This is a genomic window from Burkholderia cepacia complex sp. TUM26381 (assembly GCF_057439935.1).
Window position 1 is genome coordinate 1 of the sequence record NZ_CM172006.1, and the last position, 113,706, is coordinate 113,706.

Annotated in this window: 103 protein-coding genes, 1 tRNA gene and 3 rRNA genes (1 of these 107 only partly in view); 56 read left to right on the top strand and 51 right to left on the bottom strand. The window is 64.9% G+C overall.

From position 1 onward, the window contains the following. The 5 genes from dnaA to ACWMMN_RS00025 all read left to right on the top strand — a co-directional run bounded on the left by dnaA (position 1) and on the right by ACWMMN_RS00025 (position 7,665). The gene (gene dnaA / locus ACWMMN_RS00005; RefSeq protein ID WP_059232863.1) at positions 1–1,575 is read left to right on the top strand and encodes a chromosomal replication initiator protein DnaA; all 1,575 of its coding nucleotides are present in this window, start codon (positions 1–3) and stop codon (positions 1,573–1,575) included. A gap of 168 nt (positions 1,576–1,743) precedes the next feature. Further along, positions 1,744–2,850: a DNA polymerase III subunit beta gene (dnaN, locus tag ACWMMN_RS00010; RefSeq protein ID WP_059232862.1), complete on the top strand. Its 1,107-nt coding sequence runs from the start codon at positions 1,744–1,746 to the stop codon at positions 2,848–2,850. A gap of 191 nt (positions 2,851–3,041) precedes the next feature. Then, on the top strand, positions 3,042–5,516 hold the full coding sequence (gene gyrB, locus ACWMMN_RS00015; RefSeq protein ID WP_059232861.1) for a DNA topoisomerase (ATP-hydrolyzing) subunit B: 2,475 nt from the start codon (positions 3,042–3,044) through the stop codon (positions 5,514–5,516). A 326-nt stretch (positions 5,517–5,842) separates the two neighbouring features. Further along, entirely contained in the window at positions 5,843–6,235 is a 393-nt protein-coding gene (locus ACWMMN_RS00020) for a very short patch repair endonuclease (RefSeq protein ID WP_486422870.1), read from the top strand. Positions 6,236–6,294: 59 nt separating this feature from the next. Next, positions 6,295–7,665: a DNA cytosine methyltransferase gene (locus ACWMMN_RS00025; protein WP_486422871.1), complete on the top strand. Its 1,371-nt coding sequence runs from the start codon at positions 6,295–6,297 to the stop codon at positions 7,663–7,665. Here ACWMMN_RS00025 and ACWMMN_RS00030 read toward each other — a convergent pair. Next, entirely contained in the window at positions 7,630–8,472 is an 843-nt protein-coding gene (locus ACWMMN_RS00030) for a hypothetical protein (RefSeq protein ID WP_486422872.1), read from the bottom strand. The two genes, ACWMMN_RS00025 and ACWMMN_RS00030, sit on opposite strands and share 36 nt — an antisense overlap. Before the next feature lie 919 nt (positions 8,473–9,391). Here ACWMMN_RS00030 and ACWMMN_RS00035 point away from each other — a divergent pair. Beyond that, entirely contained in the window at positions 9,392–9,637 is a 246-nt protein-coding gene (locus ACWMMN_RS00035; protein ID WP_342703290.1) for a SymE family type I addiction module toxin, read from the top strand. 245 nt (positions 9,638–9,882) lie between these two features. Here the strand turns inward: ACWMMN_RS00035 and rrf are convergent. The 5 genes from rrf to ACWMMN_RS00060 form a co-directional block, all read right to left on the bottom strand. Beyond that, positions 9,883–9,995 (bottom strand): 5S ribosomal RNA (rrf, locus tag ACWMMN_RS00040). Positions 9,996–10,146: 151 nt separating this feature from the next. Then, positions 10,147–13,028: ribosomal RNA gene (locus ACWMMN_RS00045) — 23S ribosomal RNA — on the bottom strand. Between the two features lie 399 nt (positions 13,029–13,427). Next, positions 13,428–14,960: ribosomal RNA gene (locus ACWMMN_RS00050) — 16S ribosomal RNA — on the bottom strand. Together the 16S, 23S and 5S rRNA genes form the textbook arrangement of a ribosomal RNA operon. Positions 14,961–15,537: 577 nt before the next feature. Beyond that, positions 15,538–16,071: a cytochrome b gene (locus ACWMMN_RS00055; RefSeq protein ID WP_256085403.1), complete on the bottom strand. Its 534-nt coding sequence runs from the start codon at positions 16,069–16,071 to the stop codon at positions 15,538–15,540. Further along, entirely contained in the window at positions 16,068–17,156 is a 1,089-nt protein-coding gene (locus ACWMMN_RS00060; protein ID WP_486422873.1) for a catalase family peroxidase, read from the bottom strand. The genes ACWMMN_RS00055 and ACWMMN_RS00060 overlap by 4 nt, the downstream gene beginning before the upstream one ends. 157 nt (positions 17,157–17,313) lie before the next feature. Here ACWMMN_RS00060 and ACWMMN_RS00065 point away from each other — a divergent pair, with 157 nt between their 5' ends. Both ACWMMN_RS00065 and ACWMMN_RS00070 read left to right on the top strand, forming a co-directional pair. Next, positions 17,314–17,835 carry a sigma-70 family RNA polymerase sigma factor gene (locus tag ACWMMN_RS00065; protein ID WP_059527789.1) on the top strand — a complete coding sequence of 174 codons (522 nt, stop codon included), beginning with the start codon at positions 17,314–17,316 and terminating at the stop codon, positions 17,833–17,835. Beyond that, positions 17,832–18,590 carry an anti-sigma factor family protein gene (locus ACWMMN_RS00070; RefSeq protein ID WP_174994600.1) on the top strand — a complete coding sequence of 253 codons (759 nt, stop codon included), beginning with the start codon at positions 17,832–17,834 and terminating at the stop codon, positions 18,588–18,590. Before ACWMMN_RS00065 ends, ACWMMN_RS00070 begins: the two co-directional genes overlap by 4 nt. Before the next feature lie 491 nt (positions 18,591–19,081). On the opposite strand, the gene ACWMMN_RS00075 is transcribed toward ACWMMN_RS00070, so the two are convergent. The 4 genes from ACWMMN_RS00075 to ACWMMN_RS00090 all read right to left on the bottom strand — a co-directional run bounded on the left by ACWMMN_RS00075 (position 19,082) and on the right by ACWMMN_RS00090 (position 21,692). Beyond that, the gene (locus ACWMMN_RS00075) at positions 19,082–20,245 is read right to left on the bottom strand and encodes a hypothetical protein (protein ID WP_486422874.1); all 1,164 of its coding nucleotides are present in this window, start codon (positions 20,243–20,245) and stop codon (positions 19,082–19,084) included. Positions 20,246–20,394: 149 nt separating this feature from the next. Next, the gene (locus tag ACWMMN_RS00080) at positions 20,395–21,009 is read right to left on the bottom strand and encodes a hypothetical protein (RefSeq protein WP_486422875.1); all 615 of its coding nucleotides are present in this window, start codon (positions 21,007–21,009) and stop codon (positions 20,395–20,397) included. 61 nt (positions 21,010–21,070) lie between these two features. Next, positions 21,071–21,400 carry a hypothetical protein gene (locus ACWMMN_RS00085; RefSeq protein WP_059232848.1) on the bottom strand — a complete coding sequence of 110 codons (330 nt, stop codon included), beginning with the start codon at positions 21,398–21,400 and terminating at the stop codon, positions 21,071–21,073. A 31-nt stretch (positions 21,401–21,431) separates the two neighbouring features. After that, the gene (locus ACWMMN_RS00090; RefSeq protein WP_486422876.1) at positions 21,432–21,692 is read right to left on the bottom strand and encodes a hypothetical protein; all 261 of its coding nucleotides are present in this window, start codon (positions 21,690–21,692) and stop codon (positions 21,432–21,434) included. Between the two features lie 587 nt (positions 21,693–22,279). Here ACWMMN_RS00090 and ACWMMN_RS00095 point away from each other — a divergent pair. After that, positions 22,280–22,356, top strand: a tRNA-Val gene (locus ACWMMN_RS00095). A gap of 311 nt (positions 22,357–22,667) precedes the next feature. Next, positions 22,668–23,180, top strand: a complete 513-nt coding sequence (locus ACWMMN_RS00100; RefSeq protein WP_486422877.1) for a DUF2628 domain-containing protein — start codon at positions 22,668–22,670, stop codon at positions 23,178–23,180. An 87-nt stretch (positions 23,181–23,267) separates the two neighbouring features. Here the strand turns inward: ACWMMN_RS00100 and ACWMMN_RS00105 are convergent, their stop codons facing one another. Beyond that, positions 23,268–24,149 carry a sigma-70 family RNA polymerase sigma factor gene (locus tag ACWMMN_RS00105; RefSeq protein ID WP_174994595.1) on the bottom strand — a complete coding sequence of 294 codons (882 nt, stop codon included), beginning with the start codon at positions 24,147–24,149 and terminating at the stop codon, positions 23,268–23,270. Next, the gene (locus tag ACWMMN_RS00110; RefSeq protein ID WP_486422878.1) at positions 24,149–24,625 is read right to left on the bottom strand and encodes a carboxymuconolactone decarboxylase family protein; all 477 of its coding nucleotides are present in this window, start codon (positions 24,623–24,625) and stop codon (positions 24,149–24,151) included. Before ACWMMN_RS00110 ends, ACWMMN_RS00105 begins: the two co-directional genes overlap by 1 nt. A 525-nt stretch (positions 24,626–25,150) precedes the next feature. Between ACWMMN_RS00110 and egtB the strand changes: the two genes are divergently transcribed. From egtB to ACWMMN_RS00135, 5 genes are all read left to right on the top strand, one after another. Then, a complete protein-coding gene (egtB, locus tag ACWMMN_RS00115) occupies positions 25,151–26,374 on the top strand; it encodes an ergothioneine biosynthesis protein EgtB (protein ID WP_059232844.1) in 1,224 nt (407 codons plus the stop codon). Beyond that, a complete protein-coding gene (egtD, locus tag ACWMMN_RS00120) occupies positions 26,358–27,371 on the top strand; it encodes an L-histidine N(alpha)-methyltransferase (RefSeq protein WP_342703304.1) in 1,014 nt (337 codons plus the stop codon). Before egtB ends, egtD begins: the two co-directional genes overlap by 17 nt. A 293-nt stretch (positions 27,372–27,664) precedes the next feature. Further along, positions 27,665–27,970 (top strand): hypothetical protein, encoded by a 306-nt coding sequence (locus ACWMMN_RS00125; RefSeq protein ID WP_021162263.1) that lies wholly within the window; start codon positions 27,665–27,667, stop codon positions 27,968–27,970. A 37-nt stretch (positions 27,971–28,007) separates the two neighbouring features. After that, positions 28,008–28,262 carry a hypothetical protein gene (locus tag ACWMMN_RS00130; protein WP_059232842.1) on the top strand — a complete coding sequence of 85 codons (255 nt, stop codon included), beginning with the start codon at positions 28,008–28,010 and terminating at the stop codon, positions 28,260–28,262. A gap of 187 nt (positions 28,263–28,449) precedes the next feature. Beyond that, entirely contained in the window at positions 28,450–28,812 is a 363-nt protein-coding gene (locus ACWMMN_RS00135) for a hypothetical protein (RefSeq protein ID WP_486422879.1), read from the top strand. A 257-nt stretch (positions 28,813–29,069) separates the two neighbouring features. Here ACWMMN_RS00135 and ACWMMN_RS00140 read toward each other — a convergent pair whose 3' ends face one another. The 17 genes from ACWMMN_RS00140 to ACWMMN_RS00220 form a co-directional block, all read right to left on the bottom strand. After that, entirely contained in the window at positions 29,070–32,096 is a 3,027-nt protein-coding gene (locus ACWMMN_RS00140; protein ID WP_174994589.1) for a type III restriction-modification system endonuclease, read from the bottom strand. After that, complete coding sequence (locus ACWMMN_RS00145) at positions 32,096–34,114, bottom strand: site-specific DNA-methyltransferase (RefSeq protein WP_174994588.1); 2,019 nt, start codon at positions 34,112–34,114, stop codon at positions 32,096–32,098. Before ACWMMN_RS00145 ends, ACWMMN_RS00140 begins: the two co-directional genes overlap by 1 nt. Positions 34,115–34,428: 314 nt before the next feature. Next, positions 34,429–35,559, bottom strand: a complete 1,131-nt coding sequence (locus ACWMMN_RS00150; protein ID WP_059232838.1) for a porin — start codon at positions 35,557–35,559, stop codon at positions 34,429–34,431. A gap of 281 nt (positions 35,560–35,840) precedes the next feature. After that, complete coding sequence (locus ACWMMN_RS00155; protein WP_059232837.1) at positions 35,841–36,518, bottom strand: response regulator; 678 nt, start codon at positions 36,516–36,518, stop codon at positions 35,841–35,843. 13 nt (positions 36,519–36,531) lie between these two features. After that, positions 36,532–37,899 (bottom strand): sensor histidine kinase, encoded by a 1,368-nt coding sequence (locus ACWMMN_RS00160; protein ID WP_486423211.1) that lies wholly within the window; start codon positions 37,897–37,899, stop codon positions 36,532–36,534. Between the two features lie 88 nt (positions 37,900–37,987). Continuing rightward, entirely contained in the window at positions 37,988–38,845 is an 858-nt protein-coding gene (locus ACWMMN_RS00165; RefSeq protein ID WP_011350459.1) for an ABC transporter permease, read from the bottom strand. A gap of 38 nt (positions 38,846–38,883) precedes the next feature. After that, positions 38,884–39,681, bottom strand: coding sequence for an ABC transporter ATP-binding protein (locus tag ACWMMN_RS00170; protein WP_040142661.1), 798 nt, complete (start codon positions 39,679–39,681; stop codon positions 38,884–38,886). A 112-nt stretch (positions 39,682–39,793) separates the two neighbouring features. Beyond that, positions 39,794–40,798: an ABC transporter substrate-binding protein gene (locus ACWMMN_RS00175; RefSeq protein ID WP_059236557.1), complete on the bottom strand. Its 1,005-nt coding sequence runs from the start codon at positions 40,796–40,798 to the stop codon at positions 39,794–39,796. 152 nt (positions 40,799–40,950) lie between these two features. Beyond that, entirely contained in the window at positions 40,951–41,733 is a 783-nt protein-coding gene (gene fliR, locus ACWMMN_RS00180) for a flagellar biosynthetic protein FliR (RefSeq protein ID WP_174994586.1), read from the bottom strand. A gap of 23 nt (positions 41,734–41,756) precedes the next feature. Beyond that, positions 41,757–42,029 carry a flagellar biosynthesis protein FliQ gene (fliQ, locus tag ACWMMN_RS00185; protein WP_006491272.1) on the bottom strand — a complete coding sequence of 91 codons (273 nt, stop codon included), beginning with the start codon at positions 42,027–42,029 and terminating at the stop codon, positions 41,757–41,759. 20 nt (positions 42,030–42,049) lie between these two features. Further along, positions 42,050–42,811 (bottom strand): flagellar type III secretion system pore protein FliP, encoded by a 762-nt coding sequence (gene fliP, locus ACWMMN_RS00190; RefSeq protein ID WP_486422880.1) that lies wholly within the window; start codon positions 42,809–42,811, stop codon positions 42,050–42,052. 36 nt (positions 42,812–42,847) lie between these two features. Beyond that, positions 42,848–43,423 (bottom strand): flagellar biosynthetic protein FliO, encoded by a 576-nt coding sequence (gene fliO / locus ACWMMN_RS00195; RefSeq protein ID WP_059232833.1) that lies wholly within the window; start codon positions 43,421–43,423, stop codon positions 42,848–42,850. Beyond that, complete coding sequence (gene fliN, locus ACWMMN_RS00200; protein ID WP_059232832.1) at positions 43,420–43,911, bottom strand: flagellar motor switch protein FliN; 492 nt, start codon at positions 43,909–43,911, stop codon at positions 43,420–43,422. Before fliN ends, fliO begins: the two co-directional genes overlap by 4 nt. Then, positions 43,904–44,902 carry a flagellar motor switch protein FliM gene (gene fliM, locus ACWMMN_RS00205; protein WP_059232831.1) on the bottom strand — a complete coding sequence of 333 codons (999 nt, stop codon included), beginning with the start codon at positions 44,900–44,902 and terminating at the stop codon, positions 43,904–43,906. Before fliM ends, fliN begins: the two co-directional genes overlap by 8 nt. A 22-nt stretch (positions 44,903–44,924) precedes the next feature. Next, positions 44,925–45,461: a flagellar basal body-associated protein FliL gene (fliL, locus tag ACWMMN_RS00210; RefSeq protein ID WP_059232830.1), complete on the bottom strand. Its 537-nt coding sequence runs from the start codon at positions 45,459–45,461 to the stop codon at positions 44,925–44,927. A gap of 162 nt (positions 45,462–45,623) precedes the next feature. Then, positions 45,624–46,346: an LrgB family protein gene (locus tag ACWMMN_RS00215; RefSeq protein WP_486422881.1), complete on the bottom strand. Its 723-nt coding sequence runs from the start codon at positions 46,344–46,346 to the stop codon at positions 45,624–45,626. Positions 46,347–46,359: 13 nt separating this feature from the next. Next, positions 46,360–46,833, bottom strand: a complete 474-nt coding sequence (locus tag ACWMMN_RS00220) for a CidA/LrgA family protein (RefSeq protein WP_342703312.1) — start codon at positions 46,831–46,833, stop codon at positions 46,360–46,362. A gap of 139 nt (positions 46,834–46,972) precedes the next feature. Between ACWMMN_RS00220 and ACWMMN_RS00225 the strand changes: the two genes are divergently transcribed. Then, entirely contained in the window at positions 46,973–47,899 is a 927-nt protein-coding gene (locus ACWMMN_RS00225; protein WP_059232828.1) for a LysR family transcriptional regulator, read from the top strand. Positions 47,900–47,971: 72 nt separating this feature from the next. Here ACWMMN_RS00225 and ACWMMN_RS00230 read toward each other — a convergent pair whose 3' ends face one another. Together ACWMMN_RS00230 and ACWMMN_RS00235 are read right to left on the bottom strand one after the other, a co-directional pair. Beyond that, a complete protein-coding gene (locus tag ACWMMN_RS00230) occupies positions 47,972–49,534 on the bottom strand; it encodes a DHA2 family efflux MFS transporter permease subunit (RefSeq protein WP_059232827.1) in 1,563 nt (520 codons plus the stop codon). A gap of 177 nt (positions 49,535–49,711) precedes the next feature. Beyond that, on the bottom strand, positions 49,712–50,197 hold the full coding sequence (locus ACWMMN_RS00235; RefSeq protein WP_059232826.1) for a MarR family winged helix-turn-helix transcriptional regulator: 486 nt from the start codon (positions 50,195–50,197) through the stop codon (positions 49,712–49,714). Between the two features lie 175 nt (positions 50,198–50,372). Between ACWMMN_RS00235 and ACWMMN_RS00240 the strand changes: the two genes are divergently transcribed. Next, complete coding sequence (locus ACWMMN_RS00240) at positions 50,373–50,657, top strand: multidrug ABC transporter ATPase (RefSeq protein ID WP_081051891.1); 285 nt, start codon at positions 50,373–50,375, stop codon at positions 50,655–50,657. 271 nt (positions 50,658–50,928) lie between these two features. After that, the gene (locus tag ACWMMN_RS00245; RefSeq protein ID WP_059232824.1) at positions 50,929–52,500 is read left to right on the top strand and encodes an efflux transporter outer membrane subunit; all 1,572 of its coding nucleotides are present in this window, start codon (positions 50,929–50,931) and stop codon (positions 52,498–52,500) included. A gap of 21 nt (positions 52,501–52,521) precedes the next feature. Here ACWMMN_RS00245 and ACWMMN_RS00250 read toward each other — a convergent pair whose 3' ends face one another. From ACWMMN_RS00250 to gspG, 8 genes are read right to left on the bottom strand one after another with little or no spacing between them, the layout of a single operon-like run. Then, a complete protein-coding gene (locus tag ACWMMN_RS00250) occupies positions 52,522–53,310 on the bottom strand; it encodes a type II secretion system protein N (RefSeq protein WP_059236553.1) in 789 nt (262 codons plus the stop codon). 36 nt (positions 53,311–53,346) lie between these two features. After that, complete coding sequence (gene gspM, locus ACWMMN_RS00255; RefSeq protein ID WP_059236551.1) at positions 53,347–53,853, bottom strand: type II secretion system protein GspM; 507 nt, start codon at positions 53,851–53,853, stop codon at positions 53,347–53,349. Further along, complete coding sequence (gene gspL, locus ACWMMN_RS00260) at positions 53,850–55,223, bottom strand: type II secretion system protein GspL (protein WP_059232823.1); 1,374 nt, start codon at positions 55,221–55,223, stop codon at positions 53,850–53,852. Before gspL ends, gspM begins: the two co-directional genes overlap by 4 nt. 26 nt (positions 55,224–55,249) lie before the next feature. Next, positions 55,250–56,389, bottom strand: a complete 1,140-nt coding sequence (gene gspK / locus ACWMMN_RS00265) for a type II secretion system minor pseudopilin GspK (RefSeq protein ID WP_174993446.1) — start codon at positions 56,387–56,389, stop codon at positions 55,250–55,252. A 2-nt stretch (positions 56,390–56,391) separates the two neighbouring features. After that, positions 56,392–57,081 carry a PulJ/GspJ family protein gene (locus ACWMMN_RS00270; RefSeq protein WP_081051773.1) on the bottom strand — a complete coding sequence of 230 codons (690 nt, stop codon included), beginning with the start codon at positions 57,079–57,081 and terminating at the stop codon, positions 56,392–56,394. Continuing rightward, positions 57,059–57,466, bottom strand: a complete 408-nt coding sequence (gspI, locus tag ACWMMN_RS00275) for a type II secretion system minor pseudopilin GspI (RefSeq protein WP_081051772.1) — start codon at positions 57,464–57,466, stop codon at positions 57,059–57,061. Before gspI ends, ACWMMN_RS00270 begins: the two co-directional genes overlap by 23 nt. Further along, positions 57,463–58,032: a GspH/FimT family pseudopilin gene (locus tag ACWMMN_RS00280; RefSeq protein ID WP_059232821.1), complete on the bottom strand. Its 570-nt coding sequence runs from the start codon at positions 58,030–58,032 to the stop codon at positions 57,463–57,465. Before ACWMMN_RS00280 ends, gspI begins: the two co-directional genes overlap by 4 nt. A 39-nt stretch (positions 58,033–58,071) precedes the next feature. Then, positions 58,072–58,524, bottom strand: a complete 453-nt coding sequence (gene gspG, locus ACWMMN_RS00285; RefSeq protein ID WP_034188200.1) for a type II secretion system major pseudopilin GspG — start codon at positions 58,522–58,524, stop codon at positions 58,072–58,074. Between the two features lie 175 nt (positions 58,525–58,699). Between gspG and ACWMMN_RS00290 the strand changes: the two genes are divergently transcribed. Next, positions 58,700–59,110 carry a type II secretion system protein N gene (locus ACWMMN_RS00290; protein WP_059232820.1) on the top strand — a complete coding sequence of 137 codons (411 nt, stop codon included), beginning with the start codon at positions 58,700–58,702 and terminating at the stop codon, positions 59,108–59,110. A gap of 31 nt (positions 59,111–59,141) precedes the next feature. Here the strand turns inward: ACWMMN_RS00290 and gspF are convergent, their stop codons facing one another. The 3 genes from gspF to gspD are packed head-to-tail and all read right to left on the bottom strand — an operon-like array spanning position 59,142 to position 64,202. Beyond that, positions 59,142–60,359, bottom strand: coding sequence for a type II secretion system inner membrane protein GspF (gspF, locus tag ACWMMN_RS00295; protein ID WP_059232819.1), 1,218 nt, complete (start codon positions 60,357–60,359; stop codon positions 59,142–59,144). Positions 60,360–60,363: 4 nt separating this feature from the next. Next, positions 60,364–61,863: a type II secretion system ATPase GspE gene (gspE, locus tag ACWMMN_RS00300; protein WP_174993444.1), complete on the bottom strand. Its 1,500-nt coding sequence runs from the start codon at positions 61,861–61,863 to the stop codon at positions 60,364–60,366. Next, positions 61,860–64,202, bottom strand: coding sequence for a type II secretion system secretin GspD (gene gspD / locus ACWMMN_RS00305; protein ID WP_059232817.1), 2,343 nt, complete (start codon positions 64,200–64,202; stop codon positions 61,860–61,862). The genes gspE and gspD overlap by 4 nt, the downstream gene beginning before the upstream one ends. Positions 64,203–64,569: 367 nt before the next feature. Here gspD and ACWMMN_RS00310 point away from each other — a divergent pair, with 367 nt between their 5' ends. Both ACWMMN_RS00310 and ACWMMN_RS00315 read left to right on the top strand, forming a co-directional pair. Then, positions 64,570–65,022: a lytic transglycosylase domain-containing protein gene (locus ACWMMN_RS00310; RefSeq protein WP_059232816.1), complete on the top strand. Its 453-nt coding sequence runs from the start codon at positions 64,570–64,572 to the stop codon at positions 65,020–65,022. A 159-nt stretch (positions 65,023–65,181) separates the two neighbouring features. Beyond that, entirely contained in the window at positions 65,182–66,495 is a 1,314-nt protein-coding gene (locus tag ACWMMN_RS00315; protein ID WP_059236545.1) for a GTP-binding protein, read from the top strand. Positions 66,496–66,624: 129 nt separating this feature from the next. On the opposite strand, the gene ACWMMN_RS00320 is transcribed toward ACWMMN_RS00315, so the two are convergent. Then, on the bottom strand, positions 66,625–66,903 hold the full coding sequence (locus tag ACWMMN_RS00320) for an HU family DNA-binding protein (protein WP_006401505.1): 279 nt from the start codon (positions 66,901–66,903) through the stop codon (positions 66,625–66,627). Between the two features lie 388 nt (positions 66,904–67,291). Here ACWMMN_RS00320 and mnmC point away from each other — a divergent pair, with 388 nt between their 5' ends. The 7 genes from mnmC to ACWMMN_RS00355 all read left to right on the top strand — a co-directional run bounded on the left by mnmC (position 67,292) and on the right by ACWMMN_RS00355 (position 76,154). Then, positions 67,292–69,217, top strand: coding sequence for a bifunctional tRNA (5-methylaminomethyl-2-thiouridine)(34)-methyltransferase MnmC2/FAD-dependent 5-carboxymethylaminomethyl-2-thiouridine(34) oxidoreductase MnmC1 (gene mnmC, locus ACWMMN_RS00325; RefSeq protein ID WP_342703323.1), 1,926 nt, complete (start codon positions 67,292–67,294; stop codon positions 69,215–69,217). Between the two features lie 671 nt (positions 69,218–69,888). After that, positions 69,889–71,103, top strand: coding sequence for a cation:proton antiporter (locus ACWMMN_RS00330; RefSeq protein ID WP_059232814.1), 1,215 nt, complete (start codon positions 69,889–69,891; stop codon positions 71,101–71,103). 14 nt (positions 71,104–71,117) lie between these two features. Next, complete coding sequence (locus ACWMMN_RS00335) at positions 71,118–72,233, top strand: YbdK family carboxylate-amine ligase (RefSeq protein ID WP_006490006.1); 1,116 nt, start codon at positions 71,118–71,120, stop codon at positions 72,231–72,233. A gap of 507 nt (positions 72,234–72,740) precedes the next feature. Then, the gene (locus tag ACWMMN_RS00340; RefSeq protein WP_043184842.1) at positions 72,741–73,379 is read left to right on the top strand and encodes a MarR family winged helix-turn-helix transcriptional regulator; all 639 of its coding nucleotides are present in this window, start codon (positions 72,741–72,743) and stop codon (positions 73,377–73,379) included. A 28-nt stretch (positions 73,380–73,407) separates the two neighbouring features. Further along, positions 73,408–74,118 (top strand): glutamine amidotransferase, encoded by a 711-nt coding sequence (locus tag ACWMMN_RS00345; RefSeq protein ID WP_059236543.1) that lies wholly within the window; start codon positions 73,408–73,410, stop codon positions 74,116–74,118. 213 nt (positions 74,119–74,331) lie between these two features. Continuing rightward, positions 74,332–75,444, top strand: coding sequence for an NADH:flavin oxidoreductase/NADH oxidase (locus ACWMMN_RS00350; RefSeq protein ID WP_059232813.1), 1,113 nt, complete (start codon positions 74,332–74,334; stop codon positions 75,442–75,444). Between the two features lie 179 nt (positions 75,445–75,623). Beyond that, positions 75,624–76,154, top strand: coding sequence for an SET domain-containing protein (locus tag ACWMMN_RS00355; RefSeq protein WP_340623674.1), 531 nt, complete (start codon positions 75,624–75,626; stop codon positions 76,152–76,154). Between the two features lie 144 nt (positions 76,155–76,298). Here ACWMMN_RS00355 and ACWMMN_RS00360 read toward each other — a convergent pair whose 3' ends face one another. Continuing rightward, complete coding sequence (locus tag ACWMMN_RS00360; RefSeq protein ID WP_059232811.1) at positions 76,299–77,783, bottom strand: sensor histidine kinase; 1,485 nt, start codon at positions 77,781–77,783, stop codon at positions 76,299–76,301. Positions 77,784–77,901: 118 nt separating this feature from the next. After that, positions 77,902–78,594, bottom strand: a complete 693-nt coding sequence (locus ACWMMN_RS00365; protein WP_006401494.1) for a response regulator — start codon at positions 78,592–78,594, stop codon at positions 77,902–77,904. A gap of 122 nt (positions 78,595–78,716) precedes the next feature. Between ACWMMN_RS00365 and ACWMMN_RS00370 the strand changes: the two genes are divergently transcribed. Then, positions 78,717–78,947 (top strand): DUF3717 domain-containing protein, encoded by a 231-nt coding sequence (locus tag ACWMMN_RS00370; RefSeq protein WP_006756491.1) that lies wholly within the window; start codon positions 78,717–78,719, stop codon positions 78,945–78,947. 92 nt (positions 78,948–79,039) lie between these two features. On the opposite strand, the gene ACWMMN_RS00375 is transcribed toward ACWMMN_RS00370, so the two are convergent. Together ACWMMN_RS00375 and phhA are read right to left on the bottom strand one after the other, a co-directional pair. Further along, positions 79,040–79,348: a 4a-hydroxytetrahydrobiopterin dehydratase gene (locus ACWMMN_RS00375; RefSeq protein ID WP_039352208.1), complete on the bottom strand. Its 309-nt coding sequence runs from the start codon at positions 79,346–79,348 to the stop codon at positions 79,040–79,042. 129 nt (positions 79,349–79,477) lie between these two features. After that, positions 79,478–80,404 (bottom strand): phenylalanine 4-monooxygenase, encoded by a 927-nt coding sequence (gene phhA / locus ACWMMN_RS00380; protein WP_081051769.1) that lies wholly within the window; start codon positions 80,402–80,404, stop codon positions 79,478–79,480. A 106-nt stretch (positions 80,405–80,510) separates the two neighbouring features. Here phhA and ACWMMN_RS00385 point away from each other — a divergent pair, with 106 nt between their 5' ends. Then, positions 80,511–80,996 carry an Lrp/AsnC family transcriptional regulator gene (locus tag ACWMMN_RS00385; protein WP_006408082.1) on the top strand — a complete coding sequence of 162 codons (486 nt, stop codon included), beginning with the start codon at positions 80,511–80,513 and terminating at the stop codon, positions 80,994–80,996. Positions 80,997–81,064: 68 nt separating this feature from the next. Here the strand turns inward: ACWMMN_RS00385 and ACWMMN_RS00390 are convergent, their stop codons facing one another. Then, positions 81,065–81,598, bottom strand: a complete 534-nt coding sequence (locus ACWMMN_RS00390; RefSeq protein ID WP_059232810.1) for a class IV adenylate cyclase — start codon at positions 81,596–81,598, stop codon at positions 81,065–81,067. A gap of 130 nt (positions 81,599–81,728) precedes the next feature. Continuing rightward, entirely contained in the window at positions 81,729–82,628 is a 900-nt protein-coding gene (locus ACWMMN_RS00395; RefSeq protein ID WP_059232809.1) for a LysR family transcriptional regulator, read from the bottom strand. A 186-nt stretch (positions 82,629–82,814) separates the two neighbouring features. On the opposite strand from ACWMMN_RS00395, the gene ACWMMN_RS00400 reads away from it, so the two are divergent. The 25 genes from ACWMMN_RS00400 (at position 82,815) to ACWMMN_RS00520 (ending at position 111,940) form a co-directional block, all read left to right on the top strand. After that, positions 82,815–84,500, top strand: a complete 1,686-nt coding sequence (locus ACWMMN_RS00400) for a GMC family oxidoreductase (RefSeq protein WP_059232808.1) — start codon at positions 82,815–82,817, stop codon at positions 84,498–84,500. Between the two features lie 433 nt (positions 84,501–84,933). Further along, a complete protein-coding gene (locus ACWMMN_RS00405; RefSeq protein WP_006477266.1) occupies positions 84,934–85,713 on the top strand; it encodes an ABC transporter ATP-binding protein in 780 nt (259 codons plus the stop codon). Next, entirely contained in the window at positions 85,710–86,465 is a 756-nt protein-coding gene (locus tag ACWMMN_RS00410) for an ABC transporter ATP-binding protein (protein ID WP_059232807.1), read from the top strand. Before ACWMMN_RS00405 ends, ACWMMN_RS00410 begins: the two co-directional genes overlap by 4 nt. A gap of 77 nt (positions 86,466–86,542) precedes the next feature. Continuing rightward, positions 86,543–87,742 (top strand): ABC transporter substrate-binding protein, encoded by a 1,200-nt coding sequence (locus ACWMMN_RS00415; RefSeq protein WP_059232806.1) that lies wholly within the window; start codon positions 86,543–86,545, stop codon positions 87,740–87,742. Between the two features lie 128 nt (positions 87,743–87,870). After that, entirely contained in the window at positions 87,871–88,755 is an 885-nt protein-coding gene (locus tag ACWMMN_RS00420) for a branched-chain amino acid ABC transporter permease (RefSeq protein ID WP_059232805.1), read from the top strand. Beyond that, complete coding sequence (locus tag ACWMMN_RS00425) at positions 88,755–89,729, top strand: branched-chain amino acid ABC transporter permease (RefSeq protein WP_059236539.1); 975 nt, start codon at positions 88,755–88,757, stop codon at positions 89,727–89,729. Before ACWMMN_RS00420 ends, ACWMMN_RS00425 begins: the two co-directional genes overlap by 1 nt. 1,073 nt (positions 89,730–90,802) lie before the next feature. Then, positions 90,803–91,960 carry an ABC transporter substrate-binding protein gene (locus ACWMMN_RS00430; protein WP_059232804.1) on the top strand — a complete coding sequence of 386 codons (1,158 nt, stop codon included), beginning with the start codon at positions 90,803–90,805 and terminating at the stop codon, positions 91,958–91,960. A gap of 199 nt (positions 91,961–92,159) precedes the next feature. Then, positions 92,160–93,215: a branched-chain amino acid ABC transporter permease gene (locus ACWMMN_RS00435; protein ID WP_059232803.1), complete on the top strand. Its 1,056-nt coding sequence runs from the start codon at positions 92,160–92,162 to the stop codon at positions 93,213–93,215. A 4-nt stretch (positions 93,216–93,219) separates the two neighbouring features. Beyond that, positions 93,220–95,004 carry a branched-chain amino acid ABC transporter ATP-binding protein/permease gene (locus ACWMMN_RS00440; protein WP_174993437.1) on the top strand — a complete coding sequence of 595 codons (1,785 nt, stop codon included), beginning with the start codon at positions 93,220–93,222 and terminating at the stop codon, positions 95,002–95,004. Next, on the top strand, positions 95,004–95,759 hold the full coding sequence (locus ACWMMN_RS00445; protein ID WP_096472134.1) for an ABC transporter ATP-binding protein: 756 nt from the start codon (positions 95,004–95,006) through the stop codon (positions 95,757–95,759). The genes ACWMMN_RS00440 and ACWMMN_RS00445 overlap by 1 nt, the downstream gene beginning before the upstream one ends. A 507-nt stretch (positions 95,760–96,266) precedes the next feature. Beyond that, entirely contained in the window at positions 96,267–98,237 is a 1,971-nt protein-coding gene (mnmG, locus tag ACWMMN_RS00450; protein WP_340623681.1) for a tRNA uridine-5-carboxymethylaminomethyl(34) synthesis enzyme MnmG, read from the top strand. Further along, positions 98,234–98,920, top strand: a complete 687-nt coding sequence (rsmG, locus tag ACWMMN_RS00455) for a 16S rRNA (guanine(527)-N(7))-methyltransferase RsmG (protein WP_486422882.1) — start codon at positions 98,234–98,236, stop codon at positions 98,918–98,920. Before mnmG ends, rsmG begins: the two co-directional genes overlap by 4 nt. Before the next feature lie 51 nt (positions 98,921–98,971). Further along, positions 98,972–99,751: a ParA family protein gene (locus ACWMMN_RS00460; protein ID WP_059232798.1), complete on the top strand. Its 780-nt coding sequence runs from the start codon at positions 98,972–98,974 to the stop codon at positions 99,749–99,751. Positions 99,752–99,782: 31 nt separating this feature from the next. Further along, positions 99,783–100,676, top strand: a complete 894-nt coding sequence (locus ACWMMN_RS00465; protein WP_059236537.1) for a ParB/RepB/Spo0J family partition protein — start codon at positions 99,783–99,785, stop codon at positions 100,674–100,676. A 10-nt stretch (positions 100,677–100,686) separates the two neighbouring features. Beyond that, positions 100,687–101,817, top strand: coding sequence for an SLC13 family permease (locus ACWMMN_RS00470; RefSeq protein WP_059232797.1), 1,131 nt, complete (start codon positions 100,687–100,689; stop codon positions 101,815–101,817). A 568-nt stretch (positions 101,818–102,385) separates the two neighbouring features. Continuing rightward, a complete protein-coding gene (locus ACWMMN_RS00475; protein WP_059236535.1) occupies positions 102,386–102,907 on the top strand; it encodes an ATP synthase subunit I in 522 nt (173 codons plus the stop codon). Between the two features lie 109 nt (positions 102,908–103,016). Further along, complete coding sequence (gene atpB / locus ACWMMN_RS00480; protein ID WP_011350522.1) at positions 103,017–103,868, top strand: F0F1 ATP synthase subunit A; 852 nt, start codon at positions 103,017–103,019, stop codon at positions 103,866–103,868. 75 nt (positions 103,869–103,943) lie between these two features. Then, positions 103,944–104,213, top strand: coding sequence for a F0F1 ATP synthase subunit C (gene atpE / locus ACWMMN_RS00485; RefSeq protein WP_006482730.1), 270 nt, complete (start codon positions 103,944–103,946; stop codon positions 104,211–104,213). A gap of 129 nt (positions 104,214–104,342) precedes the next feature. Then, a complete protein-coding gene (locus ACWMMN_RS00490) occupies positions 104,343–104,813 on the top strand; it encodes a F0F1 ATP synthase subunit B (protein WP_006751767.1) in 471 nt (156 codons plus the stop codon). Between the two features lie 2 nt (positions 104,814–104,815). Beyond that, on the top strand, positions 104,816–105,355 hold the full coding sequence (locus tag ACWMMN_RS00495; protein ID WP_059232796.1) for a F0F1 ATP synthase subunit delta: 540 nt from the start codon (positions 104,816–104,818) through the stop codon (positions 105,353–105,355). Between the two features lie 44 nt (positions 105,356–105,399). Beyond that, complete coding sequence (gene atpA, locus ACWMMN_RS00500; RefSeq protein WP_021160444.1) at positions 105,400–106,941, top strand: F0F1 ATP synthase subunit alpha; 1,542 nt, start codon at positions 105,400–105,402, stop codon at positions 106,939–106,941. A gap of 118 nt (positions 106,942–107,059) precedes the next feature. Beyond that, positions 107,060–107,935: a F0F1 ATP synthase subunit gamma gene (atpG, locus tag ACWMMN_RS00505; protein WP_059232795.1), complete on the top strand. Its 876-nt coding sequence runs from the start codon at positions 107,060–107,062 to the stop codon at positions 107,933–107,935. A gap of 66 nt (positions 107,936–108,001) precedes the next feature. Next, positions 108,002–109,396 carry a F0F1 ATP synthase subunit beta gene (gene atpD, locus ACWMMN_RS00510; protein ID WP_006477287.1) on the top strand — a complete coding sequence of 465 codons (1,395 nt, stop codon included), beginning with the start codon at positions 108,002–108,004 and terminating at the stop codon, positions 109,394–109,396. 148 nt (positions 109,397–109,544) lie between these two features. After that, positions 109,545–109,970: a F0F1 ATP synthase subunit epsilon gene (locus ACWMMN_RS00515; protein WP_006477288.1), complete on the top strand. Its 426-nt coding sequence runs from the start codon at positions 109,545–109,547 to the stop codon at positions 109,968–109,970. A gap of 242 nt (positions 109,971–110,212) precedes the next feature. Beyond that, complete coding sequence (locus ACWMMN_RS00520) at positions 110,213–111,940, top strand: AMP-binding protein (protein ID WP_342703335.1); 1,728 nt, start codon at positions 110,213–110,215, stop codon at positions 111,938–111,940. Positions 111,941–112,226: 286 nt separating this feature from the next. Here ACWMMN_RS00520 and ACWMMN_RS00525 read toward each other — a convergent pair whose 3' ends face one another. Together ACWMMN_RS00525 and ACWMMN_RS00530 are read right to left on the bottom strand one after the other, a co-directional pair. Beyond that, entirely contained in the window at positions 112,227–112,382 is a 156-nt protein-coding gene (locus ACWMMN_RS00525) for a hypothetical protein (RefSeq protein ID WP_342703336.1), read from the bottom strand. Between the two features lie 279 nt (positions 112,383–112,661). Next, positions 112,662–113,462: a transporter substrate-binding domain-containing protein gene (locus tag ACWMMN_RS00530; protein WP_059232793.1), complete on the bottom strand. Its 801-nt coding sequence runs from the start codon at positions 113,460–113,462 to the stop codon at positions 112,662–112,664. Between the two features lie 149 nt (positions 113,463–113,611). Between ACWMMN_RS00530 and hemE the strand changes: the two genes are divergently transcribed. Then, a protein-coding gene (hemE, locus tag ACWMMN_RS00535) for a uroporphyrinogen decarboxylase (protein ID WP_486422883.1) crosses the window boundary here: on the top strand, positions 113,612–113,706 show its start. The gene runs 1,000 nt beyond the window's last position; 95 of the gene's 1,095 nt are visible here — the first part of the coding sequence; its start codon is at positions 113,612–113,614; its stop codon lies off the right edge, out of view.

The following is a 113,706-nucleotide window of genomic DNA, read 5'->3' on the forward strand; positions in this document are numbered from 1 at the left end:
ATGAACGATTTCTGGCAACACTGTTCCGCACTGCTGGAGCGCGAGCTGACGCCCCAGCAGTACGTGACGTGGATCAAACCCTTGGCCCCGGTGGCCTTCGATGCGTCGGCGAACACGCTGTCCATCGCCGCGCCGAACCGCTTCAAGCTGGACTGGGTCAAGAGCCAGTTTTCGGGACGGATCTCCGATCTGGCCCGAGATTTCTGGAATGCGCCGATCGAAGTCCAGTTCGTCCTCGATCCCAAGGCAGGTATGCGCAGCGCCGCGACCGGTGCAGCGCCGGCCGCCCCGCGCGCGCCGCTGGCCCCGAGCGGCCCGGCCGCGACGGTCGCCGCGATCGCCGCCAACCTCGCCGCGAATGCCGCGGGTGCGCCCGCCGCGCCGGCCGACGTGCCGATGACGCCGTCGGCCGCCGCCGCGCATCACCTGAACGCCGACGACGCCGACATCGACCTGCCGAGCCTGCCCGCGCACGAAGCGGCCGCCGGCCGCCGCACATGGCGCCCGGGTCCCGGTGCGACCCCGGCGGGCGGCGAAGCCGATTCGATGTACGAACGTTCGAAGCTGAACCCCGTGCTCACGTTCGACAACTTCGTGACCGGCAAGGCGAACCAGCTCGCGCGCGCCGCCGCGATCCAGGTCGCGGACAACCCGGGCATCTCGTACAACCCGCTGTTCCTGTACGGCGGCGTCGGCCTCGGCAAGACCCACCTGATCCACGCGATCGGCAACCAGCTGCTGCTCGACAAGGCCGGTGCGCGGATCCGCTACATCCACGCGGAACAGTACGTGTCCGACGTGGTGAAGGCGTACCAGCGCAAGGCGTTCGACGACTTCAAGCGCTACTACCATTCGCTCGACCTGCTGCTGATCGACGATATTCAGTTCTTCTCCGGCAAGTCGCGCACGCAAGAGGAATTCTTCTACGCGTTCGAGGCGCTGGTCGCGAACAAGGCGCAGGTGATCATCACCAGCGACACGTATCCGAAGGAGATCTCGGGTATCGACGATCGCCTGATCTCGCGCTTCGACTCCGGCCTCACCGTCGCGATCGAGCCGCCCGAGCTGGAAATGCGCGTCGCGATCCTGATGCGCAAGGCGCAGTCGGAAGGCGTGAACCTGTCGGAAGACGTCGCGTTCTTCGTCGCGAAGCACCTGCGCTCGAACGTGCGCGAACTCGAAGGCGCGCTGCGCAAGATCCTCGCGTATTCGAAGTTCCACGGCCGCGAGATCTCGATCGAGCTAACCAAGGAAGCGCTGAAGGACCTGCTGACCGTGCAGAACCGGCAGATTTCGGTCGAGAACATCCAGAAGACCGTCGCCGACTTCTACAACATCAAGGTCGCCGACATGTATTCGAAGAAGCGCCCCGCGAACATTGCGCGGCCGCGGCAGATCGCGATGTATCTCGCGAAGGAACTCACGCAGAAGAGCCTGCCGGAAATCGGCGAGCTGTTCGGCGGGCGCGATCACACCACCGTGCTGCACGCGGTGCGCAAGATCGCCGACGAGCGCAGCAAGGACGCGCAGCTCAACCACGAGCTGCACGTGCTGGAACAGACGCTGAAGGGCTGAGCGCGCGGCGCGCTTGATAATTCGGCCTCCGCCCCAATTTAAGGGGGGCGGTTCGGTTTTGAGGCACAATACTGGTTTGACCGCCCCGGTGGTGGCGGGCCAAGAGCCCGGCCGGCGGGGCGCTGCGAGGCTGCTGCGCTGCAGGCCGTTACTCAACGAAGGAACTCTATGCAACTGGTCAAGACCGAACGAGACACCCTCCTCAGGCCGCTGCAAACGGTCAGCGGCATCGTCGAACGCCGCCATACGTTGCCGATCCTTGCCAACCTGCTGATCACCAAGAACGGCCCGGACGTTTCGTTCCTGTCGACCGACCTGGAGCTGCAGATCACCACGCGCGCCGATTTCGGCGTCGGCGGCGACCAGATCGCGACCACCGTCGCGGCGCGCAAGCTGCTCGACATCCTGCGCGCGATGCCTGACGGCCAGGTCACGCTGTCGCTCGCCGACAAGCGCCTCACCGTTCAATCGGGCAAGAGCCGTTTCGCACTGCAGACGCTGGCGGCCGACGAGTTCCCGACCGTCGCGCAGGCGAAGGATTTCGGCGCGACCCTGACCGTCCCGCAGAAGTCGTTCCGCCAGTTGCTCGGCATGGTGCACTTCGCGATGGCGCAGCAGGACATCCGCTACTACCTGAACGGCATGCTGCTCGTCGTCGACGGCGACCAGCTGATGGCCGTGGCCACCGACGGCCACCGCCTCGCGTTCTCGTCGATGAAGCTCGAAGGCGGCACGTTCGGCCGCCAGGAAGTCATCGTGCCGCGCAAGACGATTCTCGAGCTGCAGCGCCTGCTCGAAGACATCGACGACACCGTCACCATCGACATCGCGCAAACCCAGGCCAAGTTCACGTTCGGCCAGGTCGAGCTCGTGTCGAAACTCGTCGAGGGCAAGTTCCCCGACTTCCAGCGCGTGATCCCGAAGGCGCACAAGAACACGTTCGAGATCGGCCGTGAAGAACTGCAGCGTTCGCTGCAGCGCGCGGCGATCCTGACCTCGGACAAGTTCAAGGGCGTGCGCTGCATCATCGCGCCGGGCCAGCTGAAGATCATGTCGACCAACGCCGATCAGGAAGAGGCGCAGGAAGAACTGGAAATCGCCTACCAGGGCGACACCGTCGACATCGGCTTCAACGTCACGTATCTGCTCGACGTGCTCGCGAACCTGAAGGTCGACACCGTGCAGGTGAGCCTCGGCGACGCCAGCTCGAGCGCGCTGATCACGGTGCCCGAGAACGAAGAGTTCAAGTATGTCGTGATGCCGATGCGCATCTGACGCGCGCGACATCAAGACACACACCAGGGGGCGGCAAGCCCCTTTGGCGTTTTTATGGCGAACCGACAACCCGTCCTTTCGGTGCCTGACCGGCACCGTGGACGGGCCAGGAAACTGGAGCGGCCCGGCGATTTCTCGCTGAAACGCACCGCGCCGCCACTAGAGTGGCCTCGCAGAACCGGAAGATATCCATGAGTGAACAGCACAATTCGCAACCCGATAACAGCAGCTACGGCGCCTCGTCGATCCAGATCCTCGAAGGTCTGGAAGCGGTGCGCAAGCGCCCCGGGATGTACATCGGCGACACGTCGGACGGCACCGGTCTGCACCACCTCGTGTTCGAGGTGCTCGACAACTCGATCGACGAAGCGCTGGCCGGGTACTGCAACGACATCCACGTGACGATTCACGCCGACAACTCGATTTCCGTGACCGACAACGGCCGCGGAATTCCGACCGACGTGAAGATGAACGACAAGCACGAGCCGAAGCGCAGTGCTGCGGAAATCGTGATGACCGAGCTGCACGCCGGCGGCAAGTTCGACCAGAACAGCTACAAGGTGTCGGGCGGCCTGCACGGCGTGGGCGTGTCGTGCGTGAACGCGCTGTCGAGCTGGCTGCGCCTCACCGTGCGCCGCGGCGGCAAGAAGCGTTTCATGGAGTTCCACCGCGGCGTCGCGCAGGATCGCGTGCTCGAGATGGTGGACGGCGTGGAAGTGTCGCCGATGCTCGTGACGGGTGACACCGAGAACCGCGGCACCGAAGTGCACTTCATGGCCGATCCGACCATTTTCGGCACGGTCGAGTATCACTACGACATCCTCGCGAAGCGGATGCGTGAACTCTCGTTCCTGAACAACGGCGTGCGGATTCGTTTGACCGACCTGCGTTCGGGCAAGGAAGACGATTTCGCGTTCGCCGGCGGTGTGAAGGGCTTCGTCGAGTACATCAACAAGACGAAGACCAACCTGCACCCGACGGTGTTCTTCGCCAACGGCGAGAAGGACGGCGTGGGCGTCGAAGTCGCGATGCAGTGGAACGACAGCTACAACGAAAACGTGCTGTGTTTCACGAACAACATTCCGCAGCGCGACGGCGGCACGCACCTGACCGGCCTGCGGGCCGCGATGACGCGCGTCATCAACAAGTACATCACCGATAACGAGATCGCGAAGAAGGCGAAGGTCGAGACGACCGGCGACGACATGCGCGAAGGGCTGTCGTGCGTGCTTTCCGTGAAGGTGCCGGAGCCGAAGTTCAGCTCGCAGACGAAGGACAAGCTGGTTTCTTCCGAGGTTCGTGCGCCGGTTGAAGAGGTTGTGGCGAAGGCGCTGGAAGAGTTCCTGCTCGAAACGCCGATCGACGCGAAGATCATTTGCGGGAAGATCGTTGAGGCTGCTCGGGCGCGGGATGCTGCGCGGAAGGCCCGCGAGATGACGCGCCGCAAGGGCGTGCTCGATGGCGTCGGCCTGCCCGGCAAGCTCGCGGACTGCCAGGAGAAAGACCCGGCGAAGTGCGAAATCTACATCGTCGAGGGTGACTCGGCAGGTGGTTCGGCCAAGCAAGGGCGTGATCGCAAGTTCCAGGCGATCCTGCCGCTGCGCGGCAAGGTGCTGAACGTCGAGAAGGCTCGTTACGACAAGCTGCTGTCGTCGGAGCAGATCGTCACGCTTGTGACCGCGCTTGGGTGCGGCATCGGCAAGGAAGACTACAACCTCGATAAGCTGCGCTACCACCGCATCATCATCATGACCGACGCGGACGTCGACGGTGCGCACATCCGGACGCTGCTGCTCACGTTCCTGTATCGCCAGATGCCGGACATGATCGAGCGCGGGTACGTGTATATCGCGCAGCCGCCGCTTTACAAGATCAAAGCGGGCAAGGACGAGCGGTATCTGAAGGATGATGTCGAGCTCAACGCGCATATGCTGCGGTTGGCGCTGCAAGGGTCGGAGCTGGTGCCGGGTGAAAATGCCGCGGCGATTTCGGGCGATGCGCTTGGCGAGCTGGCACGGTCGTATCTGCTGTCGAAGAGCGTGATCGAGCGGTTGAGCCGGTTGTATGACCCGGCCGCGCTGGAAGCCGTTATGGACGGCGTGGTGATCGATCTTTCCAACGAGGCATCGACTGAGGCTTCGGCTAAGGCGCTGCACGCTGCGTTGCATGATGAAGCGCTGAAGAACGAAGTGCGTGTCGTGCCTTCGTATGACCCGGTTCGCGAACAGCGAGCGCTGCATGTCGAGCGTACGCATCACGGCAACGTGCGGGTTTCGGTCATCGACCAGGAATTCCAGCACACGGCGGATTATCAGCAGCTCGTGACGACCGCGAATACGTTCAAAGGGCTCATCGGGGAAGGTGCAGTCATCAAGCGCGGTGAGCGCAGCATGGCCGTGGCGGACTTCAAGAGCGCGATGAAATGGCTACTGGCGGATGCGGAGCGGAATGTTTCGAAGCAGCGGTATAAGGGGCTCGGGGAGATGAACCCCGGGCAGCTGTGGGAAACGACGATGGATCCGGCTGTGCGGCGACTGCTGCGTGTGCAGATCGAAGACGCGATTGCTGCGGATGGGATCTTTACTACCCTCATGGGGGATGATGTGGAGCCGCGGCGGGCGTTTATCGAGTCGAATGCGTTGCGGGCGGGGAATATTGACGTTTGAGGTACAGTCCCGAAGATTGGCAACCACAGCAGGGATGCTTCGGTGCCAATCTTCGACGCCCTCCGATCAGATGTTGAGTCCAGACCAACCGTCACCTCGGGTACAACCGTGATACCGGCAGCAACAATCTCTTCGGTATCGCCCCTCGGCCCTGCGATCGACTGCATGTCCATAGAGCCACCGCAAGCTTGGTCCATGCAATGCCCCATTTCATTCGCACGCAATTGTGACGTCGCCGCCGATGGGCGCAACAATATGCAAGGCAATCGCCCTCTGCACTATGCCTAATGGCCGATACCCGAACCCCAGTCCAGCGCAGTAAGATCATGCGTGCGGTCGGAACCCGAAACACCGGGCCCGAGTTGACCGTGCGAAAGCTGCTGCATCGTCTTGGCTATCGGTATCGCTTGAACGTCCGCGGGTTGCCCGGAACTCCAGACATCGTATTCGCTGGTCGCAAGAAGGTCATTTTCGTCCATGGCTGCTACTGGCATGGGCACAACTGTAAGAAGGGCGCGTTACCGAAGTCGTCCGTTGACTACTGGGGCCCCAAAATCCGAGCTAACCGAGATAGAGATGCCAGGAACGTTGCCGATCTAACCCAAGCCGGTTGGAGCGTGTTGACGATATGGCAATGCGAACTACGGGACCTATCGGCAGTAGAAGAGACGTTGAGCTCGTTCTTGGGCCAAAGTGCAAAATTTCGATCGACTTGTTGACAACATTCCGGTACGATCCCGTTCTAGTAATTTGATGCTGTGATAGGAAGAGAGTTACCATGAGCCGACCAATTGGAATCGACCTGTTCGCCGGGGCCGGCGGACTATCGCTCGGATTCGAGCAGGCAGGCTTCGACGTCGTTGCCGCCGTTGAAATCGATCCCATCCATGCAGCCGTCCATGAATTCAACTTTCCTGATTGCGCTGTGATCCCTCTCAGTGTTGAAAGGCTTACTGGCGCGCAGATTCGAAAGGCCGCAGGAATCGGCAAGAAAAGAGTCGATGTGGTGTTCGGTGGTGCTCCTTGCCAAGGGTTTTCAATGATCGGGCAGCGCGCCCTAGACGATCCACGTAACGCACTCGTTCGGCACTTCGTCCGCCTAGTACATGAATTGGATGCTCAGGCATTCGTATTTGAGAATGTCAAGGGCATTACTGTCGGCAAGCACGCACAGTTCCTGAACGAGCTTATCGCCGAATTCTCATCCATTGGCTATGATATCCGTCTGCCATGGAAAATTTTGAATGCCGCGCACTTTGGCGCACCGCAGTTCCGTGAGCGATTGATCCTGATGGGCTGCAAGAAAGGAAGCGAGCTACCTGCTTACCCTGCGCCAATCTTTCGACCGGCAGGCACCGAAGCGGATCTCGCAAAGTTGCCCGAAGGTCCGTCATGCTACGACGCCCTCAACGACGTTCCTGATGCCGAAGATTATGAAGAACTCCTAAGCTCGGATGCTGTGAAGGTGAAGTGGGGTAAACCGAGTAAGTATGCCAAAACTCTTCGCGGCACAGTTCGACCGTCCTGGGATTTCTCATATTCACGCCAGTCCAATACGTCTGTTTTGACCAGCAGCATGCGCTCGGACCATACAGACATCTCCCGTCGTAGGTTTGAGGAAACCCAAGAAGGAACAGTCGAACCAATTTCTCGATTCTTCAAATTGCCACGAACCGGCGTGAGTAATACTTTGCGCGCTGGAACCGACAGCGCCCGAGGTGCATTTACGTCACCGCGCCCAATACATTACAAATATGCTCGCTGCATTACCGTCAGAGAGATGGCGCGTCTGCACGGATTTCCAGACTGGTTCCGCCTCCACCAAACTAAGTGGCATGGCGCACGCCAAATCGGCAATTCCGTTCCACCGCCGCTCGCTCGGGCTGTCGCTGCACAAGTAATCGACGCGCTTGGTGTGCAACCCGAGGTACCCAACGATCCCGTGAAACAAGGAAGTGTCTCATTGTTGCAAATGGACATGGGGCAAGCATCGACATACTTTGGCATCTCCGCCCCCATCGGCAAACGCGACAAGAAGGGTGCCCCCAAACGGAAACAATGGGATGACCGCGCAACGGATACGGAACAACAGCAATCCGTTGGCGACAGTCAATTAGATACCTTGGACGCGGGGACAGAGCTCGTATAACGCCTCCTGCTCCAACTCTAACTCAGTAAAAATCGCGAGCTCGTTGCGCCTAATCGCCTTGAATTCCGCCAAATAGATACCATCCTTAGTCGAAGTCATTGCGATAGGCACAACGAGATTTACCGGAGTCTCGTTGAACGCAGCCTTTACCTGCTGCATCACCTGCTCTTCCAAAATACGTTGATTTTTCTTTTTGGCCTCGGCGGTAATAATCATATGCTGAATCGCTCCATTTTCGTCGTGATATTTTGCCGAGAATAGCGAATCGACTTCGCATAATCTCAATTTTATACCGATCTGAAGATGAGTCAATTCGATAACATCGATTGGCGAGCGCAAAGCAAAGTGTGTTTCCACAACAGCGAGCTTTACAGCAACTTGAATTAGATAGGTTTCGTCATCACGTCCGAGCGCTTTGCTATCTAATGGGATAGAAATACTCTGAATTTTGTGTGTCCACACTCCCTCATGATAGCCGAATCGATTCGGAAAGGGCTCATCCTGTCCAGCCTCGTAAGGAACGAACTCGAAGACGTTGCCATCCCCGGTAACCTGTCTTCCGCCATACCGGCGCGCCTTCAATCGATCAGGCCACATATTCGAGGCATTACTTCCTCGAATAATATCTTTCATGAAATTCGCTGGATTCTTTTCTGAAAGAGTCGACCCTAAATTCGCTCTGCACCACGCAATTGCGGTCACGACATCGTCGTTAGTCACAACTGTTCGACGCAAACGTTGCTCCGCCGGATCCCACAACGTGTCGAAAATACGATCTATGACTGCAGGTTTTTGTGATTTTGCCATTTTCGTAAATTATGAAATGTAGCTACCTTTTCTTGTAGCAACATCTATTTTATACAGACACATCGCAATAGTGGCGAACCACATCGGAGATTGCGACGTCCTATAAGTTGCCCGCTACCAATGTTACTCATATATCGAACAAAACCCCAAGTCTTTGATTTCCTTGGTGTATACCTCTTTCGCACAATGGGACTCGACCGGATGACTTTCCAGCGATGTGAGTAGCGAGCCTACTAGGCTTAGAGCTCAGAAAATGCGATTCGCTTCCATCTACTACAACACTGTAGCCATCCGCTGGTCACAAGGCGAGTAACACTCGAGATGATCGACGTTCATGGTCGACAGAAAGCTTCCTTCCGATATCTCGCGATGATATCTTGTGTAGCACCCGTGATGCCAGGCACGATGCCCCCCACATCGCTCTCGATATCCTGTGCGTCACGTCAAACGCATTGATGCCAATGTGCCCCATCCACGTGGCCCCAGGATAGCTCGGAAGAAGTGTGGACTGAAGCGTCATCGGCGTACGTGCGAAGGTCTTGCGCAAGGCATCCAGATTCGTATCGAAGAGTCGTACCGCTGCTATCCTGCGCTCTTCCAGCAACGCCCGTGTGATGCGTTGATTCCGGCACCCGCACACAAACTGATCGAACATCCGGTTAAACAGCGACACGCAATCCTCCTTGTCACTCGTCGGCGATTTCCCCAACCACAACCTCCACTCCTCACGGCTCAACTCAACAGCACAAATTCGAGATGGCTGATGGACCCTATACCGTTCGGCTAGTCCACGCGTATTGGCCTCATCAAACGCCTTTCTTCGCTTAAACTCGAACTGCCTCACCGCAAAAAGCGCGGGCCGCATGGGCTGCCACCCATACGACCCGCTGACCACAACCAACTCACACCGGAGTCGGAAATGGCTAACGCCAATCATAAGTCACGCCCCGTCGTAACGGAACGCTTCGTCAAGATTCAAGAGTCAGCACGCCATCACTCCTTGTCTAGAGTCCTCCGTGCCATCAGAGCACATCGGAAACTGAACACGACGTATTACCCGTGGATCAAATTGGCTGGAGTATGGCTTGAGGACGCGGGATTCGAGGCAGGAGAACGCGTCCGGATCACTGTCGAGGACAAGCGACTCATCATCACGCCGATGTGATCAATGCATTGCCCATGGTGGACGTCGCAAGCCATCACCGTCTAGGTAGCTCGGTGCCCGATACTCAGCACCGTTAGTAACTGTGACAAGCGACGATTGTTCTGCAAGTGCAGCGGGCCGGCCACTCAGCGCGGCTGTCGTATAGCGCATCAGCAAGAAAGCGACCCATGCCAGGCGCACCATGCATTTCCACCGCGCCAATGCAAAAACCCCCGCCTTTCGGGCGGGGGTTTCTGGCTTAGGGAGCCTGACGATTACCTACTTTCACACGGGAATCCGCACTATCATCGGCGTAGAGTCGTTTCACGGTCCTGTTCGGGATGGGAAGGGGTGGGACCGACTCGCTATGGTCATCAGGCAAAGAGGGTTGTTGCGCTGCTTCGCAGCACAACCAATCTTGGAAGAAGCAGTAATTTTGAGTTGTGTGTATCACACACGAGAATCCAACCAGTCTCTCGGATGGCTGCACGTGCATCGCACGGCGCTCATCTACAAGGCAGACTTGTTATAGGATCAAGCCTTACGGGCAATTAGTATCAGTTAGCTGAACGCATTACTGCGCTTACACACCTGACCTATCAACGTCCTGGTCTCGAACGACCCTTCAAGGGGATCTAGTCCCCAGGGATATCTCATCTTAAGGCGAGTTTCCCGCTTAGATGCTTTCAGCGGTTATCTCTTCCGAACATAGCTACCCGGCGATGCCACTGGCGTGACAACCGGTACACCAGAGGTTCGTCCACTCCGGTCCTCTCGTACTAGGAGCAGCCCCCTTCAAATATCCAACGCCCACGGCAGATAGGGACCAAACTGTCTCACGACGTTTTAAACCCAGCTCACGTACCTCTTTAAATGGCGAACAGCCATACCCTTGGGACCGGCTACAGCCCCAGGATGAGATGAGCCGACATCGAGGTGCCAAACACCGCCGTCGATATGAACTCTTGGGCGGTATCAGCCTGTTATCCCCAGAGTACCTTTTATCCGTTGAGCGATGGCCCTTCCATACAGAACCACCGGATCACTATGACCTGCTTTCGCACCTGCTCGACTTGTCGGTCTCGCAGTTAAGCACGCTTATGCCATTGCACTATCAGCACGATTTCCGACCGTACCTAGCGTACCTTCGTACTCCTCCGTTACGCTTTGGGAGGAGACCGCCCCAGTCAAACTGCCTACCATGCACTGTCCCCGACCCGGATCACGGGCCAAGGTTAGAACCTCAAACAAACCAGGGTGGTATTTCAAGGACGGCTCCACCGAAACTAGCGTTCCGGTTTCATAGCCTCCCACCTATCCTACACAGATCGGTTCAAAGTCCAATGCAAAGCTACAGTAAAGGTTCATGGGGTCTTTCCGTCTAGCCGCGGGTAGATTGCATCATCACAAACACTTCAACTTCGCTGAGTCTCGGGAGGAGACAGTGTGGCCATCGTTACGCCATTCGTGCAGGTCGGAACTTACCCGACAAGGAATTTCGCTACCTTAGGACCGTTATAGTTACGGCCGCCGTTTACCGGGACTTCAATCAAGAGCTTGCACCCCATCATTTAATCTTCCGGCACCGGGCAGGCGTCACACCCTATACGTCCACTTTCGTGTTTGCAGAGTGCTGTGTTTTTATTAAACAGTCGCAGCCACCAGTTTATTGCAACCCCTTCACCCTTTGCCCGCAGGGGCATCAAGCTACAAGGGCGTACCTTATCCCGAAGTTACGGTACCAATTTGCCGAGTTCCTTCTCCCGAGTTCTCTCAAGCGCCTTAGAATACTCATCTCGCCCACCTGTGTCGGTTTGCGGTACGGTCATCGTTAGACTGAAGCTTAGAGGCTTTTCTTGGAACCACTTCCAATTGCTTCGCTCCCTAAGGAGCTCGCGCCACACCCTTGAATTCCGCGCCCGGATTTGCCTAAGCGCCTTCTCCAATGCAGCGACCGGGACTTCCAACACCCGGACAACCTTCCGCGATCCGTCCCCCCATCGCATCTAACAATGGTGCAGGAATATTGACCTGCTTCCCATCAGCTACGCATTTCTGCCTCGCCTTAGGGGCCGACTCACCCTACGCCGATGAACGTTGCGTAGGAAACCTTGGGCTTACGGCGAGGGGGCCTTTCACCCCCTTTATCGCTACTCATGTCAGCATTCGCACTTCCGATACCTCCAGCACGCTTTTCAACGCACCTTCGCAGGCTTACGGAACGCTCTCCTACCATGCGTGCAAAGCACGCATCCGCAGCTTCGGTATATAGCTTAGCCCCGTTACATCTTCCGCGCAGGACGACTCGATCAGTGAGCTATTACGCTTTCTTTAAAGGGTGGCTGCTTCTAAGCCAACCTCCTGACTGTTTTAGCCTTCCCACTTCGTTTCCCACTTAGCTATATTTGGGGACCTTAGCTGGCGGTCTGGGTTGTTTCCCTCTTGACACCGGACGTTAGCACCCGATGTCTGTCTCCCGTGATTGCACTCTTCGGTATTCGGAGTTTGCTATGGCGGGGTAATCTGCAATAGACCCCCCAACCATGACAGTGCTCTACCCCCGAAGGTGAGACACGAGGCACTACCTAAATAGTTTTCGGAGAGAACCAGCTATTTCCAAGTTTGTTTAGCCTTTCACCCCTATCCACAGCTCATCCCCTAACTTTTCAACGTTAGTGGGTTCGGACCTCCAGTACGTGTTACCGCACCTTCATCCTGGCCATGGATAGATCACTTGGTTTCGGGTCTACGCCCAGCAACTGAACGCCCTATTCGGACTCGCTTTCGCTACGCCTGCCCTATACGGTTAAGCTTGCTACTGAACGTAAGTCGCTGACCCATTATACAAAAGGTACGCCGTCACCCCTTACGAGGCTCCGACTGTTTGTATGCATGCGGTTTCAGGATCTATTTCACTCCCCTCCCGGGGTTCTTTTCGCCTTTCCCTCACGGTACTGGTTCACTATCGGTCGATCACGAGTATTTAGCCTTGGAGGATGGTCCCCCCATCTTCAGACAGGATTTCACGTGTCCCGCCCTACTTGTCGCACACCTAGTTCTTTCATACTGTTTTCGCCTACGGGGCTATCACCCGCTATGGCCGCACTTTCCAGAGCGTTCGGCTAACAATACAAATAAAGAGTGCAAGGCTCATCCCATTTCGCTCGCCACTACTTTGGGAATCTCGGTTGATTTCTTTTCCTGCGGTTACTTAGATGTTTCAGTTCACCGCGTTCGCTTCGCATGGCCTATGTATTCAGCCATGGATACTCCAAAAGGAGTGGGTTTCCCCATTCGGACATCTACGGATCAAAGCTCGTTTGCCAGCTCCCCGTAGCTTTTCGCAGGCTACCGCGTCCTTCATCGCCTGTGATCGCCAAGGCATCCACCACATGCACTTGTTCGCTTGACCCTATAACGAGTCTGTCTCATCTTTCGACGCTACAGTCGCTACAGGTTGAGTTCTCGCATTTGTGCCGTATTCCAATTGAGTCAAACATAGAGTTCGAATCATCTTGAGATACATCGATACAATCACAACCCGGATAGTTTTCACGTCCATCTCAAGACGCTTCCGCTATCCAAATTACTTACTTCTTCCAGATTGTTAAAGAACGACAGCCGATACTTTCGTACCGCTCTGACTGGCTCAATCGCCAATGAGAAAAACTCGAACCAAACTTCATTCGAATGTTTGTCATTGAAGATTATTGAATGCGGCCGGCATTTTAACCGGTTTAACCGCAGACAGCTAGTCTGTCTTAATCAACAGCCGATAAGCGTGAGCGCTCAACTTTGCGAGAAGCTCTAGAAAGGAGGTGATCCAGCCGCACCTTCCGATACGGCTACCTTGTTACGACTTCACCCCAGTCATGAATCCTACCGTGGTGACCGTCCTCCTTGCGGTTAGACTAGCCACTTCTGGTAAAACCCACTCCCATGGTGTGACGGGCGGTGTGTACAAGACCCGGGAACGTATTCACCGCGGCATGCTGATCCGCGATTACTAGCGATTCCAGCTTCATGCACTCGAGTTGCAGAGTGCAATCCGGACTACGATCGGTTTTCTGGGATTAGCTCCCCCTCGCGGGTTGGCAACCCTCTGTTCCGACCATTGTATGACGTGTGAAGCCCTACCCATAAGGGCCATGAGGACTTGACGTCATCCCCACCTTCCTCCGGTTTGTCACCGGCAGTCTCCTTAGAGTGCTCTTGCGTAGCAACTAAGGACAAGGGTTGCGCTCGTTGCGGGACTTAACCCAACATCTCACGACACGAGCTGACGACAGCCATGCAGCACCTGTGCGCCGGTTCTCTTTCGAGCACTCCCACCTCTCAGCAGGATTCCGACCATGTCAAGGGTAGGTAAGGTTTTTCGCGTTGCATCGAATTAATCCACATCATCCACCGCTTGTGCGGGTCCCCGTCAATTCCTTTGAGTTTTAATCTTGCGACCGTACTCCCCAGGCGGTCAACTTCACGCGTTAGCTACGTTACTAAGGAAATGAATCCCCAACAACTAGTTGACATCGTTTAGGGCGTGGACTACCAGGGTATCTAATCCTGTTTGCTCCCCACGCTTTCGTGCATGAGCGTCAGTATTGGCCCAGGGGGCTGCCTTCGCCATCGGTATTCCTCCACATCTCTACGCATTTCACTGCTACACGTGGAATTCTACCCCCCTCTGCCATACTCTAGCCTGCCAGTCACCAATGCAGTTCCCAGGTTGAGCCCGGGGATTTCACATCGGTCTTAGCAAACCGCCTGCGCACGCTTTACGCCCAGTAATTCCGATTAACGCTCGCACCCTACGTATTACCGCGGCTGCTGGCACGTAGTTAGCCGGTGCTTATTCTTCCGGTACCGTCATCCCCCGACCGTATTAGGGCCAAGGATTTCTTTCCGGACAAAAGTGCTTTACAACCCGAAGGCCTTCTTCACACACGCGGCATTGCTGGATCAGGCTTTCGCCCATTGTCCAAAATTCCCCACTGCTGCCTCCCGTAGGAGTCTGGGCCGTGTCTCAGTCCCAGTGTGGCTGGTCGTCCTCTCAGACCAGCTACTGATCGTCGCCTTGGTAGGCCTTTACCCCACCAACTAGCTAATCAGCCATCGGCCAACCCTATAGCGCGAGGCCCGAAGGTCCCCCGCTTTCATCCGTAGATCGTATGCGGTATTAATCCGGCTTTCGCCGGGCTATCCCCCACTACAGGACATGTTCCGATGTATTACTCACCCGTTCGCCACTCGCCACCAGGTGCAAGCACCCGTGCTGCCGTTCGACTTGCATGTGTAAGGCATGCCGCCAGCGTTCAATCTGAGCCAGGATCAAACTCTTCAGTTTAAACCTGTTACTGTTTTCGGTTCGGTTAAGAACCGGTCGCTCACTCAAAGCTGACAGGAATATGAATCACTTCATAAACCTGACTTACTTTAGTGTGAGACTCTTGATACTTTCGCTATCTGATCCGAGGATCAGCTCGCTTCCATCAAGCGCCCACACTTATCGGCTGTTAATTTTTAAAGAGCATTCTGCGAGAAACTTCGTGTTTCTCAGCAGCGCTGCGTTTTCAGCAGCAGAGAAGCGAGATTATCAACCGTTTTTTAAAACTCGTCAACAACTTTTTTAACTACTTCGTTGCGACGACTGCGGTTTAATTTCGTGTGCACTGGAGTTGTTAAAACCAACTTCAACAGCACCGCTTCCCTTCTTTCCCCCGCGCTGCGTTTCCGTTAGCGCGAAAGAGGCGTGATTCTAAGCACCTGCCTCCATCTCCGCAACCCCCTTTGTGAAATATTTTTGACATGCCGTGCCGGGGGCGGCTGAGCCTCCCTCAGTGCTCATATATAGGCGGCACGGCGGAAGCCGCCTCGGTCACCCGTGAACAGCCCCCGCCGCCGCGAACGCAATCTTGCGTCGATCACCGCCCCACCATCGCCCTCACCACGCCGTCCCGCCGAATCAGCCCGTGATACAGCGCCGCCGCAAAGTGCGCGAGGAACGTCAGGAAGAACAGATAGGCCAGCACGCGATGCGCAACCCTGAGCCAGGCGAACGTGACCGGATCAGCCGAAACGATCGCCGGCAGCTGCACGCCACCGCCCAGCGTCACCGGATAGCCGCCCGCCGACAGCATCGCCCACCCGATCAGCGGCATCGCCACCATCAGCGCATACAGCACGAGATGCGACCCGTGCGCGGCCACCTTCTGCCACCACGGCAGATCCTCGGGCAGCGCCGGCGGCTTCGACAGCACCCGCACCACGATCCGCATGCACACGAGCACCAGCACGGCCACGCCCAGCGGCTTGTGAATCGCCACCAGGATCTCGTGCCGCCCGGAAACGGACGCCACCATCCCCACCCCGATGAACAGCATCGCGAGGATCATCGCCGCCATCACCCAATGCAGCACCCGCGCCGGCAAGCTAAACGTCGTCGAAGCCTTCATCATCGCCCCTCCCCACTCAATCGCGCCACGCCGGCCACTCCGGCCTCTTCGCTCGTGCGTCGCAGATACGAATCCGCATACGCCGCCGACCGCGCCGCCAGCAACGGATCGCCCGACACCTGAATCCCCTGCGGCAGCACCGTCGGGTCGTAATTCACGTCACGGCACGGCCCGCTGTCCTGCGCCTCCACGCGGTCGAGCACCAGCGTGCCCGCATCGATCGTCGTGCGCTGCGCGGGCCAGATTTTCGTCGCGTCGTCCACCGGGTCGCCGGGCTCCGCCAGCGTGACCAGCAGCTTCCACTTCTGCGCACCGGCCGCGATGCGCTGCGTCACGTCCTGCTGAAGCACGTTCGGATCCCCGGCCGTCGCGACATCCCCGGCGCCGGCCGTCTGCTCCGGCACGACGCGCCACCGCACCGCCTGGCGCTTGCCGACCGCGTCGACGAAGTAGAACGCGTTCAACCCGTAATAGCTTTCGGTGACGTAGCTCGCGCTCGGCTTCGCACCCTTCACCCATTGCAGGAACGCGGCCGCCTCCGGATGCGCGCCGAAAAACGCCTTCACCTTCGCCGGATCGGGCTTGCCCGTCTTCGGATCGGGCCGGGTCGCCAGCGTCTGCTGGTAGAACGCCTGCGGCGTCGCCACCGGAAACACCGGCATCGCGTTCATCCCGGTCCGCCATTGCTCGCCGTCCGGCGCGGTGAGCTTCAGCGCAAGACTGCGGATCGGCACGCTGCTGTCGGGCGCGTATGGATTCCCGCCCGGCAACGCGAAGCGCCCGACCACCGGCGTGCGCACCACCTTGAAGAACGGCGCGACCGAATACGCGCTCGCGGCGCCGTTGCCTTCGAAATAACCGGTCACGCACACGCCCTTCGCGTGATTGCGCCGGAAGCCGGGATGGATGCCGCTGTTGGTCTGCAGCGCGTCGACGAGCCGCTGCGGGGTCAGACGCGCCGGCGCAAGCCAGCCGCCTGCGTAGCCGAACGCGACGGCCACGCCGGCCACCGCGCCGCCGATCACGGCCCAGCGCCACCACCCGCGCCCAGGCTCGCGCTGCGGCGAAGAAGAGGAAGATTGCTTCATGAATGCGCTCCCGATCGTCAGATCATTGTCGAACGCGCGTAGGACGCCGCCCGCGCCGCTTTATTCCACGGAAATTTTTTTCGTATGCTCGAGGGAATAATCGGTGCCGCCCGGCGTCCTACGCGGCATCTCGACCCATTCGGCAACCGGCCCGGCCATGCCCTCCACCGCCCTCGACGACGACGCACTGCGCGAACTCATCCCCAGGCTGCGACGCTTCGCGCTCTGGCTGGCGCGCGACGTCCACGCGGCCGACGATCTCGTCCAGTCGACGCTCGAGCGCGCGCTGTCGCGCTGGACGAGCCGTCGCGACGACGCGTCGCTGCGCAGCTGGCTCTTCACGATCCTGTACCGGCAGTTTCTCGACGGGAAGCGCAGCGCGAAGCGCTACAACTGGCTGCTTGGCCGGATCCGCGACGACGACGAAGCGCACTGGCCGTCCGCCGAACGCGAATTCACGGCGCGCGCGACGCTCGAAGCGTTCGGCCGGCTCTCCGACGAGCAACGCAGCCTGCTGCTGCTCGTCGCGGTCGAGGGCTTCACCTATCAGGAAGTCGCCGACCTGCTCGAGGTGCCGATCGGCACCGTGATGTCGCGGCTCTCCCGCGCGCGCCAGGCGCTGCGCCAGCTCAGCGACGGCGAGCTTCCTGCTCCTTCTCTCCGGTTGATGAAGAAATGAACACGCCTCCGAACGAACACGACCTTCAGGCCTACGTCGACGGCCAGCTCGACGACGAGGCGCGCGCCGCAGTCGAGCGCTATCTCGCGCTGCATCCGGAGCGCGCCGAACAGGTGAAGCAATGGCAGCAGGATGCGCAGCGGTTGCGGGCCGCGCTGGAGAGCGTGCGGATGCCGGCCGATAACCCCGCGCTGGATCCGGCGGCGATTCGCGGCCGGCGGGCGGAACGCTCGCGGATGCGGTTTGCGGTCGCAGCTTCGTTCGTGTTCTGCGTCGGGCTGGGGACGCTGGGCGGGTGGCAGGCGCGCGGCTGGAACGCCGCGCCGCCCATCGCGCCGATGAGCGATGCAATCCAGGCTTACCGGATGATGGTGGTCGATCAGACGGCCAAGGTCGATTACCGGCCGACCGGTGCGGGCGATCTGCAGGGGTGGCTCACCAAACGCGTGGGCGCCTCGGCGAGGCTGCCGGATTTGAGCGCGGCGGGGTTCAGGCCGGTTGGCGGGCGGCTGTTCACGACGGACAGCGGGGCCACGGCTGCGATGGTGCTCTATGAAGACGAGGCCGGGCGGACGCTGAGCTTCTATCTCCGTCCCGCGGAATCGGAACATCGGCTGCTGCCGGCCGGGCAACGCGTGGATGGCGCGTTGCTGGCGCGGTATGGATCGGTGAACGGGCTCAACTATGCCGTGGTCGGGCCGGCCGGGAGTCTTGGGGAGAAGGCAGTCGTGCAGGCGCTCGATCAGCAGACTTGAGTGGTACGATGCGCGCCCGGCTGGCGGTCGATGGTAGCCGCCAGTGCCCGGAAGGATGCGGCTTTGCTGGTTGGGCGCGCTCACGCTCACCATTCGCCTGCACAGCGTTTCGACTGACTTCCCTGGACGGTTGTCCACACCGGAACGGGCTCTGCGCCCTCACCCTTGAAATCACAGGGTTTCCAGTCGTCTCGGAACGAGATATCCACATCGATCACGACGGTCGCCACGCGCTGTCATCGCCCGAATCGCTCACCGTGGTCGGGCACAGCGATGCGAGTCGTTCGGGAGCCGGATATCCACAAGCCGTCATGCCGACCGCGCTCGAACAACAATCGGACTGGCGCATGCACGCGAATCCGCTTACGCAAACGACCAGCCGCCCCTGCACACAGCAGCATTTTCACCACGATGGCCGGTGCGTTCCTGCACCGTTCGAAGTGCGCCCCACACATCGTCGCGTCCTCGATCCAGACGGCTGATGTCGACACTCATGGCACGCACTGAATGTCGGAATCGTTCACCTTCGCCGTATTGCCCTGCGGTGCCCGCATCTCCGGAAACAGTCGCGCAACCGGCTGTTGCGAGGCCACCCAGTCCGGATAATCGGCCTGCATGTCCTGCAACAGCCGGGCGCGGTTGTCTTCGTTATAAGACGCCCGGATCAACGCGAGCGTCGAATAGGGTGCCTTCATGGGCATCTCGAAAGCAGGCAGCTCGCCGAACGCATCCAGCCGGCTCCCGACCACCGCCACTGCGTTCAACGGCGGCAACCCGGACGATCTGGCCTTCATGCGCCGCCAGCTACAGACCTGTTCGACACGCGTCGGGTGTTCCGACAGCGGCACCTCATCGGCCGGCGCCGCCTCCGCTTGCGGCAATTCGACCGCGTAAACGTACGCGGGCTGCGCCTTCCAGGGGTGGGGTCTCTCGGACCACATCCGCCAGTCCCAAAGCGGAAGGTAATCCTCCGGCCAGGTATAGCGGAGTCCCATCCGGTCGCCCCACTTCACAGGTACGCCAATGTTTCCCGGATAGTCGTCACCGAGCACACGCGGCCTGGCGTCGTCATTGCTCACGATCAGATAGAGAACGCCATGCCGGACGAGGATGACAGGAATCGGAAGACGCGGCCCCGGAGACCAGTTACCTACCGAGTATTTGATCGGCGGCAGTATCACGCCGCGCTTGAGAAAGTGCCGGCCGCCATCCTGCGAAAGAAACACATTGACAAGCGGACAGGGAATGTTGCTGGACCACTCGCCATTACATCGGCGACTACGGAACACTCCGCCGAGCAATACGATCGTCTCAGGATCGTCCGTCCGAAAGGTGGTGTACTGCAAGTCGCTTTCGTCGGGAAAAAACGTCGAAATGTGGCGCGCGTCATCGACAAAGCGCCACTCGGCACGCTCGGAGAAGTTGGTGCGTGGAATCAGGATCGGCGCAAGCTCCAACGAGCGATGTGCATCGAACTGCACCCAGGGATAGTAAGGGCCGACGATGATTCTGGGGTCGTTCGTGACCGCCTGCGCACCGGTGCCGATCGTGGCCGCCAGAAGCAGCGTCGACAACCGCATTGAAAACGACTTGCGCTTCGCGCTCAGGAACGGCAATTTCGTCGCGCCCCGCATTCGCGCAAGCAATCCGTGCATAGTCTTCCCGCCTCTTTGATTGGTGTTATCTGGCTATGAACCGGCCTCTCGAGCTGCCATCGTATCAGCAGACCGGTGCAGCCCTCCCGGATCGGCACGTCGCAGCCCGGTATCGGAATCTCCGTGCATGTCGCCGAAGACGCGCCCCCTCACCGCTCGACTGCACAGCATTTCGAGTCGGATGAGAGCAGGATGTCCACACGCGACTGCCGCACACCATTCCCGCCATGCCGATCTCGCTCACCCGTGGTTTGCACAGCGTTTCGAGTGTTCTTCGGGGTGGTTGTCCACAATCGAACGCCTTTTGCATCGATGGTTTGCGAGGACTCGGCGTTCCACGCGGATGCCCACCGACGCATCCCCCTGCGTTCACCGCTGTTTGCGAATCGGTTATTCACATGCCAGGCCGATGCTGCGCGCGTATCGAACGATATCGGCGATCGAGTCATTTCATCCCGAATACCCCGAGGGACTTCACCCGTTTCCGGCGAGATGGCGTATTCGATCGACTTCCCAAGCCGGTTCGCGTTGCCCAGTCCGCGCATGCGTGGAATCAGCTTAGCGGGGAATCTGACGGCGATGACGGCGTCGTCGGGCTCCGGGTCCGCCATCGATGCCCTTCTGTCCTCGATGCAGATCTCGACGTTGGGCAGACCCTGCCCGGCCTTCGCAAAATCCTCATAGGCGAGCTTCAGGCCGAGCACCGTCGCGGTATTGAGCTGGACGGAATATCGTTCGACCGTGCCGAAATTCAGCTTGCTCATCGTGCTCTCCACGCATCACGGATTCATGCTGGTCTGCGGCGCTTGCCGCAGCTCGCGTGATTCAGTCATGCCGTTCGATGACGTATTGCGCCGGCCCGCGCCATGCAACCGAGCGGTACCCGCGTCGAACGCCGCCGATCTCGCGGTAATACTCGACGAGCGCCTGCGGGCTCCAGTCGCGGCCTGCGGAGAACAGCGCATCGAGATCGATGAGCGCAGCTACGAGCGCCTGGCGGTCGTTGTCGTCTGCGATCGCTCGTTCCCAGCGATCGGAATGCCGAGCAAAGCCCAACCGGATCAGCCCATCTGCGGCAGCCGAGACGTCGGTCACGACAACCGCAACGTGGCCGGCAATGTCCGTCACCAGCATCTCATCGACAGGGGCCTTCATCGCGCGCTTCGCCCAGTGTCGTTCGCTGTGATCATCCTGCCTCCTTCGTGAGCCATCTAACGATCTCCGCGAAGTCTTCGTCAGAGAGCTTCCCGACACGATCGACAAACACCCGGTAGTCGAGATCGAACTTCACGTTGAATCGCTCACCCTTGTAGCGGCAACACAGAACGTCGGCTTCCGGGATCGACACGCGTTGCTCGAACACGATGTCGCCCGGATGTTGCTGCATCCGGTACACGACTGTGTCGATATCGAGCGCGTCGAGTTGGGTCAACGAAGAATCGGTCATGTGCCGTGAGCCGGTCCACCGGGCCTTTGCATCCTGGATGCCGGCGATTCTACAGACATGACGGCTCACGCATCACCCACGCGCTTCACAGCTTCCCGATTCGTTCCTCTGTTCGCTGCACGCCGTGCATATCCTGCACGGATCACAGTCGACGGACTGTGCTTATCCAAAGGTGTTAACAGGGTTCGTATATATACGTAGTGATAGTTAACAAGCGCTGTGCCCCACAGTGGATAACCTCCGTAACGCACTGAATTTTCAACACGAAGCCGGATGCATAACCATGGGCGTGGCACGTGAACAGCTCCGCGCAGCACAGAACAACTTTTCGTCGATTCACAGACTCGCCGACATATCCTCAATCGTTCCACTGTGAATCCAGAGGCTTGCCGGACGGTTATCCAGAGGGCAATGTGGATAACCTCACTCCACACCGACGCGTTTTGCTGTGACGCGAACAGGTGAAGGCAACGTGCCCGGCATCGCCAGGCACCATCGATCGTCAGCGTCCGCACGCGCCGATTCAAAAAATTTTCACGAAGGGGCTTGTGCTCCTCCAAAACCCTCTCTATAATTCGCGGCTTCTTAGGCTCGTAGCTCAGTTGGTTAGAGCACCACCTTGACATGGTGGGGGTCGTTGGTTCGAATCCAATCGAGCCTACCAACGAACAAAATGAAGGGGTCCGGCAGCACAACTTGCCTACAGGCAATGCGGCTCGCCAAACATACAAACGCCACGCGGCAACATCGCGTGGCGTTTTTCTTTTCCGGTCCGAAACAGCGCAGGGTGCCCCGATGCGTTGCGCGACACACGGCCCGGCCTCGCATCGTCACCGACATCCCGACCCGCCATACAACCGCCATTGCGCGGCGAGTAGAATCGTGTGCATGTCGAAGCGGCTGCACCTCGCGTCGCCCGATTTCCACCGCATCAAAACAACAACGCGCGCGCCGCGCAACCGAGAGCACACGACCATGTCCGAGGTCACGACCGCCGCATCGTCCGCGAGCAACGACGAAGTCACCGCATACGTCGGCAAGAACGCCGGCTGGTTCGAACGAAAATGGGCGATCGCCGAATCGCGCAAGAGCCGGCAGTCGTGGAACTGGGCCGCGTGCTTCCTGGGCCCGGTCTGGATGGCCTATCGATGCATGTACTGGCAGGCGGCCGCGGTGCTGGGCGTCACGCTCGGCATCACGCTGGTCGAGCTGCTGTACTTCCCGAGATACTTCGAATCGAGCACGCTCGACCCGGTCACGATCGGGATCGCGGTGTCGCTCGGCTGGTACGGGAACGGCATCTTCAAGACGCACGTCGAACGCAGGATCGAGAAGCTGCGCCCGAACGCGACATCCCGCGAATCGTTTCTTGCGCTGCTGGAGGCGCAAGGCGGCACGAACTGGCTTGCGGCGACGGGCTTCGCGATCGCCACGCCGATGCTCGGCCTCCTGATGATCTTCTTTCGCAACGTCGTCGTCGCGATGTAGTAACGGGCGACCGGCAAAGCTGGGCGGCGAAAGCAGGAAGGCGCGAGTGGAGGGCGGCCACGCCGTGCTGGCGCACGGCAGCCGCACTCAATGCAGATGCTTCAACTTGTCAGGATTCCGCACGACATAGATCGCGACGATCTTCCCGTCGTCGATCTCGAGCGCAGTGGTCTGCAGCTCGCCGTCCGCTTCCAGCGTGACGAACCCCGGCAGCCCGTTGATGAACCCGGCCCGCACGAGTTTCGACGCATGCGTCGCGAACAGCCCGGCCAGGTACTCGTGCACCTTCATCACCGGTTCGAAGCCGAACACCGGCTTGCCGGCCGCCGTGCGCTTGCCGCCGCCATCGGAATGCAGGCTCACGTCCTCGGCGAGCATCGCGCCGAGCGTGCGCATGTCGCCGCTGCGTGACGCCGCGAAGAACGCCTCGGCCAGTTCGATCCCGCGCTGCTTCTCGACATGAAACCGCGGCCGCGCCTCGCGCACGTGGGTACGCGCCCGCGCGGCGAGCTGCCGGCACGCGGCCGCATCGCGCTGGATCGTCGTGGCCACTTCGTCGAACTCGAGGCCGAACACGTCGTGCAGCAGGAACGCCGCGCGTTCGAGCGGCGAGAGCCGTTCGAGCGCGAGCAGCAGCGGGAGCGTGACGTCTTCCTGTTCATCTTCCTCGACGACCGGCTCGGGCAGCCACGGGCCGATATAGGTCTCGCGCTGATGCCGCGCAGACTTCAGCTGATCGAGGCACATGCGCATCACCATGCGGCGCAGGAACGCCTCGGGTACGCGCACCTCGGTACGGTCGACGTCCATCCAGCGGATGAACGCGTCCTGCACCATGTCCTCGGCATCCGCGACGGAACCGAGCATCCGGTATGCGACGCGGATCAGCGTGCGACGCAGCGGGTCGAAGCTCGCCGCCGCGTCGGCCCGTGCTTCGGCGCTGCCCTTGGCCGGGTCGAGGTTCGTCATCAGGCCACCATCTTCGCGGCGGCGGCCTTCGCATCGGCCGGCTCGATCCACAGCCCGAAGCCGACGGCGAGCCGGTTCCAGCCGTTGATCACGTTGATCATCAGCGTGAGTTTCACCTGTTCCTCCTGGCTGAAATGGTCGTTCAGCGCCGAGTAGGCCGCTTCGTGCGCCGCGTGGCCCTCCGACAGCCGCGTGAGCGCTTCGGTCCACGCGAGCGCCGCGCGTTCGCGGTCGGTGTAGCAGGGTGCCTCGCGCCACGCGGCGAGCAGGTAGATGCGCTGCTCGGTCTCGCCTTGCTCGCGCGCCTCGGCGGTGTGCATGTTAATGCAGTTCGCGCACGCGTTGATCTGCGATGCGCGGATCTTGACCAGCTCGATCAGCGTCGGCTCGAGGCTCCCGGCAGCGGCGACCGACACGGTCATCCAGCTCTTCATCAGTGCGGGGGCGGCGGCAAACGGATTGAGTTTCGCAGTCATGGTTCCTTCTCCTTTCGTGTGGGTTCCGGCGATATGACGAGCGAGCCCCCCGCATGTGTGACATCGGCACAAAAAATTCTTGAAGCGCGTGTGGATGCGGATCGCAAGTGAAGGGCGGAGCGGTTCGACGCCATGCCGATGACCGCGCACGACAGCGTTCATCAGACAAACTCGCGCGCCGCGCGGCTGTCATGGGCCGTCAGTAGCCACCCGCGCAGGCCGGCACGCGGCAAAGCCCGCCCGGACAGGCATCCCCGCGTCGTCACGCCTCCGACACATGCGAAACCGACACTTTCATTTTTCTTTCGACCGTGTTTCGCCGGCATCCCGATTCGCAGCATTCACATTTCTGGCCCATACTGTTCTGCACGGGCAGATGAAGTGACGCCGCATCTGCGGCCCGGCGCGCGCGCCGGCTGCCCGTCGACGCAGCAGCAGGTCGCACGTCAGCCGCGCGCATCACGCGCAAGGCTTTCCCTTTTCCGGCAACGCAACGCAGCGAATCGCGACGTGGACGGTAAACCGATGAGCCTCCTTGCATCACAGCTTCAGCGCCGTTACCAGGACGTGCGCACCCATAGCGTCGCGTTGACCGCGACGCTGTCCGCCGAAGACCAGGCCGTGCAGTCGATGCCCGACGCGAGTCCGACGAAATGGCATCTCGCGCATACGACCTGGTTCTTCGAAACCGTCGTGCTGATGCGCCGCGTGCCCGGCTACGCGCCGTTCGACGACGCGTTCCAGTTCCTCTTCAATTCCTATTACGAAGCGCTCGGCCCGCGCCATCCGCGGCCGCAGCGCGGGCTGCTCACGCGCCCGTCGCTCGACGAGGTGCATGCGTACCGGCAATACGTCGACGACGCGATGCTGCGCGCGCTGGCCGGCGCCGATGCGGCGCTGCTCGATGCGATCGCGCCCGAGGTCGTGCTCGGCCTGCACCACGAGCAGCAGCACCAGGAACTGATCGTCACCGACATGCTGCATGCGTTCTCGTGCAATCCGCTGAAGCCGGCGTTCCGGCCGCGCAACGGGATGGACGGCGACGCAATGGCCGCGGGTGACGCCGGCGCGCAGCGCTGGCTGCATCAGCCGGGCGGGCTCGTCGAGATCGGCCACGACGGCGACGCGTTCTCGTTCGACAACGAACGGCCGCGCCACACGGCGCTCGTGCGGCCGTACGAGATTGCGAACCGTCTCGTGACGAATGCGGAATTCGCGGCATTCGTCGCCGACGGCGGCTATGTGCGCCCCGAGTTCTGGCTGTCGGACGGCTGGGCCACGGTGCAGCGGGAAGGGTGGCAAGGGCCCGCGTACTGGATGCCCGACGACGACGATGCAGCCGCCACGCGCGTGCGGCGCACGTTCGGCCTGCACGGCGTCGAACCGCTCGCGCCCGATGCACCGGTGTGCCACGTGAGCTTCTACGAAGCGGCCGCGTATGCGGAATGGGCCGGCGCGCGGCTGCCGACCGAATTCGAATGGGAAACCGCGTTCCCCGCCGAAGGCATCCAGCAGATGCTCGGGCACGTATGGCAGTGGACGCGTTCGTCCTACGAGCCGTATCCGGGCTTTCGGCCGCTCGCGGGCGTCGCGGCCGAATACAACGGCAAGTTCATGGTCGGCCAGCAGGTCCTGCGCGGCAGCAGCATCGCGACGCCGCCGGGGCACGAACGGCCGACGTACCGCAATTTCTTTCCGCCGGCGGCACGCTGGCAATTCACGGGGGTGCGACTTGCGCGAGACGTCTGACCAGACGGCCACGAGCGGTGGCCAGCAACCCGCCCGCGATTCGCGGCCGAGCGCGTTCGAGCGCGACCTGATCGACGGACTGTCGCGCACGCCGCGCAGCATTTCGCCGAAATACTTCTACGATACGGCCGGCTCCGCGCTGTTCGATCGCATCTGCGAACTGCCCGAGTACTATCCGACGCGCACCGAGCTCGGCATTCTGCGCGATCGCGCGGCCGAGATCGTGCGGCGCGTCGGCCCGCATGCGGACATCGTCGAATTCGGCGCCGGCTCGCTCGAGAAGATCCGCGTGCTGCTCGACGCGTTCGCGGGCAACTATGCGAACGCGCCGGCACGCTACGTGCCGGTCGACATCTCGGCCGATTACCTGCACGGCGCGGCCGCGCGGCTGCGATCGGCCTATCCGTGGCTCGACGTCGCGCCGCTCGCGGCCGACTACACGAAGGCCGAGCAGCTGGCCGAGCTGACCGAGACGCCGAGGCGGCGGATCGGCTTCTTTCCCGGCTCGACGATCGGCAACTTCTCGCCGGAAGAAGCCGACGCGTTCCTGCGCGATGCCGCGCGGCTGCTGCGCGGCGGCGGCCTGCTGGTGGGCGCCGATCTCGTGAAGGACGAGCGCACGCTGCACGACGCGTACAACGATGCGCAGGGCGTCACCGCGCAGTTCAACCTGAACCTGCTGGTGCGTGCGAACGCGGAGCTTGGCGCGGATTTCGACGTCGATGCGTTCTCGCATTGCGCGTTCTACGATCGCGAGCGGCAGCGCATCGAAATGCATCTCGTCAGCGACATCGCGCAAACGGTGCATGTGCGCGGCCACGCATTCCGCTTCGAAGCCGGCGAGCGCATCCACACGGAGAACTCGCACAAGTTCACGATCGACGGCTTCCACGCGATCGCGCGCCGTGCTGGATTCGAGCCCGATACCGTGTGGACCGACGCGGACAACCTGTTCAGCCTGCATTGGCTGCGCAGCGTCGACGATATCCGCGCGTAACGCCTGCTGTTGCGAACCGCTCGTGCCGCACGGCGCGGGCGGTTCACTTTCCGCGCATGCCGGCGAGCCCGATCGAATCGCCCGGTTTCGTGCCGAATCTTCCTTTTTTACCGGCTCGATGCACCGCTGCAACGGTGTTTCGAGTGCGACCTCTCCCTTGTCCCGCAAGGCTTTGTGGGCATCCGTAAACGTCCGTTACCTGTCTCGCATACCCGTTTCACCTGTGTCCGTGTCCGGTGCCTAGACTCCGAACCGTATTCACATGACGCACGACACGTGCAGGGAGTCGCGAGATGAGCAAGAAACTTATTCTCGGTGCAGTTCTCGGTGTAGCGGCGCTGGCAGCTTCGGGTGTCGCGTCGGCCCACGTCGACCTGTCGGTCGGCATCGGCGTGCCGGGCGTCTACGCGGCGCCCGCACCGGTCTACGTCGCGCCGCCGCCGCCCGTCATGTACGCGCCGGTCGGCTACCGCGATGACGGCTGGCGCGGCGATGGCTGGCGTCAGCGCGAATGGCGCGAACACGAGTGGCGCCGCCGTGAATGGCGCGAGCACGAGTGGCGCGACCGCGGCGGCTGGCGCGGCGGCCGCTGGGACTAAGCGGCCCGACTGATCACCACGAGAGGAGAGTGACAACATGATGCCCATTCGACACATCAGGCTGTGCGCCGCCGCCGCTGTCGTTGCGCTCGCAACGCTCGGCAGCGCGCACGCGGCGGGCTGCATGAAGGGTGCGGTGGTCGGCGGGGTCGCCGGCCACTACGCGGGGCACCACGCGGTCGTCGGTGCGGTCGGCGGCTGTATCGTCGGCCACCACATGGCGAAGAAGCAGGCGCAGGAGCAGGCCGCGCAGCACAAGGCCGCCGTGCAGGGCATGCAGCCGGCGCAGTAAGCACTTCATCACCGGGGCGGCGCTGCGGCGCCGCCACCGCCTGCCTCGTTCCCCGTTCATGCAAGACCCGGATTGATCCGACGAATGCGCGGCGCGCGCATCGTTACGATCATTTACAACGTCGTGTGGCGCGGATTTTGCGCGTTCATAGAATGCAGTCACACGAACGCGCTCCAGGGAGCACAAGATGAAACAGCAACGAACTCTGTCCGTACTGACGGCCGCGCTGTTCGCGCTCGGCTCGGTGTCCGCCTACGCGGCGGCCGGCGGCAACGGCGGCGGTCATGGCGCAGGCGGCTCGGGCGGCAACGCGGGCGGCATGTCCGGCGGCCACATGAGCGGCCAGGCGCTGAGCAGCTCGAACGGCATGCACGCGGGCGACCGCGACAAGGGCCTGTCGCGCGCGGTCGACCGCTCGGACACGATCGCCGATCGCGCCGGCGTGCAGCCGGGCCGCGGTCACACGCACGGGCATGCGCATGGCCATCCCGCGCATGCGTCGACGTCCACGCATCATTCGCATCACAACGCATTCGGACGCACGCTGTAAGCACGGCGTACGCATGCGATGAAAGGGCGCTTCGGCGCCCTTTTTTCATGGCGGAAACGCAACGCGGCTGCCGCGCGGAAACGTCGTGCCGACCCGATTTGCAACCAGCGGTAACCGCGCTGCGTTCAGGCAAGAATACGGTTAGCTTTCGCGTGGACGACAGACGAGAAATCGGCGCGTGAAGAGTGCGCCGCGACGGTGTCTGGCACGCCCGATCAACGTTAAAAAAAAGGGCGGCTCATCGCCGCCCCTTCGTCTTACCGCCCGGCGCTCGCCAGCGGCACCGCAGGCTCGAACAACGCGTCGGCCTGGCGCACGCGCACGAAGCGCGCCGCGCCGTCGCCATCGACCAGCGCACGGAAATGCGCTTCGCCGCACGCGAGCTTCGCGCGCTCGTGTTCGCTCGGCACGGGGCCGTCCGTATTCGGCGTATCGACGACGAAATACAGCCGCTCGCCGCCGTCTTGTTCCGCAAGTACGGCCCAGTCCGGATGATAGCTGCCGAGCGGCGTCTGCACGCGGAACCACGCGGGCAGCTTCGCGTACAGCTTCACGCCGTCGTGCGCTTCGAGCGCATCGGCGAATACACGCTCCGCGTCCGTCTCGCACACCACCGCTTCGTGAATCGACTTCTGCGCGTCGGGCCGCAGGTTGCGCAGGTAACCGGTCAGCGCTTCGCTCTCGAACGATTCGAGCGCATGCACGTGGCGCTCGCCGAGCTTGCGGTACGCGATGCCCGCGACCAGCGCGTGGCGCTTGCAGCGGTTGATCGCATCGGCCGCGACCGTGATGAACTGCTGCGGATTCACGCGGAAATCGTCGAGCCGGCCGCTGTCGGCCAGGATCGTCGCAAGCGAACGGCGCGTGAGCTGCGTGCGGTCCTGCAGCTCGGTGAGCAGGTCGGGCAGCGGCAGCTCGCCTTCGTCGATCAGCACGGTGCCGGCGCCGGCCACCTCGATCGCCTCGATGCCGGCCTTGCCGATGTCGATCTCGGCCTTGCGCCACTGCAGCCGCGCACGCGCGATGTCCGGCGCGTCGTGCAGCGCGGCCGTGCAGTCGCGCACGAGCTTCGCGTTGTCGAACTCGACGCGATACACGGTGCGATGGCGGATCCGGTCCCACAGCGCGCGGAACTCGTCGCCGAACACGACGGCCTTGCCCGACGCATCGCGCCGCAACGCGATCGCGCGGCGCTCGTCGGCGTTGCGCACCGCGAAGCGGCCCGACAGCTTGCGCAGCGTCGCGACGATCGGCGCGCGCAGCATCTCGAACGCATCGGGCAGCACCAGCGCGCTCTGGCGCAGCGCATCCTTCAGCCGGTCGAGCACCTTGCCTTGCGCGTCGACGTAGCCCTGCTCGTGCAGGTGATTCCACAGCACGCACGACAGCTCGATGCCGAGCGCATGCGCGGGCCCGTCGCCTTCCTGCACGGGCAGCGCCGCGAACTGGTGTTCCTCGACGATGCCGAAACGGATGCCCGTATCGGCCTCGATTTCCTTCTGCAGGTTCTCCGCGAACGACTCGTAGCGCTCGGTCGCGATCACGGTGAGCGTGTTTACGCCGGCGTCGCGCACGCGTTCGCCGTCCTGGTCGACGGCGAGGCGCAGCCCGCGGCCAAGCGTCTGGCGGCGCTCGCGCTCGGTCTGGATGTCGCGCAGCGTGCAGATCTGGAACACGTTCGGGTTGTCCCAGCCTTCCTTCAGCGCCGAGTGCGAGAAGATGAACTTCAGCGGCGTGTCGAACGACAGCAGCGCTTCCTTCTCGCGCATGATCAGGCCGTACGCACGCTCCGCGTTCTCGCGCGCCGCCGCGCTGCTTTCGCTCGTGTCGGTCCAGCCGCCCTTGCGGTCGATCGAGAAGTAGCCGTTGTGCGCGCGCCCGACTTCGAGCGCGACGTCGACGCCGTCGAACAGCGCACGGTAGGCCGGCACGCGCGCCGCGCGCGCATATTCCTCTTCGAAGATCAGCGCGTAGTCGCCCTTCACGGGCATGCCGTTCTCGTCGTAGCGGCGATAGCGTTCGACCGAATCGACGAAGAACAGCGACAGCACCTTCACGCCGCGCTCCGCGAGGCGCAGCTCCTTGTCGAGATGCTCGCGGATCGTGCGGCGGATCATCTCGCGCTGCACGGCGAGCGTGTCGATGTCGCCGAACGCCTCGCCGAGCGACAGGAATGCCTCGCCCTCCGGATGGCGCAGCTCGACGTACTCGGCGCCCTTCACCGCATGCACTTCGCCGATCCGCAGCCCCGCATACAGCGCGCGCCTGGTCAGGCGTTCGAGATCGTCGCCGTCGGTGGCCGTCACGATCTGGCGCTTCACGCCGGCCGTCGTCGCGACATCCAGCTCGACGCGTGCGCTGATCGCGCCGCGCCGGTTCGACACGCCGACAAGCCGCAGGTACGGCTTGTTGTGCGCATCCTCGACGATCGCCGATGCAATCTCGATCTGCTTGACGAGCTTGCGCTCGTACGCGTCGACCGCGTCGAGCCGGTACACCATGTGGTGACGGTCGACGTGCGTGGCCGAATAGCGCAGCGTGCAGAGCGGCGCCATCGCGGCGAGCGCTTCGCGGCCGCGGCCTTCGAGGCCGCCGTCGACGCTCTGCGGCTCGTCGACGATCACGATCGGCCGCGTCGCGCGGATCAGGTCGATCGGCTTCTCGCCGCCGGTCTTCTCGCTATCCTTGTAGAGGTTGTTGATTTCCTTCTTGTTGATCGCGGCCACCGTCATCACCATGACCTGGATCGCCGCGCTCGCCGCGAAGTGGCGCACCTGGCCGAGCTTCGCGGAGTCGTACAGGAAGTAGTCGTACGGCACGCCCGCGTACAGCGCGCGGAAATGATCCTCGGTGATGGACAGCGTCTTGTGCACGCCTTCCTTGATCGCGATCGACGGCACGACGATCACGAACTTCGTGAAGCCGTAGCGGCGGTTCAGCTCGAAGATCGTGCGCAGGTACACGTAGGTCTTGCCGGTGCCGGTCTCCATCTCGACGGTGAAGTCGCGCGAGCCGGGCTGGCCGGACGGCGGCAGCCCGCCGCGCAGCTGCACGTCGGCGAGATTGCGCGCGAGCGCGTCGTCGGTCAGCGACAGCCGGTTGCCGACGCCCTGTTCCGACACCGCGAAGCCGAGCGAGCCTTGCGCGGCGGCCGTCGTGCCGGGCGCGGCGTTCGCGAGCACGCTGAAGTCGCCGCGATACGATTCCTGCCCGCGAAACAGGTCGCAGACGGCGTCGATCGCCTCGCGCTGGTAGTCGAGATCCGCTTCGAAATGCAGCCGCATCACAGGCTCCGCACGCGCTTCACGCCGTGCTGTTCGAGCAGCGCGGCGAGATTGAGCTTCGCGACGTCGTCGACGAAGCCGCTGTCGCGGAACAGGCACGTGACGTCGCGCGTGGCGCCGGTCGCGTCGAGCAGGTCGACGATGCCGTCGGCGAGCGGGCCCGCGTCGTCGCGCGCGATGCGCGCATCGAAGCACGCGACGATCGAGCGGCCGATCAGGTGCACGGTCTTACCCGCCACCTGGTGATGCTCGACCGGCGTGCACAGGTCGAGGCCGAGCTTCAGCGTCAGCTCGGCGAGCAGGTCGTCCTCGGTGCGGCCGGTCTTCACGTGTTCGACGGACGCGAACAGCGCGTGGTCGAAATCGTCGCGGCGCGGATCCCACTCGATCACGTTGGTCGTGTCGAGCCGGTACACGCGGAAGCCGAGGTCGCCATAGCTTTCCGGATAGTCGCGCGCGACCTGCTGCGCGGTGCGGCGCAGGCGTTCCTTGGTGATTTCGGCGAGCGTCAGCGGCTTTTTCAGCTTCGCGCAGAAGTCGGCGGCCGCCAGTTGCGTCTTGTCGCGGCGATCGAGCGCTTCGGGCAACTGCACGAGGATGTAGCGGCGCGCGCCGCCGTCGGTCGCGTTCACCTGCATCACCGCGTGGCCGGTCGAGCCGGAGCCCGCGAAGCAGTCGAGCACGATGTCGTCGCCGCGCGTGCACCAGCCGATCACGGCCGCCGCAAAGTCGACCGGCTTCGGCAGGTCGAACGGGATGCCGAGCGTCTTCAGCAGCGCGTCGTCGGAGCCGGCGAACGGCAGCACCGACGGCACGTTCTCGTACATGTTCTCGTCGAGATAGTAGATCCGCTGCGGCTGCGTGCTTTCATCCGCGCCGAATTCGATCTGGCCGCGCTCGATCAGCGCCTGCATCGTCGCGGGCGGGTTGCGCCAGCCGCGCGCCGGCATCGCGCACGGCTTGCCGGTGACCGGGTGGATCAGCGGCGTGAAATATTCTTCCGGCGCCTTCTTCTTGTTCGGCCAGGCCATCGACACGAGGCGGTACACGCGGCCTTCTTCCGACAGCCGGTCGTACATCACCTCGCCGCCGGACAGGTTGGTCTGCGCCTTCATCCACGCGCGGTAGGCCTTCTGCGCGTCCTTTGCGTTGCCGCTGCGGTACACCGCGTCGTGCGCGGCGTCGAGCATGCGCTGCGCATTGCGCTTCGGGCGCTTGAGCGGCGCCTGTTCGAGCAGCGTCTCGGCGTTGCGCGCGAACAGCACCAGCGATTCGTGCTGGTACGCGACGCCGCGCGCGTCGCCCTTCGGGTTGCGCTTGTCCCACACGGCCACGCCGAGCTCGTTCTCCTCGCCGAAGATCTCGCGCAGCATCAGCACGAGCGCATGCACTTCGTGCTCGTCGATGTGCACGGCGATCAGCCCTTCGTCCGACAGCAGCGCGTGCGCGAGCTTCAGGCGCGGATACATCATGTTCAGCCAGTCGGTGTGGAACCGGCCGTTCGCCTCGGTATTGGTGCTGCGCTTCACGCCGCCCTGGGTCTGCCCGGTCATCGCCAGGTAGTGGCGGATGCTGTCGCTGAAGTCGTCCGGATAGACGAAATCGCTGCCGGTGTTGTACGGCGGGTCGATGTAGACGAGCTTCACCTTGCCTGCGTAACTCTTGTGCAGCAGCTTCATCACGTCGAGGTTGTCGCCCTCGATCACGAGATGGCGCGTGTCGTCCCACGCGACGCTGTCGTCGGGGCAGGGCCGCAGCGTGCCCGTCGACGGCGTGAGCGCGGCCTGGCGCGCGCTGCGCTTGCCGTGCCAGTGGAAGCCGTAGCGCTCGTCGGCGTCGCCGACCGTGCGTTCGCCGATCAGCGCCTTCAGCACGTCGACGTCGACCGACGCGCCGTCCGGGCCTTCGGTCACGAGTTCGGGGAACAGCGCCTTCAGGCGCGCGACGTTGTCGGCGGTGAAATCCGTCGACATCGCCTGCGGGCTGGCCGCATCGAGTTTCTGCATCGTCTTTTCCATCGGAGCCCGGCCGCGCGCGCCAGGACGTCGGGCGTGCTCACGGCACCGGCGGCAATGGCCGCCCGGGCAAACCCGAAACGCTATCGAGTCGGTCGGCGCAGGTCAAGCGCGGATGTGGGCCGATCGTGCGGGCATCGGCCGCGATCGCCCGCCGGACGGGCCGCAAGCGGTTTCGGGCCGGTTGTCGCACGGTGCCGCCGGCGGCACCGGGAACAGGACGAAAAAAAGGGCACGGTCGGCATCAAGCGCCGGCGTGCCCGCATGGAGAATCCCGGATGGAGGGTGCGGCGGGGCCCGAAGGGCCCCGCTGAAGGTCAGAAGCGCGTACGGATGCCCGACGTCAGTTCGAGCTGGTTCTTCGCGCCGAACGTCGACGACACCGTGTAGCCGCCATGCAGCTTCATGTAGTCGCCGGCCAGATACACCTCGGTGCGCTTGCTCAGGTGATAGAACACCGACCCGTAGATCGTTTCCTTGAAGCCGTTGGCGACACCGTTGGTCAGGCTGAACGCGCCGAGGTTCGCGTTCGGCGTGAAGCCGTCCGCGTTGTTCGCGGCGTTCTTGACGCGCATCTGCTGGTAGCCGAGCTCGTAGTCGAGCGCGCCCTTCGGCGCGATCTTCATCGACACCGTCCACGAATCGTCGTGGCGCTGGCCGAGCGAACCCTGGTCGCCGTTGTAGCGGAAGTAGCCCGCATTCAGGCGCACGATGCTGAACGTGTAGTTGCCGCCGACCGAGAACGTCTGGTTCGTGAAGCCGCCGTTGTTCACGTGGTTGTAGAAGCCCGACACGTTGAACGGGCCGCCGTTGTAGCCGAGCGCGACCTGGTACGCGGAGCCGGTCGCGAACTGCGTCGAGTTGCTGAACTGGTAGCCGGCGCTCGCGAAGATGCCGTTGCTGAACAGCTTCTTCCACGCGATGCCGTTGTTGTAGCGCGTGCCGGTCGGGCCGGCCGCGTAGAAGATCATCTGCTTGAAGTTGTTCGAGTTGGTCCAGCCGCCTTCCTCGGTCGACAGCTTCGCGGAGCCGTACGGGTCGCCGTAGATCGCGGCCGCGTCGCGCGCGATCGTGTTCTGGAAGCCGGCCGTCAGCTTGCCGAAGCGCTCGTCCTCGACACCCACCCACGCGTCGCGGTCGAAGATCTGGCCGCTGTCTTCCATCTGGCCGTTCGCGACCACGAATTCGCTTTCGAGGCGGAAGATGATCTTCGTGCCGCCACCGATGTCTTCTGCACCGCGCAGGCCCCAGCGGCTGCCGCTGAACCACGGCTCGCCTTCGTTGCCCATGCCGATCACGTGATTGCCGTTCGCGTCGGCGTGGGTCCGGTAGGTCGGAAAGCTCAGGTCCATCAGGCCGTAGAGCTGCACGCTCGATTGCGCATGCGCCTGGGTGCCGGCGCACAGGCCAGCCGCCGCGATGGAAAGGGCAAGGGTTTTTCGTTTCAAGATCGTCTCCTCCGAGCTGCCGCATTGAAATCTGGTCGTTGGCAGTACGTAATGTATGCCGACTCTTGCCGGCCACAGCGAGAGGGCCGACGCGTAGCATCGTAGAGCGTGCAATCCTTCACGACGCTTTCCCGGACGCAAGAATCGGATCGGTGAAAACACCGAACGCGCAACAATCACGGATCGGGCAGGCGTGCGCAAGCAGACCTGCCGGGCATCCGGCTGGCCTGGGCGACCTTTCGTGCTACGAATCGACGTTCCGTGCGACGGGAACGTGCCCGTCAGTCCTGCGTGCTCTTCATGCGCAGGATGTAACCGAGCCCGCGCAGCGTGATGATTTCGGCCGTGCTGCCCGCGAGATGCTTGCGCAGCCGGTGAATGTAGATGTCGATCGCGTCGGCGCTCGGCTCGTCGTCGAGCGCGAACACGCTGTCCATCAGCCGCGCCTTCGATACCGTCTTGTTCTGCTGCAGCATCAGCGTTTCGAGGATCGCATGCTCGCGGCGCCGCAGCGCCAGCACCGTTTCGCCGCAGCGGAATTCGCGCGTGCCGAATGCATAGACGAGATCGCCGCACACGAGCTGCGTCGTGCCGACGCCGGCCTGCCGGCGGATCAGCGCGCGGATTCTTGCGACGAGTTCGCGCGACTCGAACGGCTTCACGACGTAGTCGTCGGCGCCCGCGCCGAAGCAGTCGACCTTGTCGTCGACCGAGCCGTGCGCGGTCAGCATCAGCACCGGCACGTTGTCGTTGCGGCGCCGCAGCCGGGCGAGCACCTCCTTGCCGCTGATGCCGGGCAACCGCATGTCGAGCAGCACGGCGTCGTAGCGTTCGGTCTTCAGCACGGTATCGGCGCGTTCGCCGTCGCCGACGCAGTCGACCGCGAAATCCTCGCCGCGCAGCAGGGTCACGATCCAGTGCGCGAGTTCGGCGTTGTCTTCGACCAGCAGGAGTTTCATGACGGCTTTCTCTTCAATCGTAGGCGGGCAGCCGTACGGTCACGACGATACCGCGATTGCCGGCCCCCGGCGCGAGCGACGCGCCGCCGCCATGCGCCTGCGCGATCTCGCGGACGATCGCGAGGCCCAGGCCCGAGCCTTCGGTGTCGGCCGACACGCGGTAGAACCGCTTGAACACATGCGGCCGCGCTTCGGCCGGGATGCCGGGGCCGTTGTCGACCACCTCGAGCACGATCGTGTCGCCGTCGCGCCGCGCGCAGACGGTCACGCAGCCACCCGGCTGCGTGTAGCGCACCGCGTTGTCGACGAGGTTCATCACCAGCGCGGTCAGCAGGCTGTCGCTGCCCGCGACGTCGAGCCGCTCGCCGAGATCGGCGCCGAGGTCGATGTCGCGCCGCTGCGCGAGCACGATCGTCTCCTCCAGCACGCTCGACACCACGGCCGCGAGGTCGACGCGATGGGTCAGCAGCGTCGACGGCGTCGCTTCCGCATGCGCGAGCAGCAGCAGCTTGTCGGTCACGTCGGCCATCTTGCGGCTGCTGCGCTGCATGCTGTCGAGCACCGTCGCGAGCTCCGGATCGTCGTGCCCGCGCCGCTGCGCGTACTGGATCTGCGTGTCGAGCACCGCGATCGGCGTGCGCAACTGGTGTGCGGCGTCGGCAATGAAGCGGCGCTGCGTGGCCGTGTGCGTGTTGAGCCGCGCGATGCACTGGTTGATCGCGTCGACGATCGGCCGCAGTTCGTGCTGGAGCCGCTCGGGGCGGATCGGCTCGAGTTCCATCGGCCCGCGGTCGGCGACGTCGTCCTTCAGTTTCATCAGCGGGCGCAGCTCCAGCGTCAGCCCGAGATAGACCAGCACCACCGCGAGCACCAGCATCAGCGACAGGCGCACGAGCTGCGGCCGCCAGATCGTCGCGACCATCGCGCCGTACGAGCGCGTCGTCTTCGCGACGACCACCGTGACGGTTTCGACCCGGCCCTCGTCGTACAGCTGGCGGTCGTAGGCCACCGCGCGCAGCGGCACGCTGTCGAGCGACGTGTCGTACAGCGTCGGCTCGACGCCGTGCCGCGCGGGCAGGTCGAGCGCCGGATTGCCGGCGAGCAGGCGGGCGTGGCCGTCGATCACCTTGTAGAACACCGAATCGCCCGACGGCGACTCGAAGATCTCCAGCGCGGCCGGCGGCACGTCGGCGACCGGCAGGCCGTTGCGCCATTCGATGTCCTCACCGATCGTGCGCGCGGACGCGACGAGCGCGCTGTCCTGCACGAGCCCGGCCGTGGTCCGCGCGGTGTCGTACGACATCGCGCCCGCGATCAGCACGAATACCGCGAGCGGCAGCAGCAGCCACCACAGCAGCCGCCCGCGCAGGCTGTGCGCCATCCTGTTGCGCTCCTTCTCCGAAATGCCGAACCGCGCCGGGGGCGCCGGCGCGGTCGGGAGTGTCATGTCAGGCGTCCGCCGGCGGCGTTCAGAACGCCGCGGGCCGCCACTTCAACAGCCGCTTCTCGAGCCAGGTCAGCAGGTAGTCGGCGGCCAGCGCGACCACGGCCAGCACGATCATCGCCGCGAACACGCCGCTCGCGTTGAACGCGCCCTGGGCGGTGGAGATTAGCAGCCCGATACCCTGCTTGGAACCCAGGAATTCGCCGACCACCGCACCGACCAGCGCGAAGCCGAAGCTCACGTGCAGGCTCGCGAGAATCCAGCTCAGCGCGGACGGGATCACGACGGCCGTGGTGATCTGCCGGCGCGATGCGCCGAGGATCTGCGCATTCGCGATCAGGTAGCGGTCGGCTTCGCGCACGCCCTGGAACGCGTTGCCGAACACGACGAAGAACACCATCACGACGGCCAGCGCGATCTTCGACGCCATCCCGAGGCCGAGCGCGATCACGAAGATCGAGCCGAGCACGACGCGCGGAATCGAGTTCGCGATCTGGATGTACAGGCCGAACACGTCGGCCATCAGCTTGTTGCGGCCGAGCACGATCCCGCAGATCACGCCGGCGACCGAGCCGATCACGAAGCCGATCCCGGTTTCCTCGAGCGTGACCCACACCTGCGTGAGCAGCGGGCCCTGCGACGTGCCGTTCACGAACCAGTCCTGGATCTGGTCGAAGATCAGCGACGGCATCGAGAAGAAGAACGGATCGATCCACTTGAGCCGGGCGGCGAGTTCCCACCCGCCCAGTACGATCACCAGCACGGCGATCCGCAGCGTGACGATCAGGTTGCGCCGGCGGCGCAGCCGGCGTTGTGCGGCGCGCTCGTCGTCCTCGAGCGTTGTCGCCGGAATGGCGGTGGGGGGAAGCGTCATGTCGGTCATGCTCCTGTCCTTGCTGTCCTTGCCGTGCGGCGTATGCGTCAGCCGATCTGCACTTCTTCGCGCAGGTCGTGCCAGATGTCCTTGGAAATTTCGATGAAGCGCGCGTCGTAGCGGATCTCCGACGTGACGCGCGGGCGCGGCAAGTCGATCTCGTACACGCGCTTGAGCGTCGCGGGGCGCGCGGTCAGCACGAACACGCGGTCGGCAAGCGCGATCGCCTCTTCGAGATCGTGCGTGACGAACACGACCGAGCCCTTGTTCGCGGACCAGAGCTGCAGCAGCTCGTCCTGCATCAGCGTGCGGGTCTGCATGTCGAGCGCGGAGAACGGCTCGTCCATCAGCAGGATTTCCGGCTGGTTGATGAAGGTCTGCGCGAGCGCGACGCGCTTCCTCATCCCGCCGGACAGCTGGTGCGGGTAGTGCTTCGTGAACTTGTCGAGGCCGACCTTGCGGATCCATTCCTCGGCCTGCGCATACGCGACGTCCTTCGAGCGGCCGCGAAACAGCGGGCCCGCCGCGACGTTGTCGATCACGTTGCGCCACGGGAACACCGCGTCGGCCTGGAACACGAAGCCGATGCGCGGATCGATCCCGTCGACCGGGCGGCCCATCACGCGCACTTCGCCCGACACGGGCTTGAGCAGCCCGGTGATCAGGTTCAGCGTCGTCGACTTGCCGCAGCCGGTCGGCCCGACGATCGCGATGAATTCGCCGCGCGCGACGCTCATGCTGAAGTCGCGCAGCGCGACGGTGGCTTTGCCTTCCGGCGAAATGAAGCGGCACGACACGTTGCGAAACTCGATCGCCGGTGTGCTCGGGGAGACTGCCTGGTTCATCGCATGGATCCTGCGGGTGAAGAGGGCGTCGCATCGTGGCGACGCCGGGCCGGCCAGCCGGACCGGAACGGGGAACGCACGGCGGCGGGATCGCCGCCGCCGGCGCCGCTCGTTACTTCGCGTTCACGAAATCGTTCGTGAAGGTGCGCGCCAGGTCGATGTGCTTGCCCTTCACCGACGGGTTGAACGCCGACAGCACCTTCAGCACGGTCGCCGGACCGTCGGCCGGCATCTTCGCGTCGGCCGTGTACATCGGCAGCGACGCCTTCAGGGCGGACACGTACAGCGCCTTGTCCTTCTGGTAGTCGGCCGGCATCTTCGCGGCGATCTCCTCGGCGCTGTGCGTATGGATGAACTGCATCGTCTTCGCGAACGCATGCGCGAGCCTGGTCGCTTCCGCCTTGTGCGAATCGGCCCACGCCGACTGCACGTACAGGCTCGCGGCCGGGTAGGTGCCGCCGAGCGCGGCGCGCGTGCCGTCGACGGTGCGCATGTCGACCAGCACCTTCGCGTCGCCCATCTTCTCGAGCGCGGACACCGTCGGCTCGGTCGTCATGCCGGCATCGATGCGGCCCTGCTTGATCGCGGCGATGAAGCTCGCGTCGGCGCCGACCGGCAGCATCGTGTACTGCGTGGACGGCACGCCGTGCTGCAGCGCGAGGTATTGGGTGAGGAAGCTCGTCGACGAGCCGAGGCCCGTCACGCCGAGCGTCTTGCCCTTCGCGTCGGCCATCGACTTGAACGTCGGCGCGGCCTTGGTCGACACCATTTCGACTTCGCCCGGCACCTGGCCGAACACGGCGATCGCCTTCACGTCCTTGCCCTTGCTCTGCAGGTCGATCGTGTGGTCGTAGAAACCGACGACGCCCTGCACGGCACCCGCGAGCAGCTCGTTCTCGGCGTCGACGCCGGCCGGCTGCGACAGCAGCTCGACATCGAGCCCTTCGGCCTTGAAGTAGCCGAGTTCCTGCGTGAGCCGCGCGGGCAGGTAGATCAGCTTTGCGATCCCGCCGACCATGATCGTGATCTTGCCGCCGTCGTCGGCGAAAGCGGGGTGAGCGGCAAGCGCGCAGCTCAGGCTGGCTGCCACGGCGAGGGTGCGCAGGATGGGTCGCATCGGGTCGTCTCCGTTCGTTGTATTCGTGTGGCGCGATGCGTGCTGCATCGTCACAACGAGTATAGGGACGCGAAACCTTCCGCTACCTTTCGCGGGCCGGCGATTCCTTTAGGGGTTTTCCAGCAACGGGGGGCGAACGGGGCCGGATGCGGCTAGCGCCAGCCGATCAGCACCCGCCCCATCGTGTCGAGCCCCATGTCGAACAGGTGCGACACGAACGGCACGAGGTTCGGGATCATCAGTTGCACGAGCAACAGCCCGACGAGCATCGTGACGGGAAAGCCGATCTGGAACACGCCGATCTGCGGCGCCGCGCGGTTCAGGATGCCGAGCGCGAGGTTAGCGATCAGGAGCGCCGCCACCACCGGCAGCGCAAGCAGCAGCCCCATCTCGAACACGGTCGCGCCGAACGCGGCGAGCGTGCGCCAGCCCGGCGCGTGCAGCAGGTCGGCCGACACCGGCAGCGACTGGAACGACGCGGCGAGCGCGGCAAATACCTGCAGGTGGCCATCCACCGCGAGGAACGCGAGCATCGCGACCGCGTTCAGGAAGCGGCCCATCACGGGCGTCGCGCCGCTCGTGTGCGGATCGAAGAACGTCGCAAAACCGAGGCCCATCGACAGCCCGATGAAGTCGCCGGCCGCCTCGACGGCCGCGAACACGACCTGCATCGTGAAGCCCATCGCGGCGCCGATCAGGAACTGCGTGACGAGGATCCAGATGCCCTGCGCGGAGAACACGGTGACGTCCGGCATCGCGCCGAGCGTCGGCGCGACGACCAGCGCCATGAACGCGGCCAGGCCGATCTTCGCGCGCACGGGCACCGACGCGTGGCCGACGACGGGCGCCGTCGCGACGAGCGCGAGCATCCGCACGAACGGCCACAGGAACGCCGTGAGCCAGCCGTTGAGCTGCGCGTAGGTAACCGAGAACATTGCCGCCGGGTGCTGCGCGCGGCTCAGCCGACGCCGAGCGTCGCGACGTGCAGCAGCGTCTGCCGCAGGTAGTCGAGCATCGTCGTCAGCATCCACGGGCCGGCGATCACGAGCGTCGCGGCGACCGCGAGCAGCTTCGGAATGAACGACAGCGTCGCCTCGTTGATCTGCGTCGCGGCCTGGAACAGGCTCACGACGAGGCCGACCGCGAGCGCGACCAGCAGCAGCGGGGCCGCGAGCAGCAGGCCGACCATCATCGCCTGGTGGGCGAGGGTCATCACTTGTTCGGGCGTCATCGTGCGTGTTCCTCCGCGGCTTACGTGAAGCTCTGCGCGAGCGAGCCGATCAGCAGCTGCCAGCCGTCGACCAGCACGAACAGCATCAGCTTGAACGGCAGCGACACGGTGGACGGCGACACCATCATCATCCCCATCGACATCAGCACGCTCGCGACGACCATGTCGATGATCAGGAACGGGATGAAGACCGTGAAGCCGATCTGGAAGCCCGTCTTCAGCTCGCTCGTGACGAACGCGGGCACCAGCAGCGACAGCGGCACGTCCTCGGGGCCCTGCATCGGCGCGGCCTTCGAGATCTTCGCGAACAGCGCGAGATCGGTCTCGCGGGTCTGCTTCAGCATGAAGGTCTTGAACGGCGCGACGCCGCGCTGCACGGCCTGCTCCATCGGCATCGAGCCGTCGGAGAACGGCTTGTAGCCGTCGTTGTACGCACGGTCGAGCACCGGCGACATCACGAAGAAGGTGAGGAACATCGCGAGGCCGACGAGCACCTGGTTCGGCGGCGTCGTCGCGGTGCCGAGCGCCTGGCGCAGCAGCGACAGCACGATGATGATGCGCGTGAAGCTCGTCATCATCAGCAGCATCGCCGGCAGGAACGACAGCATCGTGAGCAGCAGCATCGTCTGCACGCTCAGCGAATAGGTGGTGCCGCCGTGCGGGCCCGGGCTCGCGTTGAACGCGGGCAGGCCGTTCGCCTGCGCATGGGCGAGCGCCGGCGCGAGGCAGAGGATCAGCACGGGCGCGACGCGCGACGCACGACGCAGGAATTCGTGTTTCATTGGAATGCGGGGTCGGAAAGAGGGCGCGGCGCCATGTCAGCGGTCCTTGCCGCGACCGAGGCGCTTCGCGGCTTCGCCCGCGAGCGCGTCGCGGAACCGCGAGCCGAACGTGCCGGGCAGGCTGCCGTCGGACGGGGCGCCGCCGGCGGCGGCATCGGCCGGGGCCGAGCCCGCCGTCGCGGTGGCCGCCGCCGAACCGGCCGGCAGCGTATGCAGCAGGCGCACGTTGCCCGGCGCGACGCCGAGCACGAGCCAGGTGTCGCCGATCTCGACGATCGTCGCGCTTTCCTTCGTGCCGACCGCGACGCTCGACACGACCTTCAGCGGGCCGCCGCGCCGCGCGGGCTGGAAGCCGAAGCGGCGCGCGAGCCATGCGCATGCGAACACGAGGCCGATCACGACCGCGAGCCCGACGAGCGTTTGCAGCACTGCGCCGATGCCGAGCGACGGCGCGGCCGAACCGACCATCACGCTCGACGCGATCGCACCGGCATGGTTCACCGCGTTCATGTCGGCGGCGCCGGCCGGCGCGCACGCGAGCGATGCGACGACGGCTGGCGCCGCCGCTGCAAGCGCGTTGCACACGCGGTGGCCGGGCTTCACGACTGTCATCGATTCAGTTTCCGGATGCGTTCGGCCGGCGTGATGATGTCGGTCAGGCGGATGCCGAACTTGTCGTTCACGACCACGACCTCGCCCTGCGCGATCAGGCAGCCGTTCACGAGCACGTCCATCGGCTCGCCGGCGAGGCCGTCGAGCTCGACGACCGACCCCTGCGCGAGCTGCAGCAGGTTGCGGATCGCGATCTTCGTGCGGCCAAGCTCCACGGTCATCTTGACCGGGATGTCGAGGATCATCTCGATATCGTTGTGCGTCGAGGTCGACGCGGCCTTCGACAGCGGCTGGAACACGCCGGCGCCCGTCGCGCCGGCCTGCACCGGCTGCTGGTTCTGCTCGGCGAGCGCGGCCGCCCAGTCGTCCATGCCCGGATCTTCCTCCGCCGCGGCCGGCGCCGCCTGCGCGTCGGCGGCCGAAGCCGCGAGGGCCGCGTCGGCCATCGCCTGGATGTCGTCGTCGGGCGTCTGGTTCAGCTCACTCATATCCACCTTCCTTCATCGTATCGCCCGCGCTGATCATCTTCTGCACGCGCAACGCATATTGACCATTGAAAATTCCGTAGCCGCATTCCATCACCGGCACGCCGTCAACCTTCGCGGTGATCGTGTCCTCGATCTCCAGCGGCAGCACGTCGCCCGCGCGCAGGTTCAGGATCTTCTCGAAGGTCGACGAGATCTCGGCGAGATTCGCGGTCAGCTCGACCTCGGCGGCCTGCACCTGCTGCGACAGCACGCGCACCCAGCGGCGGTCGACTTCGAGTGCCTCGCCCTGGATCGGCGAACTGAGCACGTCGCGGATCGGCTCGATCATCGAGTACGGCATGCAGATGTGCAGCGTGCCGCCCGTCGGCCCGAACTCGATCGAGAACTGCGTGACGATCACGATTTCGTTCGGCGTCGCGACGTTCGCGAACTGCGTGTGCATCTCCGAACGCACGAATTCGAACTGCAGCGGCCGCACGCTCTTCCATGCGGTCGCGTAGTGCTCGAACACGAGGTTCAGCAGCTTGCCGATGATCCGCTGCTCGGTGGCCGTGAAATCGCGGCCTTCGACGCGCGTGTGAAAGCGCCCGTCGCCGCCGAACAGGTTGTCGACGACGAAGAACACGAGATTCGGGTCGAACACGAACAGCGACGTGCCGCGCAGCGGCTTCACGTGCACCAGGTTCAGGTTCGTCGGGATCGGCAGGTTGCGGGTGAACTCGCTGTACTTCTGCACCTTCACCTGGCTGACGGAGATTTCCGCCGTGCGCCGCATGAAGTTGAAGATGCCGATCCGCAGCAGGCGCGCGAAACGGTCGTTGATGATCTCGAGGCCGGGCATCCGGCCGCGGACGATCCGCTCCTGCGTCGCGATGTTGTAGGGGCGGACGCCCGATGTGTCGCGCTGCTCGTCGACTGCATCGGTTTCGCCGGTGACGCCCTTGAGGAGGGCATCGACCTCCTCCTGGGACATGAACTCCTGGTGACCCATACGCGCTCCTTTCGCGGCCGCGTTACTGGACGACGAACTCGGTGAACAGCACGTCGTCGACCTTCGCGCGCTGGTTGCCCGGTTGCGTCGGCTGCTCGATCAAGTCCCGCAGTTCCTTCGCGAGCGAACGTTTGCCGTCCGGCGTCGCGAGTTCCTCGGGATGCTTGTTCGACAGCGCGAGCAGGATCCGGCTGCGGATCTCCGGCATCCGCGCGGTCAGCTGCTCCTGCGCCTTCGGGTCGGTGAGCTTCAGCGACAGGCCGACGCGCAGGTAGTGCTGCGCGCCGTCGTCCGACTGCAGGTTCACGGTCAGCGGATCGAGCGGGAAGAACACCGGCGCGGCAAGCGGCGCCGGCTCGGCGGGCGTGCTCGCATGGCCGACGCCTTCCTTGCTCAGGAACACGTACATGCCGCCGGCTGCGGCGGCGGCCGCGCCCAGCGCGACGATGGCGATGAGTGCGATGCGCTTGAACTTGCCGGACGAAGCCGGCTTGTCGGCGGTCGGGTTTGCGGTCGTGGAGGCCATGTGAATGCGTGCGTGATGTCTCGTAGCATGCATTGTTCGGCATCCGGGCCGCGGCCGATGGGTGGAAAAGAGGGGGGATTTGCGGCTATCTCAGCCGATTGTCGGCCGGGCGTCGGCCGGATGCAGGGTAACGGGGCCAGGAGAACGCCGCGGGGCGGCATGCCGGGCGGGCGTCGGCCGCCCGGCGTGGAGGTGTCAGATCGGCAGCAGCGTCAGCAGCGGTGCGATCAGCACCATCGCGACGCCCGCGATCATCATCGTCAGGCTCGACACGACGCCTTCCTCGCTGCCGATCTCGCGCGCCTTCGCGGTGCCCACACCGTGGGCCGCCGCGCCGAACAGCGCGCCGCGCGCGAGCCGCGTGCGCATCGGCACCAGCGCGAGCACGAGTTCGCCGAGCAGCATTCCGCAGATGCCGGTCGCGATCACGAACAGCGCCGTGAGATCCTTCGGCGCGTGGATCTTGTCCGATACGGCGAGCGCGAACGGCGTCGACACCGAGCGCGTCATCAGCGAGCGCTGCAGTTCGGGCGACAGGTGCAGCAGCTTCGCGAGCAGCAGCGACCCGCACACGCCTGCGGCGATCCCGACCGCGACGCCGACCGACAGCGACAGCCAGTGCTGGCGGATCAGGTCGCGATACTCATAGATCGGCACCGCGAACGCGATCGTCGCCGGGCCGAGCAGCCACATCAGCCAGCGCGTATCGCGGAAGTAGACCGAATACGGGATGCCGGTCACCAGCACGAGCAGCACCAGCACACCCGGCACGAACACGAGCGGCGAGAACAGCAGCGTCTTCTTGTACGCATAGAGCCGCTTCGACGCGAAATACAGCACGACCGTCAGCACGAAGCAACCGAGGGAGATCGCGGTATTCGCCTGGTCGGCGGACAGGTTCGATAGCGCAGCCAGCATGGTCAGCTCCGGCTCAGTGCGCGGACACGGCGCTCAGGCGCGTGCGGCGGCGTTCGGCGAACACGCGCTGCGCGGCGAGCCGGCGTTCGAGCTTCGCGGCGAGATCGACCGCGACGGCTACCGCGACCATCACGAACGCGGTACCGGCGAGCATCACCAGCGCGATGCGCCAGCCGTCCTCGCGGAACAGCCCGCCGTACTGCACGGCCGCGACGGCGGCCGGCACGAAGAACAGCAGCATGTCGGACAGCAGCCAGTTCGCGCCGTCCTTCACCCACGCGGGCGCGACGCGGCCCGAGAACAGCAGCGCGAGCAGCACCGCGAGGCCGATCACGCCGGACGGAATCGGCAGCCCGACCTTGCGCACGGCCCAGTCGACGGCCATCCACAGCGCGCCGAGCGCGGCGGCCTGCAGCACGATCCGGCCCGTATGCGCGAGGCTGCCCGAAGCGGCAGGGCGGGCGGCGGCGGCGATCGGCTTGGTCATGACGGGCTCCATACGGATAGTGCGTTGATGGTGTGAGTATAGGGTTTCCCCTAACCATAAATAAAATGACTTGTCTCTATCCTTGTCATTCCAATTCGGAATTCGCTTGTGATTGCCGCACCAATTTGGGGAGACACCGATGGAATTGCGCGCACTGCGGTACTTCGTCGAGGTGGTTCGCCAGCAGAGCTTCACGGCGGCCGCCGACAAGCTGTTCGTGACGCAGCCGACCATCAGCAAGATGGTGAAGGCGCTCGAGGACGAGATCGGTTCGCCGCTGCTGCTGCGCGACGGCCGGCAGATGGTGCTGACCGATGCGGGGCGGATCGTGTTCCAGCGCGGCCAGGACGTGCTCGCCGCGCAGGCGCAGCTGCAGTCGGAGCTGAACGATCTCGGCACGCTCGGCCGCGGCGAGCTGACGATCGGGATCCCGCCGCTCGGCGGCTCGCTGTTCACGCCGATCATCGCCGCCTACAAGCAGCGCTACCCGAACATCGAGCTGAAGCTGTTCGAGCAGGGCGCGCGGATGATCGAGGCCGCGCTGACGTCGGGCGAACTGGAGCTCGGCGGGCTGCTGGAGCCGGTCGATCCCGGCACGTTCGAGCGGCTGCCGATGGTGCGCGCGCCGCTGTGGCTCGTCGCGCCGCGCGAATCGCGCTGGGAGGATCACGCGGCCGTGCCGCTCGCCGATCTCGCGCGCGAATCGTTCGTGTTCTATGCGGAAAGCCTCGCGCTGCACGACGCGGTGCTCGATGCGTGCCGGCAGGTCGGCTTCACGCCGTCGATCGTGAGCCGCAGCGGCCACTGGGATTTCATGGCCGCGCTCGTCCATGCGGGCGTCGGCATCGCGCTGCTGCCCGAGCCGTATTGCCGGCGGCTCGACGCGGGCCAGTTCACGTGCCGGCCGATCGTCGAGCCGGAAATCACGTGGGCGATCGCGCTCGGCTGGCTGAAGAAGGGCTACCTGTCGCACGCGGCGCGCGCGTGGCTCGACGTCGCGCGGGCGACGCTGCCGATCGCGCCCGGCGACGATCTCGCATTCGGCGGGTTGCGGGCGAGGGCGTGACGGCAGCGCGGCGGAGCGCGGAAGCGGGCCGTGAAACAAAAAGGGCGGCCGTCGTGGCCGCCCCTTTCACGCTCAATGCCCCATCGCGGGCCCCGCACCCTTCCTCGGCTTCGTGATCCACACGAGCGCCGCGAGCGCGATGAACATCCCCGCCGACAGGTGGAAGAAGTCGTTGGTCGCCATCATGAAGCCCTGCTGCGTGACGAGCTGATTCAGCTGCGCATTGGCCGTCTGCCCGACGATGCCGAGCTGCGCGAGCGCGCCCTGGTAATCGGTCGTGTTCTGCGCGTAGATGCTCACCGATTCCGACAGCCGCGCATGGTGGTAGATCGCGTCGTTCTCCCAGAAAGTCGAACTCGCCGCGGTGCCGATCGCGCCGGACAGCGTGCGCAGGAAGTTCGACAGCCCCGACGCGCTCGCGAGCCGCTCGTCGGAAATGCTCGACAGCGTGATCGTCGTCATCGGCACGAAGAAGCATGCAACGCCGATCCCCTGCACGAGCCGCGGCAGGATCACGTGGTTGAACGGCACGTCGAGCGTGAACGTCGCGTTCCACAGCGACACGCCCGCGAACACGATGAACGCGAAGCTCGCGACCATCCGCAGGTCGAGCCGGTGCATGTTGCGGCCGATCAGCGGCGACAGCACGAGCGCGAGCAGCCCGACCGGCGCGGTCGCGAGGCCGGCCTTGCCGGCCGTGTAGCCCATCACCGTCTGCAGCCACAGCGGGAAGATCACGACCGAGCCGAAGAACGCCATGAAGCCGAACGAGATGATCATCGCGCCGAGCGCGAAGTTGCGGTCCTTGAACAGCGACAGGTCGACCACCGGCTCCTTCTCGGTCGCCTCCCACACAAGCATGAACGCCAGCGACACGACCGCGATCAGCGCGAGCGCGACGATGAACGACGAGTTGAACCAGTCGCGGTCCTTGCCGAGGTCGAGCATCATCTGCAGGCACGACACGCCGATCACGAGCAGCGCGAGGCCGATCGCGTCGATCCGCTGCTTCGACGTCTTCGTCTCGCGGCCGCGCAGCAGGAAATACGCGCAGGCCGCGGAGAAGATGCCGATCGGCAAATTGATGTAGAAGATCCACGGCCATGTGTAGTTGTCGCTGATCCAGCCGCCCAGCAGCGGGCCGAAGATCGGCGCGACGATCACCGTCATCGCCCATAGCCCGAGCGCGAGCCCGCGCTTCGCGGGTGGATAGCTGCGCATCAGGATCGTCTGCGACAGCGGCACCATCGGCCCCGACACGAGGCCCTGCAGCAGCCGGAACGCGATCAGCGTCTCGAAGTTGGTCGCGAAGCCGCACAGCGCCGACGCGACCGTGAACGCGAGCACCGACAGCGTGAACAGCCGCACCTCGCCGACCCGCCGCGCGAGCCAGCCGGTGAGCGGCACCGCGATCGCGGACGCGACCGAATACGACGAGATCACCCAGGTGCCTTCGCTGGTCGCGACACCGAGGCTGCCCGAGATGGTCGGCACCGCGACGTTCGCGATCGACGTGTCGAGCACTTCCATGAAGGTGCCGAGCGCGAGCCCGATGGTGAGCAGCGCGAGCGTCCCGCCGGACAGCGGCGCGGGTTCGGCGGCGGGGGAGGCGGCGGATGCCGGGGTGGCGGACATCGGAATCTCCTAGATGCGGCGCGCGCAACGCGCCGGCACAACGCACGGGCGTGCGACGCAGCGCAGCCCGGCCGGGTGGAACGAAAAAGGGAAAAAGCGGAGCACGTGCCCTGTCATTTTCTGCCCAGACAGATAAATAAGCGAATGCTTAACCTAGACATGGGGCCGCCGCGCGCATCAGGCGTCTTCGTCGGGCTTCGGGCAGCCGGGCGTGCCGGGCCCGTTGGCGATGAAGCGCTGCAGCAGGCCGGTGAGCGTCGCGAGTTCGTCGGCCGAGAAGCCTTCGAGCTGCGCGTTGAGCGCGGTCGCGACCAGCGACGGCAGCGCGCGGGCTGCTTCGGCGCCGCGCTCGGTCAGCGTCAGCTCGATCATCCGGCGGTCCTGCTCGCTGCGCGAGCGTGCGATCAGCCCCTTGCGTTCGAGCCGGTCCAGCATGCGCGTCATCGAGCCGCTGTCGTAGGACATCTTGCGCGACAACTCGAACGGCGTGCGCGCGTAGCCGCGCGACAACAGCAGGATCACGCCGATCTGCTGCGCGGTGAGGTCGAGCGGCTCGAGCGCACGGTCCATCCGCTCGACGAGCGCCTGCTTCGCCTTCGACAGGTAATAGCCGAGGCTCGTTTCCAGCGCGATGTTCTCGGGATCGTAAAGGCCGCCGGTCATACGATTGCGCGCGCAGCAATAGTGCGTTTCAGGTTAAAACGCGCCCAGTATCTTGAAAAATGATTGCTTAGTCAATATTATTTGAGGCAACCAGTTACGACGTGCATGTTGCACTGCCGGAGACGATGTTCTGACCGATTCGCCCGCGCTGCCGGGCACCCCGAGGATGTTCGCGATGCTGTCCCTGAAAAATGCCGCCGGCGCGCTGCGCCGCAACCTGACCGATACCGCTCATCATGTGTTTTCCGGGCCGCACCGCGGCTGGAAGATCGCGCTGTACGTGACGATGCTGGTCGTGCCGGGCGGCTCGCTCGCGGCGCTCGGGTTCGCCTGGTTCGATCATCGCCGGCAACGCAACGCGAAGGGCGGCGCACGCCGCACGAGCCAGCCGGCCGCCACGGAGCCGTCGACATGGCGGTCCGCCGCCGACCCCATCCCGGTGCCGGTGCGCTGCCACTGACGCCGCACCGCTCCCGCTTCCCCGTCTGATCCGGCCGGGCGCCGGCAGCATTGCTGCGCGGCCGTCGTCGCACGCCCGTTTTCCCCGCAAGCGATCCGTAATGGCCGGTAAACCTGCCGGCCGCGCCGGTAACACATTCCGGCCTTCGCGCACCGTACCCTTAGGGCTGCGCAGCTTCCCCGCCGTCAGTTACCATTTGTCCGCCAGCGGCATGACGACCGCATCGCGCGGCGCCGCTCGCCGGCCGTCACGCCCAGACAGGAAAACCACGATGCCGTACGCCTCCCTCCCGCGCGCCCTTCGCCCGCTGAGCGCCGCCGTCGCCGTTGCGACGGCCGTGCTGCTCGCCGGCTGCGCCGTCGGGCCCGACTATCACCGGCCCGACACGTCGATCCCCGCCGCGTTCAAGGAAGCGCCGGCCGGCTGGAAAGTCGCGCAACCGGCCGACCGCACCGATCGCGGCCCGTGGTGGACGGTCTACAACGATCCGCAGCTCGATGCGCTGATCGGCAGGCTCAACGCATCGAACCAGACCATCGCGCAATCGGCGGCCGCCTACCGGCAGGCGCGCGCGCTCGTCACCGAGGCGCGCGCCGCGTATTTCCCGACCGTCGGGCTGACCGCGTCGGGCTCGCGTGCCCGCACGCCGCGTACGTCGGTGTCGTCGGGCTCGTCGTCGAGTTTCGGCAGCGGCTCGTCCGGGTCGATCAACAACAGCTACAGCGTCGGCCTCGATGCCAGCTGGGAACCGGACCTGTGGGGCAAGGTGAGCCGCACCGTCAGCGCGCAGCGCGCCGGCGAAGCCGCGGCGGCGGCCGATCTCGCGAACGCGCGGCTGTCGCAGCAGGCGCTGCTCGCGCAAACCTATTTCCAGTTGCGCACGTCCGATGCGCTGCAAAAGCTGCTCGACGACACCGTGAAGTCGTACGAACAGTCGCTGAAGCTCACGCAGAACCAGTACGCCCAGGGCGTCGCCGCGCGTGCGGACGTGATCCAGGCGCAGACGCAGCTGCAGAGCGCGCAAGCCGCGCAGATCGACAACGGTGTGGCGCGTGCGCAGTACGAGCATGCGATCGCGACGCTGATCGGCGAACCGGCGTCGACCTTCTCGCTGCCGCCGGCCCCGCTCGCGGCCGAGCCGCCGATCACGCCGGTCGACGTGCCGTCCGCGATCCTCGAGCGCCGGCCCGACATCGCGGCGGCCGAGCGCCGCGCGGCGGCCGCGAACGAGCAGATCGGCGTCGCGATTGCCGCGTTCTTCCCCACGCTTACGCTGTCGGCCACCGGCGGCTTCCAGAGCTCGGTGTGGTCGCAGCTGTTCACGTTGCCGGCGCGTTTCTGGACGGTCGGCCCGCAGCTCGCGGCCACGCTGTTCGATGCAGGGCTGCGCGCCGCGCAGACCGACGCCGCGCGCGCGACCTACGACCAGGACGTCGCCGCGTATCGCCTCGCGGTGCTCACCGCGTTCCAGGACGTCGAGGACAACCTCGCGTCGCAGCGCATCCTCGCGCAGGAAATCGACGTGCAACGGCAGGCCGTCGACAGCGCCGAGCACTCGCTCGCGATCGTCACGAACCAGTACAAGGCCGGCACGGTCGCGTATCTGAACGTGCTGACCGCGCAGACCACCGCGTTCACCGCGCAGCAGAAGCTCGCGACGATCGCCGGCCAGCGGATGGTGTCGTCGGTTGGACTCGTGAAAGCGCTCGGCGGCGGCTGGGATGCTTCGGACATGGCGCGCGAGAACGGCGACATGGCGGCGCCGGCCCCCGTGCCGGCGTCCGGTGCAGCCGCGCCTGCCGCCACCGCACCATCAGCCGCTACGCCGCTCGCGCAGAAGTAAGGAAAACGGGCGACGCGCGCGTCAGCGCTGCGCGTCGCCGAAGATCAGCGACACCTCGTTGTTTCCGATCGGGTGGCCGAGCAGGTTCAGCAGCCCCGCGAGGTTCGCCTGCTGTTCGGGCGCCGCATGCGCGGTGCCGCGGAACGATCCCTGCCCAGGGCCGAAGTTGCCGTGCCCGTCGAGGAACAGCGGGCCCTGCGTCGTCGACAGGTCGAGATCGGCGCCCGCGCCCTTCGCCTGCAGCACCGCGCGGTACGAACCGAGCGGCTTCACGCGCGACACGCGCGAACTCATCGAGTCGATCGTCACCGTCAGCTGGCCGAATGCGTTGTTGCCGAACAGGCGCCAGTCGCTCCAGCCGATCCGCACGTCGCCCTGCAGGTCGAGCGTGTTGAACGGCGTGCCGAGCCCCGCGAGCAGCGAAGCGGGCACGGCCATCGTGCCCGCCGACAGCACCGCGCCGCGCCACGTCGCATCGAGCGTGACGGCATCGGGCATCGCCTCGGTCTGCCGCATGCGCATCTGCACGCGGCCGGTCAGCAGCGGCCAGAAGTGCGTGGTCCATTCGACCCGGCCCGGCAGCAGCGTCGCCGCGCTCTGGTCGGCGCCCGGCGCGAGCATCAGCGTGCCCGAGCCATGCCACAGCGACCCGTCCGGATCGACGAGATTCACGTGTCCGCCGGTCGCGCGCGCGAACTGCGGCGCGATCCACGCGGCCGGCGCCAGCGCGACGAGCGTCACCGCCGTCGCCAGGCCACCTGCCAGTACCCACGGCAATACCGTGACGAGCCGCTTCGCCCACGGCCTCATCGGCCGACCCGCGTTTGCATCATCCGCTGCCGTCATCTATTTCTGAACGGAAGGTTGCATCACGGCCGTCAGGTCGACCTGGCCGTCGTCCTTCAGCGCGGTCGCGTGCGCCTCGCCGACCTGCACCTTGAACTGCCGGCGCGCATCGTCGAGCCACTGGGTCCACGCCGGGAACGACACGTTCTTCATCTGCACCTGCACGCCGTTGCCGACGATCTGCACCTGCGCCCCCTGCAGCCCGTGATCGGACAGCGACGCGGTCAGTGCGTCCTTCAGCGCGAGGCCGGTCGGCGCGACGCCTTGCGCGGCGGCCGTCAGCGACTTCGCCTCGTTCGCCTGGGCGGTCATCTGCGCAAGCTCGTGACGCATCGTCGGCAGCTCGCGCTGGATCCGTGCGCGGCCTTCCTGCGCGGGCGACCACAGCACCGAATACGCAATCGCGACCGCCAGAACGGCGCCGCCCCAGCCGAGCAGCGTCTTCTCGCGCGGCGAGCGTTCGCCCCAGAACTGGGCCAGCGTCTGGTTCAGTTGTTCCGTTTTCATGAGCGGCTCCGGATCGTCCATTTGCCCGTGTTGCTGTCGACTTCGCCGGACAGTCCGTTGCGCGCGAGGCGCTGCGTGAAATCGGGATCGACCTTGACCTCCGGCTTGAAGCCGACGTCGAGCCGCCGGTCGTGATAGTCGAGCGACGCGATGCCGTTCAGCGGCAGCGCGCCCATCGACCGCGACAGCCCGCTCGACAGCGCGAGGAAATCGTTCGGCGACAACTCGCCGGCCGCCAGGCGAAGCTGGTCGAGCTGGCGCTGCATCTGCGCGGGCGGATCGAGCACCGTCGTCGTCTTCGGGAACGCGGACAAGAGCGTCTCGGTGATCTGCGCGGACAGCGCATCGCGTTCGCGCGACAGCTTCCACCAGTGCAGGTTCATCCCGATCACCGCGACGCCGAGCGTCGCCGCGACGAGCGCGAGCGGCACGCGCAGGCGTTTCACCGTCGCGCGGTCGAAACGCCAGGGCTGCGACTCGAATTCGAACTGGCACAGATCGAACTTCTCGGTCAGCGCGCGACGCGCGAACGTGTCGAACGGCAGCGGCGCGGCGCCCGGCAACAGCGTCGCGTCAGGCCGGCCGACCGACGCGAGCCGCGGCTCCGCACCCGGTTCGCCGAGCTCGTACAGTTCGACGTCGCCGCCACGCGCGAGCGCGGTCAGCGTGCCGGCCGCGCGCGCCGCAGGCGCAGCGAAGCCTTCGCCGAGCGCACCGCGCGCCACGGCGAGTTCGAGGCGCGGCGCACCGGCCGCGGCCGGCAGCGCGCCGGCGTCGACCAGCACCGGCTCCACCGACGTCGCGAGCCCGAGCACCGCGGCGACCGTCGCCGGGCGGGCAGGCGGCTCGGCGGCGTCCGCGGCAAGCGCGGCGGCGTCGGTAGTCTCACCGTCGGCCGGCGCGGTCGATGCCGTTTCGGCCGACGCACGCGGCGCCGGCAGGCAGCGGGTGGCGGGCACCGCGCTCAGGTGCCGGTGGCCGGCCGCCGTGAACGCTTCGCAGATCGTGCGGAACCACGCGCGATCGACGACGGCCAGCACGCGGCGCCCGTCCGGCAGCGCGGCCGGATCGAGCGCGATGTGACAGCCGAGCGGATCCTGGATCAGCTGATCCTCGACGATGTTGGGCAGCGCCTGGCGCAGCTTCGGCCCCTTCAGCGGCGGCACGGTCGCGGCCAGCAGCAGCACGTCGCGCGCGGCGACGATCAGCACCGTCGCATTCGCGCGCGGCAGCAGCGCGAGCGCGGCGCGGCCCGCGCGCTGCACCTGGCCGGCCTTGTCGACGAGCGTGAACGGCAGCTCGGGCCACTGCCATTCCTGCAACGGCACGGCAGGCTCGCGCGGCGGCAAAGAAACAATCAACGTGCTCACAAGAGCTCCTCTCCCGATTGGCGTCGTTATAGCTGGTCGCGGATACGCACGACCCGCGTCGAGTGCGTGGTCGGATCACGATACACGAGCGAGGTGCGGTCGACCTCCGCGCGATCGTGCTGGATCCGGCCGTGCACGATGAAATAGCTCGAATTGACATCGACGAGGCTCGAGTCGATCGTCACGTTCGGCGGCGCGCCGGCCCCGCGCAGCGCGAGCTGCACGTCGCCGACGTTCCGGAAAAACACGGTCTCGCGGCGCGACACGAGCGCCTGCGCGGACGACACGCTCATCCCCGGCACCAGCGCGGCGATCACTTCGGCCGGCGCGGTGTTCATGTTCACGGGCGTCGTGGTCGGCAACACGGTGACGAACGGGCGCAGCCGCGCAACCATTTCGGGCGTAACGCCGTCGACGTCGAGCAGGCTGTCGACGCTCGTCATCATCAGCGGCGCGGGCCCGCGATCGCCACCGGAGAGCCCCGGATCGTCGGTGAAGCCGCTACCCTGCATGTCGCCGCTGGTCACCGGCGCGGTCGCGGCGTTCGCCGCGGTGCCGCCGCCGCCGGGCAGGTTCGGCATCTGGAAGCGCGTCGCCGAATGCAGCAGGCCCGCGCGCACCTGCAGCGCAATGCGCTTCGCGAACGCACCGTCGTAGCCGAGCGTCGTCAGCAGGCGCTGGAACGCCTGGAGCTGCGTGACGTTCAGCTGCAGCACGCCGGGCGCCGGCGACGACACGAGGTTGCGCAGGTTGAACTTCGCCTGCGCGTCCTCGATCGAGCCGGAGATATAGGTGTCCTCGCCGCCGTTGTCGTTGGGTGCACCGATCCGGCCGAGGAAATCCGACAGCTTCGTCTTCGCGATCGGCACGCCCCAGATCCCGCCGAGATAGGTGATGCCGGGCGCCGTGTCGCCTTCGGAGCGCAGGATCATCCGCGTCCAGTCGAGCGCGCCGCGCGCGACCCACTGCGCCTGCGCGATCACGCGCTGGTTTTCGATGCGGCGGATCTGCACCTGCTGGCGCCACAGCATCCCCGACACGAGGATCGCCGACAGCGCGACGACGAGCAGCGCGGTGATGATCGCGGCGCCGCGCTGGCGGCCGCGTGCTCGCACGCGTGCGGCGGCGCGGCTGCGGGAGGATGGACGGGAAGGGCGCACGCGCATCGTCATTCCCCGACGAGGAAGATGCGCGTGACCGGCACGCGCAGCGACGTCGCGCCGATGCTGACCTGCAGCCCCGTCACCGCGCGCGTCGGCGGCGCGTTGCCGATCTGCGGCACCTTGAGCGCGTCGTTGTTCTGCGCGAGTGCTTCATCGGCCGTCTGCAGGTTGGTGGTCCAGCCCACGCGCGGCACGTACAGCTTCGCGTCGATCGCGCCGACGCCGCCCATCAACGCGACCCAGCTCCAGCCTTCGACGCTGCTGTCCTTCAGCACGGTCCGCAGCCGGTTCGCGTCGTCGATCGGCGGCGATGCGTAGCGCACGACACGCCCGCCGGCGATCCGGTAGCGGACCACCTGCAGCCGCGGCGCCGCGCCCGGCACCTCGAGCTCGCGCACGATCTGCAGCGTATTGCCGGCGACGCCGATCGCCGGCTGGCCGGCCTCGTCGTCGGTCGCGGCGAGCCGCGCGTCGATGCGCATCTGGTCGAACATCTGCGCGAACACGCGTTCGTCTTCCATCGCGGCCGCCACTTTGTCGCGGCCGCGCATGATCTGGTCGAGCCCGCGCCACGCGAGGATCGCGACCACCGCGAGGATCGCGATCGCGATCATCAGCTCGATCAGCGTGAAGCCACGGGCGGGGCGGGCGAACGGGCGTCGCATCGGCGCGTCAGAGCGGACGGCTGGTTTCATTCGCGACCACCGTCACCATTTGCGCGAGCACGCCGGAATGGCCGGGCATGCTCACCGAAATCCGGACGCGCCGGAACACCGGGTTCGGCGTGGTGCTCACGCGCTGCGTGCAGACGAGCTGCACGTTGCCTTGCGAGCAGTCGAAACTCTGTTCGCCGACCTCCGGCCATGCATGCGTGAGCCGCAACTGCGCAAGCGCGTTGTCGGCGCTCCAGCCCGCGAGCAGCCGGCGATGCAGATCGGACGCGTTGGTCGCCATCGTGCCGACCGCACGAATCGACGCGGCGAGCGCGACCGCGATGATCGCGAGGGCGACCAGCACCTCGATCATCGTGAAGCCTCGGGATGAAGAAGCGGAACCGGGCAGGCGACGACGCATCGTCATTGCACCTCGTAGCGGCCGTTGCCGGTGCCGACGATCGTCGCGCTGCCGACAGCCGAATGCAACGTCACGCGCACCGGCGTGTCGATGCTTTCGGTGCCGAACACGACGCGATTCGCGTGCGTGTCGGACCCCGGATAGTCGATGTCGGCGCCCGTGACGCCGCCGTCCCAGTCGCGCGGGCGCAGCAGGTCGTCGCGCAGCGTGCGCCAGCCGTCGGGCGAGCTCACGTCGAACCGGAAACCGTGCTCGGTCGGCTGCCATGCGATCGGCCGCGCGCGCACCTGCGCTTCGTCGCCGGCCGTCTCGAACAGCAGCGCGACGCGCTGCGCTTCTTCACGCAGGTCGGTGCGCGGATTGCGCGTCAGCGACAGCGACGCGAGCGACACGAGCAGCCCCGCGATCACGAGCACGACCAGCATTTCGAGCAGCGTGAAGCCGCGTGCGCGGCGATGCCGCGCGCCGTGCTTCATCCGCCCGCCATCGGCACGCGCCGGTACGGACGACACCGCGCCGCGACGCACACGGCAATCGCGGCCGCAGCGGAAGGTCGTGCGAATGGCGAGCATGAAGAACGGGATTGAAACGTCGGGGCGATCAGTGCCGGCTTATTGCCACGAACCGATGTCGGTATCGTTGCCTTCGCCGCCTTCCTTGCCGTCGGCGCCGTAGCTGAACACGTCGATTTCGCCGTGCACGCCCGGGTTCAGGTACTTGTACCCGTTCCCCCACGGGTCGTTCGGCAGGCGCTCGAGGTAGCCGCCGTCCTTCCAGTTGTTCGGGATCGGATCGGTGGTCGGCTTCTGGATCAGCGAATTCAGGCCCTGCTCCTGGGTCGGATAGCGGCCGTTGTCGAGACGGTACAGTTTGAGCGCCTGCATGATCGTGCCGATGTCCTGCTTCGCGGCGATGCGGCGTGCCTCGTCCGGGCGGCTCATGATCTTCGGCACGATCAGCGCCGCCAGGATCCCGAGGATCGCGACCACCACCATGATCTCGATCAGCGTGAAACCGCGCTGACGACGCACGGCCGCGTTGCGGCGAGTGATCCACGTTTGCATGAGTGACTACCTCTTTCCAAAAAATGTCGTCGATTGAGTGACGCACCCGGCGCACCGGACAATTGCCTGACAGCAAGCTTCCGAACCCGCGGGCGCGGAGCACGCATTGTAAGGCGCGCATCGCCGAGGGCTTTCACCCAACGCAAATTTCATATACATCCGTACAATAGCGCGCATGAACGCGCTCTCGATCCGGATCCTCTCCCTAGCCCTCTTCGCGGGTTTGTGCGCGACGGCCACCTATTGGGTCGTCACGCTGTCTGCCCGCGAAGCGCCGCTGCCCGCCGCCGCCGCGCGGCTGCCGATCCGCACCGAGGACGCCGCGGCGCTCTTCGGCGGTCAGCTCGACAAGAATCCCGTCCAGGACATCCACCTGTTCGGCATCCTGTCGCTCGACCGCGGCGCCGCCGCGATCGTCGGCGTCGGCGGCGAACCGCCCCGCGCCGTGTCGCTCGGCGCGGACGTCACGTCCGGCGCGAAACTCGCCGAAGTCCGCCCGCGCTCGATCGTGATCGACCGCAACGGCGCCCGCGCCGAAATCCAGCTCCCGGCGAACACGCCGTCCCCCGCGATCTACATGCGCTGAACGTCGGCGGCCTGACACGCAGGCCGCCACGTCACTGCACCATGTTGTTCAGCTCGATGATCGGCAGCATCACCGCCAGCACGATCACGAGCACGATGCCGCCCATCGCCAGGATCAGCAGCGGCTCCAGCAGGCTCGTCAGGAACATCGTGCGGCGTTCGAGCTCGCGCGCTTCGCCTTCGGCCGCGCGATCCAGCATCGTCGTCACGTCGCCCGTCGCTTCGCCCGAACGGATCAGGTGCACGAGCACCGGCGGAAACGTCTTCACGTTGTTCAGCGCGCGCGACAGCGCGGAGCCTTCGCGCACGCGCACGATCGCATCGTCGATGTTCGCGCGCATCGCGCGGTTCGACAGCGTCTCGCCGGCCGCCTGCAATGCGCGCAGGATCGGCACGCCCGCCGCTGTGAGGATGCCGAGCGTGCTCGCGAAGCGCACCGTGTTGTAACCGCGCACGAGCTTGCCCGCGAGCGGGGCGGTCAGCACCCAGCGGTCGAACGCGAGCCTGGGCCCGTCACGCGACAGCGTCGCCTTCACGAACCACACGACGAGCACGAACGCGATCAGGATCGCCCACCACCAGTGCCGCACGAATTCCGACAGCGCCATCATCACGACCGTGAGGATCGGCAGCTGCTGTTTCGTACTCGCGAACACGTTGACGACCTGCGGCACGACGTAGCTCAGCAGGAACGTGACGATACCGAATGCGATCAGCGTGACGATGCCCGGATACGTGAATGCGAGCAGGATCTTCTGCTTCAGCGCGTTGCTTTGCTCGATGTAGTCGGCGAGGCGCGACAGCACGATGCCGAGCTTGCCGGTGTGTTCGCCCGCCGCGACGAGCGCGCGGTAGATTTCCGGAAAATCGCGCGGATGCTGGCCCAGCGCATTCGCGAGCGAATGGCCGCCGAGCACCTCGGCGCGGATCGCGGCCATCAGTTCGCGGATGTAGTCGCGCTCGGCCTGCTCGGTCAGCACGCCGAGCGCCTCGTCGAGCGGCAGCCCCGCGATCAGCAGGCTCGCGAGCTGGCGCGTGAGGATCGCCTGTTCGCGCTGCGACAGCTTGCGGCCGAACGCGAGCCGCTGCGAACGCGCCCCGCGCGTCGCGCTGGCGGCCGGCTCGACGACGAGCGGCGTGAGCCCCTGCGTACGCAGCTGGCCGCGCGCGGCACGCGCGCTGTCGGCATCGATGACGCCTTTCTGCGCGCGTCCCGCCGAATCGATTGCTTCGAAACGGAATGCCGGCATCGCGCTATGCGCCTCCCGTCACGCGCAGCACTTCCTCGAGCGACGTCGCGCCGGACGCGAGCCAGCGCTCGGCGTCGTCGCGCAACGTGCGCATCCCATCCGCACGGCCGGCGGCGAGAATCTCCGCGTCGGCTGCGTTGCGGTGGATCAGCGAGCGGATCGACTCGTCGACCAGCAGCAATTCGTACACCCCGCGCCGGCCCGCATAGCCCGAATGGCCGCACTTGTCGCAGCCGACCGGATGCCACACGGTGCGGCCGTCCTCGTGCCGCTCTTCCTTGCAGGCGGAGCAGAGCTGGCGCACGAGACGCTGCGCGAGCACGCCGAGCAGCGACGACGCGAGCAGGTACGGCTCGACGCCCATGTCGGTCAGACGCGTGACGGCGGAAGCCGCATCGTTCGTGTGCAGCGTCGCGAGCACGAGGTGGCCCGTCAGCGACGCCTGCACCGCGATCTGCGCGGTTTCGAGGTCGCGGATTTCGCCGATCATGATCACGTCCGGATCCTGGCGCAGGATCGAGCGCAGCGCACGGGCAAAGGTCATCCCGATCCGCTCGTTCACCTGCGTCTGGCCGATACCGCCGAGGTCGTATTCGATCGGATCCTCGACGGTCATGATGTTGGTCGTCGCGGTTTCGAGCCGCGACATCGACGCATACAGCGTCGTCGTCTTGCCCGAACCGGTCGGGCCCGTGACGAGCACGATGCCGTGCGGACGCGCGATCAGCTTGTCGAACTGGACGAGCGTGTCGCGGCCCATCCCGAGCGCTTCGAGGTTCAGGCGCTGCGCATCCTTTTCCAGGAGACGCAGCACCGCGCGCTCACCGTGCCCGGTCGGCAGCGTCGACACGCGCACGTCGACCGGCCGGCCGCCGACGCGCAGCGTGATGCGGCCGTCCTGCGGCAGGCGTTTCTCCGCGATGTCGAGCTGCGCCATGATCTTGATCCGCGAGATCAGCGCGCCGTGCAACGCCTTCTTCGGCCGCACGACGTCGCGCAGCGTGCCGTCGACGCGAAAGCGCACGACCGATGCATTCTCGAACGGCTCGATGTGAATGTCCGACGCCTGTTCGCGCGCCGCTTGCGTGAGCAGCGCGTTGATCATCCGGATGATCGGCGCGTCGTCTTCCGACTCGAGCAGATCCTCGACTTCGGGGATGTCCTGCATCAGCCGCGACAGGTCGACTTCGCCTTCGACCTCGCCGACCACCTGCGCGGCGCTGCCGTCCTGGCGCGCGTAGGCCTGGTTGATCGCCTGCGCGAGCTCGTCGGCCGGCACGCGATGCACGGCGATCGAACCGAAGTTGCGGGCGATTTCCGCGAGTGCAGCATCGCTCGTGCGTTCGCTGATCCACACCTCGAGCGTGTCGTCGAGCTGGTGCGCGATCAGCACCTGGCCGCTCTTCGCGAAGCCGTACGGCAACAGCCGCGCGGCGAGCGGCGACGGCGGCTGGCGTTCGCCCGGCGCGCCGTCGTGGGCGGAAGACGCGAGCACGTCGCTCACTGCGAGGCTCCCGGCGTGGCGGTCAGCGGCTGTTGCGGCACGGCCTGCTGCGGCACGCTTTGCGGCTGCGCGGGCGTCGCCTCCGGCAACGGCTGGGCCGGCACCGGCACTACCTGGCGCTGTACCTGCTGGCGACGCATCTTGTCGAGATCGAACAGGTTGCCGGCGGCCGTGCCGCCCTGGCTCGGGCCGATCGGCATCGGCGGGACGATCGGGTCGTCCTTGTCGCGCATCACGTTGTTGTCCGACTTGTACGCGCCCGTCACGCCCTGGATGTAGTCGTAACGGTTTGCCGTGACTTCCTGCGCGGTATTGCGGTCGGAGATGATCACCGGGCGCAGGAACACCATCAGGTTGGTTTTCGCGCGCACCTTCGATTCCGAACGGAACAGCTGGCCGATCCACGGAATGTCGCCGAGCAGCGGCACCTTGCTGTTCGTTACCTGGTAGTTGTCCTGCATCAAGCCGCCGAGCACGATGATCTCGCCGTTGTCGGCCAGGATCGTCGACTGGATCGACCGTTTCGTGAAGGTCGGGCCGGTCTGCGCGCTGGTCGTGCCGGCGACGACCGCCGAATCCTCGGTATAGAGCTGCAGCTTCAGGATCCCGCCGTCGGTGATCTGCGGCTTCACGTGCAGCGTCAGGCCGACGTCGCGACGGTCGTAGGTATTGAATGCATTGCTCGTCGTGCCGCTCGTCAGGTTCGAATACGAGCCGGTCGCGATCGGCACGTTCTGGCCGACGACGATCTTCGCTTCCTCGTTGTCGAGCGTGATCAGGTTAGGCGTCGACAGCACGTTCGCGTCGCTCACGCCCGCGAAATACTGCAGCAGTGCGCCGAGCCCCTGCACGCCGAACATGTTGTGCAGCCAGCCGATGTTGAGCCCTTGGGACAACTGCCCGAGATTGGAGGCAAGCCCGCCGCCGGTGATCCCGCCGGCGGCGTTGGCCACACCGCCGGCCGTCAGGTTGATGATGCTGTTGCCCAGGCCGAGCCCGGGGTTCAGGTTCGTGCCGCCGAGAAACTGGCCGCTCGCCACCTGCCACTGGATGCCGAGGTTGCCCTGCGACGTCGAGTTCAGCTCGACGATCAGCGCTTCGATGTAGACCTGCGCACGCCGCGCATCGAGCTGGTCGATCACCGAGCGCAGGTTGCGGTAAACCGGATCGGACGCGGTGATGATCAGCGAGTTCGTCGCCGCGTCGGCCTGGATCATCCCGCCCGGCTGGTTGTCGTCGCCCTTGTCCTTGTCGCCGCCGAGCAGGCCGCCCGAACCGAGACCGCCGCCACTGGACGAGCCGCCGTACGACGATGAAGACGAAGACGAGCCGCCGAGGCCGCCCGACGGCAGCGGCGGGGTGCCGGACGAGCCGGTCGAGAAGTTGCCGCTCGACGACGAGCCGCCGTTCTGGTTGAAGCTGTTCGCATCGTTGGACGACGCCGACGAGCCGCTGTCGTTGCCGCCCTTGCCGAGCATCCCGCGCAGCGTCTTCGCGAGCTTCACCGCATCGGCATTGCGCAGCGGCACCACGTGCATGTTGCCGGGCACCGCGCTCGGCGCGTCGAGCTGCTGCGCGAGACGTTTCGCGGCCGCGAGGCGCGAACCGTTCGACGCGCGCAGCAGCAGCGAGTTGGTACGCGGGTCGGCCGTGACCGACACCTTCAGCGTCGCATCGCTGTTGCCGATCGCACCGGGGTCGAGCATCTTCTGCATCTGCGCGGCGAGGTCGATCGCGTTCGCGTTGCGCAGCGTCACGACCTGCACCTGCGAGCCCGCGGCACTGTCGACGCCCGAGATAATCTGCGCGATGCGGCGCACGTTGTCCGCATAGTCGGTCACGACGATCGTGTTGTTCGCCGGGTAGGCCGTCACCGTGTTGTTCGGCGAGATCAGCGGCCGCAGCACGGGCAGCAGGTTGTTCGCCGATTCATTGTGCAGCTCGAACACCTGCGTGATCACCTGGTCGCCGCGTGCCTGCGGCGCATTGCCGACATAGGTCGGCACGCCCTGCAGCTTCGCGTCGGCTTCCGGCACGACCTTCAGCACGCCGTGATCCTGCACGAGTGCGAAGCCCTGCATGCGCAGTGCCGACTGCAGCGTCTTCAACGCCTGGTCTTCCGGCACCGGCCGTTCGGCCACGAGATTGAGCTGCCCCTTCACGCGGGGGTCGACGATGATGGTCTTGCCAGTCGCGGCGCCGATCGCTTTCGCGACCTGGTCGATATCCGCATTCACGAAATTGAGCGTGACCTGAGCGTAGGCGGCCTGCGAAGCGATGATGCCGGCCACGAGCAGAGTCGTGGCAACGCGCCGCATAACGAAGCGATTTCTTGTCATGGATGAATGGGTCGATGCCGGCTCAGGCCACTTCCGGCGGTAGTGCTGGGATCCAAGTCCGAAAGAGGCGACATTAGCAGTTTTTCATGTCCGAAATATCACATTGATCCGAGGACTGTCTCACATACGACATGTGTCCGGTGAATCGTATGCAATATGTAAGGATCGGCGTGGCCCTCCGCATGCCGGCCATCGCCCCCGTTTCACGATGAACCGACACATCAATCCGGTATAACCGGGTTGCCGTATTCCTGCCTGTCGCAATCTGACGGTCTGCCGGTATGATACGGGCGACGCGTTTCTCGTCGCACTAATAACAGGCACGGGTTTTCCCGAGCTTCGCGAAATTCCTTTTCGTTTCCGCACGATGAACAGACGACGGTTCGCTTCGATCGCGTTGATCGCCGCTGGCGCGTGGTTCGCCAGCGCAAACGCTCGTGCGGATTGTTTCGACGAAGCGGCTAAATATCAGCAGGTCAATCCGCTGATCCTGCGCGCGATCGCCTGGCAGGAGTCGCGCAACCGGCCCGACGCGCTGAACAAGAATACGAACGGCTCGGTCGACTACGGCCTGATGCAGATCAATTCGATTCATCTGCCTGCACTGTCGCGCTTCGGGATCGGCCGCGACACGCTGATGGAGCCGTGCAAGAACGTGTACATCGCCGCGTGGCATCTGAAGCAGAAGATGAACCGCTACGGCAACACGTGGCAGGCCGTCGGCGCCTATCATTCGGAAACGCCGTCGCTGCGCGACAAGTACGCGCGGCAGATCGCCGGCATCCTGACGCAATGGAAGCTGCTGCCGCCCGTGCAATGACGTTGCGCCGCATCGCGGCCTGACGCCGTGCCGGCCGGCCGGCGCGCGTTTGATGCACAATGCGGATCTCACGCCGCAACTTCGCCCGTCCGCGGGCCGATCGCGCCCCGGAAGGGCGCCGCGGCCGCTTTTTCATCTTTACCGTTGGTGCATATCATCATGAATCCGGCAATGAACCAGCCGTTGCCCGTCACCGTGCTGTCGGGCTTCCTCGGCGCCGGCAAGACCACGCTGCTCAACCACGTCCTCGCGAACCGCGCGGGCCTGAAAGTCGCCGTGATCGTCAACGATCTCGCGGCGGTCAACATCGACGCGTCGCTCGTGCGCGATGCGCAGGCGCTGTCGCACGTCGAGGAACGCCTCGTCGAAATGTCGAACGGCTGCATCTGCTGCACGCTGCGCGACGACCTGCTCGTCGAGATCCGCAACCTCGCATCCGAAGGCCGCTTCGACGCGATCATGATCGAATCGACCGGTATCGCGGAGCCGATGCCGATCGCCGAGACCTTCACGTTCGTCGACGACGACGGCACGTCGCTGTCGGCCGTCGCGCGGCTCGATACGCTCGTCACCGTGGTCGACGCGTACAACTTCCTGCGCGACTACGGCTCCGACGACGCGCTCGCGACGCGCGGCATCGCCGCGTCGGAAGAAGACGACCGCACGCTCGTCGAGCTGCTGATCGAGCAGATCGAATTCTGCGACGTGCTGGTGATCAACAAGGCCGACCTCGTCAGCGCCGACGATCTCGCGCGGCTGCAGCACATCCTCGCGCGGCTCAACCCGCGCGCGCACCAGGTCGTGTCGACGTTCGGCAACGTGCCGCTCGACGAAGTGCTGAACACCGGCCGCTTCGATTTCGACGAAGCCGCGAACGCACCCGGCTGGCTCGCGTCGCTCGATCACGATCACACGCATTGCGACGACCCCGACTGCCATGACGCACATCATGCGCACGTGCACGGCGAAGCCGACGAATTCGGCATCGGCAATTTTGTTTACCGCGCGCGCCGGCCGTTTCACCCGGCACGACTCTGGGCGCTGCTGCATCAGGAGTGGCCGGGCGTGCTGCGCAGCAAGGGCTTCTTCTGGCTCGCGACGCGCAACGATATCGCCGGTTCGCTGTCGCAGGCAGGCGGCGTATGCCGGCATGGCCCGGCGGGTCTGTGGTGGGCCGCGCAGGACCGCGCGGAATGGCCGGACGACGACGAGCTGCTCGACGAAATCCGCGCCGAATGGCTGGGCGATCTCGACGATCGCGCGGTGGGCGATCGCCGGCAGGAACTCGTGCTGATCGGCATCGCGCTCGACGCCGACGCGTGGCGTACGAAACTCGATGCGTGCCTGCTGACCGATGCGGAATTCGCACTCGGCGCGGCGGGATGGGCCGCGTTCGACGATCCGTTCCCGGCGTGGGATGTCGATTCGCACGACGACGACGATCACGGCGACACGCAGATCGTGCACGCGTGACCCCGTGGTAACGGCTTGTAAAAGTAACCGTTAACTTTTGCAAGAGCGGCGCGGACTGTGGCGAAAATGCCGCGCGCGCCCAACAAAAAACCCGCCGAGAGGCGGGTTTTTCTTGGAACAGGCGCTGGTTTAACGCTTGTTGACGGCGTCCTTGAACGCCTTGCCAGCCGTGAACTTGACCGTCTTGGCTGCCGGGATCTTGATGGTTTCGCCCGTCTTCGGGTTGCGGCCCGTACGTGCTGCGCGCTTGCCCGAACCGAAGCTGCCGAAGCCGATCAGCTGAACCGCATCACCCTTCGACACGGCCTTCTTGATGACTTCGAGCAGCGTGTCCAGCGTTTCGCCGGTTTGAGCCTTGCTGGCGCCCGTTTGGGCGGCGACGGCGTCGATCAGTTCCTGTTTGTTCATTAAGGTTCCTTTATCAGGTTAGGTTGACACGAACAGCGCGAACGCGCCGATTATACGTGCGCGAACCGTGCCGTCGAGAGTCAGACTCCGACGACACAGCGCCGAATCCTGGCCCGCGCGACGCGCCCTCCGGTTTGCCGGCGGCCACCCCGCGGTACGGCGTTGCTATGATAGCGCAGCGCAAACCCAATAACGACAAGGGTTTCAAAGATTTTCATCGGTATTTCGCCGAATGAATCGTCGATTGCCCATTTTTTGACCTGCGCCAACCGGACCGGATACACAGCGCGGTCCGCCCGTGCGCCGCGCCGTTGCCCATTTCCAACGGCCGCGCGGACGGCTCCGCGCAATCCCTTGCCAGGCTTGGCTGCCACGTTTTTTGTTTCGCATGCCCGACCGACTTGTTCCCGCCTCGCTCGCCCTTCGCGACGACGGCACGCTCGTCTCGCCCGAGTTCGGCGAGCTTCATCGCAGCGCGTCAGGCGCGCTCGCGCATCACGCGTTCGTCGCGGGAAACGGGCTGCCGGCGCGCTGGCAGCAACGCCGCACGTTCACGATCGTCGCGACGGCATTCGGCGCCGGCGCCGGCTTCCTCGCGACCTGGGCCGCTTGGCGCGACGACCCCGCGCGCTGCGAGCGGCTGCATTACGTCGCGGTCGAACCGCATCCGTTCTCGCGTGAAGACCTCCGCAGTGCGGTTGCGCATATGGTTGCGAACACAACTATTTCGGCGGATGTCGATGGATTGATCGACGCATGGCCGATGCTCGTGCCGGGCCTGCACCGGCTCGAATTCGACGAGGGGCGCGTGGTGCTCACGCTTGCGTTCGGCGATGCGCTCGACACGTTGAAGAAGCTTGTCGTGCGCGCCGATGCGTTCTATCTCGAAGGCGCTGCGGCATCGAACGACGCGGTCCGCGCACTCGCGAAGATGGCCGGTGACGATGCAACGTTTGCGGCGCATGCAAGTTCCGGCGACATGAAGCACGCCCTCGGCGAAACAGGTTTCACGTTCCGCGAAGTCGACGGTCGTCTCGTCGGCGACTATGCGCCGCGCTGGCGCGCGCGCCGGCACGAACCGCCGCGTGCGCTGCCCGTTGCGACGCGCCGCGCGATCGTGATCGGCGCGGGCCTCGCCGGTTGCGCCGTCGTCGAACGCCTGGCAGCGCGCGGCTGGGACGTGACATTGATCGAGCGGCACGAACGGATCGCGAGCGAGGCATCCGGCAATCCTGCCGGCGTATTCCATCCACTGATGACACGCGACGACAACGTCGCGAGCCGCCTCACACGCAGTGGCTTCCTGCACGCGCTCACGCGCTGGCGCACACTCGAACGCGCGGGTCATGCATTCGCACGCAGCACGCACGGGATGATTCATCTCGCCGAATCGGCCGACGACTTCGCGCGGATGCGCGATGCATTCGATGCGTTCGGCGCGCCGTCCGACTATGTGACGTTGCTCGATGCCGATGCCGCGCGTGCGCATCTGAATCTGCCGGTCGCGCATGGCGGCCTGCTGTTTCCGCACGGTGGCGCCGTCTGGCCGGCCGCGCTGTGTGCCGCGCAATGCGCGGCGGCCGGCGAGCGCGTACGCCTGCTTGCATCGACCGGCGTCGCGCGGCTCGAGCGGCGCGGCGATGGATGGCACGCGCTCGACGACACGGGCGCGACGCTCGCCGAAGCGCCCGTCGTCGTGCTCGCGAACGCGGGCGACGCTGCGCGTCTTGCCGGGTTGCAGCATGTCGCGCTGCAACCGGTACGCGGCCAGCTCACGCTGCTGCCGCCGGGCACCACGGCGACGCTGCCGTGCCCGACGATCGGCGACGGTTACGCGGTGCCGCTCGACGACGGCACGCTGCTGATCGGCGCCACGTTCGAACCCGACGACATCGATCCCGCGATGCGCGTGGCCGGCCACGTCGAAAACCTCGATCGTGTGCGGCACCTGCTGCCGGGCCTGATCGGCGACCTGCCGGAGCCTGCCACGCTGCGCGGCCGCGTCGCGTTCCGCTGGGTCGTCGGCGACCGCCTGCCGCTCTTCGGCCCGCTCGCCGACGAAGCGCAAGCCCTCGCAAACGCACGCGCGCTGGGTGGCGCGCAGGCGCGCGACTTGCCGCGCATGCCCGGCCTCTACGGCGCATTCGGCTTCGGCTCGCGCGGCCTCGTATGGGCCGCGCTCGGTGCCGAACTGATCGCGTCGCAACTCGAAGGCGAACCGTGGCCGCTCGAGCGCGAACTCGCCGACGCCGTCGACCCCGCACGCTTCCTGATCCGCGCCTTGCGCGCACGCCGCGTCGGTTCCGCCGGCTGACCGGCACGCAAATCGCTCACAGTCTCCCGATTTCTTCGCGCAAGGTTATCCACGCAACGCTGTGGATAACCGCACGGAATCCGCGCGCACTTCGTGTGCAATCACAGTGGACGTAAACTGGGCAACTCGGCACAGCTGTGCAGCGGCCCGAAAGTTGCTCAACTCAAATGTCTGTGCACGAACAGCCTGTGCAACCGGTTATGGTTTCGCCAAGGCCTTGATCCATCAGCGTAAACCGAAGTTATCCACAGAACTGTGCGGCCTTTGTTAACTTCTACTATGTATATATACAAGTAAACCTTTGAAACCAAAGACCTGCGGTGCCGCACAGCGCCGCGAGTCGATTCAATCGGTTCCAGAGCGAAAAAGCTGTGGCACAATCGGTTTCCTTCGCGTTCGTTCGGCCAGGCGCCGGACATGCTTCAATGGAACGGTCGGCACGATTTCGAATCTGAATCTTCGAGACCGCGCTGTCCGTTCACACACCAGGCCGACAATCCAGATCGGCAACCTGAACGACGTTCCGCCCTGTGGCGGAACAGGCGGATCCCACGTACCGCCGTCGTCGACCACAACAATCACATTCGGGGCGATACCCAGCCGGCGCGCATCCATTTCTGACGCTTGACCCCGCGTCGCTGGCGGTTGCTTCCAAAGGAGAAGTCACCACGATGAAGTCGGCGTTCTCATTCCTGCCCAACTGGCCGCTCGCGCCGGATGCCGTGTTCTGGGCCGGGCTCGCGTTGTTCGCGGCCGGCCTGTGTGGCGAGCTGTGCTATCGCGCGTGGCGTCTGCCACGCATCACAGGCTATGCCGTGATCGGCCTGATCGCCGGTTCGTTCGGATTCGGCGTGATCGACGCCAGCACCGACGAAACGTCGCGGCTGCTGATGGACGTCGCGCTCGGTCTGCTGCTGTTCGAACTCGGCAGCCGCCTCGATTTGCGCTGGATCCGGCGCAATCCGTGGCTCGTCGCGTCGAGCCTCGCGGAAGCCACGCTGACGTTCGTACTCGTGCTGTTCGTGATGCTCGCGCTCGGCGTGTCGGGGATGGTCGCGCTCGTGCTGTCGGCGATCGCGATCGCGACGTCACCGTCGATGGTGATCCAGCTGAAGACCGAACTGCGCGCGGAAGGGCAGGTGTCGCAACGCCTCATCACGCTCACCGCACTCAACAGCGTGTACGCGATCGTGCTGACCAAGCTCGTGACGAGCTGGCTTCACCAGGAAGCGTACGGCAACGTGTTCGCGACGGTCCTGCAGCCGCTCTACCTGATCGCCGGTTCGTTCATCGTCGCGTATCTCGTTGCGCGTTCGTGCAACTACCTGTTCCGCCACATGACCGCGACGATGCGCGACGAGCATTCGTTCGTCGCGCTGTTCGGGCTCGTGATGCTCGCGATCGCGGTCGCACAGGCATTGAAGCTGTCGACGCTGCTCACGCTGCTGCTCGCCGGCATCATCGTGAAGAACCTCGAAGCGCGGCCGCAGCTGTGGCCCGAGCATTTCGGCACGGCCGGCTGGCTGCTGACGGTGGTCCTGTTCGTGCTGACACTCACGTCGTTCACGTGGGGCGACATCGCGCTCGGCGGGCTGCTCGCGATCGTGCTGATCGTCACGCGGCTCGCCGCGAAGCTGGCCGGCGTCGTCGCGTTCGCGAAGCCGAGCGGCCTCGGGATGAAGCAGGGCATTGCGCTCGGCATCGCGCTGACACCGATGTCCGCGCTGTCGTACCTGCTCGTCGACGATACCTACCAGCTCTACCCGAATTTCGACCCGCACCTGCGCGCGATCGTGATGTGTTCGATCGTGATCCTGCAGCTCGTCAGCCCGTTCGTCGTCTACCGCTGCCTGTCGGCGGTCGGTGAACGCAGCGACAGCAACTGATTCCGGAACCTGCCATGGCACTCGAAACCTTCGTCAATTCCGAACCGTTCACGTTCGGCGTCGAACTGGAGATCCAGGTCGTCAACACGCACAACTACGACCTGACCAAAGCGGCATCCGACCTGATGCGCCTGATCCAGGGCGAGACCTTTCCGGGCAACATCACGCCGGAAATCACCGAGAGCATGATCGAGCTGTCGACCGGCATCTGCCATTCGCACGAGCAGGCCGTCAGCGAGCTGCATGCGATCCGCGACGTGCTCGTGAAGGCGGCCGACCAGCTCAACGTCGGGCTGGCCGGCGGCGGCACGCATGCGTTCCAGCAATGGAGCGACCGGCAGATCTACGATGCGCCGCGCTTCCAGTACATCTCCGAGCTGTACGGTTATCTCGCGAAGCAGTTCACCGTGTTCGGCCAGCACGTGCACATCGGCTGTCCCGATCCGGACAGCGCGCTGTTCCTGCTGCACTCGATGTCGCGCTTCATTCCGCACTTCATCGCGCTGTCCGCGTCGTCGCCGTTCGTGCAGAACGTCGACACGGGCTTCCATTCGGCACGCCTGAATTCGGTGTTCGCGTTCCCGCTGTCGGGCCGCGCGCCGTTCGTGCTGACCTGGGACAGCTTCGAGGAGTACTTCACGAAGATGGTGAACACGGGTGTCGTCAACTCGATGAAGGACTTCTACTGGGACATCCGCCCGAAGCCCGGCTACGGCACGATCGAGGTGCGCGTGATGGACACGCCGCTGTCGGTCGACCGCGCGGCGGCGATCGCCTGCTACATCCAGACGCTCGCGCGCTACCTGCTGACCGACCGGCCGCTGAAGCTGTCGGAGGATGACTACCTCGTCTACACGTTCAACCGTTTCGAAGCGTGCCGCTTCGGGCTCGAGGGCACCTGCGTGAATCCTCAGACGGGTGAACGCCGTACGATCGCGGAAGACATCCTCGACACGCTCGACCGGATCGCGCCGCATGCGGCCGCACTCGGTTCGCGCGCGGCGCTCGACGAGATCGGCGCGCTCGCGAAAGCACGCGTGAACGACGCATCGTGGTTGAGAACCGTTTTCAAACAGGAAAAATCGCTGAACGAGACGGTCCGGCAGCAGTGCTTACGTTGGCGCGAATGAAAAAATGTTTTGCAGATTGCAGGCTCGACCGCATCGCGATTCGCTGAACGGCGGTCGGCGCCATTTCGGGCCGAAATCGTTGCCAGTCGTCCTGAAAATCTGTGGATAACCCGATATTCCGCTGCAAAGTCAACGACCTGTGCGCGGGATAACCCGGTGGATCAAATCCATCCGACCGATGGCCGATCCGAACAGGAAAATGCTGGCGCGCCCCGTTCCGCGGGCGCGCGGCATTGCAGGCACAACGAAAAATTTCAGTTATCCAGCGATTTTCCACAGAATGCAGGGGATAACTTAGCTGTGCGATTTTCCGCTCTCGCTTAGAATGTCGGCTTTGCGGACACCGGAACGACGCGTGTCTCTCCGGTCGCCGCGAACGCGACCGCCGCGTGTGCCTCGCGACGGCCGTGCTGACGCACTCGAGAGAGCGCGTCTGTTTTGAGATAGACATTCGATCTCCACACTACGGCCGCTCGGCAACCCGGGCGGCGGCAAAGCGAAAAGACTATGAGCGAAGGCGTTTACGGGAACCAGGCTTCGGGACGTGTGACCCACAGCCTGCTGCGGTTGAGTACGGCCATGCGAAGCCAGGCATGGGATTGGGCGGAAGGCGCTGGCCTCACGCCGACGCAGGGCGAGATTCTCGTGCTGCTGCTGCAGCGCAAGGGCCCGATGCGGCTCGGCGAGATCGCGCGCGAGACGCAGCTCACCGCGGCAACCACGAGCGATGCGGTCAGCACGCTCGAGACGAAGGGGCTCGTCGAGAAGCGCCGTGCGCTGGACGACGGCCGTGCACTGGCCGTGCGTCTGTCGGCGCGTGGCCGTACGGCCGCGAAGAAGGCGCTGCAATGGCCTGAATTCCTGACGAAAGCGGTCGGCAAGCTCGGCGCGGACGAGCAGGGCGCGCTGTACCGCGCGCTGCTGAAGACGCTGCGCGAGCTGCAGGTGGCCGGTGCGACGCCGCCGCAGCGCATGTGCGTGACGTGCGCCCACTTCCAGCCGGGCAAGTTGTCGAAGAAGACCGTGCATCACTGCGCGGCGCTCGACATCTCGATGTCGGACAGCGATCTGCGTCTCGACTGCTCGGTGCAGGAAGAAGCCGACGCGGCAACGCAGAAGAAGACCTGGAAGATTTTCGCAGGCTGACGTCCGTCGATCGACCGGGAGGCCGATGATGAACGCTGAAGTCGTGGCGATCCGCCATGTGCATTTCGAGGATCTCGGGAGCTTCGAGCAGGTGCTCGGCGAACGGGGGAGGCGGGTGCGCTACGTCGACGTCGGATCGTCGCGGGTCGAGGTGCTCGACGTGCTCGAGCCGTCGCTGTTCGTCGTACTCGGCGGGCCGATCAGCGTGTACGACGATGCGCAGTATCCGACGATCGCGCCGCTTCTTGCGCTCGTGCGCCAGCGTATCGACGCGGGGCTGCCGATCCTCGGCATCTGCCTTGGCTCGCAGTTCATCGCCCGTGCGCTCGGTGCGCGCGTCTATCCGGCTGCGCAGCACGAACTCGGCTGGGCGCCGCTGACGCTTACCGACGCCGGCCGTGCGTCGGCGCTGCGTCATCTCGATGGCGCGGCGACGTCGATGCTCCACTGGCACGGCGATACGTTCGACCTGCCGGGCGGGGCGATCCATCTCGCGTCGACGCCGGCCTGCCGCCACCAGGCATTCGCTTGGGGGCAGCACGTGCTGGCGCTGCAATGCCATCCGGAAATCCGCACCGACCGCTTCGAACCGTGGCTGATCGCGAACGCCGGCGAAATCGCGGCGACGCCCGGCATCGACGCCCGCCAGTTGCGCGCCGATACCGTGCAGCACGGCCCCGCACTCGAAACGGCCGCGCGGCGCATGTTCGCGGAGTGGCTCGACAGCGTCGGGTTGTAACTCAGCGGGCGGCCCCGCCCGCCGCGAAGATTTGGCCCGGCCTGCATCCGTTGCAGGCCGGCGCACTGCTGTACGCCACGCATTTTCCGCATGGCCGGCACGTTGCCGCCGGCGGTACCTGACCATCCGCTTACTGCCGGTTGCGCCGTCTGCACGCTTCAAGCCTGCGTGCTACGCTCGTCCGCTCTTTCCCTTTCCAGGCGAGCGGCCTCCATGACTGCGCTGTTTTCTCCGTTCACGCTGCGCGGCGTGACCCTTCCGAACCGGATCGTGATTTCCCCGATGTGCCAGTACTCGGCCGAACGCGGTGAGGCCACCGACTGGCACATGATTCACCTCGGCCATCTCGCGCTGTCGGGCGCGGGGCTGCTCTGCATCGAGGCGACGGCAGTGGAGCCCGACGGGCGCATCACGCACGGCGACCTCGGCCTCTGGGACGACGTGACCGAAGCAGCGCTGAAGCCCGTACTGGCCGCGATCCGCAAGCATTCGCCGGTTCGCATCGCGATGCAGCTGTCGCATGCGGGGCGCAAGGCATCGAGCGCCGCGCCGTGGGAGGGTGGTCAGCTGGTATCGGTTGCCGATGGCGGCTGGTTGCCGCACGGGCCGTCGGCCGTGCCGCACAAGGACGGCGAGACGCCGCCGCTCGCACTCGATGCCGCGGGCCTGAACCGGATCCGCGAAGCCTTTGCCGCGTCGGCGAAGCGTGCCGCGCGGCTCGGGATCGACGCGATCGAAGTGCATGCGGCGCACGGCTACCTGCTGCACCAGTTCCTGTCGCCGCTCGCGAACCAGCGCACCGACGAATACGGCGGCTCGCTCGAAAACCGGATGCGTTTTCCGCTCGAGATCTTCGAGATCGTGCGCGCGGCGTTTCCGGCGGACCGGCCGGTCGGCGTGCGCGTGTCCGCGACCGACTGGGTCGAAGGCGGCTGGGAGCTCGACGATACGATCGCGTTCGCGCACGAGCTGAAGCGGCGCGGTTGCGACTGGATCGACGTGTCGTCCGGCGGCGTGTCGCCGCTGCAGAAGATTCCGCTGTCGCCCGGTTACCAGGTGCCGTTCGCGCAGGCCGTGAAGCGTGCGGTCGGCATGCCGACGATGGCGGTCGGCCTGATCAACGAGCCCGAGCATGCGAACCGGCTGATCGAATCCGGCGATGCCGACTTCGTCGCGATGGCGCGCGCAATGCTGTACGACCCGCGCTGGCCGTGGCATGCGGCGGCCGCGCTCGGTGCGCAGGTGACGGCGCCGCCGCAATACTGGCGTTCGCAGCCGCGCGAGCACAAGGCGTTGTTCGGCGACATCGCATTCGGCCAGCGTTGAGCGTCCGGCGTGCAATATTGCGCGCGATGTTGAACGAAGCAATCGTGAACGTGTAGGATGCGGGTGATTCGCCGCATGCCCCGACGCGGCACCAACCGGTGCCGCGTTTTCGTTTGGTGCGACGCCGGGCCGCGATCGCGGCCGCTTCCATTCAAGTCGTCTTCACAAGGATTCGTTCGATGAGTTCACGCAGGATCGCGGTGCGCCGCTCGGGAGTACACGGCAAGGGCGTGTTCGCCGTGGCGCCGATCAAGGCCGGCGAGCGCGTAGTGGAATACAAGGGCGAGCGAATCTCGTGGAAGGAAGCGTTGCGCCGCCACCCGCACGACCCGAGCGAGCCGAACCATACGTTCTACTTCGCACTCGACGAAGGCGGCGTGATCGACGGCAAGATCGATGGCAACAGTGCGCGCTGGATCAATCATTCGTGCGCGCCGAACTGCGAAGCCGAGGAAGTCAAAGGCCGCGTGTTCATCCATGCGCTGCGCGACATCGGGCCGGAAGAGGAGCTGTTCTACGACTACGGCCTCGTGATCGACGCGAAGCTGACGAAGACGCTCAAGCGCGAATACGCGTGCCATTGCGGCGCGCCGTCGTGCCGCGGCACGCTGCTCGCGACGTCGGATGAAGGCGGGAAGAAGAAAAAGAAGAAGGACAAGAAGGACGGCAAGTCCGAGCCCAGGTCGAAAGACAAGAAGAGCAAGAAGTAACGCAGACGGCGGCGCACCATGCGCCGCCGTTGTTGTTTTGGCGGACGGTTGCCGCGTCGCGATCGTCCTTCCTGCCTCCCGTATCCGGCGCGCGGCCTGCCCGGCGGACCGGCGGTTGCCCGCCGCGAATCGTTCAGCCCAAGCTCAGTGCGTCGACGCCGCGGCCGGCGTTTCGCTGGCCGGCTTCTCCGTATGCGCGGCGAGCGGCACCCGCACCACGAAGCGCGACCCCCCCTCCGACGCATCCTCGTACGACACGGTGCCGCCATGCATCGCGATGATGTCGTGCACGATCGCCAGGCCCAGCCCGGCACCCGTCTCGACGCCGTTGCCGCTTTGCGCGTCGCCGCGGAAGAAGCGCTTGAACAGGTCGGCCTGCTGGTTCGCGGGCACGCCTGGGCCGTTGTCCTCGACGACGATCTCGGCGGCCGGCTGGCCGTCTTCGAGCGCGCCGCGCGCAACGTTCACCGTGATCCGTGCGCCGTCCGGCCGTGCGAGCGGCACGTATTTCAACGCATTGTCGAGCAGGTTCGCGATCACCTCGCGCAGCAGCACGGGGTTGCCGCGCACGGTCAGCTTTTCGTCGTCGTCCGCGCCGTCGGTGCGCTGGAAGCCGAGGTCGACATGCGACGCGAGCGCGCGCGGCACCCATTCGGCACCGGTCTCGAACGCCATCGCCGCAAGGTCGACGTCGACGAAGCGTGCGGCCTGTTCGCCCGGCTCCGCACGGGCAAGCGACAGCAGCTGGTTCGACAGCCGCACCGCGCGGTCGGCGGCCGCGCGCAGCTCGCGCACCGCGGCGAAGGTCTGGTGCGGATCGCGCGCGACGGCGGCCTGTTCGGCGTGCAGCTTCACGGCCGTGAGCGGCGTGCGCAGCTGGTGCGCGGCATCGGCGATGAACTTGCGCTGCGCGTCGAGCGCGGTCTTCAGGCGGCCGAGCAGCGCGTTCATCGCGCTCGTCAGCGGCCGGATCTCAAGCGGCACGTCGGTTTCGTCGACCGGTTCCAGCGACGTGTGGGTCTGCCGGTTCAGCGAATCGGCGAGATGCGTGAGCGGGCCGAGCTGCTGGTTCACGACGCGCCACACGATGCCCCAGCCCGCGAGCAGCAGCAGCAGCAGCGGCATCATGATCGCGACGAGGAATTCGGCCGCGATCCGGTAGCGGTGCCGCACCGGCTGCGCGACTTCGACGACCATCGGCTTGCCGCCCTCGACGTCGTCGACGCGCACCTGCGCGACGCGCACCGCGCGGTTGTCGTACTCGGCCTCGAACACGTACGCGTGATGCATGCGGCGGACGTTGATGCCCTGCAGCGGCAGTTTCGGATCGCCGGCGAGTTCCTGTTCGCCGTCGCTGATCCGGTAGATCAGCGCTTCGGCGGGATCGGAGAACATCGCCTGCGCGAGCGGCGGCACCGTGAACGGCGCGTCGGGGCCGGCGATCTGGATCTGTTTGGAGATGGCGGTGGCGAGATCGGCGAGCGAGCGGTCGATCACGTGCTGCGTGTATTGCCACGCGAGCCAGTAGGCGATCAGGCCGCTCATCAGCGCGAGCATCGACAGCGGGGCGGCGAGGCGCCGGAGCAGCGAGCGGCGCAGGCTGGTGGTCACAGCCGGATCAGGAGACATTTCGACGGGCAAATGGATAAGCGCCGCTCACGGGGAGCGGCGCGGTCGTACGCCGGGCGGCGAAACGGAGCGGGGCGCGCACGCCGGCGGCACGCGGCCGGCCGGCGCGTGGCCCGGCTCAGACGCTCGCGGTCTGGCGGATTTCCTGCAGCAGGTAGCCGAAGCCGCGCACCGTGACGATTTCGACACGGCACTGCTCGAGTTTCTTGCGCACCCGGTGCACGTAGACTTCGATCGCGGTGTCGCCGAGATCGCCGCCGAAGTGCGTGAGGTGATCCTGCAGCTGGGCCTTGCTGACGACGCGGCCGTGACGCAGCAGCAGCATTTCGAGCACCGCGAATTCGCGCGGCGACAGTTCGAGCGGCTTGTCGTCGTTGAAGATGCGGCGGTCGACGCCCGACAGGCGGACGCCGCCGAGCGACACTTCCGGACGCGGCATGTCGCTGTGCGGGCCGCTGCGGCGCATCACCGCGCGGATGCGTGCTTCGAGCTCGGCCGGCTCGAACGGCTTGAGCATGTAGTCGTCGGCGCCCGAGTTCAGGCCCTGGATCCGGTCGTTCAGCTCGTCGCGTGCGGTCAGCACGATCACGGGCGTGTGGCGGTTGGTCTGGCGGAAGCGCGTGAGCAGCGTCATCCCGTCGATGCCCGGCAGGCCGAGGTCGAGGATCACGAGTTCGTGGCGGTTCTGTGCCAGCGCCTGTTCGGCAAAAATGCCGTCATGCACCATGTCGACGGTGAAGCCAGCCTGCTCGAGGCTGCTCTGGATACCGCGTGCGATGGGGCGGTCGTCTTCGATCAGAAGGAGTCGCATGAAGTTCGCTCAAGTACAATGGGTTGGCGGTTCAGGCACGCGGACAGCACGACGCCGTTTCCACAGGGGCGCCGCTTCGCCTGACATCAAGCATGGCGGCCAGCGAACGATTAAATCCAATCATGTCCGATATTTCGATCCACGACCTAGAAGCCGCGATCAATTTCTGGCGCGCCCGCTCGCCGTCGAGCGGCGACGAACTCAAACTCTGCGAAGAGGCCAGCGCGCTCTCCAAGCCGTATGCGCTGCTGATTGTACAGCGCGAAGGCGCGCTGCAACTGGAAGGTTTGGACCCCAAGGCGCGGAAAGCGTACGAGACTTACGTGCGCCTTAAGGATGGCTTGGAAAGCTGAAGGCTTTCGCTCACTACATCCTAGAAAACGTTCATCGAAATGAAAAGTTGACGCGCCGCGCATCGAAAGATGCGCGGCGGTAGAGGCGGGACTCAGGCGGCCGGTTGCGCGTGTGCGCCGGCGCGGTCGATGAACAGCGCGAGTTCGATGTCGCGTTCGGTCAGGCCGTCGGCGTCGTGGGTCGACAGCGTGACGTCGACGCGGTTGTACACGTTGAACCATTCCGGATGGTGGTTCATTTCCTGCGCCTTGATCGCGACGCGCGTCATGAAGCCGAAGGCTTCGTTGAAATCGGCGAACCGCAGGCTGCGCTGGATTGCGTCGCGGCCCGGCACGGCCGTCCAGAGCGGCAGGCCTTCGAGCCGGGTCTTGCGTTCTTCTGATGTGAGCTTGTGGATCATCTTGCACCTCTCGTTCGGTAACGGCGCCCGCGCACGGCTGCGCCGCGCGGCGAAGCCGGCACCGTTCATTGTTTCATAGTTGCGGAAAGGGTGACCGGCGGCGGGCGGCCGGCTGCGGCACCCGGCATGTCACGCGTCGGCGTCGGCGGGCCAGCCTTCGCCCGTGCCGCGATGCAGCACGCGATCGGTATCCAGCACCGCGCCGGCCGCGAATTCGGGCAGCGCCGCGAGCCGGTCGGCCAGTGCACGGCCGTCGACGTCGGCGAGCGCGAACAGCTGCGCGAAATCGTCGATCACGAAGTAGGTCTTCTGGAACGTGTCGATCCGGTACTTCGTGCGCATCACGCGCTCGAGGTCGAAACCGAGCCGGTTCGGCGCCGCGCTTTCGAGGCTGTACAGGCTCTCGCCCTTGCTCGACACGATTCCGGCGCCATAGATCGACAGCCCGTTGGTGCCGCGCGGGTCGCGGATCAGTCCGAATTCCACCGTATACCAGTAGAGCCGTGCGAGTCGCGCCAGCGCGGCTTCGTCGTCGGCGACCGCGAGCGCGGTGCGGCCGTACGCCTGCATGTAGTCGGCGAACACCGGGTCGATCAGCAGCGGCACGTGGCCGAACAGGTCGTGGAAGCAGTCGGGTTCCTGCAGGTAGTCGAGCTGGTCGGGGCGGCGCATCCACCAGGTGACCGGGAAACGCCGGTTCGCGAGGTGCTCGAAGAACACGCGATCGGGCACAAGGCCCGGCACCGCGACGATCTCCCAGCCGGTCGCGGGTTTCAGCTGGCGGTTCACGTCGGCGAACGACGGCACGCGGTCGGCCGGCAGGTCGATCTTGCCGAGGCCCGCGACGAACGCGTCGCAGGCACGCCCGCGCAGCAGCGCCGACTGGCGCGCATAGAGCTGCTTCCACACCGCGTGGTCGACCTGGCCGTAGCGCTGCAGCGGCTGGTCGATGGTGAAATCTGCGCGGGTTTCGAGGCCCGCGTCGAACTGCTCCTGCAGTTTCGCGGTGACGACGGTGGACATGATGAGGCTCTGCACGCTGTGGTTGGGAACCATGCAAGTGTAGAGCGGGCGGCGCGCGGAATGGGCGCATAGTTGGCGCTGATTCGCCTGTTGATGCGATAATTGCGCATCAAATTACGAATCAATGCGGAGAATGCTCATGCTGGAACTCGATCATTTCGATCTCGCGCTGCTGGACGTGTTGCAGCGCTTTGGTCGCGCGACGCATCAGCAGCTCGGCGAGGAGGTGCCGCTGTCGCCGTCGCAGATCGGCCGGCGGCTGCAGCGGCTCGAGGCGGCTGGCGTGATCGAAGGCTACCGCGTGATGCTGCGCCCGGAGAAGCTCGGGCTCGGCGTCACCGCGTTCACGAGCCTGAAGCTCAAGCACCACGGCGATTCGATCATCGAGCAGTTCCAGCAGCAGATCGACGTGCTGCCCGAGGTGCTCGAATGCCATGCGGTGGTGGGCGATGCCGACTACCTGTTGCGGATCGTCGCGCCGGACCTGAACGCGCTGTCGCAGTTCGTGATGAAGAAGCTGATGCGCGTGCCGGGCGTCGACAGCGTGCGCTCGAACATCGTGCTGACGACCTTCAAGCGCAACGGCGCGCTGCCGCTCGCGCATCTGGCGCCCGGCGCCGCATAAAGCAGTGACGGGGCGGCGGCCGCGCTGAAGGCGGCACGCGCTGCGCGGCCGCCGCCGGTGGGGCCGGATCAGGCCGCTTCGTGTTGCGTGTCGGCGTTCAGCAGGTCGACATACGCGACCGCGACGAGATCGTCCTGCGCCACGCCGAGCTTCGCGAACACGTCGTGCGCTTCGGCTTCGCCGCCGGCTTCGTCGTCGTCAGGGCCGAGCACGACTTCCAGTTCGATGAAGTCGCCGAGGCCGTCGACGCGGTCGAGATGGATGCGCGTGCGGCCCGCGAGGTACACGTGCCGTTCCTTCGTCACGATCCCGCGCGTGGTCAGCGCGGTCGCGAGCAGCGCGTGCATCGCGTCGGGGTTCGTCACGGGGCTGCGCGTGTAGTACGACGCCTTCGGGCCGTCGCGGTCGTCACGCTGATAGAAGATCAGTTCGGCCGGCGTGCCGTCCTCGAAGCGGCGCAGCTTCAGCCGGCCGCGCGGCACGTCGTAGAAGAAATCCTGCTGGCGGTAGAACAGCGGCGCTTCGGTCGCGAGCTTGGCAGCCTGTTCGCGCAGCCGGTCGAATTCGCGGGCGCGGGCTTTGATCTCGATGTTGCGGGCCATGCGGGTCTCCTTCAATCGGGGTCTCGCGGTGTGCGAACGCACAATCTAGCAAAAACGCGGAGACGGTGGCGTGACGGCCGGTGTGGCGCGATGACGCGTCCGCATGCGAACGCCGCGTCATCAGCGCCGCTCATATCGCCCACTGCGTCTCGATCAGCCGCAGCGCGGCCGCGATCGCCGGCTCGTCGCGGCGCTCGGCGAGCGTCACGAACGTCAGTTCGGTCGGCACCGTCACACGTTCGACGATCGTCAGTGCATGCGCGTGCGCTTCGGCCAGCGCGGTCGAGTCGCGCGCGAGCGTCAATCCGATCCCCGATTTGACGAGGTCGAGCATCGACTGCTCCTGGTCGACCTCGGCGACCTTCACGGGTTGCGCGCCGGCGTCCGCGAAACGCCGCGACAGCAGCCGGTGGTGCGCGGACGCCGGCGGCGTCCAGATCCACGGCAGCGCGGCGAGCGCGCGCCAGTCGTGCGCGCGCTGCACGCGCTCCTTCCAGCCGGCCGGCGCGAGCACGCGGTACTGGAAATGCGTGAGCGTGACGGTGTGGAACAGCGCGCCGTCGAGCGGATCGTCCTCACCCGGCCGGCCGATGTAGTAGCCGACGTCGAGCGCCTGCGCGCGCACCTGTTCGATCACCCAGCCCGACATTCCGTGCCGCAGCGCCGTCTCGATCTGCGGGTGGGTTTCGACCAGCGCGCGCAGGAAGCCGCCGAGCCGCAGGAAGCCCGGATCGAGGATCGTGCCGATCCGCAGCCGGCCGCGCACCTCGTGCCGCAGCGCAGCAGCGGCGCGCTGCACGTCGGCAGCTGCGGCGAGCGCGCGCTCCGCATGCGGCAGCAGCGTCTGGCCGTCGCGCGTGAGCGCGAGCCCGCGCGACGTGCGCGTGAACAGCGTGACGCCGAGCGTTTCCTGCAGATGCTTGATCTGCAGGCTGACGGCCGGCTGCGTCAGGTGCAGCTGCGCGGCGGCGCGCGTCAGGTTGCCTTCGCGCGCGACCGTCGCGAAGGCGCGGAGCAGGGTGAGATCCATCGTCGTGATATGAGCGCAGCTTATAACGCAGTTCAGCATAACTCATTGGATCGGCGGCCGGCTGCGGGAGTACGCTTCCTCGGGTCGTGGCGCGCGCGGCCGCCAGCGCGGCCCGCGACGCACTATGCTGAAAATGCGCGCGGCATCGCGCCGCGCGGCGCACAACAAGGAAGAAGGGGACACGCCGTGAGTACTCAACGTACGCTCGAAGGCGAATTCGATTACGTGATCGTCGGCGCAGGCACCGCGGGCTGCGTGCTCGCGAACCGCCTGACCGAGGATCCCGACATCCGCGTCCTGCTGCTCGAAGCGGGCGGCAAGGACGACTATCACTGGATCCATATCCCGGTCGGCTATCTGTATTGCATCGGCAACCCGCGCACCGACTGGCTGTACAAGACGCAACCCGAAGCGGCGCTCAACGGCCGCGCGCTGTCGTATCCGCGCGGCCGCGTGCTCGGCGGCTGCTCGTCGATCAACGGGATGATCTACATGCGCGGCCAGCGGGAGGATTACGACAGCTGGGCGGATGCCACCGGCGACGCCGGCTGGTCGTGGGACAGCGTGCTGCCGATCTTCAAGCGCAGCGAGGATCACCATGCGGGCGCGAGCGACGCGCACGGCGCGGGCGGCTACTGGCGCGTCGAGAAGCAGCGGCTGCGCTGGGAGATCCTCGAATCGTTCGCGCAGGCAGCGCAGCAGACAGGCATTCCCGCCACCGACGATTTCAACCGCGGCGACAATACCGGGGTCGGCTATTTCGAGGTGAACCAGAAGCGTGGCGTGCGCTGGAATACGTCGAAGGCGTTCCTGCGGCCCGCGATGGCGCGGCCGAACCTGACCGTGATCACCGGCGCGCAGGCGCAGCGCGTGATCTTCGAAGGGCGCCGTGCCGTCGGCGTCGAGTATCACGGCGGCGGCACCGATTACGTCGCGCGGGCGCGCTCGGAAGTGCTGCTGACGTCCGGCGCGGTGAATTCGCCGCAGCTGCTCGAACTGTCGGGAATCGGCGACGGCCGGCGGCTGCAGGCGCTCGGCATCGACGTCGTGCAGGATCTGCCGGGCGTCGGCGAAAACCTGCAGGATCACCTGCAGTTGCGGATGGCGTATCGCGTCGAAGGCGTGCGCACGCTCAACACGCTGTCCGCGCACTGGTGGGGCAAGCTGATGATCGGCGCCGAATATGCGTTGCTGCAACGCGGGCCGATGTCGATGGCGCCGTCGCAGCTCGGCGCATTCGCGAAATCCGATCCGGACGATCCCGCGCTCACGCGCCCCGATCTCGAATACCACGTGCAGCCGCTGTCGCTCGAACGCTTCGGCGAGCCGCTGCACAGCTTCAATGCATTTACGGCGTCGGTGTGCCATCTGCGGCCGACATCGCGCGGCAGCGTGCACGTCACGAGCGCCGATCCGGGCATCGCGCCGGCGATCGCGCCGAACTATCTGTCGACCGACCACGATCGGCATGTCGCCGCGAACGCGCTGCGCCTGACGCGCCGGATCGCGTCCGCGCCGGCGCTCGCGCGCTATCGTCCCGCGGAAATCCTGCCGGGTACGCAATATCGCAGCGAGGCCGAGCTGATCGAGGCGGCCGGCGCGGTCGGCACGACGATCTTCCACCCGGTCGGCACCTGCCGGATGGGGCGTGCCGACGACGAACGCGCGGTGGTCGACAGCCGGTTGCGCGTACGCGGCATCGCCGGGCTGCGGATCGTCGATGCATCGGTGATGCCGTTCATTACATCGGGCAACACCAATTCGCCGACGCTGATGATTGCCGAGCGCGCGAGCGACATGATCCGCGCCGATCGCCGCGCGGCGCGCGAAGCGACCCCGGTGCGAACCGACGCTGCGGTGACGGTTGCGTGACGGCACGCTGACACGCGCGACAGCGGGCCGTCATGAAAGCGCCCGCTGATTCGCTATGCGAAACAAGCTGTCGTCGCGTTTGTTCGAACGGCACGATCCATGCAGGCCGCGCAGTCGCGCGGCTTTTTTCATCGCGTGCGTGCCGGGCATGCAGGAAGGTCAACGCGCGATGATGCACGTGTCAAAAAAACAGCGCGAAAAATCGTGCTCAGCCGCGTGCGATATAGCGGTCGGCCCTATAAGTGCAAATCCCGATGATTGCACTGCACCAACGGCGCGACAATGTTGCGCAATGTGCATACGCGTCGGCGCGGGAGACCAACCCTCGAGGCGTAACACGGCGCCCGGGGGCAGCCCGCTGATCCGCTGACCTGTTCGCGGTCGCTCGCGCCAGGCTTCCCGGTGCTTCGCCTGACTTCGTACGGAAGGGAACATGATTCTCGGCGACACGATTCTGGAAACACGCGGACTGACAAAAGAATTCAGGGGCTTCACCGCCGTGAACGGCGTCAACCTGCGTGTGCGCCGCGGCGCGATTCATGCGCTGATCGGGCCGAACGGCGCGGGCAAGACCACCTGCTTCAACCTCCTCACCAAGTTCCTGACGCCGACGGCCGGCCAGATCGTCTTCAACGGCATCGACATCACCGACGAGCGGCCCGCGCAGGTTGCGCGGCGCGGCATCATCCGTTCGTTCCAGATCTCGGCCGTGTTCCCGCACCTGACCGCGCTGCAGAACGTGCGCATCGGCCTGCAGCGCGCGCTCGGCACGGAATTCCATTTCTGGCGCAGCGAACGCACGCTGAAACGGCTCGACGATCGCGCGATGGATCTGCTCACGCAGGTCGGCCTCACCGATTTCGCGCACGTGCCGACCGTCGAACTGGCATACGGCCGCAAGCGTGCGCTCGAGATCGCGACGACGCTCGCGATGGAACCCGAACTGATGCTGCTCGACGAGCCCACGCAGGGGATGGGCCACGAGGACGTCGACCGTGTGACCGCACTGATCAAGAAGGTCGCGAGCGGCCGCACGATCCTGATGGTGGAGCACAACATGAACGTGATCGCGGGCATCTCCGACACGATCACCGTCCTGCAACGCGGCGAGGTGCTGGCCGAAGGCTCGTATGCGGAGGTGTCGAAGAATCCGCTCGTCATCGAGGCCTACATGGGCAGTGCCGACGCGGCGCTCGCGGGGGCGCACGCATGAAGCACAGCGAACGGGAGGAACGCGAATTGAGCGGCGTCGAGAGCGGTACGCCCGCGCTGGAGATCACGGGCCTGGAGGCCTGGTACGGGGAATCCCACATATTGCACGGTGTCGACCTGACGGTGCATCGCGGCGAGGTCGTCACGCTGCTCGGCCGCAACGGCGCGGGCCGCACGACGACGCTGCGCGCGATCATGGGCCTCACGGGCCGCCGCAGCGGGTCGATCAAGGTCGCGGGCAACGAGACGATCGGCCTCGCGACGCACCGCATCGCACATTTCGGCATCGGTTACTGCCCGGAGGAGCGCGGGATCTTCTCGAGCCTGTCGTGCGAGGAGAACCTGATGCTGCCGCCGCTGATCGGGCCGCGCGAGCATGCGATGTCGCTCGACGAGATCTACGCGATGTTCCCGAACCTCGCGTCGCGCCGGCAGAGCCAGGGCACGCGGCTGTCCGGCGGTGAGCAGCAAATGCTCGCGGTCGCGCGGATTTTGCGCACCGGCGCGAACCTGCTGCTGCTCGACGAGATTTCCGAAGGCCTCGCACCGGTGATCGTGCAGTCGCTTGCACGGATGATCGTCGCGCTGAAGGCGCGCGGCTACACGATCGTGATGGTCGAACAGAATTTCCGCTTCGCCGCGCCGCTCGCCGACCGCTTCTACGTGATGGAGCACGGCAGCATCGTCGAGCATTTTCAGGCGGCCGAACTGGAAAGCAAGATGCCGACCCTGCACGACCTGCTTGGGGTGTGACGCCGCCCCGTTTCCCTAGCCGCTAGCCGTGGCGGCCCTCGAACAACCACAACGCATCAGAACAACAGGAGACGTCAATGAAAATGAAGACCCTCGCACAGGCCTGTCTCGCGCTCGCGACCGCCGCGCTCACCGCCGGCGCCGCACACGCGGCGGATACCGTGAAGATCGGCTTCATCACCGACATGTCGGGGCTTTACGCGGACATCGACGGGCAGGGCGGTCTCGAGGCTATCCGCATGGCGGTCGCCGATTTCGGCGGCAAGGTGCTCGGCAAGCCGATCGAGGTCGTCTACGCCGATCACCAGAACAAGGCCGACATCGCCGCATCGAAGGCGCGCGAATGGATGGACCGCGGCGGGCTCGACCTGCTGGTCGGCGGCACGAATTCGGCCACCGCGCTGTCGATGAACCAGGTCGCGGCCGAGAAGAAGAAGGTCTACATCAACATCGGCGCGGGCGCCGACACGCTGACCAACGAGCAGTGCACGCCGTACACGGTCCACTACGCGTACGACACGATGGCGCTCGCGAAGGGCACCGGTTCGGCGGTGGTCAAGCAGGGCGGCAAGTCGTGGTTCTTCCTGACGGCCGACTACGCGTTCGGCAAGGCGCTCGAGAAGAACACGTCGGATGTCGTGAAGGCGAACGGCGGCCAGGTGCTCGGCGCGGTGCGCCACCCGCTGTCCGCGTCGGATTTCTCGTCGTTCCTGCTGCAGGCGCAGGCGTCGAAGGCGCAGATCCTCGGCCTCGCGAACGCGGGCGGCGACACGATCAACTCGATCAAGGCCGCGAAGGAATTCGGCATCACGAAGACGATGAAGCTCGCCGCGCTGCTGATGTTCATCGACGACGTGCACAGCCTCGGCCTCGAGACGACGCAGGGCCTCGTGCTGACCGACAGCTGGTACTGGAACCGCGACGCCGCATCGCGCCAGTGGGCGCAGCGCTACTTCGGCAAGATGAAGAAGATGCCGTCGAGCCTGCAGGCGGCCGACTACTCGTCGGTGACGACCTACCTGAAGGCCGTGCAGGCCGCCGGGACGACCGACTCCGACAAGGTGATGGCCGAGCTGAAGAAGATCAAGATCAACGACTTCTACGCGAAGGGCTACATCCGCCAGGACGGCAGCATGATCCACGACATGTACCTGATGGAAGTGAAGAAGCCGTCGGAATCGAAGGAGCCGTGGGACTACTACAAGGTGCTCGCGACGATTCCGGGCGAACAGGCGTTCGGGACCAAGCAGGAATCGCGCTGCGCGGCCTGGAAGTAAGCAGGGCGTAGCGGCGCGCACGGGCGCGCCGCTCGGTGGCGGCTGCAGCGATGTGCCCGCTGCGCCGCCCGCGCGTGCAACGCGAAAAAGTTGCGCGCGCAACGAAACTCATTCTGACGGCTAAGTCGATGGAAATCTTTGGCATTCCGTTGCCGGCGATGCTGAGCCAGTTGCTGCTCGGGCTCGTCAACGGCTCGTTCTACGCGATCCTGAGTCTCGGGCTCGCGGTGATCTTCGGGCTGCTCAACGTGATCAACTTCGCGCACGGCGCGCTGTTCATGCTGGGTGCGATGCTCGCGTGGATGGGCCTGTCGTACTTCGGGCTCCCGTACTGGGCGATGCTCGTGCTGGCACCGCTGGTGGTCGGCGCGTTCGGGATCGCGATCGAGCGCTCGATGCTGCGCTGGCTGTACAAGCTCGATCACCTGTACGGGCTGCTGCTCACGTTCGGCCTCACGCTGGTCGTCGAAGGCGTGTTCCGGTCGATCTACGGATCGTCGGGCCAGCCGTACGACGTGCCGTCGCAGCTGTCCGGCGCGACCAACCTCGGCTTCATGTTCCTGCCGAACTATCGCGCGTGGGTCGTCGTCGCATCGCTCGCGGTGTGTCTCGTGACGTGGTTCGTGATCGAGAAGACGCGCCTCGGCGCGTACCTGCGGGCGGGCACCGAGAATCCGAAACTCGTCGAGGCGTTCGGCGTGAACGTGCCGATGATGATCACGCTCACCTATGGCTTCGGTGTCGCGCTCGCCGCGTTCGCGGGCGTGCTGGCCGCGCCGGTGATCCAGGTGTCGCCGCTGATGGGCCAGCCGATGATCATCACCGTGTTCGCGGTGGTCGTGATCGGCGGGATGGGCTCGATCCTCGGCTCGATCGTCACGGGCCTGCTGCTCGGCGTGATCGAGGGCTTCACGCGCGTGTTCTATCCCGAAGCGTCGGCGACCGTCGTGTTCGTGATCATGGCGATCGTGCTGCTGTTCCGCCCGGCGGGCCTCTTCGGCAAGGAAAAATGATGCAGAGAAAAGTGCTCTACGGCGTGCTGCTCGCCGCACTGCTCGCCGCGCCGTTCATCGGTGCGTATCCGGTGTTCGTGATGAAGGTGCTGACGTTCGCGCTGTTCGCAGCTGCGTTCAACCTGCTGATCGGCTATACGGGGCTGCTGTCGTTCGGCCATGCGATGTTCCTCGCGACGGCCGGTTATGCGACCGGCTATTCGATGCAGACGCTCGGTTTCACGCCGGAACTCGGCGTGCTGGCCGGCACCGTCGCCGCGACGCTGCTCGGGCTCGTCGTCGGGCTGTTCGCGATCCGCCGGCAGGGCATCTACTTCGCGATGATCACGCTCGCGTTCGCGCAGATGGTCTACTTCATCTATCTGCAGGCACCGTTCACGCACGGCGAGGACGGCTTGCAGGGCGTGCCGCGCGGCCACCTGTTCGGGCTGCTGGACCTGTCGAACGACGTCGCGCTGTACTACGTCGTGCTCGCCGTGGTCGTCGCCGCATGCGCGTTCATCGTGCGGGTCGTCCATTCGCCGTTCGGCCAGGTGCTCGTCGCGATCAAGGAGAACGAAGCGCGCGCCATTTCGCTCGGCTACGACACCGACCGCTTCAAGCTGCTCGCGTTCATCCTGTCGGCCGGGCTCGCGGGGCTGGCCGGCTCGCTGAAGGTGCTCGTGCTCGGCTTCGAGACGCTGTCGGATGCGTACTGGACGATGTCGGGCCTCGTCGTGCTGATGACGCTGGTCGGCGGGATGGGCACGCTGTTCGGGCCGCTGCTGGGCGCGGCGCTGATCGTCGCGCTGGAAGACCGGCTCGGCGACATCGGCGAATGGCTCGCGTCGACGACGGGCGTCGCGTGGTTCCATTCGCTCGGCGAATCGGCGACGATCGTCACCGGGCTGATCTTCATCGCCTGCGTGCTTGCGTTCCGGCGCGGCATAGTCGGCGAGATGGTTGCGCGGATCAAGCCGCTCAGGGCGTCCTGAATGCGTGCAGCGCGCGTCACCGGGCGTTGATGCGAAGCACCATCCGGCATGCTCCGGAAGGGCGTCGCAGCGGGCTCGGGCCGGCGCCGCGCGGCCGGCTGGTGCCCCATTTTCGTGCGGCGATGCACCATAGGGGTAAATGCTAAGTTGTCGCAGTATGAAAGGTCCTTTAATCTTCGTCCTAGTTCTGATGCACCGCGAAACGAATTTGCAGGTGGAGAACGAGGAGACAATCGAGGCACAAAGTGCCCGGACCCCAAAGCGCTGTTGGACGGAATCCAACAGCGCTTTTTCATTTGCGTGCACGGATTGCCACCGATGGTGCATCGGCCGGCGCGATCATCCTGTCGCGCCTGCATTCGCACCGCCTCTCTTCCGCGCTTCGCGTCGTCCCTCCGTTTTTCCTGTTCCCGTGATTCGTTTGCAGACGGCGCGCCATTGCGCACGCGCTGTCCGGGCTTACCCGGTTGGCGTGCGCGAAACGCGTCCGTTACACTCAGCTTTCGCCGACCGCGCGGTCGGGAAAACGGTCGGCAGTTCTCCTACAAGCAGAATGCAGAAGAGGGAGTGCGGTTGGATGAGCAGCGCAGGACGATGGTTCGGGGCAGGAGGGGCGGCTGGCGCCGCTCGTTCGTCGCGAGGTGCGGGACAGGTCTTCGCGGCTTTCCCGAGCCGTTCTGCGGCCTGTATGCGCGTTGCGACGCCATCGCGGGTCGTTGCGCTTGCATCCGTATCCGCATCCTCATGACCCGCCGGTTTTCCGACGTTTCACCGTTCGCCGGCCCGGCCCCGTCCGGCCGGATCGGCATGCCTTCCCGCCATCGTTGCGCCCGCATCGATCTCCCGCACGATCCTGCATTTCTTCGCCTGCTTCATCCTGACGACACCGCTGTTGCGCATCGTGACGGTCGAACGACCGTTTCGGCCGGCATGCGGTGCATGGGTGCGGCGTTTCACGGGAAAACGAGCATGGGCGCGGCTGGGCGAGATAATTAAGATATTAACTTGTTTGGAGACCGGGAGCCGCCCGAGCGACCCGTGGCTTTTTCGAGCAGCGTTTGGAGACAACGTAAATGAAGATGAATCGATGGATGGAGGCCGTGCTTGCCGCGGGCCTCGTGTGCGCGGCGGCAACGGCGTCGGCGCAGGTGAAGATCGGCGTGACGCTATCGGCCACCGGGCCGGCCGCGTCGCTCGGGATTCCGGAAAAGAACACGATCGCGCTGCTGCCGAAGGAAATCGCGGGCAAGAGCGTCCAGTACATCGTGCTGGATGACGCCTCCGACACGAGCCGCGCGGTGCAGAACGTGCGCAAGCTGATCGACGAGGACCACGTCGACGCGATCATCGGCTCGTCCGTCACGCCGAACTCGCTCGCGATGCTCGACCCGGTATCGCAGGGCAAGACGCCGACGATCTCGCTCGCGGCGAGCGCGCAGATCATCGCGCCGATGGACGCGAAGCGTGCGTGGATGTTCAAGGTGCCGCAGAACGACCAGCTGATGGCCGACGCGATCGCCGGCTACATGGCGAAGCACGGCGTGAAGACGGTCGGCTTCATCGGGTTCGCGGATGCGTACGGCGACAGCTGGTACAACACGTTCAACGCGGCGGCCGCGAAGAACGGCCTGAAGGTCGTGTCGAACGAGCGTTTCAACCGCACCGACGCGTCGGTGATGGGGCAGGTGCTGAAGCTGATGGGCTCGAACCCGGATGCGGTGCTGATCGCGGGCTCCGGCACGCCGGCGGCGCTGCCGGCGAAGACGCTGAAGGAGCGCGGCTACAAGGGCAAGGTGTACCAGACGCACGGCGTCGCGAACAACGACTTCCTGCGCGTGTGCGGCAAGGATTGCGAAGGCGAGATCCTGCCGGCCGGCCCGGTGCTCGTGACCGACCAGCTGCCCGATTCGAACCCGGTGAAGAAGCCGGCGCTCGGCTACAAGGCTGCGTACGAGAAGGCCTACGGCGCGGGTTCGCTGGCGACGTTCGGCGGCCATGCGTGGGATGCGGGGCTGTTGCTGCAGCGCGCGATTCCGGAAGCGCTGAAGAAGGGCCAGCCGGGCACCGAGGCGTTCCGCGAGGCGCTGCGCGCGTCGATCGAAAGCGTGAAGGACCTGCCCGTGTCGCACGGCGTGATCAACATGACGGCGACCGATCACAACGGCTTCGATACGCGTGCACGCGTGATGGTGCAGATCGTCGACGGCAAGTGGAAGCTGCAGGCCGAGTAAGCACCACGTGAAACCGGCGTGCGCGGCGCGAACGGTGCCGTGCCCGCCGGCGGCAGGGCGCCGGGCCTGACAGGCCGCGCCCGTGCCGCCTGGAACCAGCGGGGCCCGCCGCGTGGCGCCTGACGCGCCTGTCGTGTCGTCCGCGCCCCGGCCGTTCCCGTCTTTCGTTTCTCCGCAGCATTCTCGATACACGAAACGTATGGATCTCTCGATTGCGGCGATCCTCGCGCAAGACGGCATCACGACCGGCGCCATTTATGCATTGCTGTCTCTGGCGCTCGTGCTGGTGTTTTCCGTCACGCGGGTGATCTTCATTCCCCAGGGCGAATTCGTCGCCTACGGTGCGCTGACGCTTGCCGCGTTACAGGCGCAAAAATTTCCCGCCACCTGCTGGCTGCTGTTCGTGATGGGCATCGCGTGTTTCCTGCTCGAAGTCGGCGGCCTGATCCGGCATCGCGAACGCCGCCATCAGCTCGGCCGCACGCTCGCGACGCTCGGCAGCCGCTACATCCTGCTGCCGCTCGCGGTGTTCGCGATCACGCGCAGCTTTGCCGCGCAGCCGATGCCGATGCTCGCGCAGATCGCACTGACGCTCGCGATCGTCGTGCCGATGGGGCCGTTCGTCTACCGGCTCGTGTACCAGCCGATCGCCGAAGGCACGACGCTGCTGCTGCTGATCGTGTCGGTCGCCGTCCACTTCGCAATGGTCGGCCTCGGGCTCGTGATGTTCGGCGCGGAAGGCTCGCGCACCAACGGCTTCTCGGATGCGTCGATCGCAATCGGCAGCATGACGGTGTCGGTGCAGAGCATCCTGGTCGTCGTCACGGCGCTCGTGCTGATCGGTGCGCTCTACGTGTACTTCGGCCGCACGATCGCCGGCAAGGCGCTGCGCGCGACGTCGGTGAACCGGCTCGGCGCGCGGCTCGTGGGCATCGGCACGACGGAAGCGGGGCGGCTCGCGTTCACGTTCGCGGCGGGGCTCGGCGTGCTGTCCGGGATCCTCGTCGGCCCGCTGACGACGATCTACTACGACTCGGGTTTCCTGATCGGCCTGAAGGGCTTCGTCGGCGCGATCATCGGCGGGCTCGTCAGCTATCCGCTCGCGGCCGCCGGCTCGCTGCTGGTCGGTGTGCTCGAATCGTATTCGTCGTTCTGGGCGAGTGCCTACAAGGAGGTGATCGTGTTCACGCTGATCATTCCGGTGCTGCTGTGGCGGAGCTTCGTGACGCCGCATGCGGAAGAGGAAGAGGAGTGACGCGATGAAGACGATGGTACGCAACAAGACCTTCTGGGTGTTTCTCGTGGTGCTGTTCGCGTTGCCGGTACTGCCCGGCGCGCTGCAGGTGCCCGAGTACTGGATCACGCTGCTGAACTACATCGGCCTCTATGCGATCGTCGCGATCGGGCTCGTGCTGCTGACGGGCGTCGGCGGGATGACGAGCTTCGGGCAGGCCGCGTTCGTCGGTATCGGCGCGTATGCAACCGCGTTCCTGACGACGCGCTATGGCGTGTCGCCGTGGCTCGCGCTGATCGTCGGCGTCGTGCTGACGGCGCTCGTCGCGCTCGTGCTGGGCGCGGTCACGATGCGGCTGTCCGGGCACTTCCTGCCGCTCGGCACGATCGCGTGGGGCCTCGCGTTGTTCTACCTGTTCGGCAACCTCGAACTGCTCGGCAAGTACGACGGGATCAACGGGATTCCGGCGCTGAACCTGTTCGGCATCACGCTCGAAAGCGGCCGCAGCCTGTACTTCCTGATCTGGGCCGTGGTGCTGGCCGCGATCGTGTCGGTGCAGAACCTGCTGAACAGCCGCCCGGGGCGCGCGATCCGCGCACTGCGCGGCGGCGGCGTGATGGCCGAGGCGATGGGCGTGAACACCGCGTGGATGCGCGTGGTGATCTTCGTCTACGCAGCGGTGCTGGCTGCCGTGTCGGGCTTCCTGTACGCGCACTTGCAGCGTGCGGTGAACCCGACCCCGTTCGGCCTGAACCACGGGATCGAATTCCTGTTCATGGCCGTGGTGGGTGGCGTGTCGCACGTGTGGGGCGCGGTGCTCGGCGCGGCGATTCTCACCGTGCTGCAGGACTACCTGCAGACGCTGCTGCCGAAGCTGCTCGGTTCGGAAGGCAACTTCGAGATCATCGTGTTCGGCGTGCTGATGGTGCTGCTGCTGCAGTACGCGCGCCAGGGCGTGTGGCCGTTCGTTGCGAGGCTGTTCCCGCGCGGGCCGCGTGCACACGTGCCCGAGCAGGCCGATCCGCTGCCGCAGCGTGCGAAGCCGGCGGCCGGCGAGCCGTTGCTCGTCGTCGACAACGCACGCAAGCAGTTCGGCGGGCTCGTCGCCGTCAACGACGTCAGCTTCGACGTGAAAGCGGGGCAGATCATCGGACTGATCGGTCCGAACGGCGCTGGCAAGTCGACCACGTTCAACCTCGTGACGGGCGTGCTGAAGCCGACGGGCGGCACGATCACGTTCCGTGGCGAGCGTATCGACGGGCTCACGTCGCGCCAGATCGTTCGCCGCGGTATCGGCCGTACGTTCCAGCACGTGAAGTTGCTGCCGGCGATGACGGTGCTCGAGAACGTCGCGATCGGTGCGCATCTGCGCGGCCATACGGGCGTGTGGCGCAGCATCGCGCGGCTCAATGCGCATGAGGAAGCGCAGCTGCTGGCTGAAGCCGCACGCCAGATCCGCCGTGTGGGGCTCGAGAAGCACATGTACGACGAAGCGGGCAGCCTCGCGCTCGGCCAGCAGCGGATTCTCGAAATCGCACGCGCGCTGTGCTGCGATCCGACGCTGCTGCTGCTCGACGAACCGGCGGCCGGGCTGCGCTACCAGGAGAAGCAGCAACTCGCCGACCTGCTGCGACGGTTGAAGGCCGAAGGCATGAGCGTGTTGCTCGTGGAACATGACATGGATTTCGTGATGAATCTCACCGACCGGCTGGTGGTGATGGAGTTCGGCACGCGGATCGCGGAAGGGCTGCCGCAGGATGTGCAGCAGGACCCGGCGGTGCTCGAAGCGTATCTGGGCGGGGTGGAGTGATGACGGACACGACGATGCCGATTCTCGAAGTGCGCGGGCTGGCGGTCCGGTACGGGAAGGTGGAGGCGCTGCACGGCGCGGCGATCAAGGTCGGTGCGGGGCAGATTGTCAGCGTGATCGGCCCGAACGGCGCCGGCAAGTCGACGCTGCTGAACGCGATCATGGGTGCATTGCCGGTAACAGGGCATGCGTCGGGCGCGGTCGTGTATCGCGGCAACGACGTCGGCGCGTTGCCGGTCGAGCAGCGTGTCGCGCGCGGGATGTGCCTCGTGCCGGAAAAGCGTGAGCTGTTCAGCACGATGACGGTCGAGGACAACCTCGTGCTGGGTGCGTATCGCCGCAAGCAGGCTGGCGAATCGAACTTCCTCGACCAGCTCGATCACGTGTTCGCGCTGTTCCCGCGGCTGAAGGAGCGCCGCAAGCAGGCAGCCGGCACGCTGTCCGGCGGCGAGCGGCAGATGCTCGCGGTCGGCCGTGCGCTGATGGGCAAGCCCGATCTGCTGATGCTCGACGAACCGAGCCTCGGGCTGGCGCCGCTGATCGTGAAGGAGATTTTTCATATCATCAGCGCGTTGCGCGGGACGGGCGTGGCGACGCTGCTGATCGAGCAGAACGCGCGGGCGGCATTGCAGATCTCGGACTACGGTTATGTGCTGGAGACCGGTGAGTTTGCGCTGGAAGGGCCGGCTGCCGAGCTTGCGCAGAACCCGCGTGTGATCGAAACGTACCTGGGGTTGGCGAAGAAGACGGCTTGATGGCTTGGGTAGTTGGCGGGAAACGGGCGGCGTGTTTCACGTGAAACACGCCGTTTTTGTTTGTGGGCGAGGTTTCGATGGCACGCGGTCTGGGGATAAGTGCCGGGGGAATAGTCTCAAGTTCTGTGCAGGGGCGGTTCGCTCCACAGACCGGCGATGCGTGGAACCGCAGTGGACAAGTATTGGGGCAACCGGCAGAAATGCTGTGAGGAGGAGGGTGGGCACAGCGTGCCGCGTCTGTTTTGTCTCGAGGGTCACAGATATCGATCGGGTTATGTGCTCGTCGTGGCCAAGTTTTTGCACGGACACAACGATGTACGGTGTACCGTCCACAGCCATTGCCAGAGCGGGTCCGACACCCTGGATTCACCTGTTCACAGCCAAAAATCGACGAAATGCACAGACCCTACCATTCGGACGGCATTCGGGTGAAAAGCGAACCCGCTATAATTCGGCCCATACATTTCTCTGATAGGTTCGTGCGCAGCTCTGCGTGCGGAATCCACCATGCTTTTTCCCACAGAATTTGACGTCATCGTCGTCGGTGGCGGTCATGCCGGCACGGAAGCCGCGCTGGCGTCCGCCCGTATGGGCGCGAAGACGCTGCTGCTGACCCACAACATCGAAACGCTCGGGCAGATGAGCTGCAATCCGTCGATCGGCGGCATTGGCAAGGGCCATCTGGTCAAGGAAGTCGACGCGCTGGGCGGCGCAATGGCCGCCGCGACGGACGAGAGCGGCATTCAGTTCCGGATCCTCAATTCGTCGAAGGGCCCGGCCGTGCGGGCGACGCGCGCGCAGGCTGACCGCATCCTGTACAAGGCGGCGATCCGCCACCGGCTCGAGAACCAGCCGAACCTGTGGCTGTTCCAGCAGGCCGTCGATGACCTGATGGTCGAAGGCGACCGCGTGGTGGGCGCCGTCACGCAGATCGGCATCCGTTTCCGCTCCCGTGCAGTCGTGCTGACCGCCGGCACGTTCCTCGACGGCAAGATCCACGTGGGCCTGAACAACTACACGGGCGGCCGTGCGGGCGATCCGGCGGCCGTGTCGCTGTCGTCACGCCTGAAGGAGCTGAAGCTGCCGCAGGGCCGCCTGAAGACCGGTACGCCGCCGCGTATCGACGGCCGGACGATCGATTTCTCGAAGCTCGACGAGCAGCCGGGCGACCTCGATCCGATCCCCGTGTTCTCGTTCCTGGGCCGCGCGGAGCAGCATCCGCAGCAACTGCCGTGCTGGGTCACGCACACGAACGAGCGCACGCACGACATCATTCGCGGCGGTCTCGACCGTTCGCCTATGTATACAGGCGTGATCGAAGGCGTTGGCCCGCGCTATTGCCCGTCGATCGAGGACAAGATCCACCGGTTCGCATCGAAGGAATCGCACCAGATCTTCCTCGAGCCGGAAGGGCTGACGACCAACGAGTTCTACCCGAACGGAATCTCGACGAGCCTGCCGTTCGACGTCCAGCTCGATCTCGTGCACTCGATGCGCGGCCTCGAGAACGCGCACATCCTTCGCCCCGGCTACGCGATCGAGTACGACTACTTCGACCCGCGCGCGCTGAAGGCGTCGCTCGAGACGAAGGCGATCAACGGGCTGTTCTTTGCGGGCCAGATCAACGGCACGACCGGCTACGAAGAGGCGGCCGCACAGGGCCTGCTGGCTGGCCTGAATGCAGGCCGCTACGTGCAGGAGAAGGACGCATGGTGCCCGCGCCGTGACCAGGCTTACCTGGGCGTGCTGGTCGACGATCTCGTGACGCGCGGTGTGGCCGAGCCGTACCGGATGTTCACGAGCCGCGCCGAATATCGGCTGAGCCTGCGTGAAGATAATGCCGACATGCGTCTGACCGAGGTCGGCCGCGAACTGGGTCTCGTCGACGACGCCCGCTGGGATGCATTCAGCCGGAAGCGCGACGCTGTTTCACGTGAAACCGAACGCCTGAAGTCGACGTGGGTCACGCCGAAGACGCTGCCGCCGGAAGAGGCGACTGCGCTGCTGGGCAAGGCGATCGATCACGAATACAGCCTCGCCGAACTGCTGCGCCGCCCGGGCATCAGCTACGACGGCGTGTGCGGCCTGAAGGGTGGCGAATGCGGCCCTGCGGAGCCGCTGGCCGACGATCCGGTGCTGCTCGAGCAGATCAAGGAGCAGGTCGAGATCGGCATCAAGTATCAGGGCTATATCGAGCGCCAGGCATCCGAGATCGAACGCAACGACGCGAACGAAAACACGCGTTTGCCGGATGGCATCGATTACCGCGAAGTGCGTGGGCTGTCGTTCGAAGTGAGCCAGAAGCTGAACGAGTTCCGGCCGGAAACGATCGGGCAGGCGTCGCGCATCTCGGGCGTCACGCCGGCGGCGATCTCGCTGTTGATGGTGCACCTGAAGCGCCGCGGCCTCGGCCGTCGTAACGGCACGGCCGCCGAGGCAACGGAGCAGGGGGACGGTACCGTCCCGACGCAACAATGACGGCGCGTCGCGCGCCGGCGGTTAATCGGGACGTACTGGAACAGATGCTCGTCGAAGGTACGACGGCGCTTAGCCTCACGCTGACGGATGCACAACGCAACCAGCTGCTCGACTACGTCGCGCTGCTCGGCAAGTGGAACGCAGTCTACAACCTGACCGCGATCCGCGACCCGAAGCAGATGTTGATCCAGCACATCCTCGATTCGCTTTCGATCGTCCCGCATCTGCGCGGCCGTGCATCGGCACGCGTGCTCGACGTCGGCTCGGGCGGCGGGCTGCCCGGTATCGTGCTGGCAATCGTCGAGCCGGACTGGCAGGTCACGCTGAACGATATCGTGCAGAAGAAGTCTGCATTCCAGACGCAGATGCGTGCGGAGCTGAAGCTGGCGAACCTGTCGGTGGTCACCGGCCGAGTCGAATCGCTGCAGCCGGGTGTCGAAGTGCCGGAAAAATTCGACATGATCGTATCCCGCGCTTTCGCGGATCTATCCGACTTCGTTAAACTTGCTCGACATCTGGTTGCGCCGGGCGGATCGATCTGGGCAATGAAGGGCGTCCACCCGGATGACGAAATTGCGCGCTTGCCGGAAGGCAGCCGCGTGAAGCAGACGATACGGCTGGCGGTGCCGCTGCTCGATGCCGAACGGCATCTGTTCGAAGTGGCCGTCGACGACGCGATTTGAAGGCACGCGGTAGCGTGCCGTTTGTTTGAAGGTAAAGGGAACACACCAACGATGGCAAAGATCTTCTGCGTTGCGAACCAGAAGGGGGGCGTCGGCAAGACGACGACATCGGTCAATCTCGCCGCAAGCCTTGCAGCGCAGGAGCAACGAGTCCTGCTGATCGATCTCGACCCGCAGGGCAATGCGACGATGGGCAGCGGGATCGACAAGGCCTCCTGCGAAGCGACCGTGTACGAAGTGCTGGTGGACGGTGTGTCGGTGACCGACGCGCGCATCCGCCCGGACGGCGTCACCTATGACGTGCTGCCTGCGAACCGCGAGCTGTCCGGTGCCGAGATCGAACTGATCAGCATCGACAACCGCGAACGCCGGCTGAAGGCCGCGCTCGAGCACGTGGCCGACGACTACGATTTCGTGCTGATCGATTGCCCGCCGACGCTGTCGCTGCTGACGCTGAACGGGCTGTGCGCGGCGCATGGTGTCGTGATCCCGATGCAGTGCGAGTACTTCGCGCTGGAAGGGTTGTCGGACCTCGTCAACACGATCAAGCAGGTTCACGCGAACATGAACCGCGACCTGAAGATCATCGGCTTGCTGCGCGTGATGTTCGATCCGCGCATCACGCTGCAGCAGCAAGTTTCCGATCAACTGAAAGCGCACTTCGGCGACAAGGTGTTCGACGCGGTGATTCCGCGCAACGTGCGCCTGGCGGAAGCGCCGAGCTACGGGTTGCCGGGCGTCGTGTTCGACCGCAGCTCGCGCGGTGCGCAGGCCTATCTCCAGTTCGGTGCCGAGATGATCGAACGCGTGCGCGCGTTCGAGGTGTCGTGATCCGGACATGAGCGAAGCGAGGAAGAAAGACATGAACGCGGTACCAAAGAAGAAGGGCTTGGGACGTGGCCTCGAAGCGCTGCTCGGCGGCAGTGCCGATATCACCGAAGCGGTGAAGATCGAAGGGGCGCCGAACACGCTCGCGCTCGGCAAACTGCAGGCCGGCAAGTACCAGCCGCGGACGCGGATGGACGAGGGCAGCCTGCAGGAGCTCGCGGCAAGCATCCGCGCACAGGGCGTGATGCAGCCGATCCTGGTACGGCCCATTTCGTCAGACAAATACGAGATCATCGCGGGTGAGCGGCGTTTCCGCGCGGCGCGCCTGGCCGGCCTCGATGAAGTGCCGGTACTCGTGAAGGACGTGTCCGATCAGGCTGCCGCCGCAATGGCGCTGATCGAGAACATCCAGCGCGAGGATCTGAATCCGCTTGAAGAAGCGCACGGTATCCAGCGTCTGCTCGACGAGTTCGGTTTCACGCACGAACAGGCGGCTGAATCGGTCGGCCGTTCGCGCAGTGCAGTGTCGAACCTGCTGCGTCTGCTGAACCTCGCGTCGCCGGTGCAGACGATGCTGCTGGCCGGCGATCTCGACATGGGGCACGCGCGCGCGCTGCTCGCCGTCGATGCGGCGACGCAGATCACGCTCGCGCATCAGGTCGTCAACAAGCGCATGTCGGTACGCGAGACCGAGAAGCTGGTGTCGCATACGACGAAGGAAGCGCCGGCCGTGAAGGCGCGCGCGAAAGACGATGGCGGCCGCGATACGCGCCGTCTCGAGGAGGAGTTGTCCGACCTGCTCGCGTCGACGGTGAAGATCAAGCTCGGCCGCCGTGGGCGCGGGCAGGTGTTGATCGACTTCGGCAACCTCGACGCGCTCGAGGGCATCCTCGTGCGGCTGCGCGGCAACGTCGCGACCGAAGAGTAACAGGCTGCCGATGGAGGAGACGGGCGCACCTGCGCCGCGCCGTTGGCTCGGATGGCTTGCGCAGGAACCGGTTCTGTCGGTGCTTGCGCTTGGCCTGATCGTACTGCAGTGGGTGCGTCCGCAACCATTTGCGATACTCGCCGGTCGCGTCGACTGGCAGACCGTCGCGACGCTCGCGGGCCTGCTGATGCTGACCAAGGCGCTCGAGTTGTCCGGCTGCCTGATGTGGCTCGCCCACCGTATCGTCCATCACGTGCATTCCGAACGCGGGCTCGCGATGCTGCTGGTCGGGTTCGCCGCGGTGCTGTCGATGTGGCTCACCAACGACGTCGCGCTGTTCGTCGTCGTGCCGTTGATGGTGTCGCTGCGTGCTCTGACACCGTTGCCGTTCCGGCGCCTCGTGATCGTCGTCGCGCTGGCCGTCAACGCGGGGTCCGTCGCGACACCGCTCGGCAATCCCCAGAATCTTTTCCTGTGGCAATTGAGCGGCGTGTCGTTCGGCCGCTTCGTGGTCACGCTCGGGCCGCTCGCGCTTGCGCTGATGGCGTTGCTGCTCGTGCTGACCGCATGCCTGTTTCGCGCGAAGCCGCTCGACCTGTCCGGCGATGCCGTCGCATTGCCCGTACAGCGCATGCATGCGCTGATCGCGGCGGTACTGTTCGCCGCGTTCGTGCTGCTCGCGGATGCGCACCATCCGCTGCCGGGCCTCGTCGGCGTCGCCATCGTGCTGCTCGCCGTCAAACGTAACGCAGTCCTAAAGATCGACTGGCTGCTGTTGCTGATCTTCGTACTGATGTTCGTCGTGCTGCGCACCGCGGCTGCGCTGCCCGTCGTGCACGACACGATTGCGAATGCGCAACTCGATTCGCCGCTGCGCGTCTATGCCGCCGGCGCGCTACTGTCACAGGCGATCAGCAATGTGCCGGCCGCGATCCTGCTGTCGGAATTCACGCACGACTGGCGTGCGCTGGCATTCGGCGTATCGGTCGGCGGCTTCGGTTTCGCGATCGGCTCGCTCGCGAACCTGATCGCGGTGCGTCTCGCGAAGGAGCCGCGCATGTGGCTGCCGTTTCATCTGGTGTCGATTCCGTTCGCGCTCGCGAGCGGGGCGCTCGGCGCGTGGCTGCTCGCGCACGGTTGAGCGAGGCCGGTGCGTGCGGCACAGGCGTACCGCCGGATTGGCGGGCAGGGCGCACAGCGTTCGGGGTGGTTAGGGGTTGTTGATAAGTCCCGCAACCCACAGTCGAACTTCTGTGGCGGCGCGACAACTGATTGGACGTATCGATGCACGAGCATCCGGTCGAAATTCGCGCGTGGCGCGCGGTCGACCGGCCACAGCGTTTCGTGTGTTCCGGGCCGTCGCGCCGAGTCATTCCGGGCGACTGTTTCACTGCACGTTCCCCGCAGCGATCGTGCCGGCTCTTGCGGGCCCGTATCGGGCATCGTTTCCCCGCCATTTCCCCATCGCCGGACTTTTTTCGTGCAAGAAATACCGGTGCAAGAAACCGACCTTACAACTGTCGTCGTACGTCGTCGAATCGGGCGTTTTTTCACATGATGAGGCGTCGTTTTACGCAGGTTTTTGTCGCGTCTAAAGCCTTGAATCACTTGCAACTATCGCTTACAATCGCCCGGATTTGTTAGCTAGGCACCCCTGAAAGCTTTCAGAAAGCTTGGGGTCGGGTTCAAGGACTTTGCGGAAGATTGCGATGGCGGGTCAGGCGCCGGACGACAGGCACGATGATCAGCGCACGCAACGCCCCGCTTCGGCGGCCGGCGAGTGGCGCGAATCCGACGACTGGGATGTCGAGCAGCAAGATAACAACATCGTTCCGCTTACACGGACGGAAGCCGAGAGGCTGTTCGGTCCGAACGTGAGCAAGCCCTCGCGCGTGACCCCCTACAAGGTGGTGTTCGCGCAAGTGGCCCTGTCCCTGGTTGCAACGCTGGCGTGGTGGCTGTTTTCGAAGTCGCCGGGCGCCGCTGCGCAATCCGCGTTTCTGGGCGGAGCGATTGGCTGGGTGCCCAGTGCGGTATTCGTGGCACGACTGAAGGCAGGTGGCTCGGCCACCGTGATGAGCTGGGTGATGGGCGAAGCCCTGAAACTCGCTCTGACGATCGGGATGTTCACCGCAGTGGCGTTCGGCTGGGCCGGCGTGCACTGGGTGCCGTTCCTCGTCACGTACCTCGTCGTGCTGAAGACGTACTGGATCGCGCTGGCCTGGCGGTAAAGAACAAGCAGCGTGCGGTTTCGACAACGAACCGCACCGGCCCGTTCCCGCAATAGCGTGTTGCGGAACAGGCAAAACGATTTTCGACAATTTGGGTGGCATTAACGATATGGCAGCTAGCGAAGGCACGCGCGGTCCGGATCCGTCCGAGTACATTGCGCACCACTTGCAGAATTTCTCCACCTCGCATCAGACGTCGATTTTCGACATCCACGTCTGGAATCTCGACACGCTGTTCTGGTCGATCGTATGCGGCATCGTGACGATCCTCGTGCTGCGTCTGGCCGCCCGCAAGGCGACGTCGGGCGTGCCGGGCCGTTTCCAGTGCGCAATCGAGATGCTCGTCGAAATGGTCGAAGACCAGTCGAAGGCCATCGTCCACGGCAATCGTACCTTCATCGCGCCGCTCGCCCTCACGGTGTTCGTGTGGGTTGCGCTGATGAACTCCCTCGACTTTCTCCCGGTCGACCTGCCGGGCCGCGTGATCGGCCTGCTCGGTCTGTCGGACGTGATTTCCCACCATCGCATCGTTCCGACGGCCGACCTGAACGGCACGCTCGGCATCGCGCTCGGCGTGTTCGTCCTGATGATCTACTACAGCATCAAGATCAAGGGTGCGGGCGGCTTCGTGCACGAGCTGCTGTCGGCACCGTTCGGCGCACACCCGCTGCTGTGGATCCCGAACCTCGCGCTCAACATTGTCGAATATCTCGCGAAGACCGTCTCTCTCGGTATGCGGCTGTTCGGCAACATGTACGCGGGTGAGCTGTTGTTCCTGTTGATCGCCCTGCTCGGCAGCATGTGGAGCTTCGGTGGCGACGCAACGTTCCTCGGCTTCGTTGGTCATGTGATCGCGGGTAGCGTCTGGGCAATCTTCCACATCCTGATTGTTCTGTTGCAGGCATTCATTTTCATGATGCTGACGCTGGTGTATCTCGGCCAAGCGCACGACAAGCACTAAGCGCGGCGTGCAAGAAAGAGTTTCCGTTTTAGTTTTTTAAATCTCAGTTCCAAGTCTTTTCACAAAGGAGTGATCATGCAAGCTTACATCGCCAACATCCAGGGTCTGACCGCCATCGGTATCGGCATCATCATCGGCCTGGGTGCAATCGGCGCCTGTATCGGTATCGCGCTGATGGGTGGCAAGTACATCGAAGCCTGCGCACGTCAGCCGGAACTCATCAACCCGCTGCAAACGAAGATGTTCCTGCTGGCTGGTCTGATCGACGCTGCATTCCTGATCGGCGTTGGTGTCGCAATGCTGTTCGCGTTCGCGAACCCGCTCCTGTCGAAGCTCGCAGGCTAAGGTTCCTCGGAAATTTGCGTCCGGCGCAAGCCGGCGCAGGGCGGAACGGAGACTTGGGGCGCTGATCGAATGCAACTCGATGAGCGCCTTACCGTTTCATTTTTCCGGAATAGCAGATAAGGAAACACCGTGAATCTCAACGCAACTCTGTTTGCGCAAATGGTCGTGTTCCTGGTCCTCGCGTGGTTCACGATGAAATTCGTGTGGCCGCCGTTGATCAACGCCCTCGACGAACGTTCGAAGAAGATCGCCGACGGCCTCGCCGCCGCCGAGAAGGGCAAAGCGGAACTCGACGCAGCGCACAAGCGCGTGGACCAGGAACTCGCGCAGGCCCGCAATGACGGCCAGCAGCGCATCGCCGACGCCGAAAAGCGTGCCCAGGCGGTCGCCGAGGAAATCAAGGCCAACGCCCAGGCTGAAGCCGCCCGCATCGTCGCTCAGGCGAAGGCGGAAGCAGAACAGCAAATCGTGAAGGCGCGCGAAGCGCTGCGTGGCGAAGTCGCCTCGCTGGCCGTGAAGGGCGCCGAGCAGATCCTGAAGCGCGAAGTCGATCAAACGGCCCACGCCCAACTGCTGAATCAACTGAAAGCCGAGCTCTGATCATGGCCGAACTTGCAACCATCGCCCGCCCTTACGCAGAAGCGCTGTTCCGCGTGGCCGAGGGCGGTGACATCGCCGCCTGGTCCACGCTCGTGCAAGAGCTGGCCCAGGTTGCGCGTCTGCCGGAAGTGCTGTCGGTCGCGTCGAGCCCGAAGGTGACGCGCACGCAAGTAGCCGAGTTGCTGCTTGCTGCGGTGAAGTCGCCGCTCGGGGCTGGCGCCGAAGCGAAGAACTTCGTGCAGATGCTGGTCGACAATCATCGCATCGCGCTGCTGCCGGAAATTGCCGAGCAGTTCGAGGCGCTCAAGAACGAACGTGAAGGTGCAGCCGACGCCGAGATCGTGAGCGCGTTCCCGCTGAACGGCGCGGATCTCGACAGTCTCGTCTCGGGCCTCGAACGCAAGTTCAAGCGCAAGCTGAAACCGACGGTCGAAGTCGATTCGTCGCTGATCGGCGGCGTGCGCGTGACGGTCGGCGACGAAGTGCTCGACACCTCGGTTCGCGCGCGCCTCGCATCGATGCAGGCTGCCTTGACCGCCTGAGCGCCACGCCGGCACGCAACAGAATTGACTATCAGGAGCGAATAATGCAACTCAATCCCTCTGAGATCAGCGAGCTGATCAAGAGCCGGATCCAGGGCCTTGAAGCGAGCGCAGACGTTCGCAACCAGGGCACCGTGATCTCCGTGACCGACGGTATCGTGCGTATCCACGGCCTGTCGGACGTGATGCAGGGCGAAATGCTCGAGTTTCCGGGCAACACGTTCGGTCTCGCGCTGAACCTCGAGCGCGACTCGGTCGGCGCGGTGATTCTCGGCGAATACGAACACATCTCGGAAGGCGACATCGTCAAGACGACGGGCCGCATTCTCGAAGTCCCGGTTGGTCCGGAACTCGTCGGCCGCGTGGTCGATGCGCTCGGCAACCCGATCGACGGCAAGGGCCCGGTCAACGCCAAGCTGACCGACGCGATCGAAAAGATCGCCCCGGGCGTGATCTGGCGTAAGTCGGTGTCGCAGCCGGTGCAGACGGGCATCAAGTCGATCGACGCGATGGTGCCGATCGGCCGTGGCCAGCGTGAGCTGATCATCGGCGACCGTCAGTGCGGCAAGACCGCAGTGGCGCTCGACGCGATCATCAACCAGAAGGGCAAGGACCTGATCTGTATCTACGTCGCGATCGGCCAGAAGGCTTCGTCGATCATGAACGTGGTTCGCAAGCTCGAAGAAACGGGCGCGATGGAATACACGATCGTCGTCGCTGCTTCGGCATCGGATTCGGCTGCGATGCAGTACCTCGCACCGTACGCCGGCTGCACGATGGGCGAATACTTCCGCGACCGTGGCCAAGACGCGCTGATCATTTATGACGACTTGACCAAGCAAGCCTGGGCATACCGTCAGATCTCGCTGCTGCTGCGCCGCCCGCCGGGCCGTGAAGCGTACCCGGGCGACGTGTTCTATCTGCACTCGCGTCTGCTGGAGCGTGCGGCTCGCGTGTCGGAAGAGTACGTCGAGAAGTTCACGAACGGTGAAGTGAAGGGCAAGAGCGGTTCGCTGACGGCACTGCCGGTCATCGAAACGCAGGCTGGCGACGTGACCGCGTTCGTTCCGACGAACGTGATCTCGATTACCGACGGCCAGATCTTCCTGGAAACCGACCTGTTCAACGCAGGCATCCGCCCGGCAATCAACGCCGGCGTGTCGGTGTCGCGAGTCGGTGGCGCCGCTCAGACGAAGGTCGTGAAGAAGCTGTCGGGCGGTATCCGTACCGACCTCGCGCAGTACCGTGAACTGGCCGCATTCGCGCAGTTCGCATCGGACCTCGACGAAGCGACCCGCAAGCAGCTCGAGCGCGGCCGCCGCGTGACGGAACTGCTGAAGCAGCCGCAGTACCAGCCGCTGCAGGTCTGGGAACTGGCCGTGTCGCTGTACGCCGCGAACAACGGCTACCTCGACGACCTCGACGTCAAGCAAGTGCTGTCGTTCGAGAAGGGCCTGCGCGAAAACCTGAAGACCAGCCACGCTGACCTCATCAAGCGCATCGAAGACACCAAGGATCTCTCGAAGGACGACGAAGGCGCACTGCGCTCGGCGATCGAATCCTTCAAGAAGTCCGGTGCCTATTGATCCGCGAGTGACACACTGAGGCCGCGCGGGTGCTGAGGCGTCCGCGCCGCTTCGGTGAGCGATGCATGAGCCCCGAGTAAGCGCTAAAGCGCTAACTCGGGGCGCAAAGGAGCAAGCTATGGCTGGAATGAAGGAAATTCGCGGCAAGATCAAGAGCGTGCAGAACACGCGCAAGATCACGAAGGCGATGGAGATGGTGGCCGCATCGAAGATGCGTCGCGCGCAGGAACGCATGCGCGCCGCTCGTCCGTATGCAGACAAGGTCCGTGCCATCGCCGCGCACATGAGCCGTGCGAACCCGGAGTACCGCCACCCGTTCATGGTGGCAAACGACGGCGCGAACACGGCCGGCATCATTCTCGTCACGACGGACAAGGGTCTGTGCGGCGGTTTGAACACCAACGTGCTGCGTGCGACGATTCAGAAGTTCAAGGAGCTGGAAGAGAAGGGCCAGAAGGTCGAAGCCACCGCGATCGGTAGCAAGGGCCTCGGGTTCCTGAACCGCTTCGGCGCGAAGGTGCTGTCGCAGGTCGTGCACCTCGGCGACACCCCGCATCTGGACAAGCTGATCGGCGCCGTGAAGACGCAGCTCGATCTGTACTCGGAAGGCAAGCTGTCGGCGGTTTATATCGCTTACACGCGCTTCGTCAACACGATGAAGCAGGAAGCCGTGATCGAGCAGCTGTTGCCGCTGTCGTCGGAACACTTCGAAGCCGATGACGGTACGCCGGCCACGTCGTGGGACTACATCTACGAGCCGGACGCGCAGGCAGTCGTCGACGAACTGCTCGTGCGTTACGTCGAGGCGCTGGTGTACCAGGCCGTCGCGGAAAACATGGCGTCCGAGCAATCGGCGCGCATGGTCGCGATGAAGGCCGCGTCCGACAACGCGAAGACGGTGATCAGCGAACTGCAGCTCGTGTACAACAAGAGCCGTCAGGCCGCGATCACGAAAGAACTGTCGGAGATCGTCGGCGGCGCAGCCGCTGTTTAAGCGCGCGCCCGGGACGACAACTGCGCCTTTGCGCGAGTAAAGAATCAGGTATTTAAAGGAAAAGCGATGAGTACTGCTGCTTTGGTAGAAGGCAAGATCGTACAGTGCATCGGCGCCGTTATCGACGTGGAATTCCCGCGCGACAGCATGCCGAAGATCTACGACGCGCTTATTCTCGATGGCTCGGAACTGACGCTCGAAGTCCAGCAGCAGCTGGGCGACGGCGTGGTCCGTACCATTTGTCTGGGTGCATCCGACGGCCTGCGCCGCGGCCTGACCGTGAAGAACACGGCAAAGCCGATCTCGGTGCCGGTCGGCAAGCCGACCCTCGGCCGGATCATGGACGTCCTCGGCCGTCCGATCGATGAAGCGGGCCCGATCGAAAGCGATGTGACGCGTTCGATCCACCAGAAGGCTCCGGCGTTCGACGAACTGTCGCCGTCGACCGAACTGCTCGAAACGGGTATCAAGGTTATCGACCTGATCTGCCCGTTCGCAAAGGGCGGCAAGGTTGGCCTGTTCGGCGGTGCTGGCGTGGGCAAGACCGTCAACATGATGGAGCTCATCAACAACATCGCGAAGGAACACGGCGGTTACTCCGTGTTCGCGGGCGTGGGCGAGCGTACCCGTGAAGGGAACGACTTCTATCACGAAATGAAGGACTCGAACGTCCTCGACAAGGTCGCGCTGGTGTACGGCCAGATGAACGAGCCGCCGGGCAACCGTCTGCGCGTCGCGCTGACCGGCCTGACGATGGCCGAGCACTTCCGTGACGAAGGCCTCGACGTGCTGTTCTTCGTCGACAACATCTACCGTTTCACGCTGGCCGGTACCGAAGTGTCGGCACTGCTCGGCCGTATGCCGTCGGCAGTGGGCTATCAGCCGACGCTGGCTGAAGAAATGGGCAAGCTGCAAGAGCGCATCACGTCGACCAAGAAGGGCTCGATTACGTCGGTTCAGGCCGTGTACGTCCCTGCGGATGACTTGACCGACCCGTCGCCGGCTACGACCTTCGGCCACCTGGACGCAACCGTCGTTCTGTCGCGTGACATCGCTTCGCTGGGTATCTACCCGGCGGTCGACCCGCTCGACTCGACGTCGCGCCAGATCGACCCGAACGTGATCGGCGAAGAGCACTACTCGATCACCCGTCGCGTTCAGCAGACGCTGCAGCGCTACAAGGAACTGCGCGACATCATCGCGATTCTGGGCATGGACGAACTGTCGCCGGAAGACAAGCTGTCGGTCGCGCGCGCACGTAAGATCCAGCGTTTCCTGTCGCAGCCGTTCCACGTTGCTGAAGTGTTCACGGGCTCGCCGGGCAAGTACGTGCCGCTGAAGGAAACGATCCGCGGCTTCAAGATGATCGTCGACGGCGAGTGCGACCACCTGCCGGAACAGGCGTTCTACATGGTCGGCACGATCGACGAAGCCTTCGAAAAGGCCAAGAAGATCCAGTAAGGGTCACGGGATCGGAGTAAGCGCTGAAGCGCTTGCTCCCGTCGACCGCCGCAGGGCAAGAGTAAGCGCCGAAGCGCTAACGCTTGCCAACTGCGGCATGGGGCGGGAGCAAGTGCCAAAGCACTCACTCCCGCCGACAGGAGTCCATATGGCAACCATCAAAGTAGACGTCGTCAGCGCGGAAGAGCAGATCTTCTCGGGCGAGGCGAAATTCGTCGCGCTGCCGGGCGAAACGGGTGAGCTGGGTATTCTGCCGGGCCACACGCCGCTGATCACGCGGATTCGTCCGGGTGCGGTGCGCATCGAAGTCGAGGGCGGCAACGACGAATTCGTGTTCGTCGCGGGCGGCATTCTCGAAGTGCAGCCGGGCGCCGTGACGGTGCTCGCCGATACCGCGATCCGCGGCAAGGACCTCGACGCGGCGAAAGCCGAGGAAGCGCGCAAGCGTGCCGAGGAAACGCTGCAGAATGCGAAGTCGGATCTCGACCTCGCGAAGGCGCAATCCGAGCTCGCGACCGCGATGGCGCAGCTCGAAGCGATCCAGCGTCTGGCGAAGATCCGCAGCCGGCACTAAGCCGCGCCGCGTATCCCGCGAAAGAAAGCAGCCTTCGGGCTGCTTTTTTTTCGTCTGCGGATTGCGGGCCGGATCATTGCGTCCGGTCGTGCTATTTCATCCGTCCGCCGCGAATTGATGTCAGAGTGTCGTCAGCGGAGCGCGGCATCATCCGCGGTGAGGCTGTCCGTCGCGATCAGGCGGCGGAGGCGGGCGCAGCAGGCGCGCGCGGGCCGATCAGACAAAAAAGGACGGAGACATTCATGGCAGCAGACCTTGGCGTGGGCGCGCTGATCGCGCCCGAGAACGGCTTGTCGTACGTGCGTGGCGCGACCGACGTGCCGCTATCCGAAGCGACGATCGGCCGGTTCCTGCTCGACACGGCCGGTCGCTTTCCGGATCGTCCGGCCGTCGTGTTCCGCGAACAGCAGGTGCGCTGGACCTGGCGCGAGTTCGCGAACGAGATCGACGTGCTCGCGGCCGGGCTGGCCGCGCTCGGCATCGTGAAGGGCGACCGCGTCGGCATCTGGTCGCCGAATCGCAGCGAATGGCTGCTCACGCAGTTCGCGACCGCGCGGATCGGCGCGGTGCTCGTGAACCTGAATCCGGCCTACCGGCTCGCCGAGCTCGAATACGCGCTGAACAAGGTCGGCTGCAAGGCCGTGATCACGGCCGAACGCTTCAAGTCGTCGGCCTACGTCGAAATGCTGCAGACCATCGCGCCGGAGCTGGCGGGCGCGACGCCGGGCGACCTGCATGCGGCACGCGTGCCGAGCCTGCGCACGGTCGTGTCGATGGGCGACGTCGCGCCGGCCGGCATGTTCCGCTTCGCGGACGTGATGACGCGCGGCCGCCAGGCGGTCGATCCCGCGTTGCTCGATGCGATCGGCGCGACGCTCACGGCCAACGACCCGATCAACATCCAGTTCACGAGCGGCACGACGGGCAGCCCGAAGGGCGCGACGCTCACGCACCGCAACGTCGTCAACAACGGGCGCTCGATCGCGACCGCGATGCGCTTCACCGAGCAGGACACGCTGTGCATTCCCGTGCCGCTGTATCACTGCTTCGGGATGGTGCTGGCCGTGCTCGCGTGCGTGTCGAAGGGCGCGGCGATGGTGTTCCCGGGCGAGGCGTTCGACCCGGTCGCCACGCTCGCGGCCGTGGCCGGCGAGCGCTGCACCGCGCTGCACGGCGTACCGACGATGTTCATCGCGGAGCTCGATCATCCGGAATTTTCGAAGTTCGACCTGTCGACGCTGCGCACCGGGATCATGGCCGGTTCGCCGTGCCCGATCGAGACGATGAAGCGCGTCGTGTCGCAGATGCATCTGTCGGAGATCACGATCGCGTACGGGATGACGGAGACGAGCCCCGTGTCGTTCCAGAGTTCGACCGACGATCCGCTCGAGAAGCGCACGACGACGGTCGGCCGCATCCAGCCGCACCTGGAAGTGAAGATCGTCGATGCGAGCGGCGACATCGCACCGGTCGGCGCGACGGGCGAGCTGTGCACGAAGGGCTATTCGGTGATGCTCGGCTACTGGGACGACGACGCGAAGACGCGCGAGGTGCTGGTCGACGGCTGGATGCACACCGGCGACCTCGCGACGCTCGATGCGGACGGCTACTGCAACATCGTCGGCCGCCTGAAGGACATGGTGATTCGCGGCGGCGAAAACGTCTATCCGCGCGAGATCGAGGAATTCCTGTTCCGGCATCCGAAGATCCAGAGTGCGCAGGTCTTCGGCGTGCCCGATGCGAAGTACGGCGAGGAGCTGTGCGCGTGGATCGTGCTGCGCGCGGACGAGCAGATGACCGAAGACGACGTGCGCGCGTTTTGCAGCGGGCAGATCGCGCACTACAAGATTCCGCGCTACATCCGCTTCGTCGACGAGTTGCCGATGACGGTGACGGGCAAGGTGCAGAAGTTCGTGATGCGCGACCGGATGATCGAGGAGCTGAAGCTCGACGTGCAGAAGACCGCTTGAAGCGGCATTGCGGCGGGAAAAACGTGGCGGCCTGCGGGCCGTTACGCTTTCGATGGACGAAAAAAAGCGGGCTTATTAGCCCGCTAAAAACCACACGCTACGGGGTTAGCGCGAGGAGACCAAAGATGAAACCGGATCCGGCGGGGGGCCGGAAACGACTCCAACAGGGATGCCCCTCGGAAGGGCTTCGGTACGTGACCGACTGGCTCGCAGCGCTTCGCGTCCGCTCACACTTGGCACACGAGACCGCATCCGTGTTGAAACCGTTGAGGCCATTGTGGGCGAATTAATGACCCGTCGCGGTAACAAAGTGTTTCAGGTTGTAACGCCCGCCAGATAAGGCTTTCCGGGATTTTTTGCTGTTTTCGGGATCCTGAAAAAGGTCATTTTTACTCATATTTTCCGCAGCGTTTTCAGGGTATGCGCGCGATGCGTTTTTCATGCGTATCGGGCGCGATGAATTGCCGATTTTCACGTGAGAAAGTGCGCGGCATGACCGATACCGTGCATGACGATTCATTCGTCAGAAAGATTTTGAAACGTGATCGGACTGCGCGGAAGTCGGCCGATCGGCCGATTCGGTGGTCTGGAGCCGGTTGCGGGCTGCGGTGGCGCGATGGCGAGATGTAACGGCGGCGCAAACGCAGCCGCCGCGTGACGATTGCGGCCCGCAGCGGCCACGGGGTCGGTGCCCGTTATCGGCCGCCGCGCGCGGGCCTGCTTACTTCAGCCACTTGTCCGAGATCGCCTGGTATTCGCCGGTCGACAGCGCGAGATGGAGCCACTGGTCGACGTATTGCTGGAACACGACATCGCCGCGCGGCACCATGTACGCCTTCTCGCCGAACTGGAACGGCTTGTCCGGATGCACCGAGCACAGCCCCGGATTCAGCTTTTGCTGCAGCTGCGTCTCGGATGCATCCGTCACCATCACGTCGGCCTTGCCCGCGAGGATCTGCTTGAAGATCGTCACGTTGTCCGGATAGACGGTCAGGTTCGCATGCGTGAAGAACTGCTTCGCGAACCGCTCGTTGGTGCCGCCCGGATTCACGATCACACGCGTCTCGGGCCGGTCGATCTGCGCGATGGTCTGGTACTTGTCGGCGTCCGCGCAGCGCACGATCGGCGTCTTGCCGTCGACGACGTACGGCTGCGTGAAGAACACGCGCTTCTGGCGCTCGAGCGTCGTCGACACGCCGCCCACCGCGATGTCACATTTCGCGACGAAATCGGCGGTCAGGTTCGGCCAGCTCGTCTTCACGAAGTCGGTTTTCACGCCGAGCGACTTCGCGAGCGATTCGGCCATGTCGATGTCGATGCCCTCGAAACGGCCATCCGGGCGGTAGTACGAATACGGCTTGTAGTCGCCCGTCGTGCACACGCGCAGCGTGCCGCGTGCGAGCACGTCGTCGAGTCGCGAACCGGCGCCCGGCGCGGCCGTGGCGGCGCCCGCGGCGGTCTGCGCGTGCGCGGTGGCGCAGCAGAGCAGCGCGGCCGCGGCGAGCGTGGCGAGTGTCTTCATCGGTCTCCTCCTTCGTTTCGTTCGATATGAGCGTCCGATCATAACGGAGCCATCGCGCGCGTCATATGGCCGCCATCGCGTCGGCATGCGCAGCCTGAGGGCGGCAGTCCGGTAAAATGCCGCTTTGCCTTCGCATCGTCGCTCCTACCGTGGCCCATAACCTGCTCAACGACACCTTCCTGCGTGCGCTTCTGCGCGAGCCGACCGACTACACGCCGATCTGGCTGATGCGCCAGGCCGGCCG

Excerpts from the sequence above, each read along its gene's own strand:
- dnaA (WP_059232863.1), top strand. The coding sequence starts at position 1 with ATGAACGATTTCTGGCAACACTGTTCCGCACTGCTGGAGCGCGAGCTG.
- dnaN (WP_059232862.1), top strand. The coding sequence starts at position 1,744 with ATGCAACTGGTCAAGACCGAACGAGACACCCTCCTCAGGCCGCTGCAA.
- gyrB (WP_059232861.1), top strand. The coding sequence starts at position 3,042 with ATGAGTGAACAGCACAATTCGCAACCCGATAACAGCAGCTACGGCGCC.
- ACWMMN_RS00020 (WP_486422870.1), top strand. The coding sequence starts at position 5,843 with ATGCGTGCGGTCGGAACCCGAAACACCGGGCCCGAGTTGACCGTGCGA.
- ACWMMN_RS00025 (WP_486422871.1), top strand. The coding sequence starts at position 6,295 with ATGAGCCGACCAATTGGAATCGACCTGTTCGCCGGGGCCGGCGGACTA.
- ACWMMN_RS00030 (WP_486422872.1), bottom strand. The coding sequence starts at position 8,472 with ATGGCAAAATCACAAAAACCTGCAGTCATAGATCGTATTTTCGACACG.
- ACWMMN_RS00035 (WP_342703290.1), top strand. The coding sequence starts at position 9,392 with ATGGCTAACGCCAATCATAAGTCACGCCCCGTCGTAACGGAACGCTTC.
- ACWMMN_RS00055 (WP_256085403.1), bottom strand. The coding sequence starts at position 16,071 with ATGATGAAGGCTTCGACGACGTTTAGCTTGCCGGCGCGGGTGCTGCAT.
- ACWMMN_RS00060 (WP_486422873.1), bottom strand. The coding sequence starts at position 17,156 with ATGAAGCAATCTTCCTCTTCTTCGCCGCAGCGCGAGCCTGGGCGCGGG.
- ACWMMN_RS00065 (WP_059527789.1), top strand. The coding sequence starts at position 17,314 with ATGCCCTCCACCGCCCTCGACGACGACGCACTGCGCGAACTCATCCCC.
- ACWMMN_RS00070 (WP_174994600.1), top strand. The coding sequence starts at position 17,832 with ATGAACACGCCTCCGAACGAACACGACCTTCAGGCCTACGTCGACGGC.
- ACWMMN_RS00075 (WP_486422874.1), bottom strand. The coding sequence starts at position 20,245 with ATGCACGGATTGCTTGCGCGAATGCGGGGCGCGACGAAATTGCCGTTC.
- ACWMMN_RS00080 (WP_486422875.1), bottom strand. The coding sequence starts at position 21,009 with ATGAGCAAGCTGAATTTCGGCACGGTCGAACGATATTCCGTCCAGCTC.
- ACWMMN_RS00085 (WP_059232848.1), bottom strand. The coding sequence starts at position 21,400 with ATGAAGGCCCCTGTCGATGAGATGCTGGTGACGGACATTGCCGGCCAC.
- ACWMMN_RS00090 (WP_486422876.1), bottom strand. The coding sequence starts at position 21,692 with ATGACCGATTCTTCGTTGACCCAACTCGACGCGCTCGATATCGACACA.
- ACWMMN_RS00100 (WP_486422877.1), top strand. The coding sequence starts at position 22,668 with ATGTCCGAGGTCACGACCGCCGCATCGTCCGCGAGCAACGACGAAGTC.
- ACWMMN_RS00105 (WP_174994595.1), bottom strand. The coding sequence starts at position 24,149 with ATGACGAACCTCGACCCGGCCAAGGGCAGCGCCGAAGCACGGGCCGAC.
- ACWMMN_RS00110 (WP_486422878.1), bottom strand. The coding sequence starts at position 24,625 with ATGACTGCGAAACTCAATCCGTTTGCCGCCGCCCCCGCACTGATGAAG.
- egtB (WP_059232844.1), top strand. The coding sequence starts at position 25,151 with ATGAGCCTCCTTGCATCACAGCTTCAGCGCCGTTACCAGGACGTGCGC.
- ACWMMN_RS00125 (WP_021162263.1), top strand. The coding sequence starts at position 27,665 with ATGAGCAAGAAACTTATTCTCGGTGCAGTTCTCGGTGTAGCGGCGCTG.
- ACWMMN_RS00130 (WP_059232842.1), top strand. The coding sequence starts at position 28,008 with ATGATGCCCATTCGACACATCAGGCTGTGCGCCGCCGCCGCTGTCGTT.
- ACWMMN_RS00135 (WP_486422879.1), top strand. The coding sequence starts at position 28,450 with ATGAAACAGCAACGAACTCTGTCCGTACTGACGGCCGCGCTGTTCGCG.
- ACWMMN_RS00140 (WP_174994589.1), bottom strand. The coding sequence starts at position 32,096 with ATGCGGCTGCATTTCGAAGCGGATCTCGACTACCAGCGCGAGGCGATC.
- ACWMMN_RS00145 (WP_174994588.1), bottom strand. The coding sequence starts at position 34,114 with ATGGAAAAGACGATGCAGAAACTCGATGCGGCCAGCCCGCAGGCGATG.
- ACWMMN_RS00155 (WP_059232837.1), bottom strand. The coding sequence starts at position 36,518 with ATGAAACTCCTGCTGGTCGAAGACAACGCCGAACTCGCGCACTGGATC.
- ACWMMN_RS00160 (WP_486423211.1), bottom strand. The coding sequence starts at position 37,899 with ATGGCGCACAGCCTGCGCGGGCGGCTGCTGTGGTGGCTGCTGCTGCCG.
- ACWMMN_RS00165 (WP_011350459.1), bottom strand. The coding sequence starts at position 38,845 with ATGACCGACATGACGCTTCCCCCCACCGCCATTCCGGCGACAACGCTC.
- ACWMMN_RS00170 (WP_040142661.1), bottom strand. The coding sequence starts at position 39,681 with ATGAACCAGGCAGTCTCCCCGAGCACACCGGCGATCGAGTTTCGCAAC.
- ACWMMN_RS00175 (WP_059236557.1), bottom strand. The coding sequence starts at position 40,798 with ATGCGACCCATCCTGCGCACCCTCGCCGTGGCAGCCAGCCTGAGCTGC.
- fliR (WP_174994586.1), bottom strand. The coding sequence starts at position 41,733 with ATGTTCTCGGTTACCTACGCGCAGCTCAACGGCTGGCTCACGGCGTTC.
- fliQ (WP_006491272.1), bottom strand. The coding sequence starts at position 42,029 with ATGACGCCCGAACAAGTGATGACCCTCGCCCACCAGGCGATGATGGTC.
- fliP (WP_486422880.1), bottom strand. The coding sequence starts at position 42,811 with ATGAAACACGAATTCCTGCGTCGTGCGTCGCGCGTCGCGCCCGTGCTG.
- fliO (WP_059232833.1), bottom strand. The coding sequence starts at position 43,423 with ATGACAGTCGTGAAGCCCGGCCACCGCGTGTGCAACGCGCTTGCAGCG.
- fliN (WP_059232832.1), bottom strand. The coding sequence starts at position 43,911 with ATGAGTGAGCTGAACCAGACGCCCGACGACGACATCCAGGCGATGGCC.
- fliM (WP_059232831.1), bottom strand. The coding sequence starts at position 44,902 with ATGGGTCACCAGGAGTTCATGTCCCAGGAGGAGGTCGATGCCCTCCTC.
- fliL (WP_059232830.1), bottom strand. The coding sequence starts at position 45,461 with ATGCATGCTACGAGACATCACGCACGCATTCACATGGCCTCCACGACC.
- ACWMMN_RS00215 (WP_486422881.1), bottom strand. The coding sequence starts at position 46,346 with ATGCTGGCTGCGCTATCGAACCTGTCCGCCGACCAGGCGAATACCGCG.
- ACWMMN_RS00220 (WP_342703312.1), bottom strand. The coding sequence starts at position 46,833 with ATGACCAAGCCGATCGCCGCCGCCGCCCGCCCTGCCGCTTCGGGCAGC.
- ACWMMN_RS00225 (WP_059232828.1), top strand. The coding sequence starts at position 46,973 with ATGGAATTGCGCGCACTGCGGTACTTCGTCGAGGTGGTTCGCCAGCAG.
- ACWMMN_RS00230 (WP_059232827.1), bottom strand. The coding sequence starts at position 49,534 with ATGTCCGCCACCCCGGCATCCGCCGCCTCCCCCGCCGCCGAACCCGCG.
- ACWMMN_RS00235 (WP_059232826.1), bottom strand. The coding sequence starts at position 50,197 with ATGACCGGCGGCCTTTACGATCCCGAGAACATCGCGCTGGAAACGAGC.
- ACWMMN_RS00240 (WP_081051891.1), top strand. The coding sequence starts at position 50,373 with ATGCTGTCCCTGAAAAATGCCGCCGGCGCGCTGCGCCGCAACCTGACC.
- ACWMMN_RS00245 (WP_059232824.1), top strand. The coding sequence starts at position 50,929 with ATGCCGTACGCCTCCCTCCCGCGCGCCCTTCGCCCGCTGAGCGCCGCC.
- ACWMMN_RS00250 (WP_059236553.1), bottom strand. The coding sequence starts at position 53,310 with ATGAGGCCGTGGGCGAAGCGGCTCGTCACGGTATTGCCGTGGGTACTG.
- gspM (WP_059236551.1), bottom strand. The coding sequence starts at position 53,853 with ATGAAAACGGAACAACTGAACCAGACGCTGGCCCAGTTCTGGGGCGAA.
- gspK (WP_174993446.1), bottom strand. The coding sequence starts at position 56,389 with ATGCGCGTGCGCCCTTCCCGTCCATCCTCCCGCAGCCGCGCCGCCGCA.
- ACWMMN_RS00270 (WP_081051773.1), bottom strand. The coding sequence starts at position 57,081 with ATGAAACCAGCCGTCCGCTCTGACGCGCCGATGCGACGCCCGTTCGCC.
- gspI (WP_081051772.1), bottom strand. The coding sequence starts at position 57,466 with ATGACGATGCGTCGTCGCCTGCCCGGTTCCGCTTCTTCATCCCGAGGC.
- ACWMMN_RS00280 (WP_059232821.1), bottom strand. The coding sequence starts at position 58,032 with ATGCTCGCCATTCGCACGACCTTCCGCTGCGGCCGCGATTGCCGTGTG.
- gspG (WP_034188200.1), bottom strand. The coding sequence starts at position 58,524 with ATGCAAACGTGGATCACTCGCCGCAACGCGGCCGTGCGTCGTCAGCGC.
- ACWMMN_RS00290 (WP_059232820.1), top strand. The coding sequence starts at position 58,700 with ATGAACGCGCTCTCGATCCGGATCCTCTCCCTAGCCCTCTTCGCGGGT.
- gspF (WP_059232819.1), bottom strand. The coding sequence starts at position 60,359 with ATGCCGGCATTCCGTTTCGAAGCAATCGATTCGGCGGGACGCGCGCAG.
- gspD (WP_059232817.1), bottom strand. The coding sequence starts at position 64,202 with ATGACAAGAAATCGCTTCGTTATGCGGCGCGTTGCCACGACTCTGCTC.
- ACWMMN_RS00310 (WP_059232816.1), top strand. The coding sequence starts at position 64,570 with ATGAACAGACGACGGTTCGCTTCGATCGCGTTGATCGCCGCTGGCGCG.
- ACWMMN_RS00315 (WP_059236545.1), top strand. The coding sequence starts at position 65,182 with ATGAATCCGGCAATGAACCAGCCGTTGCCCGTCACCGTGCTGTCGGGC.
- ACWMMN_RS00320 (WP_006401505.1), bottom strand. The coding sequence starts at position 66,903 with ATGAACAAACAGGAACTGATCGACGCCGTCGCCGCCCAAACGGGCGCC.
- mnmC (WP_342703323.1), top strand. The coding sequence starts at position 67,292 with ATGCCCGACCGACTTGTTCCCGCCTCGCTCGCCCTTCGCGACGACGGC.
- ACWMMN_RS00330 (WP_059232814.1), top strand. The coding sequence starts at position 69,889 with ATGAAGTCGGCGTTCTCATTCCTGCCCAACTGGCCGCTCGCGCCGGAT.
- ACWMMN_RS00335 (WP_006490006.1), top strand. The coding sequence starts at position 71,118 with ATGGCACTCGAAACCTTCGTCAATTCCGAACCGTTCACGTTCGGCGTC.
- ACWMMN_RS00340 (WP_043184842.1), top strand. The coding sequence starts at position 72,741 with ATGAGCGAAGGCGTTTACGGGAACCAGGCTTCGGGACGTGTGACCCAC.
- ACWMMN_RS00345 (WP_059236543.1), top strand. The coding sequence starts at position 73,408 with ATGAACGCTGAAGTCGTGGCGATCCGCCATGTGCATTTCGAGGATCTC.
- ACWMMN_RS00350 (WP_059232813.1), top strand. The coding sequence starts at position 74,332 with ATGACTGCGCTGTTTTCTCCGTTCACGCTGCGCGGCGTGACCCTTCCG.
- ACWMMN_RS00355 (WP_340623674.1), top strand. The coding sequence starts at position 75,624 with ATGAGTTCACGCAGGATCGCGGTGCGCCGCTCGGGAGTACACGGCAAG.
- ACWMMN_RS00360 (WP_059232811.1), bottom strand. The coding sequence starts at position 77,783 with ATGTCTCCTGATCCGGCTGTGACCACCAGCCTGCGCCGCTCGCTGCTC.
- ACWMMN_RS00365 (WP_006401494.1), bottom strand. The coding sequence starts at position 78,594 with ATGCGACTCCTTCTGATCGAAGACGACCGCCCCATCGCACGCGGTATC.
- ACWMMN_RS00370 (WP_006756491.1), top strand. The coding sequence starts at position 78,717 with ATGTCCGATATTTCGATCCACGACCTAGAAGCCGCGATCAATTTCTGG.
- ACWMMN_RS00375 (WP_039352208.1), bottom strand. The coding sequence starts at position 79,348 with ATGATCCACAAGCTCACATCAGAAGAACGCAAGACCCGGCTCGAAGGC.
- phhA (WP_081051769.1), bottom strand. The coding sequence starts at position 80,404 with ATGGTTCCCAACCACAGCGTGCAGAGCCTCATCATGTCCACCGTCGTC.
- ACWMMN_RS00385 (WP_006408082.1), top strand. The coding sequence starts at position 80,511 with ATGCTGGAACTCGATCATTTCGATCTCGCGCTGCTGGACGTGTTGCAG.
- ACWMMN_RS00390 (WP_059232810.1), bottom strand. The coding sequence starts at position 81,598 with ATGGCCCGCAACATCGAGATCAAAGCCCGCGCCCGCGAATTCGACCGG.
- ACWMMN_RS00395 (WP_059232809.1), bottom strand. The coding sequence starts at position 82,628 with ATGGATCTCACCCTGCTCCGCGCCTTCGCGACGGTCGCGCGCGAAGGC.
- ACWMMN_RS00405 (WP_006477266.1), top strand. The coding sequence starts at position 84,934 with ATGATTCTCGGCGACACGATTCTGGAAACACGCGGACTGACAAAAGAA.
- ACWMMN_RS00410 (WP_059232807.1), top strand. The coding sequence starts at position 85,710 with ATGAAGCACAGCGAACGGGAGGAACGCGAATTGAGCGGCGTCGAGAGC.
- ACWMMN_RS00415 (WP_059232806.1), top strand. The coding sequence starts at position 86,543 with ATGAAAATGAAGACCCTCGCACAGGCCTGTCTCGCGCTCGCGACCGCC.
- ACWMMN_RS00420 (WP_059232805.1), top strand. The coding sequence starts at position 87,871 with ATGGAAATCTTTGGCATTCCGTTGCCGGCGATGCTGAGCCAGTTGCTG.
- ACWMMN_RS00425 (WP_059236539.1), top strand. The coding sequence starts at position 88,755 with ATGCAGAGAAAAGTGCTCTACGGCGTGCTGCTCGCCGCACTGCTCGCC.
- ACWMMN_RS00430 (WP_059232804.1), top strand. The coding sequence starts at position 90,803 with ATGAAGATGAATCGATGGATGGAGGCCGTGCTTGCCGCGGGCCTCGTG.
- ACWMMN_RS00435 (WP_059232803.1), top strand. The coding sequence starts at position 92,160 with ATGGATCTCTCGATTGCGGCGATCCTCGCGCAAGACGGCATCACGACC.
- ACWMMN_RS00440 (WP_174993437.1), top strand. The coding sequence starts at position 93,220 with ATGAAGACGATGGTACGCAACAAGACCTTCTGGGTGTTTCTCGTGGTG.
- ACWMMN_RS00445 (WP_096472134.1), top strand. The coding sequence starts at position 95,004 with ATGACGGACACGACGATGCCGATTCTCGAAGTGCGCGGGCTGGCGGTC.
- mnmG (WP_340623681.1), top strand. The coding sequence starts at position 96,267 with ATGCTTTTTCCCACAGAATTTGACGTCATCGTCGTCGGTGGCGGTCAT.
- rsmG (WP_486422882.1), top strand. The coding sequence starts at position 98,234 with ATGACGGCGCGTCGCGCGCCGGCGGTTAATCGGGACGTACTGGAACAG.
- ACWMMN_RS00460 (WP_059232798.1), top strand. The coding sequence starts at position 98,972 with ATGGCAAAGATCTTCTGCGTTGCGAACCAGAAGGGGGGCGTCGGCAAG.
- ACWMMN_RS00465 (WP_059236537.1), top strand. The coding sequence starts at position 99,783 with ATGAACGCGGTACCAAAGAAGAAGGGCTTGGGACGTGGCCTCGAAGCG.
- ACWMMN_RS00470 (WP_059232797.1), top strand. The coding sequence starts at position 100,687 with ATGGAGGAGACGGGCGCACCTGCGCCGCGCCGTTGGCTCGGATGGCTT.
- ACWMMN_RS00475 (WP_059236535.1), top strand. The coding sequence starts at position 102,386 with ATGGCGGGTCAGGCGCCGGACGACAGGCACGATGATCAGCGCACGCAA.
- atpB (WP_011350522.1), top strand. The coding sequence starts at position 103,017 with ATGGCAGCTAGCGAAGGCACGCGCGGTCCGGATCCGTCCGAGTACATT.
- atpE (WP_006482730.1), top strand. The coding sequence starts at position 103,944 with ATGCAAGCTTACATCGCCAACATCCAGGGTCTGACCGCCATCGGTATC.
- ACWMMN_RS00495 (WP_059232796.1), top strand. The coding sequence starts at position 104,816 with ATGGCCGAACTTGCAACCATCGCCCGCCCTTACGCAGAAGCGCTGTTC.
- atpA (WP_021160444.1), top strand. The coding sequence starts at position 105,400 with ATGCAACTCAATCCCTCTGAGATCAGCGAGCTGATCAAGAGCCGGATC.
- atpG (WP_059232795.1), top strand. The coding sequence starts at position 107,060 with ATGGCTGGAATGAAGGAAATTCGCGGCAAGATCAAGAGCGTGCAGAAC.
- atpD (WP_006477287.1), top strand. The coding sequence starts at position 108,002 with ATGAGTACTGCTGCTTTGGTAGAAGGCAAGATCGTACAGTGCATCGGC.
- ACWMMN_RS00515 (WP_006477288.1), top strand. The coding sequence starts at position 109,545 with ATGGCAACCATCAAAGTAGACGTCGTCAGCGCGGAAGAGCAGATCTTC.
- ACWMMN_RS00520 (WP_342703335.1), top strand. The coding sequence starts at position 110,213 with ATGGCAGCAGACCTTGGCGTGGGCGCGCTGATCGCGCCCGAGAACGGC.
- ACWMMN_RS00525 (WP_342703336.1), bottom strand. The coding sequence starts at position 112,382 with ATGAAAAACGCATCGCGCGCATACCCTGAAAACGCTGCGGAAAATATG.
- ACWMMN_RS00530 (WP_059232793.1), bottom strand. The coding sequence starts at position 113,462 with ATGAAGACACTCGCCACGCTCGCCGCGGCCGCGCTGCTCTGCTGCGCC.